The sequence below is a fragment of the Microbacterium sp. 2RAF4 genome, from assembly GCF_052115285.1.
GTDB lineage: Bacteria > Actinomycetota > Actinomycetes > Actinomycetales > Microbacteriaceae > Microbacterium > Microbacterium oxydans.
Genome location: NZ_JBFRGI010000002.1, coordinates 1,345,144 through 1,456,296, shown reverse-complemented (window position 1 = coordinate 1,456,296; position 111,153 = coordinate 1,345,144). Strand labels below are relative to the sequence as shown.

At 68.7% G+C, this 111,153-nt stretch carries 115 protein-coding genes and 1 tRNA gene (2 of these 116 cut by a window edge); 73 read left to right on the top strand and 43 right to left on the bottom strand.

All coding sequences use genetic code 11. The annotated features are described in order from the left end of the window. From AB4070_RS11495 to AB4070_RS11485, 3 genes are all read left to right on the top strand, one after another. On the top strand, positions 1-666 hold the end of the coding sequence (locus tag AB4070_RS11495) for a hypothetical protein (RefSeq protein WP_441980205.1). The gene continues 762 nt to the left of window position 1, outside the view; the window shows 666 of its 1,428 coding nt (coding positions 763-1,428); the start codon falls outside the window, past its left edge; its stop codon occupies positions 664-666. A 133-nt stretch (positions 667-799) separates the two neighbouring features. Beyond that, entirely contained in the window at positions 800-1,414 is a 615-nt protein-coding gene (locus tag AB4070_RS11490; protein ID WP_441980204.1) for a ClpP family protease, read from the top strand. Beyond that, positions 1,411-2,001, top strand: coding sequence for a ClpP family protease (locus tag AB4070_RS11485; RefSeq protein ID WP_441980203.1), 591 nt, complete (start codon positions 1,411-1,413; stop codon positions 1,999-2,001). The genes AB4070_RS11490 and AB4070_RS11485 overlap by 4 nt, the downstream gene beginning before the upstream one ends. A gap of 149 nt (positions 2,002-2,150) precedes the next feature. On the opposite strand, the gene AB4070_RS11480 is transcribed toward AB4070_RS11485, so the two are convergent. From AB4070_RS11480 to AB4070_RS11465, 4 genes are all read right to left on the bottom strand, one after another. Further along, the gene (locus AB4070_RS11480) at positions 2,151-2,480 is read right to left on the bottom strand and encodes a helix-turn-helix domain-containing protein (RefSeq protein ID WP_441980202.1); all 330 of its coding nucleotides are present in this window, start codon (positions 2,478-2,480) and stop codon (positions 2,151-2,153) included. 66 nt (positions 2,481-2,546) lie between these two features. Beyond that, complete coding sequence (locus AB4070_RS11475) at positions 2,547-3,464, bottom strand: helix-turn-helix domain-containing protein (RefSeq protein ID WP_441980201.1); 918 nt, start codon at positions 3,462-3,464, stop codon at positions 2,547-2,549. Between the two features lie 71 nt (positions 3,465-3,535). Continuing rightward, positions 3,536-4,024: a MarR family winged helix-turn-helix transcriptional regulator gene (locus AB4070_RS11470; protein ID WP_441980200.1), complete on the bottom strand. Its 489-nt coding sequence runs from the start codon at positions 4,022-4,024 to the stop codon at positions 3,536-3,538. 41 nt (positions 4,025-4,065) lie between these two features. Further along, a complete protein-coding gene (locus AB4070_RS11465; protein ID WP_441980199.1) occupies positions 4,066-4,725 on the bottom strand; it encodes a GTP cyclohydrolase II in 660 nt (219 codons plus the stop codon). Between the two features lie 128 nt (positions 4,726-4,853). On the opposite strand from AB4070_RS11465, the gene AB4070_RS11460 reads away from it, so the two are divergent. Beyond that, positions 4,854-5,873, top strand: a complete 1,020-nt coding sequence (locus AB4070_RS11460) for a zinc-dependent alcohol dehydrogenase family protein (RefSeq protein ID WP_441980198.1) — start codon at positions 4,854-4,856, stop codon at positions 5,871-5,873. Here the strand turns inward: AB4070_RS11460 and AB4070_RS11455 are convergent. Beyond that, positions 5,863-6,780: a DMT family transporter gene (locus tag AB4070_RS11455; protein WP_441980197.1), complete on the bottom strand. Its 918-nt coding sequence runs from the start codon at positions 6,778-6,780 to the stop codon at positions 5,863-5,865. The genes AB4070_RS11460 and AB4070_RS11455 overlap by 11 nt on opposite strands. A 115-nt stretch (positions 6,781-6,895) precedes the next feature. Here AB4070_RS11455 and AB4070_RS11450 point away from each other — a divergent pair, with 115 nt between their 5' ends. Continuing rightward, entirely contained in the window at positions 6,896-7,735 is an 840-nt protein-coding gene (locus tag AB4070_RS11450) for a sulfurtransferase (protein ID WP_441980196.1), read from the top strand. Here AB4070_RS11450 and AB4070_RS11445 read toward each other — a convergent pair. Beyond that, positions 7,723-8,646 carry a hypothetical protein gene (locus tag AB4070_RS11445; RefSeq protein WP_441980195.1) on the bottom strand — a complete coding sequence of 308 codons (924 nt, stop codon included), beginning with the start codon at positions 8,644-8,646 and terminating at the stop codon, positions 7,723-7,725. The genes AB4070_RS11450 and AB4070_RS11445 overlap by 13 nt on opposite strands. 305 nt (positions 8,647-8,951) lie before the next feature. On the opposite strand from AB4070_RS11445, the gene AB4070_RS11440 reads away from it, so the two are divergent. The 4 genes from AB4070_RS11440 (at position 8,952) to AB4070_RS11425 (ending at position 14,923) form a co-directional block, all read left to right on the top strand. After that, positions 8,952-9,602, top strand: coding sequence for an acyl-CoA synthetase (locus AB4070_RS11440; RefSeq protein ID WP_441980194.1), 651 nt, complete (start codon positions 8,952-8,954; stop codon positions 9,600-9,602). Further along, positions 9,599-9,955, top strand: coding sequence for a hypothetical protein (locus tag AB4070_RS11435; protein WP_282846767.1), 357 nt, complete (start codon positions 9,599-9,601; stop codon positions 9,953-9,955). Before AB4070_RS11440 ends, AB4070_RS11435 begins: the two co-directional genes overlap by 4 nt. Before the next feature lie 228 nt (positions 9,956-10,183). Then, positions 10,184-13,387: a glycosyl hydrolase family 95 catalytic domain-containing protein gene (locus AB4070_RS11430; RefSeq protein ID WP_441980193.1), complete on the top strand. Its 3,204-nt coding sequence runs from the start codon at positions 10,184-10,186 to the stop codon at positions 13,385-13,387. Positions 13,388-13,489: 102 nt separating this feature from the next. After that, complete coding sequence (locus tag AB4070_RS11425; protein WP_441980192.1) at positions 13,490-14,923, top strand: MFS transporter; 1,434 nt, start codon at positions 13,490-13,492, stop codon at positions 14,921-14,923. A gap of 12 nt (positions 14,924-14,935) precedes the next feature. On the opposite strand, the gene purB is transcribed toward AB4070_RS11425, so the two are convergent. Beyond that, positions 14,936-16,318, bottom strand: coding sequence for an adenylosuccinate lyase (purB, locus tag AB4070_RS11420; RefSeq protein WP_441980567.1), 1,383 nt, complete (start codon positions 16,316-16,318; stop codon positions 14,936-14,938). A 23-nt stretch (positions 16,319-16,341) separates the two neighbouring features. After that, a complete protein-coding gene (locus AB4070_RS11415; protein ID WP_230977858.1) occupies positions 16,342-16,791 on the bottom strand; it encodes a low molecular weight protein-tyrosine-phosphatase in 450 nt (149 codons plus the stop codon). 207 nt (positions 16,792-16,998) lie between these two features. Between AB4070_RS11415 and AB4070_RS11410 the strand changes: the two genes are divergently transcribed. Next, positions 16,999-17,256 carry a hypothetical protein gene (locus AB4070_RS11410; protein WP_441980191.1) on the top strand — a complete coding sequence of 86 codons (258 nt, stop codon included), beginning with the start codon at positions 16,999-17,001 and terminating at the stop codon, positions 17,254-17,256. After that, positions 17,256-18,599, top strand: coding sequence for a hypothetical protein (locus tag AB4070_RS11405; RefSeq protein WP_441980190.1), 1,344 nt, complete (start codon positions 17,256-17,258; stop codon positions 18,597-18,599). The genes AB4070_RS11410 and AB4070_RS11405 overlap by 1 nt, the downstream gene beginning before the upstream one ends. Before the next feature lie 44 nt (positions 18,600-18,643). Here AB4070_RS11405 and AB4070_RS11400 read toward each other — a convergent pair whose 3' ends face one another. The 3 genes from AB4070_RS11400 to AB4070_RS11390 are packed head-to-tail and all read right to left on the bottom strand — an operon-like array spanning position 18,644 to position 19,668. Then, a complete protein-coding gene (locus tag AB4070_RS11400) occupies positions 18,644-19,045 on the bottom strand; it encodes a phage holin family protein (RefSeq protein ID WP_046748621.1) in 402 nt (133 codons plus the stop codon). Between the two features lie 57 nt (positions 19,046-19,102). Beyond that, positions 19,103-19,465, bottom strand: a complete 363-nt coding sequence (locus tag AB4070_RS11395; RefSeq protein ID WP_441980189.1) for a type II toxin-antitoxin system death-on-curing family toxin — start codon at positions 19,463-19,465, stop codon at positions 19,103-19,105. After that, on the bottom strand, positions 19,462-19,668 hold the full coding sequence (locus AB4070_RS11390) for a ribbon-helix-helix protein, CopG family (protein WP_045263836.1): 207 nt from the start codon (positions 19,666-19,668) through the stop codon (positions 19,462-19,464). Before AB4070_RS11390 ends, AB4070_RS11395 begins: the two co-directional genes overlap by 4 nt. A 99-nt stretch (positions 19,669-19,767) precedes the next feature. On the opposite strand from AB4070_RS11390, the gene AB4070_RS11385 reads away from it, so the two are divergent. The 4 genes from AB4070_RS11385 to AB4070_RS11370 all read left to right on the top strand — a co-directional run bounded on the left by AB4070_RS11385 (position 19,768) and on the right by AB4070_RS11370 (position 24,514). After that, a complete protein-coding gene (locus AB4070_RS11385; RefSeq protein ID WP_441980188.1) occupies positions 19,768-20,835 on the top strand; it encodes a histidinol-phosphate transaminase in 1,068 nt (355 codons plus the stop codon). A 106-nt stretch (positions 20,836-20,941) separates the two neighbouring features. Next, entirely contained in the window at positions 20,942-22,069 is a 1,128-nt protein-coding gene (locus tag AB4070_RS11380) for a thiamine pyrophosphate-dependent dehydrogenase E1 component subunit alpha (RefSeq protein WP_441980187.1), read from the top strand. Positions 22,070-22,080: 11 nt separating this feature from the next. Next, complete coding sequence (locus tag AB4070_RS11375) at positions 22,081-23,046, top strand: alpha-ketoacid dehydrogenase subunit beta (RefSeq protein ID WP_282846850.1); 966 nt, start codon at positions 22,081-22,083, stop codon at positions 23,044-23,046. 121 nt (positions 23,047-23,167) lie between these two features. Continuing rightward, positions 23,168-24,514, top strand: coding sequence for a dihydrolipoamide acetyltransferase family protein (locus AB4070_RS11370; protein ID WP_441980186.1), 1,347 nt, complete (start codon positions 23,168-23,170; stop codon positions 24,512-24,514). A gap of 265 nt (positions 24,515-24,779) precedes the next feature. Here the strand turns inward: AB4070_RS11370 and AB4070_RS11365 are convergent, their stop codons facing one another. Further along, entirely contained in the window at positions 24,780-25,988 is a 1,209-nt protein-coding gene (locus AB4070_RS11365; protein ID WP_441980185.1) for a sensor histidine kinase, read from the bottom strand. A gap of 240 nt (positions 25,989-26,228) precedes the next feature. Here AB4070_RS11365 and AB4070_RS11360 point away from each other — a divergent pair, with 240 nt between their 5' ends. The 5 genes from AB4070_RS11360 (at position 26,229) to AB4070_RS11340 (ending at position 29,454) form a co-directional block, all read left to right on the top strand. Continuing rightward, a complete protein-coding gene (locus AB4070_RS11360) occupies positions 26,229-26,879 on the top strand; it encodes a response regulator (protein WP_441980184.1) in 651 nt (216 codons plus the stop codon). 119 nt (positions 26,880-26,998) lie between these two features. Beyond that, positions 26,999-27,688, top strand: a complete 690-nt coding sequence (locus AB4070_RS11355; RefSeq protein WP_441980183.1) for a hypothetical protein — start codon at positions 26,999-27,001, stop codon at positions 27,686-27,688. 119 nt (positions 27,689-27,807) lie between these two features. Next, positions 27,808-28,206 (top strand): hypothetical protein, encoded by a 399-nt coding sequence (locus AB4070_RS11350; protein WP_441980182.1) that lies wholly within the window; start codon positions 27,808-27,810, stop codon positions 28,204-28,206. Positions 28,207-28,288: 82 nt separating this feature from the next. Beyond that, entirely contained in the window at positions 28,289-29,113 is an 825-nt protein-coding gene (locus tag AB4070_RS11345; protein WP_441980181.1) for a hypothetical protein, read from the top strand. Then, positions 29,110-29,454, top strand: coding sequence for an SdpI family protein (locus tag AB4070_RS11340; RefSeq protein WP_441980180.1), 345 nt, complete (start codon positions 29,110-29,112; stop codon positions 29,452-29,454). The genes AB4070_RS11345 and AB4070_RS11340 overlap by 4 nt, the downstream gene beginning before the upstream one ends. 5 nt (positions 29,455-29,459) lie before the next feature. Here AB4070_RS11340 and AB4070_RS11335 read toward each other — a convergent pair whose 3' ends face one another. Further along, entirely contained in the window at positions 29,460-30,680 is a 1,221-nt protein-coding gene (locus AB4070_RS11335; RefSeq protein ID WP_441980179.1) for an ROK family protein, read from the bottom strand. 100 nt (positions 30,681-30,780) lie between these two features. On the opposite strand from AB4070_RS11335, the gene AB4070_RS11330 reads away from it, so the two are divergent. From AB4070_RS11330 to AB4070_RS11250, 17 genes are all read left to right on the top strand, one after another. Beyond that, complete coding sequence (locus AB4070_RS11330; protein WP_441980178.1) at positions 30,781-32,100, top strand: ABC transporter substrate-binding protein; 1,320 nt, start codon at positions 30,781-30,783, stop codon at positions 32,098-32,100. After that, positions 32,097-33,035 carry a carbohydrate ABC transporter permease gene (locus AB4070_RS11325; protein WP_441980177.1) on the top strand — a complete coding sequence of 313 codons (939 nt, stop codon included), beginning with the start codon at positions 32,097-32,099 and terminating at the stop codon, positions 33,033-33,035. Before AB4070_RS11330 ends, AB4070_RS11325 begins: the two co-directional genes overlap by 4 nt. After that, a complete protein-coding gene (locus AB4070_RS11320; RefSeq protein WP_441980176.1) occupies positions 33,035-33,913 on the top strand; it encodes a carbohydrate ABC transporter permease in 879 nt (292 codons plus the stop codon). The genes AB4070_RS11325 and AB4070_RS11320 overlap by 1 nt, the downstream gene beginning before the upstream one ends. A 56-nt stretch (positions 33,914-33,969) precedes the next feature. Beyond that, a complete protein-coding gene (locus AB4070_RS11315) occupies positions 33,970-35,658 on the top strand; it encodes a glycoside hydrolase family 13 protein (RefSeq protein ID WP_441980175.1) in 1,689 nt (562 codons plus the stop codon). 166 nt (positions 35,659-35,824) lie between these two features. Beyond that, complete coding sequence (locus AB4070_RS11310; protein ID WP_441980174.1) at positions 35,825-36,883, top strand: metal ABC transporter solute-binding protein, Zn/Mn family; 1,059 nt, start codon at positions 35,825-35,827, stop codon at positions 36,881-36,883. Further along, the gene (locus AB4070_RS11305; RefSeq protein ID WP_441980173.1) at positions 36,880-37,734 is read left to right on the top strand and encodes a metal ABC transporter ATP-binding protein; all 855 of its coding nucleotides are present in this window, start codon (positions 36,880-36,882) and stop codon (positions 37,732-37,734) included. The genes AB4070_RS11310 and AB4070_RS11305 overlap by 4 nt, the downstream gene beginning before the upstream one ends. Then, complete coding sequence (locus AB4070_RS11300) at positions 37,731-38,609, top strand: metal ABC transporter permease (RefSeq protein WP_441980172.1); 879 nt, start codon at positions 37,731-37,733, stop codon at positions 38,607-38,609. The genes AB4070_RS11305 and AB4070_RS11300 overlap by 4 nt, the downstream gene beginning before the upstream one ends. Before the next feature lie 46 nt (positions 38,610-38,655). Further along, positions 38,656-39,072 (top strand): Fur family transcriptional regulator, encoded by a 417-nt coding sequence (locus AB4070_RS11295; RefSeq protein ID WP_045263847.1) that lies wholly within the window; start codon positions 38,656-38,658, stop codon positions 39,070-39,072. Next, entirely contained in the window at positions 39,069-40,109 is a 1,041-nt protein-coding gene (locus tag AB4070_RS11290) for a permease (protein WP_441980171.1), read from the top strand. The genes AB4070_RS11295 and AB4070_RS11290 overlap by 4 nt, the downstream gene beginning before the upstream one ends. After that, a complete protein-coding gene (locus AB4070_RS11285) occupies positions 40,102-41,034 on the top strand; it encodes a TIGR03943 family putative permease subunit (protein ID WP_441980170.1) in 933 nt (310 codons plus the stop codon). The genes AB4070_RS11290 and AB4070_RS11285 overlap by 8 nt, the downstream gene beginning before the upstream one ends. After that, complete coding sequence (locus AB4070_RS11280; RefSeq protein ID WP_441980169.1) at positions 41,024-42,889, top strand: hypothetical protein; 1,866 nt, start codon at positions 41,024-41,026, stop codon at positions 42,887-42,889. Before AB4070_RS11285 ends, AB4070_RS11280 begins: the two co-directional genes overlap by 11 nt. 1 nt (position 42,890) lies before the next feature. Further along, the gene (locus tag AB4070_RS11275; RefSeq protein ID WP_441980168.1) at positions 42,891-43,649 is read left to right on the top strand and encodes a DNA-3-methyladenine glycosylase; all 759 of its coding nucleotides are present in this window, start codon (positions 42,891-42,893) and stop codon (positions 43,647-43,649) included. A gap of 190 nt (positions 43,650-43,839) precedes the next feature. After that, the gene (rpmB, locus tag AB4070_RS11270; RefSeq protein ID WP_017203559.1) at positions 43,840-44,076 is read left to right on the top strand and encodes a 50S ribosomal protein L28; all 237 of its coding nucleotides are present in this window, start codon (positions 43,840-43,842) and stop codon (positions 44,074-44,076) included. Next, positions 44,076-44,246 carry a 50S ribosomal protein L33 gene (gene rpmG / locus AB4070_RS11265; protein WP_017203558.1) on the top strand — a complete coding sequence of 57 codons (171 nt, stop codon included), beginning with the start codon at positions 44,076-44,078 and terminating at the stop codon, positions 44,244-44,246. The genes rpmB and rpmG overlap by 1 nt, the downstream gene beginning before the upstream one ends. 3 nt (positions 44,247-44,249) lie before the next feature. After that, a complete protein-coding gene (gene rpsN / locus AB4070_RS11260; RefSeq protein WP_017203557.1) occupies positions 44,250-44,555 on the top strand; it encodes a 30S ribosomal protein S14 in 306 nt (101 codons plus the stop codon). Positions 44,556-44,866: 311 nt separating this feature from the next. Continuing rightward, entirely contained in the window at positions 44,867-45,154 is a 288-nt protein-coding gene (locus AB4070_RS11255) for an HU family DNA-binding protein (protein ID WP_017203554.1), read from the top strand. An 88-nt stretch (positions 45,155-45,242) separates the two neighbouring features. Beyond that, positions 45,243-47,243 (top strand): cytochrome c oxidase assembly protein, encoded by a 2,001-nt coding sequence (locus AB4070_RS11250; protein ID WP_441980167.1) that lies wholly within the window; start codon positions 45,243-45,245, stop codon positions 47,241-47,243. An 18-nt stretch (positions 47,244-47,261) separates the two neighbouring features. Here AB4070_RS11250 and AB4070_RS11245 read toward each other — a convergent pair whose 3' ends face one another. Continuing rightward, entirely contained in the window at positions 47,262-48,332 is a 1,071-nt protein-coding gene (locus AB4070_RS11245; RefSeq protein WP_441980166.1) for a hypothetical protein, read from the bottom strand. 113 nt (positions 48,333-48,445) lie between these two features. Between AB4070_RS11245 and AB4070_RS11240 the strand changes: the two genes are divergently transcribed. Continuing rightward, a complete protein-coding gene (locus AB4070_RS11240; RefSeq protein ID WP_179516076.1) occupies positions 48,446-49,840 on the top strand; it encodes an ATP-dependent DNA helicase in 1,395 nt (464 codons plus the stop codon). A 7-nt stretch (positions 49,841-49,847) separates the two neighbouring features. Here AB4070_RS11240 and AB4070_RS11235 read toward each other — a convergent pair whose 3' ends face one another. Then, positions 49,848-50,495, bottom strand: a complete 648-nt coding sequence (locus tag AB4070_RS11235; protein WP_441980165.1) for a heme oxygenase (biliverdin-producing) — start codon at positions 50,493-50,495, stop codon at positions 49,848-49,850. A gap of 62 nt (positions 50,496-50,557) precedes the next feature. After that, complete coding sequence (locus tag AB4070_RS11230; RefSeq protein ID WP_441980164.1) at positions 50,558-50,872, bottom strand: DUF2470 domain-containing protein; 315 nt, start codon at positions 50,870-50,872, stop codon at positions 50,558-50,560. A gap of 96 nt (positions 50,873-50,968) precedes the next feature. On the opposite strand from AB4070_RS11230, the gene AB4070_RS11225 reads away from it, so the two are divergent. The 3 genes from AB4070_RS11225 (at position 50,969) to AB4070_RS11215 (ending at position 53,991) form a co-directional block, all read left to right on the top strand. Next, entirely contained in the window at positions 50,969-52,261 is a 1,293-nt protein-coding gene (locus tag AB4070_RS11225; RefSeq protein ID WP_441980163.1) for a serine hydrolase domain-containing protein, read from the top strand. Positions 52,262-52,287: 26 nt separating this feature from the next. Further along, entirely contained in the window at positions 52,288-53,304 is a 1,017-nt protein-coding gene (gene corA, locus AB4070_RS11220; RefSeq protein ID WP_046748637.1) for a magnesium/cobalt transporter CorA, read from the top strand. A gap of 93 nt (positions 53,305-53,397) precedes the next feature. Then, positions 53,398-53,991 carry an isochorismatase family protein gene (locus AB4070_RS11215; RefSeq protein ID WP_441980162.1) on the top strand — a complete coding sequence of 198 codons (594 nt, stop codon included), beginning with the start codon at positions 53,398-53,400 and terminating at the stop codon, positions 53,989-53,991. A 16-nt stretch (positions 53,992-54,007) separates the two neighbouring features. Here the strand turns inward: AB4070_RS11215 and AB4070_RS11210 are convergent, their stop codons facing one another. Further along, positions 54,008-54,223, bottom strand: coding sequence for a multidrug transporter (locus AB4070_RS11210; RefSeq protein WP_441980161.1), 216 nt, complete (start codon positions 54,221-54,223; stop codon positions 54,008-54,010). Next, positions 54,210-55,595, bottom strand: coding sequence for an APC family permease (locus tag AB4070_RS11205; protein WP_441980160.1), 1,386 nt, complete (start codon positions 55,593-55,595; stop codon positions 54,210-54,212). Before AB4070_RS11205 ends, AB4070_RS11210 begins: the two co-directional genes overlap by 14 nt. 239 nt (positions 55,596-55,834) lie before the next feature. Between AB4070_RS11205 and AB4070_RS11200 the strand changes: the two genes are divergently transcribed. Beyond that, the gene (locus AB4070_RS11200; RefSeq protein WP_441980159.1) at positions 55,835-56,485 is read left to right on the top strand and encodes an MIP/aquaporin family protein; all 651 of its coding nucleotides are present in this window, start codon (positions 55,835-55,837) and stop codon (positions 56,483-56,485) included. An 80-nt stretch (positions 56,486-56,565) separates the two neighbouring features. Here AB4070_RS11200 and AB4070_RS11195 read toward each other — a convergent pair whose 3' ends face one another. Next, a complete protein-coding gene (locus AB4070_RS11195) occupies positions 56,566-57,762 on the bottom strand; it encodes an MFS transporter (RefSeq protein WP_441980158.1) in 1,197 nt (398 codons plus the stop codon). A gap of 115 nt (positions 57,763-57,877) precedes the next feature. On the opposite strand from AB4070_RS11195, the gene AB4070_RS11190 reads away from it, so the two are divergent. The 11 genes from AB4070_RS11190 (at position 57,878) to AB4070_RS11140 (ending at position 64,421) form a co-directional block, all read left to right on the top strand. Further along, positions 57,878-58,339: a MarR family winged helix-turn-helix transcriptional regulator gene (locus AB4070_RS11190; protein WP_441980157.1), complete on the top strand. Its 462-nt coding sequence runs from the start codon at positions 57,878-57,880 to the stop codon at positions 58,337-58,339. A 10-nt stretch (positions 58,340-58,349) separates the two neighbouring features. After that, positions 58,350-59,165, top strand: coding sequence for a sugar nucleotide-binding protein (locus AB4070_RS11185; protein ID WP_441980156.1), 816 nt, complete (start codon positions 58,350-58,352; stop codon positions 59,163-59,165). 147 nt (positions 59,166-59,312) lie between these two features. Next, positions 59,313-60,092 carry an SDR family NAD(P)-dependent oxidoreductase gene (locus AB4070_RS11180; protein WP_441980155.1) on the top strand — a complete coding sequence of 260 codons (780 nt, stop codon included), beginning with the start codon at positions 59,313-59,315 and terminating at the stop codon, positions 60,090-60,092. Between the two features lie 52 nt (positions 60,093-60,144). Continuing rightward, a complete protein-coding gene (locus AB4070_RS11175; RefSeq protein WP_441980154.1) occupies positions 60,145-61,065 on the top strand; it encodes a LysR family transcriptional regulator in 921 nt (306 codons plus the stop codon). Between the two features lie 39 nt (positions 61,066-61,104). Further along, on the top strand, positions 61,105-61,740 hold the full coding sequence (locus tag AB4070_RS11170) for a DUF1684 domain-containing protein (protein ID WP_441980153.1): 636 nt from the start codon (positions 61,105-61,107) through the stop codon (positions 61,738-61,740). Between the two features lie 152 nt (positions 61,741-61,892). Further along, positions 61,893-62,411, top strand: a complete 519-nt coding sequence (locus AB4070_RS11165; RefSeq protein ID WP_441980152.1) for an Asp23/Gls24 family envelope stress response protein — start codon at positions 61,893-61,895, stop codon at positions 62,409-62,411. Beyond that, a complete protein-coding gene (locus AB4070_RS11160) occupies positions 62,408-62,596 on the top strand; it encodes a DUF2273 domain-containing protein (protein WP_441980151.1) in 189 nt (62 codons plus the stop codon). The genes AB4070_RS11165 and AB4070_RS11160 overlap by 4 nt, the downstream gene beginning before the upstream one ends. Next, positions 62,596-62,988: a hypothetical protein gene (locus AB4070_RS11155; protein WP_441980150.1), complete on the top strand. Its 393-nt coding sequence runs from the start codon at positions 62,596-62,598 to the stop codon at positions 62,986-62,988. The genes AB4070_RS11160 and AB4070_RS11155 overlap by 1 nt, the downstream gene beginning before the upstream one ends. Then, positions 62,985-63,569, top strand: a complete 585-nt coding sequence (locus tag AB4070_RS11150) for a DUF6286 domain-containing protein (protein ID WP_441980149.1) — start codon at positions 62,985-62,987, stop codon at positions 63,567-63,569. The genes AB4070_RS11155 and AB4070_RS11150 overlap by 4 nt, the downstream gene beginning before the upstream one ends. Continuing rightward, the gene (locus AB4070_RS11145; RefSeq protein ID WP_441980148.1) at positions 63,566-64,180 is read left to right on the top strand and encodes a hypothetical protein; all 615 of its coding nucleotides are present in this window, start codon (positions 63,566-63,568) and stop codon (positions 64,178-64,180) included. The genes AB4070_RS11150 and AB4070_RS11145 overlap by 4 nt, the downstream gene beginning before the upstream one ends. 37 nt (positions 64,181-64,217) lie before the next feature. Further along, positions 64,218-64,421, top strand: coding sequence for a hypothetical protein (locus tag AB4070_RS11140; protein WP_441980147.1), 204 nt, complete (start codon positions 64,218-64,220; stop codon positions 64,419-64,421). 27 nt (positions 64,422-64,448) lie between these two features. Here AB4070_RS11140 and AB4070_RS11135 read toward each other — a convergent pair whose 3' ends face one another. Continuing rightward, entirely contained in the window at positions 64,449-65,453 is a 1,005-nt protein-coding gene (locus tag AB4070_RS11135) for a LacI family DNA-binding transcriptional regulator (RefSeq protein WP_441980146.1), read from the bottom strand. Between the two features lie 162 nt (positions 65,454-65,615). On the opposite strand from AB4070_RS11135, the gene AB4070_RS11130 reads away from it, so the two are divergent. The 6 genes from AB4070_RS11130 to rhaI are packed head-to-tail and all read left to right on the top strand — an operon-like array spanning position 65,616 to position 71,869. Further along, positions 65,616-67,142 (top strand): sugar ABC transporter ATP-binding protein, encoded by a 1,527-nt coding sequence (locus AB4070_RS11130; RefSeq protein WP_441980145.1) that lies wholly within the window; start codon positions 65,616-65,618, stop codon positions 67,140-67,142. A gap of 23 nt (positions 67,143-67,165) precedes the next feature. Then, positions 67,166-68,158 carry an ABC transporter permease gene (locus tag AB4070_RS11125; RefSeq protein ID WP_441980566.1) on the top strand — a complete coding sequence of 331 codons (993 nt, stop codon included), beginning with the start codon at positions 67,166-67,168 and terminating at the stop codon, positions 68,156-68,158. Beyond that, entirely contained in the window at positions 68,155-69,207 is a 1,053-nt protein-coding gene (locus AB4070_RS11120) for an ABC transporter permease (RefSeq protein ID WP_441980144.1), read from the top strand. Before AB4070_RS11125 ends, AB4070_RS11120 begins: the two co-directional genes overlap by 4 nt. Positions 69,208-69,253: 46 nt before the next feature. Continuing rightward, positions 69,254-70,285: a rhamnose ABC transporter substrate-binding protein gene (gene rhaS, locus AB4070_RS11115; RefSeq protein ID WP_441980143.1), complete on the top strand. Its 1,032-nt coding sequence runs from the start codon at positions 69,254-69,256 to the stop codon at positions 70,283-70,285. 58 nt (positions 70,286-70,343) lie between these two features. Further along, complete coding sequence (locus AB4070_RS11110; protein WP_058633004.1) at positions 70,344-70,706, top strand: L-rhamnose mutarotase; 363 nt, start codon at positions 70,344-70,346, stop codon at positions 70,704-70,706. Beyond that, on the top strand, positions 70,703-71,869 hold the full coding sequence (gene rhaI / locus AB4070_RS11105) for an L-rhamnose isomerase (protein WP_441980142.1): 1,167 nt from the start codon (positions 70,703-70,705) through the stop codon (positions 71,867-71,869). The genes AB4070_RS11110 and rhaI overlap by 4 nt, the downstream gene beginning before the upstream one ends. A gap of 2 nt (positions 71,870-71,871) precedes the next feature. Here rhaI and xylB read toward each other — a convergent pair whose 3' ends face one another. The 5 genes from xylB to AB4070_RS11080 form a co-directional block, all read right to left on the bottom strand. Next, on the bottom strand, positions 71,872-73,269 hold the full coding sequence (xylB, locus tag AB4070_RS11100) for a xylulokinase (RefSeq protein ID WP_441980141.1): 1,398 nt from the start codon (positions 73,267-73,269) through the stop codon (positions 71,872-71,874). A gap of 151 nt (positions 73,270-73,420) precedes the next feature. Next, complete coding sequence (locus AB4070_RS11095; RefSeq protein ID WP_419775731.1) at positions 73,421-74,437, bottom strand: substrate-binding domain-containing protein; 1,017 nt, start codon at positions 74,435-74,437, stop codon at positions 73,421-73,423. A gap of 123 nt (positions 74,438-74,560) precedes the next feature. Then, the gene (locus tag AB4070_RS11090) at positions 74,561-75,568 is read right to left on the bottom strand and encodes an ABC transporter permease (protein ID WP_045263874.1); all 1,008 of its coding nucleotides are present in this window, start codon (positions 75,566-75,568) and stop codon (positions 74,561-74,563) included. Continuing rightward, positions 75,565-77,157: a sugar ABC transporter ATP-binding protein gene (locus AB4070_RS11085; protein ID WP_441980140.1), complete on the bottom strand. Its 1,593-nt coding sequence runs from the start codon at positions 77,155-77,157 to the stop codon at positions 75,565-75,567. Before AB4070_RS11085 ends, AB4070_RS11090 begins: the two co-directional genes overlap by 4 nt. Next, positions 77,154-78,200: an NAD(P)-dependent alcohol dehydrogenase gene (locus tag AB4070_RS11080; RefSeq protein WP_441980139.1), complete on the bottom strand. Its 1,047-nt coding sequence runs from the start codon at positions 78,198-78,200 to the stop codon at positions 77,154-77,156. Before AB4070_RS11080 ends, AB4070_RS11085 begins: the two co-directional genes overlap by 4 nt. 156 nt (positions 78,201-78,356) lie before the next feature. On the opposite strand from AB4070_RS11080, the gene AB4070_RS11075 reads away from it, so the two are divergent. After that, on the top strand, positions 78,357-79,289 hold the full coding sequence (locus tag AB4070_RS11075; RefSeq protein WP_441980138.1) for a sugar-binding transcriptional regulator: 933 nt from the start codon (positions 78,357-78,359) through the stop codon (positions 79,287-79,289). 19 nt (positions 79,290-79,308) lie between these two features. Here AB4070_RS11075 and AB4070_RS11070 read toward each other — a convergent pair whose 3' ends face one another. Together AB4070_RS11070 and AB4070_RS11065 are read right to left on the bottom strand one after the other, a co-directional pair. Further along, positions 79,309-80,757 carry a rhamnulokinase gene (locus AB4070_RS11070; RefSeq protein WP_441980137.1) on the bottom strand — a complete coding sequence of 483 codons (1,449 nt, stop codon included), beginning with the start codon at positions 80,755-80,757 and terminating at the stop codon, positions 79,309-79,311. 53 nt (positions 80,758-80,810) lie between these two features. Then, positions 80,811-81,596: an SDR family NAD(P)-dependent oxidoreductase gene (locus tag AB4070_RS11065; protein ID WP_441980136.1), complete on the bottom strand. Its 786-nt coding sequence runs from the start codon at positions 81,594-81,596 to the stop codon at positions 80,811-80,813. Positions 81,597-81,713: 117 nt separating this feature from the next. Here AB4070_RS11065 and AB4070_RS11060 point away from each other — a divergent pair, with 117 nt between their 5' ends. The 3 genes from AB4070_RS11060 (at position 81,714) to AB4070_RS11050 (ending at position 86,017) form a co-directional block, all read left to right on the top strand. Beyond that, the gene (locus tag AB4070_RS11060; protein ID WP_441980135.1) at positions 81,714-82,475 is read left to right on the top strand and encodes a DeoR/GlpR family DNA-binding transcription regulator; all 762 of its coding nucleotides are present in this window, start codon (positions 81,714-81,716) and stop codon (positions 82,473-82,475) included. 102 nt (positions 82,476-82,577) lie between these two features. Next, positions 82,578-84,614 (top strand): bifunctional aldolase/short-chain dehydrogenase, encoded by a 2,037-nt coding sequence (locus tag AB4070_RS11055; RefSeq protein ID WP_441980134.1) that lies wholly within the window; start codon positions 82,578-82,580, stop codon positions 84,612-84,614. Further along, positions 84,611-86,017, top strand: a complete 1,407-nt coding sequence (locus AB4070_RS11050; protein ID WP_441980133.1) for a rhamnulokinase — start codon at positions 84,611-84,613, stop codon at positions 86,015-86,017. Before AB4070_RS11055 ends, AB4070_RS11050 begins: the two co-directional genes overlap by 4 nt. A 38-nt stretch (positions 86,018-86,055) precedes the next feature. On the opposite strand, the gene AB4070_RS11045 is transcribed toward AB4070_RS11050, so the two are convergent. From AB4070_RS11045 to AB4070_RS11035, 3 genes are all read right to left on the bottom strand, one after another. Continuing rightward, the gene (locus tag AB4070_RS11045; RefSeq protein WP_441980132.1) at positions 86,056-87,597 is read right to left on the bottom strand and encodes a serine hydrolase domain-containing protein; all 1,542 of its coding nucleotides are present in this window, start codon (positions 87,595-87,597) and stop codon (positions 86,056-86,058) included. Between the two features lie 161 nt (positions 87,598-87,758). Further along, positions 87,759-88,682: a DUF1295 domain-containing protein gene (locus AB4070_RS11040; RefSeq protein ID WP_441980131.1), complete on the bottom strand. Its 924-nt coding sequence runs from the start codon at positions 88,680-88,682 to the stop codon at positions 87,759-87,761. A 16-nt stretch (positions 88,683-88,698) separates the two neighbouring features. Continuing rightward, positions 88,699-90,528, bottom strand: a complete 1,830-nt coding sequence (locus tag AB4070_RS11035; protein ID WP_441980130.1) for an AMP-dependent synthetase/ligase — start codon at positions 90,526-90,528, stop codon at positions 88,699-88,701. Here AB4070_RS11035 and AB4070_RS11030 point away from each other — a divergent pair. Beyond that, complete coding sequence (locus AB4070_RS11030) at positions 90,433-90,912, top strand: DUF2283 domain-containing protein (protein ID WP_441980129.1); 480 nt, start codon at positions 90,433-90,435, stop codon at positions 90,910-90,912. The two genes, AB4070_RS11035 and AB4070_RS11030, sit on opposite strands and share 96 nt — an antisense overlap. Positions 90,913-91,011: 99 nt before the next feature. Here AB4070_RS11030 and AB4070_RS11025 read toward each other — a convergent pair whose 3' ends face one another. Continuing rightward, complete coding sequence (locus AB4070_RS11025; RefSeq protein WP_441980128.1) at positions 91,012-93,348, bottom strand: arylsulfatase; 2,337 nt, start codon at positions 93,346-93,348, stop codon at positions 91,012-91,014. 188 nt (positions 93,349-93,536) lie between these two features. After that, a tRNA-Gly gene (locus AB4070_RS11020) sits at positions 93,537-93,610 on the bottom strand. A 102-nt stretch (positions 93,611-93,712) separates the two neighbouring features. On the opposite strand from AB4070_RS11020, the gene dcd reads away from it, so the two are divergent. Then, positions 93,713-94,318 (top strand): dCTP deaminase, encoded by a 606-nt coding sequence (dcd, locus tag AB4070_RS11015; protein WP_029259372.1) that lies wholly within the window; start codon positions 93,713-93,715, stop codon positions 94,316-94,318. Position 94,319: 1 nt separating this feature from the next. Further along, positions 94,320-94,844, top strand: a complete 525-nt coding sequence (locus AB4070_RS11010; RefSeq protein ID WP_441980127.1) for a hypothetical protein — start codon at positions 94,320-94,322, stop codon at positions 94,842-94,844. A gap of 20 nt (positions 94,845-94,864) precedes the next feature. Here the strand turns inward: AB4070_RS11010 and AB4070_RS11005 are convergent, their stop codons facing one another. The 3 genes from AB4070_RS11005 to AB4070_RS10995 form a co-directional block, all read right to left on the bottom strand. After that, positions 94,865-95,896: an FUSC family protein gene (locus AB4070_RS11005; RefSeq protein WP_441980126.1), complete on the bottom strand. Its 1,032-nt coding sequence runs from the start codon at positions 95,894-95,896 to the stop codon at positions 94,865-94,867. A 92-nt stretch (positions 95,897-95,988) separates the two neighbouring features. Next, the gene (locus tag AB4070_RS11000; RefSeq protein ID WP_441980125.1) at positions 95,989-96,315 is read right to left on the bottom strand and encodes an NIPSNAP family protein; all 327 of its coding nucleotides are present in this window, start codon (positions 96,313-96,315) and stop codon (positions 95,989-95,991) included. Next, positions 96,312-97,184 carry an alpha/beta fold hydrolase gene (locus AB4070_RS10995; protein WP_441980124.1) on the bottom strand — a complete coding sequence of 291 codons (873 nt, stop codon included), beginning with the start codon at positions 97,182-97,184 and terminating at the stop codon, positions 96,312-96,314. The genes AB4070_RS11000 and AB4070_RS10995 overlap by 4 nt, the downstream gene beginning before the upstream one ends. 72 nt (positions 97,185-97,256) lie before the next feature. On the opposite strand from AB4070_RS10995, the gene AB4070_RS10990 reads away from it, so the two are divergent. Next, positions 97,257-97,901, top strand: coding sequence for a TetR family transcriptional regulator C-terminal domain-containing protein (locus AB4070_RS10990; protein WP_441980123.1), 645 nt, complete (start codon positions 97,257-97,259; stop codon positions 97,899-97,901). A 238-nt stretch (positions 97,902-98,139) separates the two neighbouring features. Here AB4070_RS10990 and AB4070_RS10985 read toward each other — a convergent pair whose 3' ends face one another. Beyond that, a complete protein-coding gene (locus AB4070_RS10985; RefSeq protein ID WP_441980122.1) occupies positions 98,140-98,709 on the bottom strand; it encodes a helix-turn-helix domain-containing protein in 570 nt (189 codons plus the stop codon). Positions 98,710-98,827: 118 nt separating this feature from the next. Between AB4070_RS10985 and AB4070_RS10980 the strand changes: the two genes are divergently transcribed. After that, a complete protein-coding gene (locus tag AB4070_RS10980; RefSeq protein ID WP_441980121.1) occupies positions 98,828-99,418 on the top strand; it encodes a MarR family winged helix-turn-helix transcriptional regulator in 591 nt (196 codons plus the stop codon). A 19-nt stretch (positions 99,419-99,437) separates the two neighbouring features. Here AB4070_RS10980 and AB4070_RS10975 read toward each other — a convergent pair whose 3' ends face one another. The 6 genes from AB4070_RS10975 to AB4070_RS10950 form a co-directional block, all read right to left on the bottom strand. After that, positions 99,438-100,028, bottom strand: coding sequence for a hypothetical protein (locus AB4070_RS10975; protein WP_441980120.1), 591 nt, complete (start codon positions 100,026-100,028; stop codon positions 99,438-99,440). A gap of 60 nt (positions 100,029-100,088) precedes the next feature. Continuing rightward, the gene (locus AB4070_RS10970; RefSeq protein WP_441980119.1) at positions 100,089-101,006 is read right to left on the bottom strand and encodes a cation diffusion facilitator family transporter; all 918 of its coding nucleotides are present in this window, start codon (positions 101,004-101,006) and stop codon (positions 100,089-100,091) included. 47 nt (positions 101,007-101,053) lie between these two features. After that, entirely contained in the window at positions 101,054-102,460 is a 1,407-nt protein-coding gene (locus tag AB4070_RS10965) for an MFS transporter (protein WP_141386948.1), read from the bottom strand. An 85-nt stretch (positions 102,461-102,545) separates the two neighbouring features. Beyond that, complete coding sequence (locus tag AB4070_RS10960; RefSeq protein ID WP_441980118.1) at positions 102,546-103,055, bottom strand: DUF3253 domain-containing protein; 510 nt, start codon at positions 103,053-103,055, stop codon at positions 102,546-102,548. Between the two features lie 96 nt (positions 103,056-103,151). Then, entirely contained in the window at positions 103,152-104,327 is a 1,176-nt protein-coding gene (locus AB4070_RS10955; protein ID WP_441980117.1) for an exo-beta-N-acetylmuramidase NamZ family protein, read from the bottom strand. A gap of 2 nt (positions 104,328-104,329) precedes the next feature. Further along, positions 104,330-105,196: a MurR/RpiR family transcriptional regulator gene (locus AB4070_RS10950; RefSeq protein WP_282845780.1), complete on the bottom strand. Its 867-nt coding sequence runs from the start codon at positions 105,194-105,196 to the stop codon at positions 104,330-104,332. A 235-nt stretch (positions 105,197-105,431) separates the two neighbouring features. Here AB4070_RS10950 and AB4070_RS10945 point away from each other — a divergent pair, with 235 nt between their 5' ends. From AB4070_RS10945 to AB4070_RS10930, 4 genes are read left to right on the top strand one after another with little or no spacing between them, the layout of a single operon-like run. Then, entirely contained in the window at positions 105,432-106,715 is a 1,284-nt protein-coding gene (locus AB4070_RS10945; protein ID WP_441980116.1) for an ABC transporter substrate-binding protein, read from the top strand. A 55-nt stretch (positions 106,716-106,770) separates the two neighbouring features. Continuing rightward, positions 106,771-107,730, top strand: coding sequence for a carbohydrate ABC transporter permease (locus AB4070_RS10940; protein ID WP_282845778.1), 960 nt, complete (start codon positions 106,771-106,773; stop codon positions 107,728-107,730). Next, entirely contained in the window at positions 107,730-108,647 is a 918-nt protein-coding gene (locus tag AB4070_RS10935; RefSeq protein ID WP_441980115.1) for a carbohydrate ABC transporter permease, read from the top strand. Before AB4070_RS10940 ends, AB4070_RS10935 begins: the two co-directional genes overlap by 1 nt. A gap of 13 nt (positions 108,648-108,660) precedes the next feature. Further along, positions 108,661-109,641 carry a serine hydrolase domain-containing protein gene (locus AB4070_RS10930; RefSeq protein ID WP_441980114.1) on the top strand — a complete coding sequence of 327 codons (981 nt, stop codon included), beginning with the start codon at positions 108,661-108,663 and terminating at the stop codon, positions 109,639-109,641. Positions 109,642-109,657: 16 nt separating this feature from the next. Here AB4070_RS10930 and AB4070_RS10925 read toward each other — a convergent pair whose 3' ends face one another. Then, the gene (locus tag AB4070_RS10925; RefSeq protein WP_046748769.1) at positions 109,658-110,554 is read right to left on the bottom strand and encodes an Lrp/AsnC family transcriptional regulator; all 897 of its coding nucleotides are present in this window, start codon (positions 110,552-110,554) and stop codon (positions 109,658-109,660) included. 222 nt (positions 110,555-110,776) lie between these two features. Between AB4070_RS10925 and AB4070_RS10920 the strand changes: the two genes are divergently transcribed. Beyond that, positions 110,777-111,153 carry the beginning of an MFS transporter gene (locus tag AB4070_RS10920; protein WP_113681436.1) on the top strand. 961 nt of this gene lie beyond the right edge of the window, so 377 of the gene's 1,338 nt are visible here — the first part of the coding sequence; its start codon is at positions 110,777-110,779; the stop codon falls past the right edge of the window.

Below are 111,153 nucleotides of genomic sequence, written 5' to 3'. Positions count from 1 at the left end.
GATGCGATGGCTCCCGTCGCGGCCAAGGGCTCCGACCTCGCGCAGGGACTCGTCGCGGCTGCCGCCGGTTCGGCTCAGGTGACGGGTGGCGTGAATGCGCTCATCAGCGGTGATGCCGCCCGCCAGTGGCCCGGCACCGCAGCACTCGTCGCTCCTCAGGGCGTGCCCGCTCTGGTCGCCGGCGCGCAGGCTCTGCACTCCGGCACGACGCAGCTCTCGGCAGGCGCATCGAGGCTCGCCGCGGGTCTGCAGACCCTGTCCACCGGGGCATCCTCGCTCTACTCGGGAACGGCGAACCTCAGCGCAGGCGCGACCCGCCTGAACGACGGCGCGACGACGCTCGCGACCGGGATCGGCACGCTGCAGACCGGCGCGGGCGACCTGAATGTCGGGATCGAGAAGCTCTCCGCTGGCGCCACCACCGTCGCGGACGGCTCGGGCGAGCTGGCTGCCGGCGGGGACAGGCTCGAAGCGGGTGCCGCCGACCTCGCCGCGGGCAACGGCCTGATCGCGGACGGGTCCGGCACGCTCGCCACCGCGACGGCGGGAGCTGCCCCGTCCATGACGCCGTGGGGCCTCGGCATCGCCCTCGCCGGGTTGATCGCGATCGGCTTCTGGGTCGGTCACCGCGTCTCCCATCGACGCGCACTGGCTCTGAGCGCCTGACCCCCGCCCGACCCCACTCCGCCCGGCCCCACCCCCCGCCCTGAGCGGATGTCTCCCACGGCATCCGCTCAGGGCAGAGCCGCTGAGGGCGGATTCGTGCCCACCGCGATGCGCCGCGGCCGATGCTGGGGGCATGAGCGAAGACAACCCCATCCCGCAGTTCGGTCCCGAAGCCCGGCGCGCGCTGTTCCACGAGCGGGTGCTCGTGCTCGACGGTGCCCTCGACGACGACAACGGCACGCTGCTGATGACGCAGCTGCTCGCGCTGTCGGCCGAGGATCCGACGGCGGACATCGGCCTGTGGATCCACTCGCCCGGTGGGTCCGTGCCCTCGATGCTCGCGATCCGCGACATCATGCGACTGGTCCCCAACGACGTCGCGACCCTGGCCCTCGGTCTCGCGTGCAGCGCCGGGCAGTTCCTGCTCTCCGCCGGCACCCCGGGCAAGCGTCGGGCGCTTCCGCACGCGCGGATCCTCATGCATCAGGGGTCCGCGGGCATCGGCGGCTCCGCGGGCGAGATCGAGACGCAGGCCGACGACCTGCGGCACATGCGCGACACCGTGCTCGGACTGATCGCCGACGACACCGGTCAGCCCGTCGCGCGCATCTTCGAGGACTCGCTGCACGACCGCTGGTACACCGCGACGCAGGCGCAGGACTACGGCTTCATCGACGGGATCGTGGCCTCGATCGGCGATGTGATGCCGCGACGACGCGCGCGCGTCGGACTGGGGGTGGACGCATGAGCACCTACTCGATCCCCAACGTCATCGCGCAGCATCCCCGAGGCGAGCGCATCATGGACGTGTACTCGCATCTGCTCGCGGAGCGCGTCATCTACCTCGGCACCGGCATCGATGCGGGCGTCGCGAACGCGCTCATCGCGCAGCTGCTGCACCTCGACGCGGACAGCCCGGAATCCGGCATCCAGTTCTACATCAACAGCGAGGGCGGCGATCCGGGGGCCGCGCTGGCGATCTACGACACCATGCAGCACATCCGTCCGCGCATCGCGACGACCTGTGTCGGCCAGGCCATCGGCCCCGCGGCGCTCCTGGTCGCTGCAGGAGACGCGGGGGAGCGGGCGGCCCTCGCCCACGCGCGCATCGTGCTGCATCAGCCTGCCGGGCAGTCCCGCGGTGCGATCCCCGACCTCATCCTCGCCGCCGACGAAGTGGTGCGGGTGCGCTCCGACATGGAGGAGATCCTCGCCAGGCACAGCGGTCGCACGGTCGCCGAACTCCGCACCGACACGGACCGTGACCGGGTCTTCACCGCACCCGCCGCGCTCGACTACGGACTGATCGACACCGTGCTGGGCGCGCGCAGCTGAGGTGCGGTCCGGGCTGGCGGGCGGATGCATGAGCGTTGGACGGATGCATGACCGAAGTGGGACCTGTGGTCATGCATCCGTCCGTGGATCATGCAGATGACGGGTCCGGGATCAGATGACGGGTCCGGGACCAGAGGACGGGTCCGGGATCAGGCGGCGAGGGCGAAGGCACCGCGCGAAGGGGCCGTCATCCGCAGACTGTCGGCCACGTCGCTGGTGAGCTCGATCAGACTCGTGTCGAGCGCCCCGGCGATCGCGGCGATCATCTCGCTCGAGGGCTCCTTCAGCCCGCGCTCCACCTCGGAGAGGTACTGCGGCGAGACGCCGGCCTTCTCGGCGGTCTCGGTGAGCGTCTCCTCGCGCTCGTGTCGTCGGCGTCGCAGCTGGTCACCCAGAAGGTGACGCCACAGCGGCTCGGGGTCGTTCGACTTCGGGCGGTCGGAGCGAGGAGGGTGCGGGAACGAGATCAGGTCGGCCATGCCTCACGATAGGCCGGGGCGTCCGGGCGGTTCGAGCTGTTCTGCTCAGAGCAGAACAGCGGATGCTCAGGCGTCCGCGTGATCAGGGGCGGAGTCCGTGGAAGCCGAGGGGCCGGCGGCTTCGGCCGAGGTGGATGCCGCCGCATCCGTCGCCGCCCAGCTCGCGAGCATCCTCAGCTTGTCGGCCGATGCCGTCCCGGGTTCCGCGGTGTACGTCGACAGGTGCAGCCCGGCGTCGGCCGGCAGCTCGAAAGCCTCGTAGGAGAGCTCGATCTCCCCGACCACGGGATGCGCGATGCGCTTGACCCCGGTGCGATGGAAGCGCACGTTGTGGGCGGCCCACAGCGTGCGGAACCGCTCGCTCCGCGTCGAGAGCTCGCCGACCAGGTCGGTGAGCTTCCGGTCGAACGGGTTGCGTCCGGCCTCCCCGCGCATCGCGGCCACGAGCTCCTGCGTGTTCCGATCCCACTCGGGGTAGAACTCCTGCGCGGCCGGATCGAGGAAGGCGAACCGCGCGCTGTTCGGCTGCGGCTGCGCGAACACGGGCGCGTAGAGGGCACGGCCCAGGGCATTCGCGGCCAGGTAGTCGAAGTAGTTGTTGCGCACGACCGCCGGAGCTTCGGTCATGGCATCGAGGAGGCGCAGGATGCTCGGACGCAGCTCGGTCGCCCTCTTCCGCGGCGTGCGCGCGACCGGCGAGGCGTTCGCGGCGCGCGCGAGATCGAACAGATGCGCGGTCTCGGCCTCATCCAGCTGGAGCGCACGGGACAGCGCATCGAGCACGCTGTCCGATGCCCCGGACAGGTCTCCGCGTTCGAGACGCGTGTAGTAGTCGACGCTGACGCCCGCGAGCAGCGAGACCTCCTCGCGGCGCAGTCCGGGAACGCGGCGGTTGCCGCCGAACGCCGGGAGTCCGGCCTGATCGGGGGTGATGCGTGCGCGCCTCGTGGAGAGGAACTCGCGCACCTCGCTGCGGGTGTCCATGCATCCGACGCTACGCGCTCGATGACCGGACAGGGAGGTACTGGCGGTACCGGTGACCCGCGGGCCGCGCGTCAGAGGGCCGCGGTCACGCCGGGGAGCAGCTTTCCGAGGATCGCCCCCAACTGCTCGCGCTCCTCGCTCGTGAGGGGGGCGAGCACGAGCTCCCGCACCTGCTCGACGTGCACGGGGGCCGCCGTGCGGAGCATCTCCCGTCCGGCCGGCGTCAGCGTGGCGGAGAGAGTGCGCTTGTCGGAGCCGCAGGAGGTGCGCTCGACCCAGCCGCGCTCCTCGAGCGAGTCCAGTGCGTGGCTCAGGCGCGAGCGGCTGAGGCCGGCGATGCGGGCGAGCTCGGTCATGGTCACGGCGCTCTCGCCTCGGCCGGCCAGGGTGATGAGGATGGCGTAGCGGGCGTGGTTGAGACCGACCTCTTCCTTCAGCGTGCGGTCGAGCACCTGAGGGAGCAGCTGCACGAAGCGGATGACCGGCAGCCAGGTGTCCATCTCGGTGTCGTCGAGCCGACGCGGATTCTGCTCCGCTGGTCCGTCCGCCTCAGACGACATGATGCCCTCCCGTGCTGTCGCGCCTGCCGTCATGCCCGCCGTCATGCCGCGGACAGGTCGAGTGTGTGCGCCGTGTGGTCGCGCTTGGCCTGCAGGTAGCGGGAGTTCGACTCCGACAGGTGCACCTGGGTGGGTACGCGCTCGGTCACGCGGACGCCGAGGGCTTCGAGCTGCACCGCCTTGTCGGGGTTGTTGCTCAGCAGGCGGATGCCGTCGACGCCGAGTGCGTGCAGCATCTGCGCGGCCACCGTGTAGTCGCGCTCGTCCTCACCCCGACCCAGGGCGACGTTCGCCTCGTACGTGTCGAGGCCTGCATCCTGCAGGGCGTAGGCGTCGAGCTTGGCGTACAGGCCGATGCCGCGCCCCTCCTGGCGCAGGTAGAGCAGGAAGCCGCCCTCCTCCGCGATGCGCTCCACGGCCTCGCGCAGCTGAGGGCCGCAGTCGCACCGTTCCGACCCGAACACGTCTCCCGTCAGGCACTCGCTGTGCGGGCGCACGAGCGGGGCTGCGCCGCCGTCCTCCGCGCGATCGATCGCCGCCCGCCAGTCGCCCAGCCCGAGCAGCAGGTGCTCGCGGCCGTCCGCCAGCCCGTCGAAGGTGACCACGTCGGCAGTCGTGGAGAAGCCGTCGCCGAATCGCAGCGGGACGCGGACGCGAGTGCGTTCCGTCGCGACCGGAGCGACGGTTGAACTTTCAATCATGCCGGGTGCAACGCGGACTGCTGCGGAGTATTCCCCGTGGAGCCGATTCCGAGGGGTTCCCTCAGTACCTCCCATCCGCCGTGGAATCGGAGTTGACTGGAGGCCACGCGACAGAAGGAGCACCACGAATGCGCGGAGTAGTCATGCACGCCCCAGGCGACGTCAGGGTCGAGGACAGGGAGAAGCCCACCATCACGCGGCCGACCGATGCCGTGATCCGTATCGCCGCGACCTGCATCTGCGGCTCCGACCTCTGGCCGTATCGCGGTGCGAACCCCGTGGACCACGATCCGATGGGACACGAGTACGTCGGCGTGGTCGAGGCCATCGGCGACGAGGTGCAGACGCTGAAGGTCGGCGACTTCGTGGTCGGCTCCTTCATGGCATCCGACATCACGTGCGAGATCTGCCGGGCGGGATACCAGTCCCGGTGCGTGCACGTCGTGCCGATGGGCAGGTACGGTACGCAGGCCGAGTACGCGCTCATCCCGCACGCCGACGGCACCCTGGTCGTCACCCCTGGACAGCCGGAGCCCGACCTCATCCCCTCGCTGCTCGCCGCATCCGACGTCCTGGGAACCGGATGGTTCGCCGCGGTCGCCGCCGAGGTGGGGCCGGGCAAGACCGTCGCGGTCGTCGGAGACGGCGCGGTGGGTCTGCTGGGCGTCCTGGCCGCACGCGAGCTCGGTGCGGAGCGCATCATCGCGATGAGTCGCCATGCCGATCGGCAGGCTCTGGCGCGCGAGTTCGGCGCCACCGACATCGTCGAGGCGCGCGGGGACGAAGGGGTCGCGCGCGTCAAGGAGCTCACGGACGGACTCGGCGCGCACTCCGTGATCGAGGCGGTCGGCACCCAGGAGTCGATGATGCAGGCGATCCGCTCCACCCGTCCCGGCGGTCACGTCGGCTACGTCGGTGTCTCGCACGATGTCGCGCTCCCCGGCGAAGAGCTCTTCTTCTCCGGAGTGCACCTGCACGGCGGCCCTGCTCCCGTGCGGCGCTTCCTCCCGGAGCTCATCCAGCTCATCTGGGACCGGAAGATCGACCCAGGCAAGGTGTTCGACCTCACGCTGCCACTCGAGGACGCGGCGGAGGGTTACCGCGCCATGGACGAGCGACGCGCCACGAAGGTGCTGCTCACGGTGTGATGTGCGGAGGCGCCGCTTCCTGCGGGCGCCGTCGCTGGCGCACGAGCTTCACCTCGCTCGCGAGGATCCCGAGCACGACGAGTGCGCCGCCGACGAGCGCGGTCGCGGGCAGGCGCTCGCCGGCGAGGCGTCCGATGACCCCCGCCCACACCGGCTCTCCCGCGTAGATGATGGTCGCGCGTGTGGGGGAGACCGACTTCTGCGCCCAGTTCATCGTCAGCTGGATCAGACAGCTCGCCGCCCCCAGTCCCACTGCGCAGCCGACCCAGATCCAGGAGAACTCGGGAACCCCCTCACCGACCACCGGCATGGTGAGCAGTCCCAGCAGGCCGGCCGTGAGCAGCTGCACGACCGTGATGCGTCCGAGGTCGATCTTCCCGGCGAAGAGGCTGATCAGGATGATCTCGGCCGCGATCGGCAGGGTGCTGATCATGGTCGCGATCTCACCGGCGCCGAGCGTCAGGGCGAAGGCATCAGGGCCTGCGATGAACAGCAGCCCCACGAACGCCAGTCCCGCACCCGCGAACGCCATGGCCGGGGGACGCTTGCGGAACACGGCCCACTGGGCCAGCGGCACCATCGGCACGTACATCGCGGTGATGAACGCGGAGGTGCTGCTGTCGATGGTCTGCAACCCCAGCGTCTGCAGGCCGTAGCCGAGGTAGATCATGACGCCGATCGCGGTGCCGGCGCCGATGTCGGGCCAGCGGATGCCGCGCAGGACGCGTCGGAAGATCACGACGCTGATGAGTCCGGCGATGAGGAAGCGGATGCCGACGAAGAACCACGGTCCGGAGTGCTCCATGGCCCAGTGCACGAGCAGGAAGGTGCCACCCCAGACCGCGGTGATCGCGATGAGCGCGGCTTCCTGGGGACACAGACGCATCCACCGGAGACGAGAGGGCATCGTTGCCCCTTTCTCGACGTTGCCGGATAGAGCCTAACGGGCCGCAGTCGATGCGAAAGTGACGGGAGAAGACGGCCGGGTGCCGATGCCGTGGCGGACTCGGTAGCCTCGCAGCATGAGCGACTTCGTGAGTGCCGTCGAACTGAACGATCTGTTGACCGGGGGTGCGCCGGTGCGTGTGATCGATGTGCGCTGGCGGCTCGACCGTCCTGACGCCGGACATGACGACTACCTCTCAGGGCACATCCCCGGCGCGGTGTTCGCCGCTCTCGACACCGAGCTCTCCACGCACGGCGAGGCCTCGGAGGGGCGGCACCCGCTTCCGTCCACGGCCACGCTCCAGGACGCGGCCCGTCGCTGGGGCGTGCGATCCGGCGACACGGTCATCGCCTACGACGACTTCAGGGGCATCGCCGCCGCCCGCGCCTGGTGGCTCCTGCGGCAGGCCGGTGTCGACGTTCGCGTGCTCGACGGCGGCATCAGGGCATGGCGGGCCGAGGGGTTCGACATCGCGACCGACGACGTGAGTCCGGAGCCCGGCGACGTGGTGCTCGACCCGATCGGCGACGATGCACTCTCGATCGACGAGGCCGCGGCCTTCCCGGCATCCGGCGTGCTGATCGACGCGCGCGCCGCGGATCGGTATCGAGGTGACTCCGAACCGTTCGATCCCGTGGGTGGACACATCCCCGGTGCGCGCAATCTTCCCGAACCCGTGCACTTCGACGCGGACGGGAAGATCCTCGATCGGGAGACGATCCTGGCGACCTTCGCCGAGGTCGGCGTGACGCCGGGAACGCCTGTGGCCGCGTATTGCGGTTCGGGCGTGACGGCTGCCCACACCGCACTGGTCCTGCACGAGGTGGGCATCGAGGCCAAGGTCTTCCCCGGTTCGTGGAGTCAGTGGTCGAACACCCCGGGGCGTCCGGTCGCGGTGGGCGATCAGCCCGGCTGATCCTCGCGGGGGCCGTACCCCCACTGCAGGCACAGCGCACCAGGTCCGAAAGCCCGACGCACCAGGTGGACCGAGTTCCCGCGAGGCGGCGGGAGGGGGGTGATCGTGACCCCGTCCGGTGTCTCGATGTGCTCCTCGCACCAGTCCGGGATCGCGTCGGGGTGGAAGCGCGTCCACACCAGCAGCTCCCTGGCCTTCTGCGCCAGCGCATGGCCGGTGTCGTGGGTCTCCGGGTAGTCGGGCGGATACTCGACCGACCACTCGACCATCGCGGTCTCCGGCGCCGTCAGGGGTACGTCGAGTTCGAACAGCACGCCGTGCACCTCGCCGTCCGGGTGGGAGTAGCGCGCCGCGATCCTGCCCCCGGACACGGCCTTGAGCAACGGCGCCGGCGTGCGGACACCCGGGGTGATCTCCAGGAACGGTATCGCCGTGATCGTGCCCACCGTCGACTGCACGATGCTGCGGGTAATGCTGTACGCGACGTTGCCGTCGGCCCCGACATCCGTCACCGAATGGGTGGTGAGCTCACGAGAGGTGTCGGGGTAGGACGCACCCAGCGCCCGGAAGGCCTCGATCACGGCCACCTCGAGCTCCTCCTCGTCGATCGGGAACTGATTCGGCCCGAGGGGGCCGGTGCGATTCGTCGAGCGGAGCATCCTGCTCAGGGCGCCGACGCGGAGTCCGAGGAGCTCCTCGATGTCGGCGAGGGCTGCCAGCGACTGCGCGCCCTCCGGTCGCCTTGCCCCCGACCGCCAGTAGCTCAGGGTCGCCATCGACACGCGGTTGCCCCGCGCTTTGAGCTGCCGCTGCAGCCAGGACAGGGTCACCGGTCTGGCGTTTATCGCGTCGCGCAGGGCGCTCGCGAAATCATCGTGCTCGGCTCTGCGCGCGTCATCTTCGAGATTCATCACAGATCCCCTCCGGTATGTGAAGATCAGCGCTTTAGAGTGAGCATACGACCGCACGCGCGTACCTCAGGGGACCGGGTGGGCATGTGGGGTCACTTGGCCGTCTTCGCGGGCAGGGTGCCCGTGCCTGCGAACGACCGGCCTGACGCAGTGATGCCCCCCTTGCTGCGTATGTCGTGAAGCCCGGCAATCGATCTGGGGAGATCCGCCGGGCTTCACGAACTCTCCCCCGCACGGCTCCCGGCGTCGCGGCCACGCAGCCTTGCGTAGACTGGGAGCAATACCCCGGAGGACTCTGGACCGTCATGTCTGCCCCTGCTCGCGCATTCACCATGCGCCACGTGCAATTGCTGCGCGCGCTGTTCGCCGCAGTCGCCGCGCTCATGATCACGTTCTCGTCTGATCACTCCGCGCCCGTCGGTCTGTCCGTCTTCAGCGGTTTCGTGTTCCTCATGGCGCTCGTGCACATGCTCGCCGCCTGGCTGGTGCTGCCGGCCGGATCGCGCTGGCCGTCCGTGCTGCTCGCCGCCGTCGGGGTGGTCGCCGGCCTCGTGAGCGGCATCCCGGTCTGGCGGTCGGACGATCTGTTCTTCGTGGTCGTCTCCTCCTGGGCGATCATCAGCGGGGGCATCGAGCTGTTCGCCGGCATCCGCTCCCGTCGCGCCGGCGGCATGCTGTCCCGCGACGCGATCTCCGTGGGAGCGCTGGGCGTGCTGCTCGGCATCGCTCTGCTGCTGATCCCGGCAGGGTTCCTCCAGGAGTACACGATCGACAAGGCCGGCACGTTCGTGCTCTCCGGCATCATCCTGGGCGTAGGCATGTTCGGCGGCTACGCGGCGATCGTCGCGGTCTTCCTCGGCATCGCCGGCCTCACACCGAAGCAGGCCGACGCGGTCACGGCGGCATCCGATTCGAACGACAGCACCGCTCCGGCGGGGCACGGAGGAGAGCGATGAGCGACGAGAAGCCCACCCGCCGGGACATTCTGCGACCCCTGCACCTGCTCCTCATCGCGCTCGGCTGCGGTGTGTTCGCCATGGTCGTGACGCTGGTCTCCACCGGCGCGTTCACTGCACGGGTGAATGCCTCCATCGCCAACGGCACCTACGAGGGGCTGACCCCCATCGCCCTCGGTCTCGTCGTGGGCGGCGGCGCCTTCATCGTGACGCTGCTGATCCTGGCGATGCTGATCCTCGCCGTCGATCCCGCTGACGTGACGAAGACGATCGATCGTCCGGTGCTCTACGACCCGGAGCCCGAGGACGAGAACCCCGATTCCGCGGCGCCCGGACGCTCCGCGTCCTCCTGATCCGGTAGTTCCTCGAGCAGGTTCACCGGCTCGACTACCGACGGAACATCGGGTTAAAGCGCTCAGCGCAACCTGATGAAGCTGACACTTTCGCCGTGCCTTCTGGACAATCGTCACTATACATCCGATGTTTCGTGGCGCACACTGGGCTCCGACGCCTCGCATCCACGATCGGCTGTGAGGCCGCACGGCCCCAGTAGATCAACGATGCTCCGGAGGATTGCTGTGATGAAGGACCCCATTTCCCGCCGACAGGCATTGCAGGTGGGCGGTCTCGCCCTTCTCGCCCCGCTCGTCCCCCAGTTCCTCGCCGCCCGCCCCGCTGCGGCGAACACATTCTCGGCGCAGGCTCCTCTCCGCGCCGTGCCGGCGGGGGCGATCCCGCGCCCACAGCTGTCGCCGTATGCGCTCTGGTACGCGACGCCGGCGACGGACTGGGAGACCCAGGCTCTCCCGATCGGCAACGCCCGTCTCGGTGCGAAGCTGTTCGGCAACCCGGACGCCGAGGTGATCCACTTCAGCGAGCAGAGCCTGTGGGGCGGGGTCAACGACTACGACAACGCTCTCGCCGGCCAGCCCGACGGCGCGTACGACACCAGCGTGACCGGCTTCGGATCCTTCCGCGACTTCGGCGAGGTGACGGTGGCGTTCGGTGCGCGCACGACCGTCAGCTCTCCCGGCGGCCCGTACCAGGTGTCCGGCAGCGAGAGCGTCGAGAAGACGTTCGACGGCAACCCTGCGACGAAGTGGTGTCTGATCGCGCCGCCCGCAGAGGTGATCTGGCAGGCCGATCTCGCCGCCCCCGCCGTCGTCTCGTCGTATGTGCTCACGAGCGCCAACGACGTCCCGGCACGGGACCCGCAGGACTGGCGCCTGGAAGGCTCGTCCGACGGAGCGGCCTGGGTCGTGCTCGACGTCCGCTCCGAGGCGCCGTTCCCCCAGCGGCTCCAGTCCAAGAGCTTCTCGGTCGCCAACACCACCGCGTACGCCCACTATCGCTTCGTCTTCGCTCCGAAGGCGGGAGTCAGCCACTTCCAGGTGGGGGAGATCGCACTCGGCGGCGTCGAGCTGGCGCAGGGAAGCGCCGTCTACGTGTCATCGCCCAGCGGACACGCGGACTCCCTCGTGGGCACCATCGACGCCGATCCCGCGACCGTCTGGGCTGTTCCCGCGACGGGCGCTGGCGCGGTATGGCAGGTCGACCTCTCCTCGAAGAACACCCTGAACGGCTACGTGCTCACCAGCGCACCGGACGCGTCGGAGCAGGATCCGCGCGACTGGGTCGTCGCCGGCTCGGACGACGGACTGACCTGGAAGACCCTCGACACCCGAGTCGGGGAGACGTTCCCCGAGCGCGGCGTGGGGCGGACGTTCACGTACGCGAACACCACCGCGTTCGCGATGTACCGCATATCGTTCTCCGCGCCGGGAGCCATCCGTCTCGGTGGCATCGCCTTCACGGGCGGCGGCTTCAGCACGGCGGGCGCCAAGGCGGTCGTGGACTACCGTCGTGCACTCGACATCGCCGACGGCACGCACAGCACCCACTTCGCGACCGCGCAGGGGACGGTGCTGCGCGAGGCCTTCGCGAGCCGGGAGGCCGACATCATCGCGGTGCGGTTCACCGCCGATCGGCCCGGCGCGCTGACGGCGCTGCTCACTCTGACCTCCAAGCAGGAGAGCGTCGCGACCGTGGTCGACGCGGGCGGGCGCCGGCTGAGCTTCGCCGGGACGATGGCCAACGACCTCACGCACGCGGCCGTCGTCCGCATCGCCGAGACCGACGGCCGGGTCGTCGCCGCCGAGGGCGGGCTGCGCGTCTCGGAGGCGTCGAGCATCACGCTGCTGCTCGACGCGCGCACCGACTATCGTCTGAGCGCGGCGCACGGCTGGCGCGGCGCCGCACCGCAGCCTGCGATCGAGAAGGCACTGAACGCTGCCGCCTCCCGGTCGTGGCAGAGTCTCCGCTCCGCGCACACCGCACAGGTCGCCGAGCTGATGCAGCGCGCGAAGGTCGAGTGGGGAGCGACCGACGGCACCGTGATGGCCATGCCGACGGACCGCCGGCTGCTCCGCTACGGGAAGGGGGAGACGGACCCCACGCTGGAGCAGACGCTCTACGCCTACGGCCGGTATCTGCTCCTCAGCTCGTCGAAGCCCGGGGGGCTGCCCGCCAACCTGCAGGGGCTGTGGAACAACAGCAATCAGCCGGCGTGGGCCAGCGATTACCACACCAACATCAACGTGCAGATGAACTACTGGGGCGCGGAGACCGCCGACCTCCCGGAGTCCCATGAGGCTCTCGCGACGTTCATCCGCGAGGTGGCGGTCCCCAGCAGGGTGGCGACGCGCAATGCGTTCGGGGCTGACGTGCGCGGGTGGACGGCCCGCACCTCGCAGAGCATCTTCGGCGGCAACTCGTGGGAGTGGAACACGATCGCGAGCGCCTGGTACGCCCAGCACCTCTACGAGCACTGGGCGTTCACGCAGGACAAGAAGTACCTGCGCGACCTCGCCTACCCGCTGATCAAGGAGATCTGCCAGTTCTGGGAGGACCAGCTCAAAGAGCTCCCCGACGGCACGCTGGTCGCGCCGATGGGCTGGTCTCCGGAGCACGGTCCGCGCGAGGACGGCGTCATGCACGACCAGCAGATCATCTGGGATCTGTTCCAGAACTACCTCGAGTGCGCCGAGGCCCTCGGCGCCGACAAGACCTACCGGAAGACCGTCGCCGACATGCAGTCCCGTCTGGCTCCCAACAAGATCGGCCGCTGGGGGCAGCTGCAGGAGTGGCAGACCGACCGTGACGACCCGAACGACATCCACCGGCACACGTCGCACCTGTTCGCCGTGTACCCGGGGCGGCAGATCACCCCCGACACCCCGGAGCTCTCCGCGGCGGCGCTGGTCTCGCTGAAGGCGCGCTGCGGGGAGAAGGAGGGCGTGCCGTTCACGGCCGCCACGGTCTCGGGAGACAGTCGCCGTTCGTGGACCTGGCCGTGGCGGGCCGGCCTGTTCGCGCGCCTGGGCGATGCCGAGCGGGCGGGGATCATGGTGCGAGGACTGCTCACCTACAACATCCTGCAGAATCTGTGGGCCAACCATCCGCCGTTCCAGCTCGACGGCAACTACGGCATCGTCGGAGCGATCGCGGAGATGCTGGTGCAGAGCCATGGCGGGGTGATCCGTCTGCTCCCCGCCGTGCCGGCGGACTGGGCGGTGAGCGGATCGTTCGCCGGTGTCCGCGCGCGGGGCGGGTATCGCGTGGACTGCACCTGGCGGGACGGGAAGGTCGTGTCCTACGACGTGGTCGCCGACCGCGCACCGAACATGAGCAACGTGGTCGTGGTCGTCAACGGGGAACGCCGCAAGGTGAAGCCGGGCAACCCGAAGAACGGCAAGCCCATGCGCGACCTCGGCCCGGCGCACTGAGCGGACCCGGTGCACTGAGCGGACCCGGTGCACTGAGCAGGGGCGGCGAACGAGGCGGGGACGATCCGGAATACCGGTGGGGCGGATCGGCTTGTCCCTGAGGTGACTGCCTCCGTCGACCGCGCCTCCATCGGACTCCGGTCGGAGCGCGGACCCGTTCTCGGCGCGCTCATGCTCGCCACCGGGCTCATCGCGATCGATGCCACGATCCTCGCGACCGCGGTTCCGAGCATCGTGCGCGACCTCGGCAGCTACCAGCAGTTCCCTTGGCTGTTCTCGGTGTACCTCCTGGCGCAGGCAGTGAGCGTGCCCATCTACTCCCGCTTCGCCGACACGGTGGGCCGCAAGCCGATCATCCTGCTCGGCATCGCCCTGTTCCTGCTCGGGTCCATCCTCTGCGGGTTCGCCTGGAGCATGCCGGCGCTGATCGTGTTCCGCATCGTCCAGGGCATCGGGGCCGGTGCCGTCGCGCCGATGTCGATGACCATCGTCGGTGACATCTACACGGTCGCCGAACGCGCCAAGGTGCAGGGATACGTCGCGAGCGTCTGGGCCATCTCCTCGGTGGTGGGCCCCGCACTCGGCGGCATCTTCGCCCAGCTCGACGCCTGGCGATGGATCTTCTGGATCAACGTGCCCCTGTGTCTGATCGCCGGATGGATGCTGCTGCGCAACTACAAGGAGCAGAAGCAGACCCAGCGGCACAGCATCGATTACGGGGGAGCGGTGCTGCTCACCATCGGGCTCACGGCGCTCATCCTCGGCATGCTGGAAGGTGGGAATGCCTGGGCGTGGTTGTCGGTGCAGAGTGTCCTCTGCTTCGGGATCGGCGTGGTCGCGCTGCTGGCCTTCGGGGTGGTGGAGCGCCGCGTCGCCGAGCCGATCGTCGACCTGCGGCTCGTGACCCGTCGGCTCATCCTCACGACCACGATCGTCTCACTCGGCATCGGTGCGCTGATGCTCGGTGTGACGAGCTTCGCTCCGGCCTACCTCGAGGGGTCGATGGGCATCGCTCCGCTGTTGTCGGGTCTCGCGGTGGCAGCCCTGACCCTCGGCTGGCCGCTCGCCGCCGCGAACGCCGGCCGGCTGTACCTGCGCATCGGCTTCCGCCGCACCACGCTGATCGGCATGAGCATCACGACCGTCGCCGCCATCGCGCTCGCCGCCGTCGCCTCCTGGCCGAACCCGTTCGTCGTCGCGGGCATCGCGTTCCTCCTCGGCTTCGGGCTCGGGTGGAGTGCCGCCCCGACCCTGATCGCCGCGCAGGCCTCGGTCGGCTGGGGCGAGCGGGGCGCGGTGACCGGGATGAACGCCTTCGCGCGGTCAGCGGGAAGCGCCGTGGGTGTGGCGGTGTTCGGGGCGATCTCGAACGCGGTCATCGCGCAGGGCGCGGGACCCGACGACCCCGACACGATCGTCCACGCCTCGGTGTGGGTGTTCGTCGCGGTCGCGGTGACCGCCGTGCTCACCCTCCTGGCGGCGTCGTTCATGCCGAAGGACCGGGTGGAGGACCACTCCGGGGAGTCGGGCTCCTAGCTCCTGCCGGATTCAGCGAGCGAGGCGCTCCGCGATGCCGGTGTAGGTCGCGGGGGTCAGCGCGAGGAGGCGCTGCTTGGCCGCGTCCCCGATCTCCAGGCCCTGCACGAACTCGGCGAGGTCGGCGGCGCCGACGCGGTGTCCGCGGGTGAGCTCCTTGAGGAGCGCGTACGGGTCCTGGATGCTCGACCGGCCGGCGACGACCTCGGCGCGGATCACCGTCTGGATCGCCTCGGCCAGCACCTCCCAGTTCACGTCGAGATCGGCGAGCAGCACGTCGCGCGACAGCGAGATCGCGTTCAGACCGCGGCGAAGGTTGTCCAGTGCGAGCAGCGAGTGCCCGAACGCGACGCCGATGTTGCGCTGCGTGGTGGAGTCCGTGAGGTCGCGCTGAAGGCGGCTGGTGACGAGCGTCTGGCCGAGCGACGCGAGCAGGGCGCCCGAGATCTCGAGGTTGGCCTCGGCGTTCTCGAAGCGGATCGGGTTGATCTTGTGCGGCATCGTCGACGAGCCGGTGGCCCCGGCGACCGGGATCTGCGCGAAGTAGCCGAGCGAGATGTAGGTCCAGATGTCGGTGGCGAGGTTGTGCAGGATGCCGCCGGCGTGACGCACGCGGTCGTACAGCTCGACCTGCCAGTCGTGCGACTCGATCTGCGTCGTGAGGATGTTGAAGCCCAGGCCCAGTCCCTCGATGTACTCGCGGGCGATGGTCGGCCAGTCCGCATCGGGGTCGGCCGCGAGGTGGGCGGACCAGGTGCCGGTCGCCCCGGAGAACTTCGCGAGGTACTCGGAGCCGGCGATCTGGCCGCGCACGCGCTCGAGGCGCCACGCGAACACCGCGAGCTCCTTACCCATCGTCGAGGGTGTCGCGGGCTGGCCGTGCGTGCGCGAGAGCATCGCGGCGTCGGCGTGTTCGACCGCGAGCTCGCGCAGCTTCGCGATCACGGTGTCGAGGGCCGGGAGCCAGACCTCCTCGACCGCGCGCTTGACGGTGAGGGCGTAGGACGCGGAGTTGATGTCCTCGCTCGTGGCGGCGAAGTGCGTGAGCTCGGCGATGTGGTCGAGTCCGAGCGTCGAGAGCCGGTCGCGCACGAGGTACTCGATCGCCTTCACGTCGTGCTGGGTGACGGCTTCCTTCTCGGCGAGCCAGCCGATCTCGGCCTGACCGAAGTCGCGGTAGAGCGAACGCAGGCGCTCCTTGTCGCCCTCCGACAGCGGGCTCGTCTCGAACAGCGAGCGGTCGGTGAGTGCGATCAGCCATTCGACCTCGACCTCGACGCGTGCCCTGTTCAGGCCCGCCTCGGACAGGAAGTCGGCGAGACCGGTGACGGCGCCGCGGTAGCGGCCGTCGAGGGGGCTCAGGGGCTGGGGCGGGAGCGAAGGCTGGAAAGTCAGGGGAGTCCTCCTGATCGGGCCCCTCAGAGGCGGGGCGTGCGGGGGAGACGCAGAGCGGGTTCGAGCTGGCGGAACAGGCCCCGAGTCGCCGCCTCAATCATACCGAGCACGGAATCGAACATCTCCGCGCCCGCGTAGTACGGGTCGGGCACGTCGTGGGTCGTCGCCGTCGGGTCGAAGGCCAGCAGCAGGGTGACCTTCCCCTCCTCGTCCTCGTCGTGGGCCCATTCCCGCAGGATGCGCTCGTGCGTGCGGTCGAGCGCGACGACGAGATCGTTGTCGGCGAAGGCGGCCGCGGTGAACTGGCGGGCGCGGTGCTGGGAGCCGTCGTAGCCGCGTCGTGCCAGCGAGTCGATCGTGCGGTGATCGGCGCGCTCGCCCAGATGCCAGTCGCCTGTTCCGGCGCTGCGCGAGACGATGCGTGGGCCGAGTCCCTGCCGCTCGGCGAGGTCGCGGAAGACGACTTCGGCCATGGGAGAGCGGCAGATGTTCCCCGTGCAGACGAAGATCACGCGGAAGGGATCCGGGGATGTCACAGATACATTCTGCCCGCCCGTGGCCGTCCTGCACAGCGCGAACCTGCTCGCGGGGCCCCTGCACACCATGAGCGGGCGACCACCTGTCCACGGGTTGCGGGTTACTGGCGACCCGCGTGGGGCGTGATCCCGAATGCTGGAGTCATGTACTCGTTCGCACCCGATCAGTCCGGTGGATCCGCGCAGTCGTGGGGGCAGATCCTCGCGCACCGGGGGATCGGCGACGCCATCGCGACGCTGGAGGAAGCGGGAGCGGTGCTGGTTTCGCTCGTCGATGCGACGGAGTGGAGTTCGGAGGGGTTCCGGGCGCTCCACGAACTCCTCGCGCGGGTACGCGACGACACCGGCACGCAGCTCGGCGGTCTCCGGATCCGGCAGTGGGAGCTGGAGGGATCGGAGTGATGGGGGTCGCAGGCGGGCACGCCGCCACGGCCGCCGGGGGCCTGGAGATCGACCACGGCGGCGCGATCGCGATCGACACCGAGCAGTTGCGCGAGGTCGGCGCGCGCCTGCGGACGGTCGCGGTGCGATACGAACAGGCTCGGGATTCGGTGGTCCGCGCCGCGGAGGTGATCTCGTCATCCGACGGTTCCGCGCTGCGCGTCGACATCGGCGCCCTGCGACTCAGCGGCGAGCGGATCGGCGCACTGGTTGCCGAGATCGAGAACGCCTGCACGGGAACGCTGCTGATGGCCGACGCGTTCGAGCTGGTGGAACTGCGGGCCCAGGCCGAGGCGCTCGCCCTCACCGACGCCGCGGCGGCGGACGACGTGCGCGCACGGGCCGACGTGATGATCGCCGACGACGAGCGCGTGGGACGGATGGCGGACTGGCTGGTCGCCGGCTGGAAGCGGCGGAGGTTCGAAGGGCTCGGGGATCAGTACGACCTGGGTGGGATGCTGCCGCCGATGTTCCTGGTCGGGGCGCTGGTCGGGCTCACCTCGGGGTATGGGAAGGTGCGGTCGGGGGTGACGGGATCCGAGGTGCCGGTCGTGAAGGCTCCGACCTCCGTGCCGGTCGATCCGGTGCAGGTGATACCCGTGAAGACGTCGACTCCGCGCGCGCCGGACGACCTCGCCGGAGCGTTCAGGAGGATCCCGGGCGGGGGAGCCCAGGTCGCCGTGGAGAAGTACACGATGGTCGGTGGCACGACCCGATATGTGGCCTACGTGGCCGGTACCCAGAGTTCGCTGCTGTCCCTGAAGAAAGGCGCGGAGCCGTGGGACATGACCTCGAACATCGAGCTCTATCAGGGTGCGACGTCGGCGTCGTACCAGGCGACACTCGATGCTCTGGCGGCCGCCGGTGTCGAACCGGGCGATCGCGTCGACGTGGTCGCGCACTCGCAGGGCGGGATGATCGCCACGCGACTCGCCGTGGAGAGCGAGTACGACGTGTCGATGCAGATCACGGCGGGGAGTCCCACCGAACCGACCCTTCGGGAGGAGCAGACGCTGATCCAGCTCCGCCACACCGACGACGTCGTGTCGGCGCTCGCCGCGGGCGGGTCGGCCGAGGGGACGGGGTCGCCCGACAGCTTCACCGCCTCGCGGGTCGGCGATCCGGGGGACGGCGTCGAGGACCTGCGGTTGAAGACCCACGGTCTCGAGACCTACATCGAGACGGCCGAGATGGTGGATGCGTCGACCGACCCTCGCGCGGTGGCTCTCGACGAGTACTGGGACGAGCTCGGCCGGGCCGTCGAGGTCGAGCGCACCGAGTACCGCGCGGAGCGGAGCGGGTGACCGTGGTGGCTGTTGCCGGTGGCTGTCACCGCGGTGTCAGCGGGTCAGTCGCGACGGCTCTTGCTCTGCGGGCGCAGGATGAATCCGAAGATGCCGTTGATCACCGAGATGATCAGTGCCGCGAGCACGCCCCACCAGAAGTCGCCGACCGTGAGACCCCAGCCGAATCCGCTCGTGATCCAGGCGGTCAGCCACAGCAGGAAGCCGTTGATCAGGAAGCCGATCAGCCCGAACGTGATGATGTAGAGCGGGAACGCGACGATCTTCACGACGGTGCCGATGATCGTGTTCACGAGCGCGAAGATCGCGGCCACCGCGAGCAGGGTCAGCACCAGCTGCAGCGTCTCTCCGGGCGGGAAGGCCCTGATGGTCACCTGCAGGGCAGGGATCAGAGTGACGACCCAGAGGGCGAAGGCGTTGACGACGACGCGGATGATGAAGCGCATAGTCCGACCAGTGTCCCACGGACTCCCCTGCGTGTCAGCGGGCGGTCCGTCGGGGGCTTAGCGGAAGTGAGCGCGCAGAAGCGCAGCGACCTCTTCCAGGGAGGACTTACTCTGCGCCGTCCGAAGGATGAGGTCGAAGGCGAGCTCCGTCTCCATGTCGATGATGACGTTGTTCATCTCGAGAAACGTCAGCGTGAGGACCCAGGAGAAGCGCTTGTTACCATCGAACAGAGGGTGATTCGGGCTCAGAGACGACAGCAGAGCTGCTGCCTTGACTTCGAGATCCGGGTAGGCCTCGACTCCGAACATCGAACTCGACGGGCGGGCGAGCGCGGAGGAGAGAAGCCCGATGTCTCGGATGTGGAGCCCGAGCTCCTCTGTGATGCCTACCGCGTGCGGAAGCTCGACGTATCGAGTCACGCGTCTTCGAGCTTCTTGAGGAGATCTGCGTATCGGTCAGCCACCCCGCGGGCTATCGACACGGCCTGCTCGGTCGTGACCTCCTCGCGGAGAAAGCGGTCCGCAGCCTCGATGAGGAGTGCGTGCTTGGACGTGTGTCGCCGCGATGCCAGCTCGCCGAGCTGCGCATCGAGTTCTTCCGGGAGTCGCACCGTCATCGCCATACCAAAATGGTACCACCGGGCATCGAGCCGCGACAGGGGACAATCGACCGCGTTCCGTCACCTGAGGCTGTGCTCGCCCGCCCTCGTAGACTCGACCTCGTGACCGAGCCGATCCTGCCCCGCATCCGTCCCGCCATCGCCGCTCTCGCGCCGTATCGCCAGGGAAAGCAGGCCGGCCCCGACGCCTTCAAGCTGTCGAGCAACGAGAACCCGTTCGATCCGCTGCCGTCGGTGCTCGACGCGCTGCAGAGCACCACTCCCATCAACCGCTACCCGGATGCCACCGCCGGCCGTCTGCGAGCGCGCCTCGGCGCCCGCTACGGAGTCGAGCCCGACCAGGTGCACGTGGCCTCCGGCAGCGTGTCGATCCTGCATCAGCTGATCCTGGCCACCGCTTCGGTGGGCGACGAGGTCATCTACGCGTGGCGCTCCTTCGAGGCGTACCCGAGTCTCCCGCTCGTCGCCGGAGCCACCGGGGTGCAGGTGCCTCTCACCGCCGACTCCCGCCACGACCTGGAAGCGATGGCGGATGCGGTGACCGAGCGCACGCGCGCGATCATCCTGTGCACGCCCAACAACCCGACCGGTCCGATCATCACCTCGGCCGAGTTCGCCGCCTTCGTTGCGCGCGTGCCCAGCGACATCCTGGTCATCCTCGACGAGGCCTACGCCGAGTTCGTCACGGCGCCGGACGCGGTCGACGGCCTCGCCGAGCGCGTGTTCGAGAAGCACCCGAACGTGGTGGTGCTGCGCACCTTCTCGAAGGCCTACGGACTCGCGGGGCTGCGCGTCGGGTACGCCATCGGGCACGAGAAGGTGCTCGACGCCGCACGCACGACCGGCATCCCGCTCTCGGTCACCTCCGCGGCCGAGAACGCCGCGATCGCCAGCCTCGACGCCGAACCGGAGCTCCTGGAGCGCGTCGCCGTGATCGTCGAACGCCGCGGCCGTCTCGTGGAGGGGCTTCGTGCGCAGGGGTGGGAGGTGCCCGACTCCCAGTCGAACTTCGTCTGGCTGCCCGCGGGCGAACGCACCGACGAGGTGGCTGCCGTATTCGTCGAGAACGACCTCATCGTGCGCCCGTTCTCCGGCGACGGCATCCGGATCTCGGTGGGCGAGGAGGACTCCATCGCCCGCGTGCTCGAGGTCGCCGGCTCCCTCCGCTGAGTCGCCGCAGTCCGCGCGTTCTCGCGGATTTCTCCGGTTTCCAGGCATTTACGAGGGCGTCCTAGGTATGCGTGACCTGGCATGCGGGCGCGGGTAGCGTGAGAGCGTGACCACCTCCGAGACACCCCTTGTGAGCGTTCTGGACGAGACCGGACGGTACGCTCCGTCCGCCGCCGCAGAACGGTACCTTCCTCTGATCGACGCGATCGGCGATGCGGAACTCGAGCAGTTCTACCGGGACATGGTCGTCATCCGCGCGATCGACACCCAGGCGACGAACCTGCAGCGTCAGGGCCAGCTCGCGCTGTGGCCGCCGAGCCGTGGACAGGAGGCGGCGCAGGTCGGGTCGGGGCGTGCGCTCCGCTCCCAGGACACCGTCTTCCCGTCGTACCGCGAGCACGCGGTCACGCGCATCCGCGGCGTCGACCCGGTCGACATCATCAAGCTGATGCGCGGCGTCTCGCACGGCGGGTGGGACCCGACAGACCCCAAGAACGGCAACACCCGGCTGTACACGCTCGTGCTCGGATCCCAGGTGCTGCACGCCGCGGGCTACGGCATGGGTCTCGCCTTCGATGGACGCACCGGCTCCGGTGATCTCGACCGCGATGAGGCGGTCATCGTCTACTACGGCGACGGCGCGTCCAGCCAGGGCGACGTGCACGAGGCGATGGTCTTCGCTGCGAGCTACCAGGCTCCGACGGTGTTCTTCCTGCAGAACAACCACTGGGCCATCTCGGTGCCCGTCTCCACCCAGTCACGCGTGCCCCTCGTGCAGCGCAGCGCCGGTTACGGCATCCCGAGCGTCCGTGTCGACGGCAATGACGTGCTCGCCAGCTACGCCGTCTCCCGTGTCGCGTTGGACGAGGCTCGCGAAGGCAAGGGTCCGCAGGCCATCGAGGCCGTCACGTATCGACTCGGCGCCCACACCACGAGCGACGACCCGACCAAGTACCGGGGCAGCGACGAGGAGCAGTACTGGGCCGGTCGCGATCCGATCGTGAGGATGCGCGCATTCCTCGAAGCGCGCGGAGCGTCGGGGCAGTTGTTCGCCGATGTCGATGCCGAAGCGGCCGATGCCGCCGAGGATCTGCGCGCCCGCACGGTCGAGCTCGGGCCGCCCAGTGCCGACAAGATGTTCGACCACGTGTACAGCGAGCCGCATCCGCTGATCGACCAGCAGAAGGCCTGGCACGCGCAGTACGAGGCGTCCTTCGAAGGAGGAGCCCAGTGACCCTGGAGACGATGCCGCTCAGCAAGGCGCTGAACGCGGGTATGCGCAAGGCCATGGAGAACGACCCGAAGGTCCTGCTCATGGGTGAGGACATCGGCAAGCTCGGCGGCGTCTTCCGGGTGACGGAGCATCTGCAGCGTGACTTCGGCGACCGCCGGGTGCTCGACACCCCGCTGGCCGAGTCGGGGATCGTCGGCACCGCGATCGGCATGGCGATGGTCGGCTATCGCCCGGTGATCGAGATCCAGTTCGACGGATTCGTGTTCCCCGCGTTCGACCAGATCACCACGCAGCTCGCGAAGCTGACCAACCGGCATGAGGGCGCGATCAGCATGCCGATCGTGATCCGCATCCCGTACGGCGGACACATCGGCGCCGTCGAGCACCACCAGGAGAGCCCGGAGGCGTACTTCGCGCACACCCCCGGCCTGCGTGTGGTGTCGCCGTCGACGCCGAACGATGCGTACTGGATGATCCAGGAGGCGATCGCGTCGAACGACCCGGTGATCTTCATGGAGCCGAAGAGTCGCTACTGGCAGAAGGGAGAGGTGGAGCTCGACGCCTCGGCCGTTCCGCTGCACTCCTCGCGCGTCGTGCGCACGGGCAGCGACGTGACGCTCGTCGGACACGGTGCGATGGTCACCACGCTCCTGCAGGCCGCCGCGCTCGCCGAGGCCGAGGGCACGAGCTGCGAGGTCGTCGACGTGCGCTCGATCTCGCCGGTCGACTACGAGCCCATCCTCGACTCGGTGCGCAAGACAGGCCGCATGGTCTACGCGCAGGAGGCGCAGGGCTTCGGCAGCATCGGCGGCGAGATCGCGGCGACCGTCATGGAGCGCGCGTTCTACGCGCTCGAGGCTCCGGTGCTGCGCGTCTCCGGCTACGACACCCCTTTCCCGCCCGCGAAGCTCGAAGGCGCGTACCTCCCGGATGCCGACCGCATCCTCGAGGCCGTCGACCGCTCGCTGGCATACTGACAGACCCTTCCATGTGCACAACTCCTCAGGAATCACGCAGGCGGGGCGCCAATCCCGTCGTTTCGGCGCGGTCCGCGCCGAAACTGAGGAGTTATTCACGCGGTCCACGAGAGGATCAGACATGAGCACGCAGAACTTCACCCTCCCGGACGTCGGCGAAGGCCTGACCGAAGCCGAGATCGTGGCCTGGAAGGTCGCTCCTGGCGACACGGTCGCGATCAACGACGTGGTGTGCGAGATCGAGACGGCCAAGTCACTCGTCGAGCTGCCGTCGCCGTATGCGGGCGTGGTTGGCGAGCTCCTCGCCGCCGAGGGCACGACCGTCGAGGTCGGCGCCCCCATCATCACGTTCCTGACCGAGCCCGCTGCGGGCGCTCCGACCGCTCCGGCTCCTGCAGCTCCGGCGGCGGAAGAGGGGGGCGGTTCCGTGCTGGTGGGCTACGGCACGGGAGGCGGTGCCACCTCGCGGCGCAAGCGTCCGGCCGAGCGTCCCGTCCGCTCCTCGGTGGGCGTGATCGCGAAGCCGCCCATCCGCAAGCTCGCCCGCGACCTGGGCGTCGATCTCACCGCGGTCGCCGCGACCGGTGCCGACGGCGAGGTCACGCGCGACGACGTGATGAAGCACGCCTCGCAGGCGAGCGTCTTCCGCAACATCGAGACCCCCGAGTGGGGGACCGTGCGCGAGGAGACGGTGCCCGCCCCGCAGGCTGCCCCGGCAGGTCTCGCTCGCGGCCTCACCGCAACGCGTCCGTCTGCCGCGGGCGACGACCGTACCGAGTCGATCCCGGTCAAGGGGGTGCGCAAGGCCACGTCGTCGGCGATGGTGCAGAGCGCGTACTCGGCCCCGCACGTGACGGTGTGGAAGGAGATCGACGCCACCCGCACGATGGATCTCGTCAAGCGCCTCAAGGCCTCGCCCGACTATGCCGACATCAAGGTCTCGCCGCTGCTCATCATGGCCCGCGCCGTGATCTGGGCCGCCCGCCGCACCCCGATGGTCAATGCCGCCTGGATCGAGACCGAGTCCGGAGCCGAGATCGCCGTGCGCCACTACGTGAACCTCGGTATCGCCGCCGCCACCCCGCGAGGCCTGCTCGTGCCCAACATCAAGGACGCGCAGGACCTGAGCATGAAGGAGCTGGCGCGGGCGCTGAACCGTCTCACGCTCACGGCCCGCGACGGCAAGACCCCGCCGGCCGATCAGCAGGGCGGCACGATCACGATCACCAACATCGGTGTGTTCGGGATGGATGCCGGCACCCCGATCATCAACCCCGGTGAGGCCGGCATCGTGGCGATGGGCACCATCAGTCAGAAGCCGTGGGTCGTCGACGGCGAAGTGCGCCCGCGTTGGGTGACCACGGTGGCCGGATCCTTCGACCACCGCGTGATCGACGGCGACGGCATGAGCCGCTTCATCGCCGACGTCGCCTCGATCCTCGAGGAGCCCGCGCTGCTCGTGGACTGAGAGCTGCCGTTTGACCGGGCCGCAACTCCGCGCCGTTGCCGACGACATCTGCACAACGCCAAACGCGGAAGCGGTGTCGCGCGCAGACTGGTTCTCAGGGCGCGTTATCCCGGGGGTGGCCGCGGACGCCGCGAGGATCTGACGGTCGGCGCCGAAGGCGGAGTGAGCTCTATCTAGAGCCGCAGCGGAGGGGTGGACCGAGACGAGAGAGAAGCTCTTCCCAAGTGGCGTGGAGGGAGGCTGTCGAGATGCAACGCGGCTGTTACTAGCGGGGCGCGGTCGCGCGTACTGTCCATCCGCTGTCCGACCCTCCCGCCTCGAGGAGGCCGCCGTGCTGTTCGAGTCGTTGCCGTGAGCGGATCAGCCCTCGACCCCCATGTTCGGCCGCTGCGGTGGGCTGCGCTCTCGTTCCGACGTTGGAGATAACGACCTCTGCGCTGTCTGAAGTTACCCGCAGGCTGATCCTCGCGGATTGTGACTTGGGAGCATGCTTGAGAATGTTGGTGACAGACTCGATGGCTGCGACGGTCAACAGTCCTTGACTCTCGTGCGACGCGTCGAGTGGGACCTCCGGCACTATGACCCGGGTAGGAATCCCTGCGTCGTTGAGTAGCACTCCGAGACCTGAAACCGTTTCAATGAGGCTCTCGTTGGATCTGCCATCCTCAGGGCGAAGAGCCTCTAGCTCAGGACCGCGCATCAGGGACAGCAAAGACTGGATGCTCAGAAGAGCTCGTTCCGCGGACTCTTCTATTGTCGTGACGGAAACGTCTCGGCTCGCGGCATCGGGTTGCTTGGGGAGTGCACGGGCGTGAAAGAGCACAAGCGTGAGGTCATGAGCGATTCCATCGTGGAGTTCATCGGCGATGCGCTCCAAGTCGTCGTGCACGATGCCTTCTAGATGCCGCACCAACTGTTTTCGGTCCGCAACGAGGAGTGCTTCGCGTGCCGTTATGAGGCGGAAGCTGATCCCGGCGAGGACCGAGATCGACGCTATGCCAGCGATGCCGAAGATCCCCCCATCGGTGAGGGTCGCGGTGCTGATGTCGAGGTACACGGTGAGCGATGCCAACACCGCAACATAGCTGAGAATCAGGCTGCGAGAACATGTCGCTGCGACGAGAAAGCCAGCGAGAGCGAGCTCGATGAGGTCCCCACCGCTTCCCGTGAAAACGACCCCGACGCCGCCGACGAGCATAACGATGAAGGCCGCTGTGACGGGGTGCCATGCGAAAGCAGCGAGGCCAGCGTAGAGCGCGACCGCCACAAGGTCGTATCGGGAGAATCTCCCGCTCGCGACGATGAATGCGATGGCCACCAGCAGTAGCACGCCGACGACGACGAGGAGAAGCGCGCGAGCTATGGAGTGGAGTGCTCGTGTCTCCCAAAATCTCCTGGACCGCAGCAGCCGTCCAACGGATAGGCGTGGAACGTCGCTCGCGACCCGCGAGATCGGTGAACGGGATTCAGGCACAGATGCCGAGTATCTGACACAGCCAGTCGCCGAGGTCGGCAACAGTGGAGTCAAGAAGAACTTCGATGCTCGGCTCGTTGAACAGGACCATGTCATCTCCTTGTGGCTCGGTGGCGCCGACCCGCGCGTGCTGAAGGAGCCGCACGGGTCGCTTCGCTTCAACCCTACGGCGCCTCCTTTCTCGAAACAGTGGCCCCAGGGTCAGAGTTCGGTTCCACCGCTTCGGGATACCGTGGTCGGATGGGTGAAGCGGTGCGAGTTCTCGTCGTCGACGACGAGGCTTTGGTTCGCCACGCGCTACGAGCCTTCCTCGAGTCGGATCCGCGTGTTGCGCTCGTTGGTGAGGCGACAGACGGCTCTGAGGCTGTTGACGCTTACGAAGCCACCCGCCCCGACGTCGTATTGATGGACATCAAGATGCCCGCTGTGGGCGGGCTCGAAGCCACCCGGTCGCTCCTGGCTTTGGCCCCCGAATGTCGGATCATCGCCTTGACGACATTCACGACCGAGTGGCGCGCTCTGGAGGTCCTGCGGGCCGGGGCATGCGGATATCTCGTGAAGAATTCCACCCCCGAACAGATCATCGACGCGATCATCGCCGCGCATGCAGGTGATCGGGTCGTGTCGCCAGAAATCCAGACACGATTCGTGCGGTCAGCTATCGGCGACCGTGAACTTCTTCGACATGACGACAGCGCACCCAGCGCGCGCGAACTGCGGGTTATTGAACTCATCGCTCAAGGCCTGTCGAACGCCGAGATCGCGGACGCGCTCCACTACGCCGAAGGCACCGTGAAGGCAGACATACGGCACATCAACAGCCTGTGGAGCGTCGAAAATCGGCTGCAGATCGTGCTGCGCGCCGTTGAGTTGGGCCTGATAGTCCTCTAACCGGCCGCCGCCCGGAAACTTCATAGACCCAGGGCTACGAAAGAGCTTTCTGCCTTGCCGTCGCGCTTTTTCCACGGAAAGGATGCCGTTGGGCGCCGCTCTCGCGCCGCCTCGCGGCTGTGCCGCGGCTCACTCCAGAGAAGGACGAACAGTTGAGAAACCCATTCGCTCGCTCCCACCAGGACGGGAACACTCCTGATTCCCCGAAGTCTCCCGCCTTCACGAGGGGCAAGGTCGCCACGGCAACAGTCGCCGCCGCTGCGCTCGCCGCCACCCTCTTCGCGGCGCCGGCCACGGCTGCTCCCACCGCAACCTCGGCTGCCAGCTCGACGCACCAGGCGGCGAGCACCTCGAAGTACTCGGACGATGACTTCCTCCTGGCGGTGCTTTTCGGGACCGGCCCGCTCGCGGAAGCACTGGGCACTTATCTGGCGGATGAGGTGCCTCTCCCTGAGAACTACGATCAGCTCGCCAGCAAGCTTCTTGAAGACTTCCGTGGAGAGTTCCCCGAAGTCGTCGAGAGCGCAACGGAGGCATTCCGCTCGGGCAACCCGCTCGAGGTTCAGGAAGCGATCACGTCCGTGCAGGCCTCCTTCCAGAGCCGTTACCTCGACAAGGCGCCCGAGGTGCGTAACGGCACACTGTGCGCAACCGTCAACCTCGTCCTCGCAGGAAACCTCGCGGTGTTCCTCAACGTCGGCATCGCAGTTTTCGTCGGCGTCATCGCCTACGTCGCTATCGACCAGGCGAACAGCGCAAGCAGCATCGAACTCACCTCAGCTCGACTGGCGGATCTCGGAGCAGAGTGAAGTTCAAACGATCCGCCATCGCGGTCTACGCACTTGTCGTGGCCGCTGTCGTAGTCTCAGCGATACCGGCGTCTCGGTACCTGCCGGCCGAGCTAACGCGCGCTTCCAAAGCGTTGTCGGTGGCACTGCCGCAGGGGTGGGCCTTCTTCACGAAGGATCCGACCGAGGCCGAAGTGCACGCGTACGTTGAGCGCGACGGTATCTGGGTTCCCATCGAGTCCGCGCAGAGCGTCGCGGACTCGATGGGCCTCAGCCGCCACAACCGGTCCGTCAGCGCACAGATCGCTACCGTTGTGGCTTCTGTCGAGGTCGAAGGGGCAGAGTGCAAGTCGGAGGCGGACATCCAGGACTGCGCGTCAGAAGCTCCGCGAGCCGAGCAGACGTTCGACGGTGCGAAGCCGCCGGTTTGTGAGCCCCTCCTGCTTCGGACGATGGAGCCGGTGCCGTTTGCGTATGGCACTCGTGTATCGACGATGCCGTCGTCGGTGATGGTGGTGGACATTGACTGTGCTGAGTGAGTTGCGACGGATCGCAGGCCTGATCAATCCCGTCGGGGCGGGGAGAGCGGTTCTGGCGTTGGGTAGCCTCTCTACGCTTGTGTTGACCGAGGCCGGTGACCTTTTCATCTCGTTCGCGCCCCATGCTGCGGATTCGCGGTGCGTGGGAATCGGCAGCGCAGGGGTCTTTTGCCTTTCCGACACTCTGACTGACAGTCCCATCGCCGGCGTTGCGGTTTCCATTGTGGTCCTGCTCCTTGTCCTTTCTGGCTTCGGTGCACGCACCCTGGCGATCCCGCATTTCTACATCGCATGGAGCATCTCGCAGAACGTCGTCGTCGTCGAAGGTGGCGACCAAGTCAACGCGGTCATTGTGTTGCTTCTCATCCCTTGGATCTTCGCAACGCCTCGAGGGAACACCTGGCTTCGGCAGATGCCCTTCCTCGAGACTCTCCGGACCAACGCCTTTGCGTATGGTGCAGCGGAGCTCATACGAGTCCAGCTTTCGGTTGTCTATGTCGTCGCCGCCGTCGCAAAGCTCGCCGTCCCGCAGTGGTCCGAAGGGTCCGCTCTCTGGTATTGGCTTCAGGTACCCGGCTTTGGGGTTCCGGCAGATATGTTCGCGGCTCTGGCACCGGTCTTGGAGATGCCCATCATCTTGGTCACGTCGACCTACGCCGTGATGGTGTTCGAGGTGCTGCTCGCAGTGTCGATCTGGATGCGTGGCGCGTTTGCGCGAACAATCTTGTACCTTGGGATCGTCTTCCACGCGGGTATTGCCGTGGTGCTCGGTCTCTGGTCGTTCGGCGTGACGATGACCGGCGTTCTGCTTCTGTGCCTCGCACTCCAGAAGGCGAACGTGTTCTTCATCCAGTTCCAGCGCGCAAAGCCAGCTTCGCCCGCGAAGGCAGAGGAGGTCACCGCATGATCTATATCGAGATCGCTGTCGCAGCACTCGCCATCCTTGTCACCGTACTTCCCGCGGTCGGGACGATCCCACGCAACCGCTTCGTAGGGGTGCGCACGCGAGCCACCCTCGCGAGCGACACCGCTTGGCGTGCGGGTCATCGGGCAGCGGTCCTTCCGATGGCCTTGACCGGTGGCGTCGCAATCGTCGGTGGCACGGTCCTGGCCGTTCTCGGGTTTATGAATGAACCTTCCGTTGTCATCGTTCTCGCGCTCATCCTTCTTTCGGGCGCGGTCTGGAGCAGTGCGGCAGCCCGGCGCGCAACCCGGGGTGAGGCCTCCAGCCCCGCGCCCCGTCGCTGACCGCATCACGCGGTCGCGCGCAGACGCTCCTCCGCCAGCCGCGGTACCGCGTGCTCCCTGGCTGCACGTCGTGCCGTCGCCACGGCCCCGCGTGACACGACCTCCGCACCGAGTGTCGACGCGAGGATCTCGGGCGCGGGCAGGTGCAGCTCCTGGGGGAGGATGCGGCGGGCAGCGGTCAGCACGGGCTCGATGCTCTCGGCGACCGCTCCGCACACGATGACGCGCGCCGGGTCGTACATGCTGCCGAGCACGCCGACGACGCGGGCGACGGTGGCCCCGACGCGAGAGGTGATCAGCACCGCGTCCCGGTCGCCCGACGCGGCGAGGGTCAGCACGAGTCGAGGATCGATGCGACGAGTGCCGACGAGGCGTCCCACGGCGCTGTCGTGCGAGATCTCGCCGGAGTCGACCGCCGCGCGCACCTGGTCCTGCACGGCATAGCGCAGGCCGAACGCCGAGCCGACACCCACGATGTGGTCGAACACGACGCCCTCGCCGACACCGCCGTGCGCGCCGTGCAGCACGTGCCCGTCGACCACCACGCCACCGCCGAAGCGCTCGCTCGCGAGCAGGGCGACGTAGTCGCGGCATCCGATCGCGGCTCCCTCGGCCCCTTCGGCGATCGCGGCGAGCTGGGCGTCGTTCTTGATCTGCACGACGGGTGCCCAGTCCTGCAGCGCCTGGGCGAGCCCCGGGTTGGTGCGCTCCCAGAAGCCTTCCGGGTGCGGGGGCGAGATGCCGTCGCGGTTCACCGGTGCCGCGACCCCGACGCACACCGCGAGCACCTGCTCGCGCGCGATCGCGGCTTCGGTGAGGGCATCGCCGAGGCGGCCGAGGATCGTCGCGCGTCGCTCGGAGACCGTCTGCGTCGGATCGAACTCCACCCGGTGGTGCACGAGCGTCTCATCGAGCAGGTCGGCCACGGTCACGGCGAGGTGGGTGTCGCCCGCATCGACGCCGATCACGACGCCCAGGTCGGCGGGCAGCACGAAGCGGCGAGAGGGCCGCCCTGCGCGGTAGGTGCCGGCGGCGCGGGCGTTGGGGAGTTCACGGAGGATCTCCGCGCCGACCAGGGTGTCGATCGCGTCGATGGCGGTCGAGCGGGTCAGCGAGGTGCCGGCCATGGCCTCGGACGCGGTGAACTCGCCAGCCGTCCAGGCGAAGTCGAGCACGGCGCTCACGCTCGCTCGACCGGTGCCCAGGCCTGCGGAGACATCTGCCACGGCGCTTGACCTTCCTCTCGTCCAATGAGAGAGTACCGTTCGACAGAGTAAATTCGCTCACTAGATTTAGTGCACGGATCTACGGGATGGAAGGACGACGGTGTCTGGCACACGAACACGCGCGGCGCGAGCGGTGGCCGCGGCCCTGGGGGTCACCCTGGTGGGCACGGCGCTCGCGGGATGCGCCCCCGGCTCGGGAGCGGAGACCATCCGCTTCACCTTCAGCAAGCGCGAGGCGATCGAGTTCATGACCGCCCTCGTCGCCGACTACAACTCCTCGCAGAGCGACGTGAAGGTCGAGATCGACACCTCGGGCGTCGACGTCGTCTCGGCGAGCTTCGTGCGGGGCAATCCGCCCGACATCATGCTCGCCAACTACAACTACGAGATCGCCCGTTTCGTGCAGCGGTGCGCGCTCACCGATCTCTCCGAGACCGACGCCGCTGCGGGCATCCGCGATGACCTGCAGCCGCTCATGGACCAGTACGGCTCCTGCGAGGGACGCACCAGCGCCCTCCCGTACTCGGTGATGGCCGCTTCCGTCATCTACAACAAGGAGATCTTCGACGCCCAGGGCCTCGAGGTCCCGCAGACCTGGGACGAGCTGCTCGCCGTGTGCGAGCAGCTGAAGGCGGCCGGTATCGACCCGTTCTACGGCACGTTCAAGGACGACTGGACCGTGGGCCAGGGCTGGTACGACTACACCGCCGGCGGCTCGGTCGACGTGATCGACTTCTTCGACGCGCTCGCGGACGAGGGTGCGGATGTCGGTCCCGACTCGGAGGTCTCGTTCTCGAAGGACTTCGCCGAGCCGATGGACCAGATGCTGCAGCTCGCGAACGACTACACGAACGCCGATGCCCCGAGTCGTGGCTACGGCGACGGCAACCTCGCCTTCGGCAAGGGCGAGGCCGCGATGTACCTGCAGGGTCCGTGGGCCTTCAGCGAGATCGCGAAGACCGCACCCGACCTGCAGCTGGGCACCTTCCCGCTGCCGATGACGAACGACCCGGCCGACCTCGGGGTGCGCGTGAACATGGACCTCGCCGCGATGATCCCCGAGGGCTCGCGCCATCAGGAGGCCGCCCGCGACTTCCTCGAGTTCCTCTACGAGCCGCAGAACATCGAGGAGTACAACGCCTCGCAGCTCGGCTTCACGCCCACGAAGGGCGCTTCCGCCCCCGACGACCCGCGGGTCGAGGGGATGGTCGAGTACTACGACAACGGGCAGATCTATCAGGGCCCGTCCGTGCTCGTGCCCAAGACGCTGCCGATGATGAACTACGCGCAGGCGATGGTGCTCGGGGCTTCTCCGACCTCGATCCTGCGCACCATGGACGCCGACTGGGCACGCATCGCCTTCCGGGCGCCGATCCCCTCGACGCAGGACAACGCCGCCGGCGAGGAGGGCGCATCATGAGCACCACGACAACTCCCTCTGCTTCCGACAGCACGACCGTCATCGTCACGGGAAGCGACCGGAAGCTGCGACGCCACACCCGCCGCGTCGAGCCGATCTACTACCTGTTCCTGCTGCCGACGCTCGTGATCTTCACGCTCGCGATCACGGTGCCGGGCGTCATCGGCATCTTCTTCAGCTTCACCGACTCGATCGGCATCGGGGAGTGGAGCTTCAACGGGCTGACGAACTACATCGCCCTGTTCAGCGATCCGTCGATCCTGCAGAGCTACCTGTTCACGTTCGGCTTCTCGATCGCCACGGTCATCGTCGTGAACGTGATCGCGTTCCTGCTGGCGGTCGGACTCACCTCGCGCATCCGGTTCAAGACGGCCCTGCGCACGGTCTTCGTGATCCCGATGGTGATCTCGGGCATCATCATCGCCTACGTCTTCAACTTCCTGTTCTCGAACTCCATTCCGGCGGCGGGTGCGGCGGCGGGCATCCCGTGGCTGGAGACGAGCCTGCTCGCCAACCCCGACCTCGCCTGGGTCGCGATCGTCATCGTCACCGCCTGGCAGGCCGTGCCCGGCACACTGCTCATCTACATCGCCGGCCTTCTGTCCGTTCCCGGCGAGGTCTACGAGGCGGCGAGCATCGACGGCGCCAGCAAGACGCAGCAGCTCACCCGCATCACGCTGCCGCTCGTCGCCGGATACGTGGTGATCAACGTGATCCTCGGGTTCAAGGGCTTCCTGAACGCCTACGACATCATCGTCGGTCTCACCAACGGCGGGCCGGGCACCTCGACCCGCAGCGTCGCGATGACGATCATCGCGGGCTTCAACGGCGGCGACTACGCGTACCAGATGGCCAACGCGACCATCTTCTTCATCGTCGCCGTGCTCATCTCCCTCCTCCAGCTGTCGCTGACGCGCGGAAGGAACGCACTCTGATGTCGACGCAGACACTCACCACCATCCCCACCTCGGGCAAGAAGCCGCGCATCCGCATGGAACGCGTGAACTGGTCGGGCACGATCATCCTGATCCTGTGCGCAGTCACGGTCCTCCTGCCCCTGTACGTGACCATCTCGATGGCGCTCAAGACCACGGGGCAGGCGGTCGACGGCAACGCGTTCTCGCTCCCGGCGCCGTTCAGCATCGACGGCTTCGTACAGGCGTGGACGCTGACGAAGTTCCCCGTCGGCGCAGGGATCTCGCTGCTCGTCACCGCAGGCACCGTGATCGCGACGATCGTGCTGGCGGCCTTCGCCTCCTACGCCATCGTGCGCAACTGGGACCGACGGCTGTTCCGGTACTCGTTCTTCTACCTGCTCGCGGCGATGTTCATCCCGTTCCCCGTCGTGGCGCTGCCGCAGATCCAGCTGACCGGACGCGTCGGGCTCGACAATCCGCTCGGGGTCATCATCCTCGCGACCATGTTCCAGCTGAGCTTCAGTGTGCTGCTGTTCACGGCGTTCCTGCGGTCGATCCCTATCGAGCTGGAGGAGAGCGCACGCATCGACGGCGCGACGACCTGGCAGACCTTCTGGAAGCTGATCTTCCCGCTGCTCGCCCCGATGAGCGCGACCGTCGGCATCTTCGCGTTCTTGTACGCCTGGAACGACTTCATGATGCCGTCGCTCATCATCGCCGACCCCGCGCTGCAGACGCTGCCCGTGCGGCAGAACCTCTTCCAGACCCAGTTCAGCAACAACTACAACGTCGCCTTCGCCTCGTACCTGATGGCGATGGCCCCCGCGATCGTGGCCTACCTGTTCACTCAGCGGTGGGTCATGGAGGGCGTCACGCAGGGCGCCGTCAAGGGCTGACACCGCACGACCACACGAACGCACGACACCCGCAAGAAAGAAGGAGTTCTCCCCTCATGACCGACGCGCTTCTCGTCGAGACCCGCACCGCCGAAGACGCCGCCTGGTGGCGTCAGGCCGCCGTCTACCAGATCTACCCGCGCAGCTTCGCCGATGCGAACGGCGACGGCATCGGCGACATCCCCGGCATCGTCTCCCGGGCCGACTACCTCCAGGGCCTCGGCATCGATGCGGTGTGGCTCAGCCCGTTCTACCCGTCCGCACTCGCCGACGGCGGCTACGACGTCGCCGACTACCGCGACGTCGATCCGCGGCTCGGCACCCTCGCCGACTTCGACGACATGGTGGGGGCCCTGCACTCCCGCGGTATCCGCGTGATCGTCGACATCGTCCCCAACCACTCCTCCGACCAGCACGAGTGGTTCCAGGAGGCGCTCGCCGCAGGACGCGGGTCGGCCGCACGGGACCGCTACATCTTCCGTGAGGGCACCGGTGCCGACGGCTCGGAGCCGCCGACCGACTGGGAGTCCGTGTTCGGCGGCAGCGCCTGGGAGCGCGTGGCGGACGGGCAGTGGTACCTGCACAACTTCGCCGTGGAGCAGCCCGACCTGAACTGGGACCACCCCGAGGTGCGCGCCGACTTCCTGAAGACGCTGCGCTTCTGGTCGGACCGCGGCGTCGACGGGTTCCGCATCGACGTCGCCCACATGCTCACGAAGGACCTCAGCGAGCCGCTTCCCTCGCGTGCCGAGCTCGATGCGATGGACCGCACCTCGGGCACGCACCCGATGGTCGACCGCGACGACGTGCACGAGATCTACGCCGAGTGGCGCGCGGTCTTCAACGAGTACGACCCGCCGCGCACGGCCGTGGCCGAGGCGTGGGTGGACACCCCGGAGCGCCGGGCGAAGTACGCCTCGGCGGAAGGGCTCGGGCAGGCGTTCAACTTCGACCTGCTCGTGGCCGACTTCGACGCCCGGCAGTTCCGGAGCATCATCGCCGACAACCTGCAGCAGGCGCAGGAGACCGGATCGTCGACCACCTGGGTGCTGTCGAACCACGATGTCACCCGGCACGCCACCCGCTACGGACTCCCGGCGCTGAACGGGCGCCCGGTCAAGCAGGGCACCGAATGGGTCAAGGACGGCGGTCCAGCGGACGGCCTCGACCGCGAGGGCGGACTCCGCAGGGCCCACGCCGCGACCCTGCTGCTGCTCGGCCTTCCCGGCAGCACCTACCTCTACCAGGGTGAGGAACTGGGACTGCACGAGGTGGCGCAGATCACGCCGGAACAGCGTCAGGACCCCGGGTTCTTCCGCGGTGCCGAGTTCGACGGGCTCGGCCGAGACGGGTGCCGTGTGCCCCTGCCGTGGACGGCGTCCGGTTCATCGTACGGCTTCGGCGCGGAGGGCGCGCACCTGCCGCAGCCCGAGTGGTTCGCCGAGTACGCGGTCGACGTGGAGGCCGCCGATCCCTCGTCGACGCTGTCGCTGTATCGGGAGGCCCTGCGCCTCCGGCACCTGCTGCAGACCGAGGAGACCCTGGAGTGGATCGACACCGGACGCGCCGACGTGCTGCGCTTCACCCGGCCGAACGGATGGCAGGTGGTGTCGAACTTCGGCACGGAACCGTTCGACCTCGGGGATGCGGCCGCGGATGTCGTGCTCGCGAGCGCTCCGCTCGACGCTTCTGCGCTCCCCGGTGAGGCCACAGCCTGGATCGCACCGTCCGGCCTGCTCGGCTGAGCTTCCGCCCGCCAGCCGCAACCCCAGCCGAAACGGAGACGATCCGCGCTCCGCGCGGGCTGTCGAGCACTGACACGCCGCGCGGATGTCGGGTCGTCTCCGTTTTGGCCAGGGGGCGGTCAGGGGCGATTTGATAATGGTTCTCATTAGCGTTTAGAGTGAGAGCATGAAGAAGCCCGTCGTCGCCCTCGCCCTCGCATCTGTCGCCGCACTCTCGCTGGCCGGATGCTCGACCCCCTCGGCGGGAGAGGGCGACGACGGCACCATCACGGTCGTGGCGAGCACGAACGTCTACGGCGACATCGCATCGACCATCGGTGGAGACCGCGTCGACGTGCAGTCGATCATCACGTCGGCGTCGCAGGATCCGCACTCCTACGAGGCGAGCGCCCGTGACCGGCTGACCGTGCAGAAGGCCGACCTCGTGATCGAGAACGGCGGCGGCTACGACGCCTTCATCGACACACTGCTGCAGGATGCGAAGGATCCGCACGTGGTGACGGCCGTCGAGTACTCGCACGACTTCCCCGGCAACGAGGGACACGACGGCGAGGCCGACCACGATCACGCGGACGAGACCGCCACCGACGCTCCCGAGGAGAGCGCTGCCCCCGAGGAGGACGCTGCCCCCGAGGAGGGCGCTCACGATCACGACCACGCCGAAGGGGAAGACGGTCATGAGGGGCACGACCACATCGAGGGCTTCAACGAGCACGTGTGGTTCGACCCGCACACGATGATCCACGTCGTCGAGGCCATCGCCGACGAACTGACCGAGCTCGACCCCGACGGGGCGAAGGAGTTCGCCGCCAACGCCGCCTCGCTCACCGCCGACCTCGAAGGCTTCGAGACCGACCTCGCGACCCTCAAGACGGATGCGCCGAACGTCAACGTCTTCATCACCGAACCGCTGCCCGGCTACCTCGCCACCGCCGCCGGATTCACCGATGTCACCCCCGAAGGCTTCGCCGAGTCGGTCGAAGAGGGCACCGATGTCGCACCCGCCGTGCTGCTCGAGGCGCTGAACGTGATCGACAGCGGCCAGGTCACCGCGCTGCTGACGAATGCGCAGACGGGTGGGTCCGAGACCCAGCGCGTCGAGACCGCGGCCAAGGACGCCGGGGTCCCGGTCGTCGCCTTCACGGAGCTGCTCGAGGACGGATCGTCGTACTCTGAGTGGATGAGTGACGCGATCAAGAGCCTCGCCGCCGCCGTCCAGCCGTGAGCGGCGCCCTTCGGCACGCTCAGGGGCCCACGACGGCCAAGGACCCGGTGCTCCAGATCTCCGACGCGTCCCTGCACCGCGGCGATCGCGAGCTCTGGTCGGGCCTCGATCTCACAGTCGCCCCGGGGGAGTTCATCGCCGTGCTCGGTCCTTCCGGCTCGGGCAAGACCACGCTCCTGCGCAGCATCCTGGGGCTGCAGCCGCTGTCGTCCGGCACGATCCGCGTCGCGGGTGAACCCGTCCATCGGGGCAACTCCCGCATCGGGTACATCCCCCAGCAGCGGAATCTCGCCCCCGACACGAGCATGCGGGCCCGCGATCTGGTCGCCCTCGGGGTGCAGGGCAGCCGCTTCGGCTTCCCCATCCCGCACCGCGGCGACCGGGCCAAGGTCGACCGACTGCTCGACGCGGTCGGTGCCTCCCACTTTGCGGATCGCCGCGTCGGGCTGCTCTCGGGCGGCGAACAGCAGCGGCTCCGGGTCGGCCAGGCCCTCGCCGACGAGCCCGCACTCCTGCTGTGCGACGAGCCGCTGTCGAACCTCGACCTCGCCAATCAGGTGGCCGTGACCGACATCATCGACCGTCAGCGCCGCGAACGCGAGGCGGCGGTGCTGTTCGTCACCCACGACATCAACCCGATCCTGGGCAGGGTCGACCGCATCCTCTACATCGCCGGCGGGCGGTTCCTGCTGGGAACCCCCGACGAGGTGCTGCAGACCCGCGTGCTCACCGACCTCTACGGCACCCCGGTGTTCGTCCTCCGCGCCGGCGACCGTCTGGTCGTCGTGGGCGTGCCTGATGCCGAGCCTCACCACGATCACGGCGATCACGCGCACGGGGGAGCGGCATGAACGCGGCGGCAGCCATCGCGCCCATGGTCGGCTGGGACGACATCTTCTCCTTCCAGGACTACGGCGAGCTCGTCGCCCTGCTCGCGAACTCGATCATCGCGGGAGCCGTGCTGGGGATCGTGGGCGGCCTGATCGGCGTCTTCGTGATGCAGCGCGACCTGGCCTTCGCGGTGCACGGCGTGAGCGAACTCTCCTTCGCCGGGGCGGCGGCAGCCCTGCTCTTCGGCGGCAGCGTGGTGGCCGGTTCCCTCGGCGGGGCGCTCGTCGCCGCGATCCTGATCGGCGTGCTCGGGGCCAAGGCCAGGGACCGCAACTCCATCGTCGGTGTGCTCATGCCGTTCGGTCTCGGTCTCGGCATCCTGTTCCTGTCGCTCTACGACGGCCGCAGCGCCAACCGCTTCAGCCTGTTGACGGGGCAGATCGTCTCGGTCTCGAGCCCCGACCTCGGATGGCTGATCGGCATCAGCATGGTCGTGCTCATCGGACTGCTGGTGATGTGGAATCCGTTGCGCTTCGACTCGCTCGACCCGGAATCGGCGGCCGCCCGCGGAGTGCCGACCCGAGCCGTCAGCCTGCTGTTCATGGTGCTGCTCGGCCTGATCGTCGCCGTGAGCGTGCACATCATCGGAGCGCTGCTCGTGATGGCACTGCTGGTCACCCCCGCCGCCGCCGCGATGCGCGTCACCGCCGGTCCCATCGCGGTGCCGCTGCTGGCCGCCCTGTTCGGGTTCGTCTCCGCGGTCGGCGGCATTCTGCTCGCCCTCGCCGGAACGCTGCCGGTGAGTCCGTACATCACCACGTTCTCGTTCACGATCTACGTCATCTGCTGGATCGTGCAGCGCTCGCGTGCCCGCATCCGCCGAGTCCAGGCCTGAGCGCCGCTCCCAGCCCCCGCTGATCGCCGCGGCCTAGACTCTTCGTATGGCTCAGCGGAACACCTGGCAGCGCGAACGCGTGCGCGAAGCACTCGCCGACGCGCGCGGATTCGTGAGCGCCCAGAGCCTGCACGCCTCGCTGCGCGACGACAACACCGGCATCGGCCTGGCCACGGTCTATCGCGCCCTCGCCGGGCTCGCAGCCTCCGGAGACGCCGACTCGCTGCAGAGCCCCGAGGGCGAGGCGCTCTACCGGGCCTGCACAACGCAGGGCCACCACCACCACCTCATCTGCCGGTCCTGCGGCCTGACGGTCGAGATCGAGGCCAAGGACGTCGAGCAGTGGGCGCACCGCACGGCAGCGCTTCACGGCTTCACCGAGGCCGCGCACGTGGTCGACATCTTCGGACTGTGCACCCCGTGCGCGAACAAGCGCGACGCCGAGAGGGCCGCGTCCGCGTGAGCTCCTCCGCAGCAACGGCGACCCGTCACGGCCACTCCCATCGCCCGTCACCCTCGCCGCGATCGGCTTGGATCGGCCTCGGCCTCGGCGCGGCCATCATCGCCGCCCTGTTCCTGATCGACGCCTTCCTGCCGAAGCTGTTCCCCGCCTCGCTGCCCACCCGCGCGCAGGACGGCCTCACGCTCGCGCTGAGCGTGCTCATCGAAGCCCTGCCGTTCGTGATCCTCGGAGTGCTGCTGTCGATCGTGGTGCAGGTCTGGCTTCCGGCCGACGTCATCCACCGCTGGCTGCCGAAGCGCGCGTGGGCCCGTCGCGCTGTGCTGTCCCTGCTCGGCATGCTGATCCCGGTGTGCGAGTGCGGCAACGTCCCCTTCGCCCGCGGACTCATGATGCGCGGCCTCGCGCCGGCGGAGGCGATGACGTTCCTCATCGCCGCACCGATCGTGAACCCGATCGTGATCCTCACCACGCACGCGGCGTTCGGCTGGGACGGCGGCATCCTCGTCGCCCGCCTCGTCGGCGGCTACCTGATCGCGAACCTGATCGGCTGGATCTACAGCCGCCACCCCGACCCCGACGGCATGCTCACGCAGCGCTTCGTCGACACCTGCGACCGGGTGACCCACGAACCGGGCACCCCTGTACGTCGCAGTCTCACCCAGTTCCTCATCGAGCTGCGCGCCGTGATGCCCGCACTCGTGATCGGCTCGGCGCTGGCCGGGGCCGTGCAGGTGCTCATCCCGCGGGAGTGGCTGCTGGCGATCGGCTCCAACCCGGTGCTGTCGATCGTCGCGATGATGGCCCTCGCGATGACGGTGGCCATCTGCTCGAATGTCGACGCCTTCTTCGCGCTGTCGTTCGCGTCGACGTTCTCGTCCGGCGCGATCGTGGCCTTCCTGCTCGTCGGCCCGCTCGTCGACATCAAGATGCTCGCGCTCATGCGCACGACCTTCACGGGCCGCACGCTCGTCGGGATCGTCGGCATCGTGCTCGCCGCGGCCTTCGCCATCGGGATCGGGGTGAACGTCCTTGTCTGAGCATGTGGCGCTGTCCGAGCATGTGGTGCTGTCTGCGCCCACCGCAGCGCGCGTTCGCGCCCTCGGCACCCGCTGGCTGGGTGTGGGGCTCGCCGCCGTGATCTCGGTCGTCACCCTCGGTCTCGGTCTCACCGGACGTCTCACCCTCTACATCAGCCCCGAGTCGGTGTGGTTCGCGTGCACAGCCGCTGTCGTCACCCTGGCCGGTGCGATCTGGTCGTGCACCCTCCCACTCGGCGAGGAGAGCGACCATGGTCACGATCATGGGCATGCCCCCGCTCCCACGCGCCGCACGGCGCGCGCGGAGAACGCCGACCCGGAGAACGCCGACCCGGAGAACGCCGACCCGGAGAACGCCGACCCGGCTCACTCCGACCCGGATGACGGCGACGGGCGCCCGGCCACTCCGTCCTCTTCGCGTCGCACGCTCGCCGGGGTCGCCGCCGTCACCGGTGGAGTCATCGCCTCGGGGGTGGTGGTGGCCGGCCTCGTGCTGCCGCCCGCCTCGCTGTCCGTCGAGCTCGCGATGTCGCGCGCGGGAGAGCAGAGCGCGTTGTTCGCGGGTGCCGACACGGTGGCCCTCGGCGTCGCCGACACCTCGACGTTCGGCGTCGGCGACTGGGCGAGCGTGTTCGCCGCATCGACGAACACCGCGGCATATGACGGTGCGCCGGTGAAGCTCACGGGCTTCGTGACCCCGGACGATGCCGACGACGGCGTCAATCTCACCCGCCTGGTCATCACGCACTGCGTGATCGACGCGCAGACCGCCATCCTCCCGGTCGACGTGAAGCCCGACGACTACGCCACCGGCCAATGGGTCGAGATCACCGGAACCGTGCGTGCGGATGCCGACGGGAAGCTCCGCATCGAGCCGACCGACGTCGTCGCGATCGACGAGCCGGGGGACCCCTATGAGTACTGACGACGAGCGCCCGGAGGTGCCCGCCGTCCCGCGCACACGCGCGGAGATGCGAGCGGCGCGAGAAGCCGCCGAAGCCGCGGAGGCGGAGCGGATCGACCGCGTGATCGCGTCCGCCGAACACGTCGCCCCGTCGCCGGAACACACTCCGCACACCGCGGATCCCTCGTCTGCCGCTACGGACCCTCGGACTGCCGAGCAGCCGGATGCCGTCGCAGACGAGGCAGCCCTCCGTGAAGCTGCCGTGCGCGAGGCGGGCGACCGTGAGGTCGCCGAGCAGGAGGCCGCGGCCCGGAAGATGGCCGCCTTCGAGGCTGCAGCCCGAGAAGACGCGGAGGCGACCGCCCTTCCGCCCGTCCCGCTCGCGACAGAGCCCGTGTTCGTCGGTGCGGCCCCGGACATCGAGAGGGAGGGGGCAGAGGCCGCAGAGCCGTACACGCCTCCCAGCCCTCGTGTCGGAGCAGAGCCGGAACCAGGCCACACTCCGGGGAGCCGTCGTCGCTTCGTCGTCACGCTCGCCGCCGTGCTGGGCGTCCTCGTCATCGTCGGAACGGGTCTGGGCGTCGCGAGTCTCCTCCAGGGACCGCGCATCAGCGATGTGCAGGTGAACGCCGCGCAGGCGATCGAGTCCTCAGGCAGCCGCGTCATCCTCACCGCGAACCAGGCGCTCGCAGACATCGACCCCGCGCAGGTCACGGTCGAGCCGGCGGTGCCGTTCACGGTCGATGCCTCCGGTCGTGGCGTGGGGGTGCGGTTCACCGTCCCACTCGACGATTCGACCGAGTACACGATCCGCGTGGCCGATGTCGTCGGCGCCGGAGGCGGCCCGACGACGACGCTGTCCACGAGCTTCACGACGCCGCCGTCGAACATCTTCCTGCTGCGCCGCGACGTCGAGGGCAAGGACAAGATCTTCCTCACGGACCTCAGCGGAGAGAAGGCCGTTCCGGTCTTCGAGCACGACAAGATCAACGACTTCCGTGCAACATCGACGCAGCTCGTGGTCTCGGTCGAGGAGGACGAAGGGTCCCGCCTGCTCGTGATGGACCGCGACGGCAAGAACCAACGTGAGCTGAAGCTCCCCGGTGACGGCTACGTGGGGGCCATCCAGGTCTCCGAGCGCGGCGGCCTGGTCGGCTACAGCTACTCCGACAAGGAGCTCAGCGATACCGAAGGGCGGGCGAGCGTTCTCGTCACGCAGTCGCTGAGCGGCGACGACGACCCGCAGATCATCGAGGTCGCCGGTGCCGAGGCGAGCGTCTTCGTGTGGCAGTTCGTTCCCGACAGCGCGGCCGTGCTGTTCATCGACTTCGACGGAGCGCTCTCGCTCGTCGACCGTTCGACCGATGCCGGCGTGCAGTCGCTCGGCCTGGCAGCCACCATCCAGGGGATCTCCCGAGGCACGTACACGGCGATCGTGGAGCGGCTCGATGGAGCCGTGGTCGAACTGGATCTGGCCGACGGCACGGAGCAGCCCCTCGCCGCCTCGGACCCCGACTACGGCACGGCGAGCTCCATCACGCCTTTCCCCGGTGGCACACTTCGCCACGTCGTCGCCCGCGACGACGAAGGACTCCCGGTCGGGCAGGTGGTCGTGCGGGTGGACGACGACGGTGCGGCGACCCCGCTGGTCGAGGTCGGGTCCACGGACTCGATCCTCCAGGCCTGTGCATCGCCGAGCGGTCAGTATGCCGCCGTCGTGGTCGCGCCCGACCTGGCGAACAACGCCTACGACGGGATGCTGCTGCCGCTCCCGGAGAACGTCGAGACGCACCTGATCGACATGGACTCGGGCAAGGAGCTCGTGGCCCTCACCGGCTTCGACGCCTCGTGGTGCCAGACGGCCCCGAGATTCTGAGATGACCGGCGGTCCCGACCCCGTGCGCGGTGCCGAGCCGCAGGAGGCTCTGCGCCGTGCCGTCCGCACCGACCTGAGCGGCTCCGCCGTCGACGTCGCTCCGCGCCTGCTGGGTGGAGAGCTGCGCACGTTCGTCTCCACTGCGGCGGATGCGGATCCCGTCGAGGTGCGGCTGCGCATCACCGAGGTCGAGGCGTACCACGGGCAGGGCACGGGTGAGGTCCCCGACCCCGGCTCGCACGCCCGCATGGGACGGACGGCGCGCAATTCGACGATGTGGGGTGAGCCGGGGCATCTCTACGTGTACCTGAGTCACGGCATCCACTCCTGCGTCAACGTCGTGTGCGGACCGGAGGGACAGGGCGACGGCGTGCTGCTCCGCGCCGGTGCGGTCGTGGCAGGGGTGGAGACCGCTGCCCTGCGTCGTGGTGTCGCCCTTCCACTCAGGCGCATCGCGCTGCGGGACCTCGCCCGCGGACCGGGGCGCCTCGGACAGGCTGTGGGTCTGCGGCATCCGTTGCACGACGGGATCGACGCTCTCACGGGAGACCAGCAGCACGGGGCGCGGGCGGAGCTCTGGCTGGGTCCGCAGCGCGACGACGTGGTGAGCGGCCCTCGGGTCGGGGTGGCAGGCATCGCAGGGACCGCGGCATTCCCGTGGCGCTTCTGGATCGACGCGGATCCCACGGTGTCCCCGTTCCGGTGGGGACGCGGTGCGGCTGAGGCTTCGAGTCGCGCGAACGGCTCGATGTCGGGCTGAGATGGTGCCGTGTGCGTGATGCGACCCGGATTGCCGACCGTGCTAAACTGACTCTTTGTCTGCGCACACTCCTGTGCGCAGTTCGCATGCTTCCCCTTCTGCGGCCGAGAGATCGGCGGGTCGTGGTCGTGTGCAGACAAGGGATCTTGGGTGGGGCCGTCCGGCCTCACGGTATAGAAGGAGTCACATCATGGCAGCAGTGTGCCAGGTGACCGGAGCTGTTCCCGGCTTCGGACACAATGTCTCGCACTCGCACCGCCGGACGAAGCGTCGCTTCGACCCGAACGTGCAGAAGAAGACGTATTTCGTTCCCTCGCTCGGTCGTAAGATCACGCTCAACGTGTCCGCCAAGGGCATCAAGGTGATCGACGTCCGCGGCATCGAGAACGTGGTCAAGGACCTCCAGGCGAAGGGTGTGAAGCTCTAATGGCCAAGAAGGCTCAGGACGTCCGTCCGATCATCAAGCTGCGTTCGACGGCAGGTACGGGTTACACGTACGTGACGAAGAAGAACCGCCGCAACACCCCCGACCGCCTCGTGCTCAAGAAGTACGACCCGGTCATCCGTCAGCACGTCGAATTCCGAGAGGAGCGTTGATCAATGGCTAAGAAGAGCAAGATCGCTCGCAACGAGCAGCGCAAGGTCATCGTCGAGCGTTACGCCGAGCGTCGCGCAGAGCTGAAGAAGACCCTGATCGACCCGAACGCCACCGACGAGGCCCGCGAGGCCGCACGCGTCGGCCTGCAGAAGCTGCCGCGCAACGCGTCGCCGGCTCGCGTGCGTTCGCGCGACGTCATCGACGGCCGCCCCCGCGGTGTCCTCACGAAGTTCGGCATCTCGCGTGTCCGCTTCCGTGACATGGCACACCGTGGCGAGCTGCCCGGCGTCACCAAGTCGAGCTGGTAAGTCTCAGCAGACAGCCGAAAGGGGCGAGGATCTTCGGATCCTCGCCCCTTTCGCGTCCCCGCCCCGTGAGCCGGATCAGGCGAACACGCCGGATCAGGCCGTTTCCTGGAACTGCTCTCCCGTCCGCCGAGGCCCCCGAACCTGTGACTGGAGTGACAAAAGTGACGCGACACGCCCAGTAATTGCCCAAAACCCGCGAAATGACGCGGAAATGAGGGTGGTCGTTGATACATTCAAGGCGGTCGACAGACCAGGAGCATCCGCTCCGACACCCCACAACGATGCGACGGTCCTCGTCGCTGGAGGATGACATGGCTGACAAGTCCATCACCAAGACCGAGCTCGTCGCGAGCATCGCTTCCGCCACCGGCCAGAGCCAGGCCACCGTCTCCGGTGTCCTCGACTCGCTGTTCGCCACGGTCTCCGACGCTGTTGCCAAGGGCAGCAAGGTCTCCATCCCGGGCTGGATCTCCTTCGAGCAGGTCGACACCGCTGCTCGCACGGGCCGCAACCCGCAGACCGGTGCCGAGATCAAGATCCCGGCCGGCAAGCGCGTCAAGGTGACCGCTGGTTCCAAGCTCAAGGCTGCCGTCAAGTAATTCGACCGCACCTCTTCGAAGGCCGCTCCCGTTCCGACGGGAGTGGCCTTCGTGCTTTCTCATCGCCGGGCGCGCCTAGGCTGGAGGGGTGAGTTCCCGCAGCGAGTCGACGAGTCGGATTTCGGCGTATCGCATCGTCGGCGTCGCCATCCTCCTCGTCGCCGCCCTCGTGGCCCTGGTGCTGGCGCTCCTCGTGGGTGGCGGGGCCAAGCCTCCACTGCTGCAGGACCCCGGTCCGTTCGTGCTCTGGGGCACGCCCGTGGCCAAGCTCGTCATGAACGTCTCCGGCGCGGTCATGCTCGGCTCGCTCGTGCTCGCGCTCTTCGGTCTGCGCGCGGGGGAGCGGTCGTTCGACGCGGCTCTGAACATCGCCTCGGTCGGCGCCGCCGTGTTCACGGTCTCCGCGGGCCTCGCCGGGTTCCTGGCCTTCATGGCCGCCTTCAACCCGAAGCTCAGCATCGAGCGCGAGTTCGGCTCGCAACTCGGCCGCTTCCTGCTGGAGCTGCCGCTGGGTCAGTCCTGGCTCATCACCACCATCTTCGGTGCGATCATCACCGTGCTGGCGTTCGCCTGGCGCTCATGGACGCCCACGCTCATCACGGCGCTGCTCGCCGCGGCATCCTTCCTCCCCCTCGCGACGCAGGGGCACGCCGGCGACCTCGCCGGGCACAACATGGCGGTGAACTCGATCCTGCTTCACACGATCGGCGCCGCGGTCTGGCTCGGTGGCCTTCTGCTGCTCGTGCTGCTGCGGGGACGGACCGACGTCGATGCCGTCCGCCTCGTGGGCCGCTACTCCTCCCTGGCGATCGCCGCGTTCGCCGTGGTGGCGTTCTCGGGGGTCACCCGGTCGATCGTGGCCGTCGGAAGCTGGGAGGCCCTCTGGGCCACCCCGTACGGCTGGATCGTGCTGGCCAAGGTCGCCTTCCTGGGCGGGATGGGGCTGCTGGGTGCCTGGTATCGCGCCCGCCTCATCCCCAAGCTCGCGGGTGAGCGCGCGGCGGGCTGGTTCTGGCTCCTGGTGCTGTGCGAGGTCGCGCTGATGGGCCTCGCATCCGGTGCGGCAGCCGCTCTCGCACGCACGCCTCCCCCCACCGGCGAGGTCGCTGCCTTCGCCCAGACCCCCGCACAGATCCTCACCGGCTCGACGCTGCCTCCGGAGTTGACGCTGGAGCGCTGGTTCACCGCATGGGACTTCGACGTGCTCTGGCTCGTCGCTGCCGGCTTCGGTCTGTTCCTGTACCTCGCCGGCGTGCGACGCCTGCGGCTGCGCGGCGACCGGTGGCCGATCCATCGCACCGTGTTCTGGGTGCTCGGCATGGTGATGCTGGTCTGGGTGACCAGCGGCCCGCTCAACGCGTACCAGGAGTACCTGTTCAGCATCCACATGATGGGCCACATGATGCTGTCGATGGCCATCCCGCTGCTGATGGTCTCCGGCGCCCCCATCACCCTCGCCCTCCGTGCGATCCACAAGCGCGACGACGGCACGCGCGGCGGTCGCGAATGGATCATGTGGGCCGTGCACTCTCCGTTCGCGCGCGTCGTGACCCACCCGTTCGTCGCGGCCGCGATCTTCATCCTGTCGCTGTGGGCCTTCTACTTCACCGATCTGGTGCGGTGGTCGATGTACGAGCACCTCGGCCACGAGTGGATGGTGATCCACTTCCTGATCTCCGGCTACCTCTTCGTGATGAGCCTGATCGGCGTCGACCCCGTCCCGTACCGTCTGCCGTACCCGGGCCGGCTGATCACCCTGATCGCCGTGATGGCGATGCACGCCTTCTTCGGGATCGCGATCATGATGCAGGAGGGGCTCATGGTCGCCGACTGGTTCGGCTCGATGGGTCGTGACTGGGGTGTCGACCCGATGATGGACCAGTACGTGGGCGGCGGCATCGCATGGTCGATCGGCGAGATCCCCACCCTGATCCTCGCGATCACGGTCGCGATCCAGTGGAGTCGCAGCGACACCAAGCTGCAGAAGCGCCGTGACCGGCATGCCGACCGCACCGGGGATGCGGAGCTCGAGGAGTACAACGCCAAGCTGGCGGCCCTCGCCGAGCGCGACCGCCGCGAAGGGCGCTGAGGCCGACGCGGGGTCCGTTCAGCCGACCGGGGCCTCGCTGGGGGATCCGACCCTGATCGACGCCGTGCCGTCCGGCAGGATCGTGATCGTCCCGTTGAGCTGGAACGGCACGTCTTCGGACAGCGGCTGGACCTTGCCGTCGAACAGTGACCTGATGTCGACGTCCACGTGGGCGACCGCGTCCGTCGACGGAATCTGCCACTGTCCGCCGTCGGGGGTGACCGTGACGCGGGGCTGGGTGGCGATCGACCACTTCGGAGCGGACGCGAGACGATTCGTGACCCGCAGACCGAACGGGCAGGCAGTCGGCTGGAGCACCTCCTGCTTCGTGCACTCGGCGAGGAAGGACTCGACACGCTCCTGGACCACGTCGACGAACGCCTCCGTCGGCTCGGTCTGCACATCGAGCGGTGTGATGGCGAGCGGCGTGTCGGCGAGCACCCCATGGCCCGAGGCGGTCGAGATCGGGGTGTCGACCGTCACCGCATAGAGCCCCGGTGTGAACACGAGCAGCGGCAGCGGGTCGAGCGAGGCCGCATCGACCCCGTCGACCGAGATCTGACGCCTGTCGACCTCGAACCCGTTCACGGCGAACCGGTCTGCGCCGCGCAGCGTCAGATCCACCACGGCCAGCGGGCTGGTGGTGAAGCGCCAGTTCGGGGTGACACCCGCCCACCCGTCCTGCTCGATCAGGAAGGTGCTGGTTCCCGGGTGGCCGCTCGCCTTGTAGCTGACGGTGACGGCCGTACCGCCTTCCGCCGGCTCCTCGGAGGTGACCTCCACATCGGTCAGGGGGGCGAGCGCTGCGTGACGGAGCATGGCCTCGGACGCGGCGGGATCGATGCCGGCGGCGTCGAGGGTCTCGCGGTCGACTGCGACACCGGGCACACGCAGCGCATCGGCGGCGCGACCGGAGGAGAGCAGGTCGAGGTAGCGCACGACGAACGCCGACGGTCCGTAGAACTGCTGGTAGAGCGTGGCTCCGCCTGCCCCGAGAGCGGCGACGAGCACGAGGCCGACGACGGCGAGCATCGCCAGGTCGACCCCCAGGCGCGCGCGCCGGGGCGCGCTCGCACGTGCCCGGTCCATGGCGTCAGTCTAGGAGGGCGTCCTGGGGGGACGCCGAGCGTCGGCGGCCGTGCGCCGATGCCGCGACGTAGCATGGACGAGCGCCCTGTCCATCTGCTGCCCCTGTGAGAACCGTGTCCCTTCCCGCCCTGTCCGAGGAGCAGCAAGAGCTGTTCCGGCTCATCGAGGACACCGGCGAACACGTCTTCATCACCGGGCGAGCAGGGACAGGCAAATCGACCCTCCTTCAGCACTTCGCCTGGAACACGAAGAAGCAGATCGCGATCTGCGCGCCGACGGGCGTCGCGGCGCTCAACGTCGAGGGACAGACGATCCATTCGCTGTTCCGACTTCCGATCGGCCTGATCGGAGATGCGGATATCGATCAGAACGATGCGACCCGCCGCATCCTGAACGCGATCGAGACGCTCGTGATCGACGAGATCTCCATGGTCAACGCGGATCTGATGGACGCCATCGACCGCTCGCTGCGGCAGGCGCGGGGCCGTAGGGGTGAGCCGTTCGGCGGCGTGCAGGTGGTCATGTTCGGCGACCCGTACCAGCTCGCACCCGTGCCGCCGCGCGGTGACGAAGCCCGCTACGTGCAGGACCACTACCGCTCGTTCTGGTTCTTCGATGCGAAGGTATGGGCGGGAGGCGGTGGTGGGGCCGGCGAGTCGGATCAGGACGGCCTGTTCGCTGTCGACACGCGTGCCGAACTGCACGTGCGCGAGCTCGTGCAGATCCATCGCCAGTCCGACGACGGATTCAAAGCCATGCTGAACGCCGTCCGCTACGGGCGCGTCACCGCCGAGATCGCCGGGGTGCTCAACACCCAGGGCGCGCGGACGCCGCCCGATCCCGAGCCGGGCGAAGTGCCGATGATCACGCTCGCCACGCGCAACGACATCGTGAACAGCATCAACAGCCGACACCTCGCCGCGCTGCCGGGCAAGGAGCAGACCGCTCGCGCCGAGGTGAGCGGAGACTTCGGGAGGGGCGAGGCCGCGCTCCCCGCCGAGTCGGAGCTGAAGCTCAAGGTCGGCGCGCAGGTCATGTTCCTGCGCAACGACACCGCGATGTCGGGCGAGCCGCCGCGCTGGGTCAACGGCACGATCGGGACGGTGGTGCGCATCCTCGGAAGCGCCGTCCGTGTCGACATCGACGGCGAGGAGGTCGACGTCGAGCCCGCCGTGTGGGAACGGTTCCGCTACGCGTACGACCAGAACACCAAGAAGCTCACCCGAGACGTGGTGGCCGAGTTCACGCAGTTCCCGCTGCGGCTGGCATGGGCGGTCACGATCCACAAGTCGCAGGGCAAGACCTACGAGCGCGCGATCATCGACCTCGGCTCCGGAGCGTTCGCACCGGGACAGACGTATGTGGCCCTCAGCCGGCTGACCTCGCTGGAGGGCCTCTACCTGTCGCGGCCGCTGCGCCCCCGTGACATCCGCGTGGACGAGGACGTGCGTCGGTTCATGCGCGATGCCTGGCTCGCGGCATCGACGCCGGAGCTGCCGAAGAGCTAAGTCCGGGTCAGGCGGCGGCGCGTGCGCGGTCGAGGTCTTCGAACAGCTCGGTGTTGAAACGGTAGGCGAGCAGCACCTCGTCGATCACGCGCTCGCGCTCGGCATCGTCCCACGGCGCGGCGTCGAGCTGCTCACGGTACACGTCCTTGAACGCGGCGGGGTCGGCGATGTCGTCGAACAGGTAGAAGCCGATGCCGTTGGTCTCGAAGCCGAAGCGGCGAGCCATCACGCGTCCGATGAAGATCCCGCCGGACAGGTCGCCGAGGTAGCGGGTGTAGTGGTGCGCGACGAAGCCGCCGGCCCAGGTGGCGCCGACCTGCCGGATGCGGTCGACGTAGCGCTGCGTCGTCGGCAGGGCGACGATCCGGTCGCGCCAGTCGGCTCCGAGCAGGAACTCGAGGTCGGCTTCGAGCGCCGGGAGCCGGGTGAGCTTGTCAGTGATGAAGACGGACGCGACGGGATCCTGGCGCATGCGGTCGCCTGCGGCTTCGAGCGCCTCGTAGATGAAGTAGTGCTGCGCGACGAGTGAGATGTAGTCCTCACGAGACCCTTCGCCCTTCAAGAGGTCGGACATGAAGCCGGCGGTCTCGCTGCGGGAGTGCGATCCGGACGAACGCTCGCGCAGGGCGGCGGAGAAGGAGAGGATCTCGGGCATGAGGCAAGTGTAAGGCTTGCCTTACCTCAGGGGAAGTCCGAGTCGTCAGGCGTGCGCAGTCGTCAGGCGTGTGGTCGCGGTTCGACACCGAGGCGGGCGCACGCGGCGTCGTAGAGTGCCACGACCTCCCGGCGCACGGACGGGCGGTCGGCGATCGGACCGCCGGGCCACGGCACGCGCAACTCGGTCACGATGCCCTCGCGGGTGATGTCCCATGTCCCGGCCTCGCCGTCGAATCCGGTCATGACGGAGTCCGTGATGTGCGCGTCCGAGGTGTCGGCGAAGGCTCGTGCGATGAGCAGGTTGTCGTCGGTGTGGTCGCCGTTCATGTGGCGGAGGACGGCGGTGATCACGTCTGCGTCGAAGGTGTGGGGCACGCTCCCCACCCTATGTCGACCTCCGACCCCGTCGCGGGGCCGACTTTCAGCATCGGCGCTCTAGACTCGGGAGACACGTCTTCGGGGGTTCTATCCATGCAGCTTCTCTCGTCGCGCCGGTGGCGCGCCGCAACGGCGACGGCGGCCGTGCTCGCTCTCGTCCTCACCGGATGCTCTTCTGAGGAGTCCTTCTCCTACACGCCTCCCGCGCAGGTGGACGGCGCATTCCCTGATGACACGGTCGCCGCGATGCAGGCGGCAGTCGACAACGCGATCGTCTCGTCCGGCGCGTCGGGGGCGATCGTCGGCGTGTGGGCTCCGTGGAGCGGGAGCTGGGTGGCGGGTGTCGGCACGCAGGATCGCGAGGGCGGAGCGAAGCTGACGACGGACATGTCCTTCCGCATCGCGGACGTGACCCGTCTGATGACCTGCGACGTCCTCTACGCCCTCGCCGACCGGAAGGTGGTCGAGCTCGACGCGAACGTCGCCGACTACGTCTCCGGTGTCGCGGACATGCGCGAAGAGGGCATCACCCTCCTCGACCTCTGCAACGGGACCAGCGGCGCCGGGTCGTCCGAGGAGACCGTCAAGTCGGCCTGGCTGAACACCCCCGACCGGGTGTGGTCCCCGCTGGAGCTCGCGGGCTTCGGTCTGGCACGCGACCGGGTCGCGCCGCACACGACGTTCCGCGACTCCGACGCCGGCTACCTGCTGCTCGGCCTGGCCCTCGAACGCGCCTCGGGCATGACAGCCTCCGAACTGATCGCGGAGTACGTCACAGAACCGCTCGGACTGTCCGACACCTCGCTGCCGGGGCCGACTCCCGGGAAGCCGGGAAGCGGGGAGGCCCTGAACGGGCACTTCCTGAACGCCGTCGAGGGTGGATACGACTGCGCGGCACCCGTCGACATCACCACGCTGTCGTCGAGCACCGGCTTCACCGATTCGGGCGTCGTGTCGACCATCACCGATCTCGGCCGCTATGCGCAGGCCGAGGCCCAGCAGGCGCTGCGCACGAAGGACAAGCCGGACCGCTTCGGCGACCCGTTGCCGGCCAGAGACGGCGCACCGTCGTGGTACCAGGCCACCGGTGGAGCCTATCTCGTCGGCTCGATGATCGGCCAGCACGGGTGGACCCCGGGTTACGCCACCGCGGCATACTCCGACCCGGCGACCGGCTTCACCGTGGCCGTCGTGCTCAACGACTCCACGGGGGGAGCGCTGTTCGCCCAGCAGCTCTCGTGGGAGCTCGCCGCCATCGCGTCGAAGGCTCCGGCAGCCGCGGGTCAGACGGCACCGGAGTTCGGGCTGCCGTTCACGGCGGAGCAGTACCACCAGGGCACGGCCGAGGCCGCGCTCCCTTGCGTGGCCCCGCCCGCTGCCGAGTGATCCGGGTCTGAGCAGCAGGCACGACGATGGCGATCATCGACAATGCGATCTACGTGGATGGCGTTCGCACCGAGAACCCGGTGACGCTCAGCGAGACCTTCGAGCGCATGCGCGAGCGCGGCGGCATGGGCTGGATAGGCCTCTACCGGCCGAGCGAGGAGGAGATCCGCGAGGTCGCCGACGAGTTCGGCATCCATGCGCTCGTCGTGGAGGACGCCCTCTCCGGTCATCAGCGCGCCAAGCTCGAGCGCTACGGCGACGTGCTGTTCATGGTGCTGCGACCTGCCCGCTATCTCGACGACGTCGAAGAGGTCGAGTTCGGCGAGGTGCACGTCCTCGTCGGCCCGGATTTCGTCGTGACGATCCGGCACGCGGAGGCCCCCGATCTCGGTCGTGTCCGTCGGCGCCTGGAAGCCGACCCCGCGCTCCTCTCCCACGGTCCGGAGGCCGTGCTCTACGCCATCCTCGACGAGGTCGTCGACGAGTACACGCCCGTGCTCGCCGGACTCGAGAACGACATCGACGAGATCGAGAGTCAGCTGTTCGAGGAGGACACCGATGCCACGCAGCGCATCTACGACCTGGGCAGGGAGGTCATCGACTTCCAGCGCGCAACGCAGCCGCTGTCGGGAATGCTCGAGGCGCTCCTGCGCGGGTCCGACAAGTACGAGGTGGGCGAGGAGCTGCGCCGCTACCTTCGCGACGTGCTGGATCACACCCTGCGCGTGAGCGACCGCGCGACCACATTCCGCACCGTGCTCGATAACGCGCTCACGGTGGAGTCGACCATCGTCGCCCGTCGCCAGAACGAGGAGATGCGGCGGATGACGGAGCTCAGCATCCGTCAGAACGACGAGGTCAAGAAGATCTCGGGGTGGGCGGCCATCCTGTTCGCCCCGACGCTCGTCGGCACGATCTACGGCATGAACTTCGACCACATGCCCGAGCTGCACTGGCTGCTCGGGTACCCCATGGCGATCGCGATGATGGTCGCTCTGGGCTTCGGCCTCTACGCCGCGTTCAAGCGCAAGGGCTGGCTCTAGGCGCCGTCGCGGCGGTCGGAGCTGTCCGGAATCGTATGCTCGGCGACGTTTCCTCTTCTTGCCGACGGGCCCGGCACCGGCGACGATGAGCGGATGAACGCTCATTCCGACACCGCCCTGCTCGTCATCGATGCACAGGAGTCGTTCCGTCAGCGCGCCGAGGACTGGGCGAGCACCGCGAATCCCTCCGTGCTCGAGAACATCGCGCTCCTCGTCGCGCATGCCCGTCTCGCGGGGGACGAGGTCGTCTGGATCACCCACTCCGAGCCCGGTTCGGGCGGCGTGTTCGACCCGGTCAACGGGTTCGTGCGTGTGATCGATGCTCTCGAACCTCTCGCGTCGGAGCCGGCCCTGACGAAGACCACCATCAACGCTTTCGCGTCGACCGACCTGGAGGAGAGGCTGCGCCGCGACGGTATCCGCCGGCTGGTGGTGTGCGGCATCCGCACCGAGCAGTGCTGCGAGACGACGACGCGGGTGGCGGCCGACCTCGGCTTCGAGGTCGAGTTCATCACCGACGCCACCACCACGTCGTCGATCCCGGCGGCGGGCGCTCTGGCGGCGGTGTCGGGGGAGGACATCATGCGACGCACCGAGAGCATCCTCGCCGCCCGCGGGTTCGCGACGATCGGGAGCACGCGGGAGCGGACGAGCGCACCCGTGGGTGAGGCGCCCGCCGCGCGGTGACCCCGACCAGGGGGCCTCAGTCCTCGGGGTCGGCCTCGGGCATGCCGGGTCCTGGACCCGGACGCACCGGCGCCTCGGGGGCGATGTCGATGCGGGTGTTGCCGTCGTGCTCGGTGACCTCGATGCGGGGGGCGGCGTCGGCCTCCGTGGCGTCAGGGGCGGACGTCAGCTGATCGTGTCGCTTCTCCGCGCTCGTCATCTCGTCGTCCGACGTGGGTTTAGGCGTGCTCATGGGTCTCCTTCTGGTCGCCGGCGGGCTCTCCGCCGGAAGAGGTGTTCATCTTGTCCGCATGTCTTCTGCTCCAGCGCGCCAGCGCGTAGAGAACGCCGCCGATCGCGAGCAGGATCGCCCCGAAGAGCCAGACGGCCGGTCGCTGCTGGGTGAGCAGCAGGATGCAGGAGCCGATACCGAGCACGGGGACGAAGGTCCAGACACGGAAGTGGTCGTTCTCGACGCGGTCGCGACGCAGCACCAGCACGGAGACGTTGACGCTCAGGAAGACGACGAGGAGCAGCAGCACCACGGTCTCGGCGAGGGTGGCCAGATCGCCGACGAGTGTCAGACCCATGGCCACGAGGGTGGTGGTGAGGATCGCGACCCACGGGGTCCTGCGCTTCGGGAGCACCCGTCCGAGAGCGGCGGGAAGCAGCCCCTGCTCTGCCATGCCGTAGGTGAGACGGCTGACCATGATCATCGTGAGCAGGGCGCCGTTGGCCACGGCGACGAGCGCGATCAGGCTGAACAGCCACGACGGGATGCCCGCTCCCGTCGCCTCGACCACGGCCAGCAGCGGGCCGCTCGACTCCTGCAGCTCGGCGGGCGGCAGTGCGATCGAGCTCGCGAGTCCCACCAGGATGTAGACGGCGCCAGCGGTGATGAGGGCTCCGAACAGGGCGCGGGGATACGTGCGACGCGGGTTCTTCACCTCTTCGATCATGTTGGCGGAGGTCTCGAACCCCACGAAGGAGTAGTAGGCGATGACCGCTCCGGACAGCACGGCGATGGCGACGCCGGTCCCCTCAGGGCCCTCGACGGTGCGGGAGGCATCGCCGCCACCGCCGAAGAAGAAGACCGCCACCACGGCGATCACGATCACCAGGCCGCTGAGCTCGATCGCGGTCATCACGAGGTTGGCCCCCATGGATTCGCGGATTCCGCGGGCGTTGAGGAGGGCGACGAGTGCGAGGAAGGCGATCGCCACCGGGATGGTGGGCAGGTCGAGGAAGGTGCCCAGGTAGTCTCCGGCGAACGCGATGGCGAGTCCGGCCGCGCTGGTCACGCCCGCCGCGAGCATGCTGAACCCCACCAGGAACGAGACGAGGGGGCTGTGGAACGCGCGCTCCGCGAACACTGCAGCGCCTCCAGCGCGAGGGTACTTGGTCACGAGCTCGGCATACGATCCGGCCGTGAGCATGGCGAGCAGCAATGCCAGGAGCAGCGGGGCCCACAGCATCCCCCCGACCTTCTCGGAGAGCACGCCCATCAGCGCGTAGATGCCCGCACCCAGCACATCGCCGAGGATGAACGCGAACAGGAGGGGGCCGGTGATCGCTCTCCGCAGGCGGGTCGGGGATTCAGCCTGAGGCGCGGTCTCGGTGGTCATGCCAGCAGGCTAAACGGGCGCGCAACGGTCCGACCACGGGGTTGACATGGCAGGACCGGACGACGGAGCAGGCGGCCGTCTTCCGCGTCTCCGCCCAGAGCACTCAGCGGATTCACAGAAAGTCCGCGCGGCTCCCGGATTCGCGCACGGCGCGGCGATATCCTCGGTGCCGCACGAGGGGCGGACCGGCCGGATGCGCGGGCTTCCTCTCTCGAACTCCCAAGACAAGGGGCTCTCTCATGACCGGTACCGCACGCAAGGCGCTCGCAGAAGCGATCGCCACCTTCCTCTTCGTCCTCGCGATCATCGCGGCAGTGAACAGCGACAGCCCGCTGACCCCGCTCGCGATCGGTTTCACCCTGATGGTGCTCGTGTTCTCGACGGGTCACATCTCCGGTGCTCACCTCAACCCGGCCGTCTCGGTCGGTGTCTTCCTGCGCGGCGGCCTCAGCGTCGTCGACTTCATCAGCTACCTCATCGCCCAGTTCGTCGGTGGTGCGGTCGCTGCGCTCGTCAGCATGTCCGTGTGGCCGGCGGGCGAGAAGGCCATGGTCATCGAGGTCGGCCCGGCGTTCCTGGTCGAGGCACTCTTCACGCTGATCCTGGTGTGGGTCGTGCTCAACACGGCCACGTCGAAGGACACCGCCGGCAACTCGTTCTACGGGCTCGCGATCGGAGCGACGGTGTTCGTCGGTGCGGCGACCGTCGGATCGATCTCGGGTGGTGGTTTCAACCCCGCCGTCGCACTCGGCCTCTCGGTGAGCGGCCACTTCGCATGGAGCTCGCTGTGGCTCTACATCGTCGCCCCGGTCATCGGTGCCGTGATCGCGGCGATCCTGTTCCGCGTGCTCAACACGGACGACGCCAAGAAGATCGCCGCCGCGGAGTAACCACCGCTGCATGCACGAAGCGCCGCATCCTCTCCGGGGTGCGGCGCTTCTGCGTGGGGCGGCGAGCATCCGGGCGCGTTTCAGCCGACGGACACGGAGGTGGTCGCGGTGGGGGTCGCCTCGCGGGTCGCGGTGCTCCGCGCACGCGCGGCGGCGACGACCATCACGATCAGGGCGATGGCGGTGAGGATCGCGCCCAGCCAGATCGGGGAGGTGTAGCCGAGTCCTGCGGAGATGCCGAGTCCGCCCGCCCAGGCGCCGAGTGCATTGCCGACGTTGAACGCGCCGATGTTGGCCCCGGAGGCGAGGGTCGGAGCGCCTCCGGCGTACTTCATGACACGGCTCTGCAGCCCGGGGACGGTGCCGAATCCGAAGCCGCCCATCAGGAACAGGGCGATGGTCGTCGCGATGCCGGACTGCGCCGACATCGCGAACACGGCGAGGACGACGACGAGAGCGGCGATGAAGATCAGGAGAGTGCGGTCGATCGCACGGTCGGCGAGGCGTCCGCCCAGCCAGTTGCCGAGCACGAGGCCGGCGCCGAAGAGCACCAGCAGCCAGGGCACGGCGGAGGACGCGAATCCGCTCACCTCGGTCAGCGTGTAGGCGATGTAGGTGAAGGCGCCGAACATCCCGCCGAAGGCGAGGATCGTGACGACGAGCGAGAACCAGACCTGTCCCGAACGGAACGCCGCCAGCTCCCCGCGGAGGCTCACCTGTTCCGTGGGGCGGGGGAGGCGCGGCACGAGCAGAGCGATGCCGAAGAAGGCCAGCACGCCGATGCCCGAGATCGCCCAGAAGGTCGAGCGCCATCCCAGCTCCTGGCCGAGGAAGGTGCCGAACGGTACTCCGAAGACGTTCGCGGCGGTGAGGCCGGTGAACATGATCGCGATCGCGCCGGCCTTCTTCTCAGGGGCGACCAGGCCGGCGGCGACCACCGAGCCGATGCCGAAGAAGGCACCGTGGCAGAGGGCGGCGACGATGCGGCCGACCATCGCTGTGCCGTAGTCGTCGGCGAGCGCGGTGAGCACGTTGCCGATGATGAAGAGCACGATCAGACCGAGCAGCACGGGCTTGCGGGGCAACCGGGTCGCCGCCGCGGTGAGCACGAGTGCGCCGACGACGACAGCGAGTGCGTAGCCGGAGATGAGCCAGCCGGCAGCCGACTCGGTGACCCCGAAGTCTCGGGCGACGTCGGGGAGCAGGCCCATGATCACGAACTCGGTGAGTCCGATGCCGAACGCCCCGATGGCGAGGGCGATCAGTCCTAGAGGCATGACGATTCTCCTGATAGATTGGAGGGAATGTTTGCAGACGCGGCATATTGCGCGTCGAAGGATAATGATTGCATACGCAAGTATCCGGCGCAAGCAACTATCGCGGAGGGTGGCCATGGGAATCGGTGACGACGCCGTCGAGGTGCGCGCTCAGGGGTGGCGGACGCTCGCCGCGCTGCACGGGCTGATCGAGACCGCTCTCGAGCGGCGCCTGGGTGAGACCGTCGAGCTCTCCGTGGTCGAGTACACCGTGCTCGATGCCCTCGATCGCCAGGACGGGTGGCACATGCGCATGCAGCAGCTCGCCCGTGCGGCAGCCCTGAGCCCCAGCGCCACCACGCGACTGGTGAACCGGTTGGAGGATCGAGGCCTCCTCACGCGCATCCTCTGCGCCGACGACCGTCGCGGCATCTACACCGAACTCACTCCCGCCGGCCGCGAGCTGTATGAACGCGCGCACCCTATCCACGATGCGGCGCTCGCGCAGGTGCTGGAGGAAGCGGCGTCGCAACCCGAGCTCGCTCCCGTGGTCGATGCGCTGCACGGGGTCGCACTCCCTGTGCTGACCGCCGGTTGAGCGGATCTCGGTGAGCGCTCTCGATCCGGCCCCCCGCCGAACCCTCCTCGTCGGCTACGGCAAGCTCGCCACCCGCCTCGCGCCGCTGCTTCTCGCCCGTGGTGAGGAGGTGATCGCCCTCCGACGCACCGAGGGAGCACTTCCCGACGGGGTGGAGGGTATCGCCGCCGACCTGGCGCATCCGTTGCCGGCTCCTCTCGAACGGGTCGACGCGGTGCTCGTCACGCTGCCGCCCGGCGATGCCGAGACCTCCTACCGCACGGCTCTGGGGCACCTCGCGCGCGCCCTCCCGGAGCCTCCCACCCGGGCGGTCTTCGTCTCCTCGACGGGTGTGTTCGAGGGGGCGGATCCCGATCATCCTCTGACGGAGGAAGACGAGCCGGCGCCGACGACACCGCGATCGCGCGGACTCGTCGATGGCGAGAGGGCCGCGGTGCAGCTCTTCGACGCCGTCGTCGTGCGCCCGGCCGGCATCTACGGGCCCGGGCGGGACTTCCTGGTGCGGAAGGTGCGCGAGGGCGCGGCCGTCGATCACTCCCGTCGCACGAACCGCATCCACGAGAGCGACCTCGTGCGCACCCTCGATCTGCTGCTGCGGATGGACGACCCGCCTCGCGTGCTGCATGCCGTCGACCAGGGCCCTGCTCGACTCGGAGACGTGGTGCGCTTCCTCGCCGCACGGCTGAATGCGCAGGTGCCGCCGGATTCGGGGCCGACCGGACCGCGCGGCGTCGTGTACGACGGGACTCTGCTGCTCTCCCTCCTCGGTGGCCTCGAACACCCGACGTACGCGTCGGGCTACGCGCGGATGGTCGACACCGCCTGACGGGGTGCCCGCCTTGGCGCGCTTCTTCGGCCATAAATGATGCTTATGTCCCCATGAGCATCGATCCTCTACTGCGACACCGCCTCGATCCGTAGCGTTGCTCCTCCGGAGAACCCGGAGAACCGGACGAACAGAGGATTGACGACAGTGACCGAGAACGACTTCCGCGGAGACAAGCTCATCGTCGTGGGCGGCAGCAGCGGCATGGGGCACGCCATCGCCGACGTCGTCGCACGAGGGGGCGGCGACATCGTGCTGATCGGCCGCGAGGAGGCGAAGCTGAGCGCGGCGCAGGCGGCGATCGCCGCGCACGGGACCGTGGTCTCCGCGATCGCGGCCGACCTCACCAGCCGTGACGACGTGCAGGCGCTCCAGGACGCCTTGGCGGCGGAGCATTCCGACGCGAATCTGCTCGTCAACGCCGCGGGGGTGTTCGCGCCCAAGCCCTTCCTGGAGCACACCGTCGCGGACTATGACGGCTATCACGACCTCAATCGCTCGACCTTCCTCGTCACGCAGACGGTGGTCAGGGGCATGATCGCCGCCGGGCGCGGCGGCTCCATCGTCACCCTGGGCTCGATGTGGGCCCATCAGGCGATCGCCGCGACCCCGTCATCGGCGTACTCGATGGCCAAGGCCGGCCTGCACGCGCTGACGCAGCATCTCGCGATCGAGCTCGCCTCCGCGGGCATCCGCGCGAATGCCGTGGCGCCGGCCGTGGTGCGCACACCGATCTACGAGGGATTCATCCCGAAGGATCAGGTGGACGAGGTGGTCAGCGGCTTCGACGGCTTCCACCCCCTGGGGAGGGTGGGAACGCCGGAGGACATCGCCGAGGTCGCCTCCTTCCTGTTGTCGGATCGCGCGGGCTGGGTGACCGGAGCGGTCTGGAATGCGGATGGCGGGGTCATGGCCGGACGCCACTGACGTCGGGGAGAATGGGAGGACCGTCGCAGGCGGAGAGCGATAGCGAGGATCTATGGCCGAGCGGATGACCATCGAGGGGCTGCGCTACGCGCAGGCCGTGGGGGAGACCGGGTCTTTCAGCGCAGCGGCACGGGCGTTCGGGGTCACCCAGCCCGCGCTGTCGGCCAGCATCGCCAAGCTGGAGGAGTACTTCGGAGAGCAGCTGTTCCTCCGCTCCACTCGAGGAGTGCGCCCGACCGCCTTCGGTCTGGCGGTCCTTCCCCTCGTCCATCGTGCGCTGGGGGCGATGGACGAGGTCTCCGCCGAGGCGAACCGCTGGACGGCACCGTCGACGTCGGGGATCCGGATGGGGATCTCGCCGCTGGTGGACCGTCGAGTGGTGGCAGACGCCTACGGAGCCGTGTGCTGTCTCTCCTCGACGGTGACGCCCCGCCAGTTGATCCTGCGCGAGGCCAACATGGCAGACCTGCGCGAGGGACTCGCCGCGGGCGACCTCGACATCATCGTGATCCCCTCGGTCGGCCCGATGCCGCGCTACACGCACCGCGTGATCGATGCGGAGCCGGTCGTGCTCATCGGTGCGCCGGGCCGGGAGCAGGGGCCCGTCGGAGTGCGCGATCTCGCGGGGGCGGAGCTGATCCTCATGCCAGACACCTGCGGTCTCACGACGTTCACCCGCGACCTGCTGGATGCCGACTCCGTTCCGGTGCGGACCTACGCGGGCGAGGCGGCCAGCTATCGCGTGCTCGAGGACTGGTCGGGCATCGGCCTCGGGGTCGCACTGCTCCCTGGATCGAAGGTCTCGGCTGCGAGCGTGGAGCGGCGAGCGGTCGTGGACGATGAGGGGGAACCGGTGGAGATCTTCTACGAGGCGGTCTGGGACCCGAGGTCGGAGCTCGCCACCGAACTCGCCGAACTCGCCGAACGTCTGCACCGACCGCAGCCGGAGGCGGCGCGCGACGGCGCGAGCTGATCCGACCGGATTCTCGTCGAGGGCGTCTAGCCTGAGGGCATGACCAGCGCACCTGCACGCACCGCCCTCGAGGTCGTCGACTGGCGGCGCCGGGTGTTCGCCCTGTACGACGCCGTGCGCGGCGCCGACTCCGCGGAGGAGGCACACGAACTCTGGCGGATCGAGCGCGACGACCTGATGCTCCACCACCCGGCGACGCCGCTGCTGCCCGAAGACCGAGCGCTGTTCGAGGGGCTGCCGATCGCCTCGTACGACGCGCACTGGCGCTTCGAGCTGCCGGTCCTCCCCGCCGACCCCGGTGGGTTCGACTTCGCGACCGGCACCGACGGCATCGTGCCGTTCGAGCGGGTCGGGCGCGTGGAGGTGCCGGATGCGGGGTCGCTCGACGTGTGGCGGCTGACCACCTACGGCGGCGGGCTCTTCGTGCCCGTGCGCGATGCGCTCGCCGGGGGCAGCGGCGGGACCTACGGTGGCGGACGCTATCTCATCGACACGATCAAGGGCGCCGATCTCGGGTCCGCTGCGGAGCGCGGCACGATCGTGCTCGACTTCAACTTCGCCTACAACCCCTCCTGCGCCTATGACCCGGCCTGGGCGTGCCCGCTCGCGCAACCCGGCAACGTGCTCTCCGTTCCGGTCCCCGTCGGCGAGATGTACGGCGGTTCCGGCGCCTGAGAGCCCCCTCCGCGGGTTGCCCGGGCGGTGCGGAAACGACTTTGTGACGATTCCGCCGGCGCATCCGTCCTATCTCCGAGCGAGCGTTTCGCTCCCGGCGGGAGTTCCACACGGGACCCGCGACCGGTCTTCAGATCGAGATGGGACACCTCATGGCAAACCAGGACCAGACCACCCCCGCTCCGGCCGAGAAGGAGCTCGCACAGGCCGCTCCGAAGGCCGCCGGCGCTCCCGCGTCGCGCGTCGACCGGTCGAGCGGATTCTCCTCTTCGCGCGTCCCCGCCGACGAGAACGCCGCGGGCAAGACCACCATCGCCGACGGTGTCGTGGCCAAGGTCGCCGGCATCGCCGCGCGTGAGGTCGCCGGCGTCTACGCCCTCGGTGGCGGCGGTGCACGCGCCTTCGGCGCCATCCGTGACGTGATCAACGCGACCGACCTCGCGCAGGGCGTGAAGGTCGAGGTCGGCGACACGCAGGCAGCGGCCGACCTGACCATCGTCGTCGAGTACCCGGCGCCGATCCAGGACGTCGCCAACAACGTCCGTGCCGCTGTCGCCGGTGCGATCAGCCGTCTGGTCGGTCTCGAGGTCGTCGAGGTCAACGTCGAGGTCAACGACGTGCACGTGCCCGGCGACGACAGCGACGACAACGAGGAGTCGCGCGTCTCATGAGCGCCACAACGGTCGGCGCCGTGATCGGCGCACTGCTGGCCCTCGCCGCCCTGCTGTTCGGGTTCTGGGGATTCCTCCTCATGGCTCTCTTCGCGGGCATCGGGGCGCTCGTCGGCCGGATCGCCTCCGGCAAGCTCGACGTCCGCGGACTCGCCGACGTCTTCACCGGGCGGCGTACCTCCTGATGGGTGCCGACCAGCACATCGCCGGCGGCGCGCTCTCCGGAGCCGCCGCCGGCGGGGCCGCCCTCCGTGGTCGCGTCGAGGTGAAGGACCGCGTCTACCGCACCGTCACCGAGAAGGCGTCCGCGACGTTGATCGGGGTGCCTCGCAGCGACGTGAAGGTCGATGTCGCGGAGCACCCGCGCGGGGTCACCGTGCGCATCGCCACGCCCCTCCCCGTCCCGAGCCTGGACGACACGGCAGCGATCGCTCGGGCCGTGCCCGTCCTGGAACGGGCACGCGAACTGCAGGAACAGCTGCAGCAGAACCTGAGCACGATCCTCGGACGCAACGTCATCCGCATCAACCTCACCGTCACCGGTGCCGTCATCCCGGAAAGGAGACGAGTGCAATGAGCACCCCGGTCCTGCGCCGCGTCATCCGACGCGAGACGCACTCGCCGCGAACCGTCGCGATGTTCGTCGCAGTCGTCCTGCTCATCCTCGCCCTCGCGTACATCGGACTCGAGATCGTGCTGAGCCTCGCCGCCCAGCCCGCCCTCCTGGTCGGTCCTGCTGCAGCGGCGGGCTGGCTGATCGGCGTGCCCACGGCGCAGCCCGCCGGTCTCGTGATCGCCGGCAGCGTCGTGCTCGCCCTCATCGGACTGGTCTTCATCGTGCTCGCCATCACACCGGGACGCCTGTCGAGGCATGTCCTCGATGCGGGTGGACGCGCGGTCGTCGTCGACAACGGCGTGATCGCCAGCGCCCTGGCCCAGCACCTCGCCGAGGAGACGGGTCTCACCCGCGACAGCATCACCGTCGGTGTCGGACACCGCACCGTCGACGTGACCGTGCGCCCCGGCATCGGAGTGCCGCTGGACAAGGCCGATGTGCAGTCAGCGGCCGAAGCGGAGCTGCAGACCTACCGGCTGACCGACAAGGTGCGCACCCGGGTGCGCATCGAGCGTCCCACCGAGAAGGAAGACGAGCTGTGAACAACACGAATCGCGCATTGAACCGCATCCTGCTGCTGGTCATCGGACTGCTGTTCCTCGCCCTCGGTGCGGTGGGCATCGCCATCATGAGCTGGCCCACCCTGTCGGACATCTGGACCGCGGCGGGCAAGGATGCCCGGTCCTGGCTCGACCAGGCCATCGCCGCGACGGCGATCGCCGGTGGCGGCCTGTCGTGGATCGGCATCGGCGCGGTCGTCGCGATCGTGGTCGTCATCGTGCTGCTGATCCTCGCGCTCACGAGCATCGCGGGGCGTCGGTCGAAGACGGTTCTGCGTTCCAGCGGAGCGCAGAACCCGCTGGGTCGCGTGACCGTGAACGAATCGTTCGTCTCCGACGCCGTGAAGAACTCCCTCACCACCCGCGATGAGGTTCTGTCCGCGCAGGTCACCGCCAACGACATCCGTCGCCGCCCCGTGCTGCACGTGGCCGTCACGCCGCGTCAGAACACCGATCCGCGAGAGCTCGTCGACCACGTCGATCGCCTCCTCGCCAACCTCGCCGTGCTGACGGGGCGCGACACCGACACCTTCGTCTCGGTGCACACGAGCCTGCGGGCCCGACTCGCCCACGACCAGCGTCGGCTCTCCTGACCGGACCCTCTCCGCAGCCCCACAGAAAGCAGGCATCATGCGCAACAAGATCCTCCTCGTCGTCGGCGTCGCCTTCGTCGCGTATGTGTTCGGGAGCAGGACGGCGACGGTGCAGATCGACAAGGGTGAGTCGGTGGGGCATCAGCTGGTGCGGATGTGGAACGACCCGAAGGTCAGGAAACAGCGCCGGAAGACGGCGGAGAGAGCGGCGAAGAAGGCGAAGAAAGCCCTCGGGCGCTGAAATCCCGCCGCGGCGACCGGCTCGCTCTCAGGTCGGTCGCGCGGTCGACTCCCGTACGACGAGCTCGGGCTGGAACACCACGCGTTCCCGCCCGGCGTGACCGCCGGCTTCTCGCAGCATCAGATCGACGGCCGTGTATCCGATGAGTTCGGCGGGCTGGCGGATCGACGAGAGCGGGACCACGGCGGCGGCCGCGAAGTCGATGTCGTCGTAGCCGATGAGCGCGATCTCGTCCGGGACCCGGATGCTGCTGCGCATCATGAGCGCTTGCAGCACCCCCATCGCGAGGAGGTCGTTCGCGGCGAAGACGGCATCGGGTCGATCTTCGGGTGCACGAGCGCTGAGGGTCTCGCCGGCGGCACGGCCCGAGAGCACGCTCAGGGAATCGGTCAGGATCACCTCGAGGGAGACACCGGCCTCGTTCGCGGCTCTGCTGGCACCCTCAAGGCGGTCGACCACCTGTCGGATGCCCATCGGACCCCCGACGAAGGCGATGCGTCGTCGTCCCTGCGCCGCGAGATGTTGCACGGCGAGGTAGCCACCGCCGACGTCGTCGACCGACACCGAGGAGAAGCTCTCGTCGGCGACTTCCCGGTCGACGAGCACCACGGTGGTGCCGCGATCGCGCAGGCGTCGCAATCGCGGGAGGTCGTCGGCGAGCGGAGAGATGAGCAGGCCGGCGATGCGCTGCTCCTCGAACAGGTCGATGTAGGCGCGCTCGCGTTCGACCTTCTCGTCGCTGTTGCCGAGCGTGACCGTCATCCGCGCCTCGGCGGCCCGTTCCTCGGCGCCGCGGGCGATGTCGGTGAAGAACGGGTTGCGCACGTCGAGCACGACCAGGCCTATCGAGCGACTGTGTCCTGCGCGCAGCTGCCGGGCGGCGTCATTGCGCACGAAGCCGAGCTTCTCGATCGCCGTCGTGACGCGTTCGACGGTGGCGGGCGACACCTTGTCCGGGTGGTTCAGGACGTTCGAGACGGTCCCGACCGAGACGGATGCGGCGAGTGCGACATCTCGAACACTGACGACCACGGCGTGATTCCTTTCCGCGCCATCCGCGAAACCTGTCCCTGAAACGTACCATCGACCAAACCGTGACTTGACAGGAAGCCAGCGAGAGTCATAAATTTCAGGTGCTCCGCTCTTTAAAACGATTCAATCCGCAGGGACGATCCTGCAGCTTAGGTCCGATCGATGACGATTCCCTCTGACACCTCCGGTGCTCCGCCGGCGCTCGAACTCCGCGACATCCGCAAGTCGTTCGGCGCGGTGGTCGCCCTCCGTTCCGGGACGCTCTCGGTCGACGGCGGGTCCATCCACGCCCTGGTCGGCGAGAACGGCGCGGGCAAATCCACCCTCGTGAAGATCGTCGCCGGTCTCTACCAGCGCGACGCCGGGGTGTTCCGGTTCCATGGCGAGGACGTGGACTTCTCCTCCACCGCGCAGTCGAAGAGCGCGGGCGTCGCGGTGATCTATCAGGAGCCGACGCTGTTCCCCGATCTGTCCGTCACCGAGAACATCTTCATGGGCCGACAGCCGACCGGGCGCTTCGGTCGTATCGACCGCAAGGGCATGCGCCACGAGGTCGAGCGCCTCTTCACCCGGCTCGGTGTGACCATCGATCCCGACCGTCCGGCGGAGGGGTTGTCGATCGCCGATCAGCAGGTCATCGAGATCGCGAAGGCCGTCTCGCTCGATGCGAGCCTGCTGGTCATGGACGAGCCCACCGCTGCGCTCTCCGGCGTCGAGGTCGAGCGGCTCTTCACGATCGCGCGGAGTCTGCGCGATGAGGGCCGTGCACTCATCTTCATCTCGCATCGCTTCGACGAGGTGTTCGCACTCTGCGACACCGTCACAATCATGCGTGACGGGGCCTACATCGCCACCAGCGCGATCGCCGACACCTCGGTCGAGGAGATCGTGCACCAGATGGTCGGTCGCGAGGTGACCGAGCTGTTCCCCAAGCAGGAGACGACGGTCGGCGCACCGCTGCTCGTGGTCGAGAACCTCACCAGCCCTGGCGTCTTCCACGACATCTCCTTCACGGTGCGCGCGGGCGAGATCGTCGGTCTCGCCGGCCTCGTCGGGGCCGGACGCAGTGAAGTGGTGCGTGCCGTCTTCGGGGTCGACCCGTACCGCGAGGGCTCCGTCACCATGCAGGGCGCACGCATCCCCCGCAGTCGACCCACCGAGGCCATGCGTGCGGGCCTCGCGCTCGTGCCCGAGGACCGTCGCAAGCAGGGGCTCGTGATCGAATCGGGCGTCGGCGGCAACATCACCCTCTCCATCCGCCGCCAGCTCGCGAAGCTGGGCTTCCTCACCACCGGCATCGAGAACCGCGCCGCCAGGGAATGGGCGACCAGGCTCGAGGTCAAGACCCACGCCCTCGACACGGTCGCAGCGACGCTCTCCGGCGGCAACCAGCAGAAGGTCGTCCTCGCCAAGTGGCTCGCCACGCAGCCGAAGGTGCTCATCATCGACGAACCGACCAGAGGGATCGACGTCGGCACCAAGTCGGAGGTGCACCGACTGCTCTCCGAGCTCGCGGGGCAGGGAATGGGGATCCTCATGATCTCGTCCGAGCTGCCGGAGGTGCTCGGCATGGCCGACCGTGTCCTCGTCATGCGCGAAGGGCGCATCACCGCGGAGATCGCCCGCGCCGAGGCGACTTCCGAGAACGTCATGTACGCCGCTACGCACGCATCGGAGCTCTCCTCGTGACCACCGCCATCCCCGTCTCGTCGATGACGAAGAGGCTCTCCGCGCTCGGTCGGGCGCGGGAGTTCGGCATCCTCCTCGCTTTGGCACTCGTGATCGTCGCCGCCACGACGAACAACTCCAACTTCCTGTTCAGCCCCGACGGCTGGCGCGACCTGCTGCTCACGCCCTCGATCCTCGTGCTGGTCGCTGTCGGGCAGGCCATCGTGCTCATCACCCGCAACGTCGACCTCTCGGTCGGCTCGGTCATGGGGCTCACGGCGTACCTCACCGGTCGCCTGTTCATCGACATACCCGGCATCCCCATCGTCATCGTGGTCGTTGCCGCCGTCGTGTTCGGCGCTCTCCTCGGACTCGTCAACGGGGCACTGGTCGCCTTCGCCAAGGTGCCGGCCATGGTGATCACGCTCGGTACGCTCTACGCCTACCGCGGCATCAACGTGCTGTGGACCGGCAGCGACCGGGTGAACGCGTCCGACATGCCGAAGGACTTCCTCGCGCTCGGCACCGGGCAGCTCGTGGGCATCCCGATCCTCACGATCGTGGCCCTCATCGTGCTCGCCGCGGCCGCCTGGTACATGAAGAACACCCGCGGTGGTCGGGAGTACTACGCCATCGGATCCGATCCGGCGGCTGCGGAGCTCTACGGTCTGCGCGTCACCCGTCGCGTGCTGACCGCCTTCGTCGTCTCCGGCGCGCTCGCCGGTCTCGCCGGAGTGTTCTACGCCGCCCGCTACGGCACCATCAACTCGCAGGCCGGAGCCGGATGGGAGCTCGACGCGGTAGGGGCGGCGGTGATCGGCGGCGTCGCGATCACCGGCGGCATCGGCTCCGTGTGGGGCGCGGCGATCGGTGCGGTGCTGCTGCTCACGATCAACCGGGCGCTCCCCATCCTCGGCATCCCCGACTTCTGGCAGCGTGCCGTCGTCGGCCTGCTGATCATCGGCGCGATCGTGCTCGACCGCGTGCTCGCCGTCCGCCAGAAACGACGGCTCATCGAAGCGAGGGACAAGTCATGACCGCCGCGACAGCGACTGCGACCACCCGGGTCATCCGCGACTTCGACAAGCCGCTCTGGCGCCGCGTGCTCCTCACCAGGGAGATGGCGATCGTCGCCCTGCTGATCGTCGTCATCATCGTCTCCGCGAGCACCGTACGCGGGTTCGGACAGCCGATCACGCTGACGTACCTGCTCCTCGATATCGCGCCGATCCTCCTGATCGCCCTGCCCATGACGCTGGTGATGATCACGGGGGAGATCGACCTGTCGGTCGGCAGCATGGTGGGCCTCTCCAGCGTCGTCACCGGGGCGCTCGTGCAGGGCGGGATACCCTTCGAGGTCGCCGCTCTCGCGGCACTGCTCGTCGGTCTGGTCGGCGGCGCCTTCAACGGATTCCTCGTGACCGTCGTCGGTCTGCCGTCGCTCGCCGTGACCATCGGAACGCTCGCGCTGTTTCGTGGCCTCGCGGTCGGCCTGCTCGGAACGACGGCGGTCACCGAGTTCCCGGAGTTCTGGACCGATCTCGCCAAGGCGAAGCTCGCCGGCACCACGATCCCCGTCATCATGATCCCGTTCCTGCTCCTCCTGGTGGCGTTCATCCTGCTGCTGCACTACACCCCGTTCGGTCGCGGCGTGTACGCGATCGGCCTCTCGAAGGACGCCGCACGGTTCTCGGGCGTGCACGTGGAGCGTACGAAGTTCATCCTCTTCGTGCTCTCCGGGGTGGTCGCCGCGTTCGCCGGGATCTTCTACACCCTCCGCTACGGCAGCGCGCGCGGGGACAACGCCACCGGCCTGGAGCTGCAGGTGATCGCTGCGGTCGTGCTCGGCGGCGTCTCGGTGTTCGGCGGTCGGGGCAAGATCTACGGGGTCGTCGCCGCGGGACTGCTCATCGGCTCGCTCGCCAGCGCACTGCGCCTGATGAACGTGACCTCCGACGTGATCAACATCATCACCGGCGCCCTCCTGGTCATCTCGGTGGTGGCCGCGAGCTTCCTCGCCTGGCTGCAGAAGGCTCGTCGCAGACCGGGACGATACACCACCGGCGCCGCACCCACAGCTTCATGACGCCGACGCCGCGGTTGCGGCACACCCTCACGAAAGGAACAGAACAATGATGTCTGCACGTAAACGTGTGACCGCTGTCGCCGCGCTCGCGGTCGCCGCCGCGGTCGCCCTGTCCGGATGCGCGAGCACCGGTGGTGACAGTGGTGGAGGCGACGAAGGTGACGGCAACCTCGCCGTCACCTTCCTGCCCAAGAACCTCGGCAACCCCTACTTCGACACCTCCAGCAAGGGCGGCAAGGCCGCCGTCGAGGAGTTCGGCGGCACGTTCGCCGAGGTCGGGCCGGCCGAGGCGACTCCCGACGCCCAGGTCAGCTACATCAACACCGCGACGCAGCAGGGCGTCGGGGCACTCGTCGTCTCGGCGAACGACCCGAAGGCCATCTGCGACGCGTTGAACGAGGCCCGCGACGCGGGAGTGAAGGTCGTCACGTTCGACTCCGACACCAACCCGGAGTGCCGCGACGTCTTCGTCAACCAAGCCGATTCGGAGGGCATCGCGAAGGCGCAGGTCGACCAGGTCGCCGAGCAGATCGGCGGTGCGGGAGAGATCGCCGTCCTCTCGGCCTCGGCGAACGCGACCAACCAGAACGCCTGGATCGACCTGATGAAGGACTACCTCGCCAGCGACTACCCCGACATCACCCTGGTCGAGACGGTCTACGGCGATGACGACGACCAGACGTCGTTCGACAAGACCGCGGCCCTGCTGCAGACGCACCCGAACCTTAAGGGCATCATCTCGCCCACGACGGTCGGCATCGCCGCAGCCGCCCGCTACCTGTCCACCTCGGACTACAAGGGCAAGGTCGCGCTCACCGGTCTCGGCACCCCGAACCAGATGCGCGAATACGTCGAGGACGGCACGGTCACGTCGTTCGCCCTGTGGAACCCGGAAGACCTCGGCTACCTGGCGGCCTTCGCGGCGCAGGCGCTGATCGAGGGCGACATCACCGGCAAGAAGGGCGACACCTTCACCGCCGGCGACCTCGGTGAGTACACGGTCGGGGAGGACGGCGTCGTGGTTCTCGGCGATCCGTTCGTGTTCAACGCCGACAACATCGGCGAGTTCGACTTCTGATCAACCTCGGGCGTCCGGCCGGCACCAGTGCCGGTCGGACGCTCCCGGAAAGGTCCTCATGATCCGCGTATGCGTGAAGCTCCAGGTGCGTCCCGAGCTTCTGGACGAGTACCGCGAGCGTCACGCGCCGGTGTGGCCGGAGATGCTCGCCGAGATCGCCGCGGCCGGTCGCCGCAATTACTCGCTCTTCCTCGCTCCCGACGGTGAGCTCATCGGCTACTACGAGACCGACGACGATGTCGCGGCGCAGGCGTACCTGGCCGCGTCGCCGGTCGCCGCCCGCTGGGAAGCCGAGATGGCCCGCTTCTTCGTCGGCCTCGACGGACGCCCGGACCAGGCGGCACCCACACTTCCCGAGGTGTTCCACCTCGAAGACCAGCTCTCCACCTCCGGTCTCCCCAACGAAAGCAGTGCATCGTGAGCATCCTCAGTCCCTCGAACCTCGCCGTCCTCGCCCAGCAGGGCATCGAGCTTCCCAGCTGGGCCTTCGGCAACTCCGGCACGCGCTTCAAGGTGTTCGGCACTCCCGGCACCCCGCGGGACCCGTGGGAGAAGATCGCCGACGCCGCACAGGTCAACCGCTACACGGCACTCGCGCCCGCGGTGGCGCTGCACATCCCGTGGGACGTGGTGGATTCGTACTCCGACCTGCGGAAGCACGCCGAGGACCACGGGGTGACTCTCGGCACCGTGAACTCCAACACGTTCCAGGACGACGACTACAAGTTCGGCGCCCTCACGCACGAGGATGCGGCCATCCGGCAGAAGGCGATCGACCACCACCTCGCCTGCATCGACGTGATGGATGCGACCGGCAGCCGTGATCTCAAGATCTGGTTGGCCGAGGGGTCGAACTACCCCGGCCAGGCCGACATGCGGGGGCGTCAGGATCGGCTGCAGGAATCGCTGCAGGAGATCTACGACCGCCTCGGCGACGACCAGCGCCTCGTGCTCGAGTACAAGTTCTTCGAGCCGGCGTTCTACCACACCGACGTCCCCGACTGGGGAACCTCCTACGCGCAGGTCAGCTCCCTCGGAGACAAGGCGATGGTCTGCCTCGACACGGGCCACCACGCGCCCGGCACGAACATCGAGTTCATCGTGATGCAGCTGCTGCGCCTCGGCAAGCTCGGTTCGTTCGACTTCAACTCGCGCTTCTACGCCGATGACGACCTGATCGTCGGCGCTGCCGACCCGTTCCAGCTGTTCCGCATCCTGTTCGAGGTCATCCGCGGTGGCGGCCTGAACAACCCCGAGGTGGCGTTCATGCTCGACCAGTGCCACAACGTCGAGGACAAGATCCCCGGCCAGATCCGCTCGGTGCTGAACGTGCAGGAGATGACCGCCCGTGCGTTGCTCGTCGACCGCGACGCCCTCACCGCCGCGCAGAAGTCGGGGGACGTGCTCGCAGCGAACGCCCTCTTCATGGATGCGTTCTACACCGACGTGCGTCCGGCCCTCGCCGAGTGGCGCGAGTCGCGCGGTCTTCCCGCAGATCCCATGGCCGCCTACCTCGCGTCCGGCTACCAGGACAAGATCGCCGCCGAGCGTGTGGGCGGTGTGCAGGCCGGCTGGGGCGCCTGAGCTCAGCTCCGCGCGGCGTACTGCTCGCGGATGATCGGGCGATGGTCGACCGCGAATGGGCGAGCCTCGCCGTCGTGCCACGACGGACGCTCGCCGGTGAGCGCCCACGCCGCCTGCACCGCAGCACCGCGGGCGACCGCCTCGTCGATTCCCGGCACCACGATCGGCACGTCGAAGACCTGCGCCGCGATCCGTGAGACCGCCGGGTTGCGTGCGGCGCCACCGATGAGCAGGATGCGCGAGGCCGGTACTCCGCACCGACGGATCGCATCGAGGCCGTCGGCGAGACCGCACAGCAGCCCTTCCACCGCGGCACGCGCCAGGGGCTCGCGACGCGTGGAGGCGAGGGACATGCCGAACAGGGTGGCGGTGGCATCCGGACGGTTCGGGGTGCGCTCTCCCTCGAAGTAGGGCTGCAGCACGAGGCCGCCCGCACCCGGCTCGGACGCCAGCGCCAGGCGCGCGAGCTCGCCGTGATCGACGCCGAGCAGACCCGCGACGGCATCGAGCACCCGCGCCGCGTTGAGCGTGGCGACGAGGGGGAGATGGTTCCCGCTCCCGTCCGCGAAGCCGGCGACCGCTCCGGTGGCGTCGGCGATCGGGTGCTCGGACACGGCGAAGACCGTGCCACTCGTGCCGATCGAGATCACGGCGTCGCCCGGTCGGGCATCGAGTCCGAGCGCGCCGCCGGCGTTGTCCCCCAGCCCGGCGCCGACCACTGTGCCCGCGGGCGTGACCCCCATCCTCTCGGCAGCTCCGAGCACCCGGGGGAGGATCGGGACGCGACCGAACGCGTGCGCGAGCAGATCGAGATCGTAGGCACCGGTCGAGGCGCTCCAGTACGCGGTGCCGCTGGCATCGGACCGGTCGGTGGCGAGCGCGTCGAGGTCGGGGCCGAGGGCGCCGGCACCCGTCGGCCCGAAGCCGCGCAGCCGCCAGGAGAGCCAGTCGTGGGGGAGGGCGACGGCAGCGACCCTGGCGGCGTTGGCCGGCTCCTGCTCGCGCAGCCACCGCAGCTTTGCGCCCGTGAACGATGCCACGGGCACGACTCCGACCCGGCGTGCGTACTCCTCCGCCCCGACCTCCGCCACGAGCGCCGCCGCGGCATCGGCACTGCGGATGTCGTTCCAGAGCAGCGCGTCGCGCACCACGTGCCCCTGGGCGTCGAGCGCCACGAGCCCGTGCTGCTGGGCGGCGACCGAGATCGCGGCGACGTCGTGCAGTCCGCCGGCGTCGACGATCGCGCTCTGGAGCGCCGACCACCAGGCCTCGGGGTCGACCTCCGTGCCGGACGGATGCGATGCCCGTCCGGTGCGCACGACCTCGCCCGTCTCCAGGTCGTGCACACTCACCTTGCAGCTCTGCGTGGACGAATCCACCCCTGCGACGTATGTCGGCATCCGCTTCTCCCTCATCCGTGAACGACCCGTCCGTGAAACGCCAGTCCATGAACGACGGATCCCTTGAACCACCGATCCCGTGAACCACCGATCCCTTGAACCACCAGGGCCGCGAAGACACCGAAGCATCTCCGCGGCCCTGGCCCGGCGGTCACTCGGACTGGCCGGTGAGACCCTCGTAGGCGATGTTGCCGCTCTTCAGGTTCTTGTTCGTCATCTCGCTCAGGTTCTTCAGGAACGCGTCGCGCTCCGTGACCACGTGGCCGATCGCCTCGTCGACGTTGTCCTTCGTGATCGCGGGCATCAGGTAGACCGGGTTCTCCTTGACGTCCTCCCCTCGCACGATGGCGGCGGCGTAGGCGACACCGGCCGACAGCTCGACCGTGCCGTTCTGCAACGAGGTTCCGATGAAGTCACCGTTCTTGACGGCCTCGAGGCCGTCGGCGATGCCGTCGATGCCCACGATCGGCACGTCGGTCATGCCGGCTTCCTTGAGCGCCTGCAGCGCACCGAGGCCCATGTCGTCGTTCTGGGCGATCACGCCGTCGATGTCATCGCCGAAGGCCGAGATCCAGTTGCTGACCTTGTTGACGGCCTCGTCGCGCTTCCAGTTCGCGGTGTCCTTGGCGAGCACCTTCACGTCGGGGTTCTCGGCGAGCACGTTGTCGATGCCCTTTCCGCGGTTGATCTCGCCCGAGCCTCCGAGCGGTCCCTGCAGGATGATGACGTTGCCCTTCCCGTCGAGGGCGTCCATCATCATCTGCGCCTCCTGCTCACCCGCGGCCACGTCGTCCGGCTGCACGGAGCCGGTGAGGTCTTCGCTGTTGAGTGAGGCATTGACGTCGAAGAACGGGATGTCGGCGGCCTTCGCGGCGGCGATCTGAGGCTGCAGCGAGTCGGCCTGCACGGGGATGACGACGATCGCGTCGACACCGGCCGTCACGTACTGGTCGACCTGGCTCGCCTGGGTGTTGACGTCGAGGCCCGCGGAGTTCCACAGGATCTCGATGTTGTTCTCCTCGGCGTAGCGCTCGATGCCCTCTTTGCCCTCCGTGACGAAGGACGACATGTCGTAGACGCTCACCCCGATGGTGATGCGCTCCTGACCGCTGTCGTCTGCGCCGCCGGCGTTCGCGTTCGGGTCGCCGGCGCCGCACCCGGCGAGCATCAGCGCTGCGACGGAGGTGACGGCGAAAGCCGCGGCGATGCGGCTCTTCTTGGTGAACATGGGATTCCTCTCGTTGGGTGGTGCGATGAAGCAGGGTCTTCTTCGTCGGGTGGTCGTCGGGAGCTAGCGGCTTCGTCGTCGGGTCGCCCACACGTCGACGGCGACCGCGGCGACGATGAGCACGCCCTTGATGACCTTCTGCCAGTAGGCGGGCACGGTCAGGATGTCGAGACCGTTGTTGAGCGTCTGGATGAGGAGCAGACCGAGGGCCGTTCCCCAGATGGAGCCGCGTCCGCCGAGCAGGCTCGCCCCACCGATCACGACCGCCGCGATCGCGTCGAGTTCATACCCGACGCCGAGGTTCGGTGCACCGAGGGTGACACGGCTGGCGAGCATGACGCCGGAGATCCCCGCGAGCATGCCGGAGATGGCGTACACGCTGAAGATGGTGCGGCCCACGTTGATACCGGCGATGCCCGCGGCGATCGGGTTGCCGCCGATCGCATACACGCGCATGCCCCACGTGGTGCGTCGCATGATGATCGCGAGTCCCAGGATGCCGACGATCATCAGGATGACCGGGAGCGTGAGCCCCCCGAACTGCGCGTTGGCGATGCGGGAGAAGTCGGCGGGCAGCCCGGTGATGGGGGCGCCGTTGCCCGCGACATAGGCGACGCCGGATGCGAGCGTGAGCATCCCGAGCGTCGCGATGAAGGGTGGCACTTTGATCACCGAGACCACGAAGCCGTTGATCGCGCCGGCGATGAAGCCGACGACGACGCCGGCGACGATCGCGAGCCAGATCTGGTCGGGGAAGGCCTTCGCGGTGAGGCTGCCGAAGACGGCGGATGCGGCGATGACGCTGCCGACCGACAGGTCGATGCCGCCGGTGAGGATCACGAGCGTCTGTCCGAGGGCGATCAGGGCGAAAGGTGCCGCGGCGACGAGGATCGTCTGCAGGTTGTCGACCGTGCCGAAGCGCGCGCTGCGGTAGAGGAAGAAGGCGATGATGAGCACCATCACGATCACCATCGCGTAGCGGATGGCGAGGTCGCCGAACCAGGTGGGGCTGAAGCGCTTCACTTCCGACTCGGGCACGAAGGTCTGCGCGGCGGTGCGGGTGTCGGTCATCGGTGGTCCTTTGCGGAGGGGGCGGTGCTGCTGGCGGGGGCCTCGGAGATGTCGAGTCCACTCGCGAGGCGGAAGATGCGGTCCTGCACGTCGGGCTGCTGGAGGGCGGCCCGGTCGAGCTCGGCGACCACGCCCCCGTCCTTGAGCACGAGAGCGCGATGTGACAGCGCGAGGATCTCCGGCATGTCGCTCGAGGCCATGACCACGGCCATGCCGGAGGCGGCGAGGTCGGTGATGATGCGGTAGATCTCGCTGCGGGCGCCGATGTCGACGCCGCGGGTCGGCTCGTCGAGCAGGAGCACCTTGACCTCGCCGGTGAGCCAACGCGCGAGCACGACTTTCTGCTGGTTGCCGCCGGACAGCGTCTCCATGAGCTGCCCGAGGCCGCGGCTGCGTAGCCTCACCGAACTCATGACCTCGGAGACCGCGTCGACGCGGCTGCGGCCCTTGAGCCATCCGGCGACGGAGAACTGATCCATTCGCGGCAGCGTGGCGTTCGCCAGGATGTCCATGCTGAGCACGGCGCCCGCGCCCTTCCGGTCCTCAGGGACCAGCGCCATGCCCGCGGTGATCGCGTCGGCAGGGCGTCCGCGGCGGACGCGACGGCCCCCGACGGCGATCTCGCCCGCGGTCGAGGAGCGCACTCCGAACAGCGCCTCGATGAGCTCGGTGCGTCCGGCGCCGACGAGCCCTGCGAGTCCGACGATCTCGCCGCGGCGCACCTGCAGGTCGACCGGCTGCGGGGCCGGCGTGTAGTCGAGGCCGCGCACCGAGAGGGCGATGTCGTCGGACGCGGGCGGCAGGTCGGGGAAGAGGTCTTCGAGCTCGCGGCCGATCATCGCGGTCACGATGTCGTCGTCGCTGAGTTCCGAGAGCGGCGCATCCGCCACGAGGCCGCCGTCACGGAGGACCACGACCCGATCGGCGATCGCGCGGATCTCCTCCATCTTGTGCGTGGTGAAGAGGATCGCGACGCCGCGGTCGCGCAGCATCCGCATGTTCTCGATCAGACGGGCCACCTCGCGTTCGGCGATCGCGCTGGTCGGCTCGTCCAGCAGCAGCACGCGGGCGCCGGTGCTGGTCGCCTTGACGATCTCGACGATCTGGCGCAGGCCCACCGGCAGGGACCCCATCCGCGTGGAGGGGTCGATGTCGACGCCGAACTCCGCGAGCATCTCCTTGGCCTCTCTGGCCATGCGACGACGATCCACGAGCCCGAGGCGCCCCCGCAGCTCCCGGCCGACGAAGATGTTCTCGTACACCGTGGTGTCGAGGATCGACGCGAGCTCCTGCGGCACGATGGCGATCCCGCGCTGGTGGGCGTCGCGTGCCGATCCCGCGGCCAGCTCCTCGCCGCGGACCAGCACCTGACCGGCGTCCGCCTTCATCTGGCCGGAGGCGATCTTCATGAGCGTCGACTTGCCGGCGCCGTTCTCGCCCGCGAGGGCGGTCACGGTGCCCGGCTCGAGATGCAGCCCGACGCCCTTGAGCACAGGCACCCCGCCGAACGCCTTGCGGATGTCGACGCACGCGAGCATGTCGGGCTGCTCGTCGAGGGTGATGCTCCCCGTGCGCTCGAGGTCGGTCATGATTCCCTCGCGTGCTCGCGGTCCGGACGCACGATGCTCTTCAGCGTCGACGGGTGGGATGCGGAGTCGAGCGCCGCACGCACCTCGTCGAGGCCGAAGGATCCGGTCACCAGGGCATCGAGGTCGACGGCGCCGGAGGCGACCAACTCGATCGCGGTCGGCCAGGTGTTCGCGTAGCGGAAGATGCCGGTGACGACCAGCTCGCGGTTCTGGATGGTCGAGACGGGAAGGGCGATCTCGTCGGCGCCCATGCCGACCAGGACGGCCACACCACCGGGCTTCAGCGCCGAGATGCCCTGCTTCACGGCGACGGGGGAGCCCGAGGCATCGACGAAGGAGTCGTATCCCGAGCCGAGGGGACCTGCGGCGGGGTCGACGGCCTCGGTCGCGCCGAAACGCAGGGCGACCTCCCGGCGTTCCGCCATCGGATCGCTGATCACGATCTCGGTGGCGCCGAAGGCCCGTGCGGTCTGCGCGGTGACGATGCCGATGGGGCCGGCCCCGGTGATCAGCACCCGGCTGCCGGGGCGTACCTCCGCCTTCTGCACGGCGGCGATGGCGACGGACAACGGCTCCATGAGCGCCGCGGCGTCGTCGCTCACGGAGTCGGGGACGGCGTAGGCGAAGTCGCCCTGGATCGCGACGTACTCCGCGAAGGCGCCGTCGATGGGCGGGGTGGCGTAGAACTCGATGCGCGGGCAGAGGTTGTAACGGCCACTCCGGCAGAACTCGCACACGCGGCACGGGTGCTGCGGTTCGATGGAGACGCGCTCGCCGAGGCGGGAGTCATCGATGTCGGTGCCGACCGCGACGATGGTGCCGCCGGCCTCGTGGCCGAGGACGAGGGGCTCCTCCACGACGAAGTCGCCGATGCGTCCCTCGTGGAAGTAGTGGACGTCGGAGCCGCAGATGCCGACCGCGTTCACCCGGACGATCACCTGATCGGGGGCGGGGGTCGGCACGGGGCGGGTCTCGATCGTCAGCTCGCCGGCTCGGACCAGCACGCTCGCACGCATGGTCGTCGGCAGTTCAGTGCGCTTCATCGGGCTCCTCGTGGTGCGTGTGCAGTCGCGCGGTCGTGATTGCTCGACCGACATTAGCCATGCGTGACGGATGAGACAACTGGGCGCTCAGATGAGCGCAAGTGGTCGAATCCGGATATGCTGATCGGACTTGGCGGCGTGAGAGGAAGAGACGACATGGGACCCGATGAGCTGGTGCGGATCTCGCACGTCGCGCGCCGGCATTACCTCGACGGACGGACGAAGATCGAGATCGCGGAAGAGCTCGGCCTCTCGCGCTTCAAGATCGCCCGGATGCTGGAGGATGCGCTCGAGCAGGGACTGGTGAAGATCACGATCGAGGCGCCGGACTCGCTCGATCTCGACCTGTCGATGCAGCTGCGCGCCCGGTTCGGCCTCACGCGCGCTCTCGCGGTGATCACCCCGGGGACGGCGCCAGAGCTGATCCAGGACCGACTGGGTCGCGCCGCCGCCGACCTGCTCAGCGAGATCGTCACCGACGGCGACGTGCTCGGGCTCACGGCCGGTCGCACCCTGACCGCGATGGCCGGGCACCTGCGCACCCTGGCGACGTGCGAGGTCGTCCAGCTCGCCGGTGTCGCCGCACCGACGCCGGAGAACGGCGTCGAGGTGATCCGCCAGGTGAGTCGCATCTCGGGCGGTCGCTCCCGTGCCATCTTCGCGCCCCTGCTCGTGGAGACCGCCGCGACCGCCTCCGCTCTGCGGCGCGAACCCGGCATCATGGAGACCTTCCGCCGGTTCGACTCGGTGACCAAGGCCGTCGTCGCGGTCGGATCGTGGAGTCCGCCAGACTCTCAGCTCTACGACAACGCGGGGAGAGCGGGTGCGCTCGACGAGTTGCTCGCCGCCGGCGTCAAGGCGGAGATCTGCGCGACGCTCATCGATGAGAACGGAGCCGTGGTGGGGTCGGTGGCCGAGCGCTCGCTCGCGGTGTCCACCGAGCAGTTGCGGCACATCCCCGAGGTGATCGCGGTGGCGGGCGGCCCGTCGAAGACAGGTGCCGTCATCGCTGCGCTGCGTTCCGGGATCGTCGACTCCCTGGTGACGGACGCGGCTCTCGCCCGACGGCTTCTCGAGTCGCCGGTCTGAGCACGACCGGCGCACCGCATCAGCGCGGGGCGGGGTCGTAGTTCCGCAGCTCGGTGGAGGCGCGCACCATGCGGCGCAGGTCGGCGAGGCCTCCGTGCGCTGCGCCGTGCGCACGGGCCTGCACCAGGAGGTTGCCCATCGATGTGGCCTCCGACGGTCCGGCCGTCACCCTCCGGCCGGAGCGATCCGCGACCGCCTGGGCGAGGATCGACGACTCGGAGCCGCCCCCGACCAGATGGATCACCCGCACGTCCACGCCGGAGAGCGTCGCCGCTTCCTCGACCTGCCGCGCGACGAAGGCGCCGAGGCTCTCCAGCACCAGCCGCACCACGGCGGCGCGGTCGGTCGGCATGCGTCCGCCGGACTCGGCCACGAGCTCGGCGATGCGCGCGGTCATCTGCCCCGGCCGCAGCAGGCGGGGGTCGCCGGTGTCGACCAGCACTCCGGCGCTCGGGGCGGCGTCCGCACGAGCCAGCAGGTCGCGACGGGCGGCGGTGCTGCGCGCACCCCAGCCGTCGAGCCCCCATTCCCGCATGCATTCGTTGACGATCCAGAGTCCCGCGGCGATGCGCAGGAACCGCACGGTGCCGTCGAGGCCGAGCTCGTTCGTGAAACCCGCTTCCCGGGCACGGTCGCCGGTGATGAGGTGATCGACCTCGACGCCGGTGAGGATCCAGGTGCCGCACGAGACGTACGCGAAATCCTGATCGCGGGCGGGCACGGCGATCACCGCGCTCGCGGTGTCGTGCGAGGCTACGGCGGTGATGTCGGTCGCGTCCCCAGGGGCGAGGATCCCTTCGGAGACGCGGCCGGTCACCGTGCCGGGGGAGACGACGTCGGGGAAGATCCGCGATGGCAGGCCCAGAGCCTCGATCCGCCTGACATCCCAGCCGCCGCCGCGGGGGAGTGCGAGGCCGGTGCTGGAGACGTTCGTGGCCTCGGCGACGTCCGCGGCGCCGAGCCAGCGTCCGAGCAGGTCGGGCATCAACAGCATCTGCTGCACGGTGTCGAGTCGTCCGGCCTCCCGGTCGGCCGCCAGCTGATAGATCGTCATGATGGGGAGCGCGGTGACCCCGGTCGTGCGGAAGGCCTCTGCGGCGGGCAGGACCTCCTCGACGATCGGGAAGCTGCGCTCGGTGCGCGCGTCGCGCTGATGGAACGGGGCATCGAGGAGACCGTCGTAGCCGAGCAGGCCGTAGTCCCCCGACCACGCGTCGACGCCGATGCTGGTGAAGGCCGGCCCTTCCCTGCGCAGTCGGGTGAGGCCGACGAGTGCATCGCGATACAGCCGTTGCGCGTCCCAGCGCAGGCCGAGCTCATCCGTGAACGCACGGTTGCGGAAGCGGTGCACCCCGTCGATCCGCAGCCGGTCGCCGTCGACGGTCGCGCTCACGACACGACCGCTGGACCCGCCGAGATCGACGGCGGCAGCTCGGAAGGTCGCCGAGCCGAGGGGCAGTTCGGGCATGCCACTCAGCCTATGGCCGGGCCTATGGTTCGGGCCTACGGTCCGGTGAGCCCTCAGACGCTGGTGTATCCCCCGTCGATGAGGATGCTCTGCCCCACGACATAGCTCGACCGCTCACTCGCGAGATAGACCAGGAGGTCGCCGAGCTCTTCGGGCTGTCCCATGCGCCCCGCCGGGATGCGCCGTACCCACTCGTCGGCCATCTCCGGGTTCTCCGCCACGAAGTCCCTGGTCATGTCGCTGGCGAAGTATCCGGGGGCGATCGCGTTGACGCGGATGCCGAGGGGCCACCATTCGATCGCCGCGCTCTTCGTGAACATCGACACCGCGGCCTTGGAGGTGTTGTAGGCGGCCTGGGTCTGCGGGATGTTCACGGCGAACGCCGACATCGACGACACGTTCACGATGCTGGCCGGGTTGCCGCGGTCCGACTCGACGTGCCGGCGCGCGAACTCACGGCTCGTGACGAACGTACCGGTGACGTTGACGTCGAGCACACGCCGCCAGTCCTCGGGGGTGGTCTCGAGGAGGGGTGTGCCCGATGTGATGCCCGCGCTGTTGACGAGCACGTCCGCCGTGCCCAGTCGTTCGCCGATGATGTCGAAGGCAGCGGCGACGGATGCTTCCGAGGTGACGTCGACGCTGACGCCCAGGCAGCGTCGTCCCGACGCGGACTCCAGGGCATCGGCGGCTTCGGTGACGGTGTCGAGGCGGTCGAGGAGTGCGACCGCGGCGCCCGCGGAGGCGAGGGCCTCGGCCATGGCGTAGCCGAGGCCCCGCGCTCCGCCGGTGACGACGGCCACGCGGCCGAAGAGAGGTTCCGTGGTGTTTCCGAGCATGAGCAGAGCCTAGCGGTGGCGCTCAAGCTGAGACACTCACCGCTCATATGAGCGCGTGCGACCGATGTCGTCGGTCGCGCGATCGGTCTCGTCGCGCGCACCGGATAGATTCCTCCCATGGCTCTTTCCGGCAATCTCGAGGCGCAACGACGCCGAGACGAACTCGTCGAACTCGCCAACGGCCCCCAGGGTGTGATGATCGAGGCTGCGGCCGAGCTCTTCGCGGTGTCGTCGATGACGATCCGTCGAGACCTGCTCGAACTCGAGGCCGAGGGTCGCGTGCGCCGCGTGCGTGGCGGGGCGACGGCCGCGCCGCGGGCCCGCCCCTTCGACGCGCGTCGGGCCATCAGGGCCAGCGCGAAGCGCGCGATCGCCGAGAAGGCCCTGCGTCTCGTCCCCGCCCAGGGGAGCGTCGCCTTCGACGCCTCCTCGACGGTCAACATGCTCGCGTCGGCGATCGGGCCGCGTGCGGGGCTCACCGTCTACACGAACTCGTTCGAGTCGTTCCAGGTGCTGCAGCCGCTCGGGGGCGTCACCGCGGTGATCTCCGGCGGGACGGCCGAGCCCACGACGGGCAGTCTCGTCGGGCCGATCGCCCGCCGGAGCATGCGCTCGGTCTACTTCGACGCATTCTTCTCCTCGGCGGATGCGCTCGACGGTGCCGACGGCACGTCCGAGGTGTCGGTCGAAGAGGCCGAGTTGAAGCAGGCGATGGCCGCGAACGCCGGGACGACGGTCGTGTGCGTCGACTCCAGCAAGCTCGGCCGTCGCTCGGTGGCGCGCGCGCTCGACCGTGACGAGATCTCCGTGCTGATCACGGAGCTCGATCCCGCGGACGAGCGGCTCGATGCCTTCCGAGGGGTCGCCGACATCCTCTGATCACCGGCGCCCTTCTCCTTGACGTCGATTCATGTTATCTTTCACATGAAGTAACAGCATGAGTGTGCACGGTCGTGTGCACCGCCCCTGTCTTGGAGAGTCATGACCAACGCCACCGCCGCCGCTCTGATCGCCCGGTCGAACCGCCTCGGCGCCGACCCGAAGAACACCAACTACGCCGGCGGGAACACCTCCGCAAAGGGCACCGAGACCGATCCGGTGACGGGTCAGCCGGTGGAGCTGATGTGGGTCAAGGGGTCGGGCGGCGACCTCGGCACCCTCACGGAGAGCGGTCTCGCGGTGCTGCGCCTCGACCGCATGCGCGCTCTCGTCGACGTGTACCCCGGGCTCGACCGCGAAGACGAGATGGTCGCCGCGTTCGACTACTGCCTGCACGGCAAGGGTGGGGCTGCGCCGTCGATCGACACCGCCATGCACGGCCTGGTAGACGCCGCCCACGTCGACCACCTGCACCCCGACTCGGGCATCGCGATCGCCACCGCGGCCGACGGCGAGGCGCTGACCGCGAAGATCTTCGGCGACAAGGTCGTCTGGGTGCCGTGGCGGCGGCCCGGCTTCCAGCTCGGACTCGACATCGCCGAGATCAAGCGCCAGAACCCGCAGGCGATCGGCTGCATCCTCGGCGGACACGGCATCACCGCCTGGGCCGACACCTCGGAGGAGGCGGAGGCGAACTCCCTCTGGATCATCGACACCGCAGCCGCCTACATCGCGGAGCACGGCAAGGCCGATCCGTTCGGCGGGGTCCGCGCGGGCTTCGAGGCGCTGCCGGCAGCCGAGCGTCGCGAGCGGGCGGCGGCCCTCGCCGGCACGATCCGCGGCATCGCCTCGACCGACAAGCCGATGGTCGGGCACTTCACCGACGCCGACGTGGTGCTCGACTTCCTGGCCTCCGAGAAGGCGCCGACGCTCGCCGCCCTCGGTACCAGCTGCCCCGACCATTTCCTGCGCACCAAGGTCAAGCCGCTGATCCTCGACCTGCCCGCCACCGCATCCGTCGAGGAGCAGATCGCTCGCCTGCACGAGCTGCACGCGCAGTACCGCACCGACTACCAGGCGTACTACGACGCCCATGCCACGGCCGAGTCGCCCGCCATCCGCGGCGCCGACCCGCTGATCGTGCTGATCCCCGGTGTGGGCATGTTCTCGTACGGAGCGAACAAGCAGACCGCCCGCGTCGCCGGCGAGTTCTACGTGAACGCGATCAACGTGATGCGCGGCGCCGAGGCGCTCTCGACCTACTCTCCGATCTCGGATGCCGAGAAGTTCGACATCGAGTACTGGGCGCTGGAGGAAGCCAAGCTGCAGCGGATGCCGAAGCCGAAGTCGCACCAGGGGCGCATCGCCTTCGTCACCGGTGCCGCCTCCGGCATCGGCAAGGCCATCGCCACCCGTCTCGCGGCCGAGGGTGCGTGCGTCGTGATCGCCGACCTCGACCTCGAAAAGGCACAGGCGGCGGCTGCCGAGCTGGGGAACACCGATGTCGCGATCGGCATCGCTGCGAACGTGGCCGACGCCGAGGCCGTCCAGGCTGCGTTGGACGAGGCTGTGCTCGCCTTCGGCGGCGTCGACCTCGTGGTCAACAACGCCGGACTCTCGCTCTCGAAGCCGCTGCTGGAGACCACGGAGAAGGACTGGGATCTGCAGCATGACGTGATGGCGAAGGGGTCGTTCCTGGTCTCGAAGGCCGCCGCCCGCGTGCTCATCGACCAGAAGCTCGGCGGCGACATCATCTACATCTCGTCGAAGAACTCGGTCTTCGCCGGGCCCAACAACATCGCGTATTCCGCCACCAAGGCCGATCAGGCGCACCAGGTGCGGCTGCTCGCGGTCGAGCTCGGCGAGTACGGTATCCGTGTGAACGGCATCAACCCCGACGGCGTGGTCCGCGGCTCCGGCATCTTCGCCTCCGGGTGGGGTGCGAACCGTGCCGCCACCTACGGGGTCAAGGAGGAAGACCTCGGTCAGTACTACGCCAACCGCACGATCCTCAAGCGCGAGGTCGTGCCCGAGAACGTGGCCGACGCGGTGTACGTGCTGACCGGTCCCGAGCTCAGCCGCACCACGGGCCTGCACATCCCGGTCGACTCCGGCGTCGCCGCGGCGTTCCTGCGATGAGCATGCGCGCGGTCGCGGCCGTCGATCTCGGGGCGACCAGCGGCCGCGTGATGATCGGGCGGATCGGGGAGGGGCGGCTCGAGCTCGAACTCGTGTCCCGCTTCCCGAACGGTCCCGTGGAGCGGGACGACGGGCTGCACTGGGACTTCGACGCGCTGTACGCGCACGTCGTGGACGGGCTGGCGGAGGCGGTGCGGCGGGAGCCGGCGATCGAGAGCATCGGGATCGACTCCTGGGCCGTCGACTACGGCCTGCTCGCGGACGGGGTTCTCCTCGCCGAACCGTTCCACTACCGCGACTCCCGCACGGCGCAGGGCGTCACCCAGGTGCACGCCATCGTGCCGTTCTCTGAGCTGTACGCCCGCAACGGACTGCAGTTCCTGCCGTTCAACACCCTGTACCAGTACCGGGTCGACGACCGGATGGCAGGGGCGGACACCGTGCTCCTCATCCCCGACCTGGTCGCGTTCCTGCTCACGGGCGTCAGCGTCGCCGAGCGCACGAACGCCTCCACGACGGGACTGCTGGGGGTCTCAGACGGTGAATGGGACACGGACCTCGCGACGCGCATCGGCATCCCGTCGCGTCTGCTGCCTCCGTTGGTCGACCCCGGCGCGGTGATCGGGTCGCTGCGCCCCGAGATCGCCGCGCTCGTCGGCAAGGATCTCCCCGTGATCGCAGTGGGATCGCACGACACCGCCTCCGCCGTCGTCGCCGTCCCCATGACATCGCCCGCCGCCTACATCTCGTGCGGCACGTGGGGCCTGGTCGGCCTGGAACTGACGGAGCCCGTGCTGACGGATGCCGCGCGCGAGGCGAACTTCACTCACGAGCTCGGTGTCGACGGTCGTTACCGCTTCCTGCACAACGTCACCGGCCTGTGGCTGCTGAGCGAGAGCGTGCGGGCGTGGGAGGCGCAGGACGGAGCACGCATCGACCTGCCCGAGCTGCTCGCGGAGGCGGCCGCCGTCTCGGAGGATGTGCCGCTGTTCGATGCGAACGACCCTTCGCTCAGTGCACCCGGCGACATGCCCGCGCGTATCGCGACGCTGATCGAAGCGACGGGAGCCTCCGCTCCGACGGAAAGAGCCGCGTTCACACGCAGCATCGTGGAGAGCATCGCCGCTGCATTCGCCGAGACCGTGCGCGCGGCGTCCGACCTCTCCGGGCGCGAGGTCGACGTGATCCACCTCGTCGGGGGCGGATCCCTGAACGCGCTCCTCTGCCAGGCCACCGCCGATCGCTCGGGACTCCCGGTGCTGGCCGGCCCCGTCGAGGCGACCGCGCTCGGCAACGTGCTCGTGCAGGCGCGTGCGCTGGGCGCAGCGGTCACCGACCTGGAGGGCCTGCGAGAGCTGGTCGCCGAGACCCACCCGGTCCGTCGGTTCGAGCCGCGCGGCTGACCGTGCCACCGACTCGATGGCCACCCGCCGGCCGCGTGTCACATCACGTGCGTGTTCGGCAGCGAGCTCACGGTCGGGCGTGCGAAGGCGCGGCGCCGGGCGGAGATGTCGGTCGGGCGGGCGGCGCGCGGAACGCTCCGATCGACCGCGACGACCTCGAACTCCTGGATCTGCGCGGGCCGCACCGGGGTGAGGTGGATCATGCAGATCAGCTCGCCGCGCTCGCCGGGGATCGACCAGGTGATGTCGGCCGGTGTCGCCGCGGAGACCACCTCCGGCGTGCCGAGGTCGTCGCGCAGCGGACCCACCAGGGCGATGAGCTCCTCGATCGCGGCCCGGCGCTGGAGGAGCGGGCGGTCGAAGTCGATGTTGTCGGCGAAGATCGCGGCAGCGGCGTCGTCATCCCAAGAGCGGATCAGCGCATCCGCCGCGGACATCAGCCGACGTGTCTCCGGCCACGGCTGCACCGTGCGGGCGGGGGCGTCGTGGAAGGCGAGTGCGCGGAACAGCGCCTCCTCGGAGAGGGCGACCGGGTTGCTCCGGTGGCTGTTCGTCAAGACGACGATGCCCATGCCGGACCCCGCGTGCCACACCATGTTCAGGATGAACCCGGGGAGGCCCCCGCTGTGCGTGACGATGCGCCCGCGGTGCAGGTCTTCGCGCACGAAGAGGCCGAGCGCGTAGCCGCCGGCGACGAACTTCCAGGAGCCGTCGGGGCGGGCCTGCAGCGAGGGGATATCGACCTGATGGATGCGCTGCAGCTCGCGCCGTGACGCACGGCTCACCACGGCATCGTCGCTGCCGGGCAGTGTCGATGCCGCGAGGAACCTGACCCAGACACTGAGGTCGTTGATGGTCGACTGCATCCCACCGGCCGCGGCCATGGCGTCGGACACCTCCGGCGGGAAGCCCACCCAGTCGCCCGCGGTGTCCAGCGAGTAGCCGACCGCCCTTGCGAAGCCGCCCTCCGGGGCGCGGTTGTCGAACCACGTGCTGTTCATCCCCAGCGGGCGCAGGATCTCATCGGTCACCCAGTCCTCGACACGTCGGCCCACGGCTGTGCCCACGGCGAGACCCGCCATCGTGAACCCGATGTTGGAGTACTCGAAGGTGCTTCCGGGGTGGGTGCTGTAGTTGAAGCCGGGCCTGATCCGTTCGACCAGCTCCGCTTCGGAGAGGCCGAGGAACGGGTCGACCCAGGAGTTGTCCTCGGTGAGACCTCCGCCCCTGCTGAGCAGCTGCCGCAGGGTCGGGGCGATCGCCGGTTCGTCGCCCACGGTCCCGTGCCATTCGGGGTAGAAGTCGGTGATGGGCGCCTCCAGATCCAGGAGTCCGCGGTCCCGCGCGAGCAGGGCGCCGAGCGCGACGAAGCTCTTGGTCATCGAGGCGATCGGGAAGACGGTGTCGGCGTTCGGGGAGGTGCCTTCGTCGTCGGCGGTGCCGAACCCACGCGTGTGCTCCAGGCCGTCGGGTCCGACGAGGCCGTAGACCAGGCCCGGCGACTGGCCCGCGGCCGTGTACTGCCCGAAGAACGCGTCGAGCTGATCGACGAGCGGCACGACGAGGGTTTCGCTGGACATGGAGACTCCCTTGCTCGGGCGACCGGCTTTCGGCCGTTGCGCTGGTTCGTCTCCACACTCTCGTGTGCCGCGCTCGAAGTCATGTCCGCGAACACCGAGTGTCGGCTCCTGCTTGTGCGGGGTGACGAAGAAGCGGCTCGGCGGGCTGGCCAGGGCGCCGTCTACCTGGCCGTCTCCCGCACCGCGGGCCGGGTGAGCTTCGGGATCAGCACCGGTGTCTGCTCGCGGTAGGCGACGTAGTCGGCCCGGTCGCCCCACTTCTTCTCCGCGCGGGCTTCGAGCAGCGGGATGCCGCTGACGCGGGTGAGCAGCAGGATCACGAAAAGGGGAGAGAGCAGCGCGACCCACTGCCATCCGACGAGCACGGGGGCGGCGGTGACGAAGACGCCCACCCAGATGACGATCTCGCCGAAGTAGTTCGGGTGACGGGACCGCGACCACAGGCCGGTGCGGATGAACTCGTCCCGGTTGCGCGGGTCGGCGTGGAACGCGGATTTCTGGGCGTCGGCGACGATCTCGATCACCATGCCGAGGACCCAGACGACGATGCCGACGACGGTCAGCCATCCGATCGGCGCGCGGGAGGGGGCATCCGCACTGATCGCGATCCAGGCGGCGGCCGCGGTCAGCGACACCCATGCACCCTGGATCACCCACACCTGCAGGAACCGCAGCGGCGACCCCTTGATCTGGTCGAAGCGGCCGTCGGATCCCGCCTTGTGCACGCGCAGGGCCAGGAACGAGCCGAGGCGCGCGGCCCACAGCATGACCATCGCCGCGAGGATCCAGCTCCGCGCGTCGGGCATGGGGGCCAGCAGCACGAGCGCTGCGGAGATCACGAAGAACGTGAGGCTGCCCGTCAGGTCGAAGAATCGTTCGGTCTGCAGCAGCATCGCGGGGATGAACGCGATGACCTGGATCGCGAAGGCCGCGGCGACGGCGAGGGCGAACAGGGGGACGCCGCCGATGGTCGCACCGCCCTGGCTGCCGGCGATCGCGACGAGCGCGCCGATCGCGAGGGCGACGACGATCGCGATGAGAGAGGAGCGCGAGGAAGTCGGACGGGTGGGAGTGGGGGAGGACATGGTGTGGTTCCGATTCTCAGAGGTACAGGTCTTCGACAGCGACGGCGGCGCGATCCAGCACGACGCTCCGCTTCAGCTTCATGGTGGGGGTGACGAGTCCGCGGTCGTCGAGGTCGGCGAAGACCACGCTGAACCGGCGGACCTGCTCGCTGCGCGCGACGAGCGCGTTGGCCTCGTCGACGGACAGTTGCAGGTGAGCGTGCAGGGCTGGGTTGTCCACCGTGCGGATGTCGGTCGGGGTGGTCTCGGGGATGCGGCTGCCCTGCGCTTCGGCCCAGGCGCCGGCCTGTTCTGGATCGAGCACCAGCAGTGCGGAGAGATACGGCTTCCCCTCGCCGACCATGACCGCGTGCGAGACGAGCGGATTCGCCTCGACCGCGCTCTCCCAGCGGGTCGGCACGATGGTCTTGCCGTTCGAGGTGACGATCACGTCTTTGAGCCGTCCGTCGAGGATCAGCCTTCCCTGCTCGTCGAGCCGCCCGAGGTCGCCGGTGCGGAAGAACCCGTCGATGAACGCACCGTCGTCGTGCGATGGGTCTCGGTAGCCGTCGAAGACGCCGATGCCGCGCGCCAGCACTTCGCCCTCGTCGCTGATGCGGACCGTGAGCCCTGGCAGCGGTGCGCCGACGGTTCCCGAGGCGATGCGCCCCGGCAGGTTGCCGGTGAGCGGTGCGGTCGTCTCGGTCAGCCCGTAGCCCTCGATGACGGGAACCCCGATGCCGCGGAAGAACAGCGAGAGGTCGGCGTCGAGAGCGGCGCCGCCCGACAGGATGTATCCGACCCGCCCTCCCATGACCGTACGGAGGCGCCCGTAGAAGAGTGCATCGAAGAGGCGGTGGCGCAGGCAGAGGCCGAGGGTGCGCGCGGCGCCACGACCGGCGTCGACACGCTCGACGCTGCGGCCCCACGCGATGGCCGTCGCCTCGGCTTTCGCCCAGATCTTCGTGAGCCCCTTGTCGGCGGCCTTGCCCGCGGCGGCCGCCTGGATCTTCTGCAGCACCCGTGGCACCACCACCAGGAACGTCGGTCGGAGCGTCTCGAGCGTGGCGACGACGGTCGAGGGGTCGGACAGGTGCGCGATGCGCATGCCGCTGGCAAGGCAGATCAGCTGCAGGCCGCGCGCGAGCACGTGAGCGAGCGGGAGGAAGATGACCGTGTTGCCGGACTCGTTCACGATCTCGCTGTAGGCCGCGGCGATGTTCAGCACCTGACCGAGGAAGTTGCGATGCGTGAGAACGACGCCCTTGGGCTCGCCCGTCGTTCCCGAGGTGTAGACGATCGTCGCAGGGTCATCCTGCGTGGCTGCCGTCCGGCGGGCCTCGAGCTCCTCGTCGGTCACGTCGATGCCGCGGGCGACCAGGTCGAGGAGGGTCCATGGCGAGGTCTCAGCGCTCATCACCCACGCCCCGAGGGTGACTCCGCCGGCGTGCGAGAGCGCCGACTCGAGCAGCGCCGCATGTTCGGTCGTGCCGCCGATCGCCAGGCGCACACCGGCATCCGCGACGATCGCGTCCACCTGCGACGGCGACGAGGTCTCGTAGATCGGCACGACGACAGCTCCCGCGTACCAGGCCGCGAGGTCGGCGACGGCCCATTCGTAGCGGGTGGGCGCCATGATCGCGATGGGGTCGCCGACCCGGATCCCCTGGGAGATGAATCCCTTCGCCAGAGCGCGCACCTCGTCCTCGAACGCGCGGGTGGTGACCGGCCGCCAGGAGCCCGTCGACGCGTCCTCGACCTCGAACGCCACATGATCCGGCGCGGCGGCGGTCCGCGCAGCCAGCAGGTCGGTGACGTTGCGGTGGCCGTCGAGGGCGGCGAGCGGTGGTGTCGACGATTCGATCATCGGGGCTTCTCTCGGTCGTGCGGACGGCGCGGAGGGCGCACGAAATCGCCCTTCCTGTCACTGTTCGGAACCGATGACGATTCGGATGGGATGCTTTTCGAACGAACGAACGAACGAACGAACGAAGACGAAGCGAGGCCGCTGATGAGCATCAGGTACGACCCCGAGGTGGACGCCGCCTACATCACGATCGGCCGCGATCTTCTTCCGGGTGAGGCGGCCGCCCAGGTCGCCGACATCCGTGACCCTCGCGGAGAAGGCGAGATCATCCTCGACTTCGACTCGGAGGGACACCTCCTCGGCATCGAAGTACTTCACGCATCGAGACTTCTCCGGTCCGAGGACCTCGATAAAGCCACCCGCGCTCTCTCGACTGAGGGTTAGCCGGCGAACGCTGGAAACTCCAGGCTCTTCTGGAGGGCATCGACGACGAAGAACCTCCGAGAACCCACGTCTGCACACGCCATCAGCGGGCGCTTCACCTCAGTCCATCCGGCTCGCAAGCTTCAGCCGCTCGTGCCCTGTCATAGGCGTCAAGGCGGGGAAGTCGAATGTGACGGCGTGGATCTTGCCGGTGAAGGGGAAGAGTCCGCGGTCGGCGTAGTCGTCGCAGACGGGGGAGACGCAGTCCATCCCGACGTCCATGGTCTCGGTCCCGCATCGTTGAGGGATCTGCTCGGGCAGGTGGAGCTCTCCCGCGGGCTGGCCGTCCACAGTCATTGTGACGTCCGCCGGTCCTCCTGGTTGCGGCGTCCGGGGTGCGATCTCCACTGTGACCCTGTGCGTGCCCGGCGCGAGCGGCTCTGAGGACATGAGGTCGTAGCGTCGGATTCCGAAGAAGTTGTAGTGGAACCGTGCGGCGCCCTCCCATCCGAAAAGCGACCATCCGGCGGCGTCGCCGCCGACGGCGAAGATCACGCCGTCTGCGCCTGCCTCGGGGATGTCGATTTCAGCAGTGAGTGTGAGGGGGACGCTGACGAGTTTCGGACCGCTGCCTTCGGGAAGCCGCACCATTCCCTCGTGGAATGTGATGTGCGTGCGCCCGGCGAAGAAGCTGGGGCGCAGGGTCACATCGAGACGTTCAGCGAATCGGTCGTCGAGGGGAAGGACGTTGTAGCGGGCGGCTTCGGCCATGAACATGTCCTGCAGCGCGCGGAGCCGCTCGGGTTCTCGGGCCGCGAGATCATCGGCTTGGCTGAAATCGTCTTCGATGTTGTAGAGCTCCCAGACGTCGTCGTCCCAGCTGTAGGTGCCGGAGGTCTCCCAGGGAAGCCGCCCGTGGCGGCACGAGGCGATCCACCCGTCGGCATACATCGCACGATTGCCGAGCATCTCGAAATACTGCTTCGTGTGGCGACTCGGGGCATCGGCGTTTGCGCCCGCGAAGGTATAGGCGAAGCTCGTGCCTTCGATCGGCTTCTGGATGACGCCGTTCACCTCGGTCGGCTGAGTCATGCCGACGATTTCGAGAAGCGTCGGTGCCACGTCGATGACGTGATGGAACTGTGAGCGCGTCTCGCCCGTCGTGGTGATCTTCGCCGGCCAAGACACGATCATGCTGTTCCTGGTGCCGCCGAAATGGGAGGCGACCTGCTTCGTCCATTGGAAGGGCGTGTCGCCGGCATGCGCCCATCCCACGGCGTAGTGCGGGGAGGTTCCGGGGAGGCCCCACTTATCGATGAAGCCGACGGCTTCGTCGATGGAAGGCTGGCGGCCGTTGAGGCTCATGATCTCGTTCGGCGTTCCCACGAGGGAGCCTTCGCCGCTGGAGCCGTTGTCCCCGAGGATGTAGATCACGATCGTGTTGTCCAATTCGCCGAGCTCCTCCAGAGCATCGACGACGCGGCCGACCTCGTGGTCGGTGTGCTCGAGGAAGTCGGCGAAGTTCTCCGCCTGCCGTGCGAACAGCGCTTGATGCTCCGGGGGCTGACTGTCCCAGGAAGGGATCTGTTCGGGCCGCTCCGTCAGCCTGGTTCCTGCCGGGATGATGCCGGCATCGAGCTGGTTCTGGTGCACGACTCGGCGGTACTCGTCCCAGCCGGCGTCGAACCGGCCCTCGTTCCGCCCGCGCCAATCCAGCGGGGGCTGATGCGGCGCGTGCGCCGCTCCGGTCGAGAAGTACGCCAGCACCGGCCGGTCGGGCGCGATGGCCTTCTGGCTGCCGATCCAGGCGATGCACTTGTCGGCGAGGTCGGTGGTGAGGTGATAGCCGTCCTCGGGGCGCGCAGGCGGCTCGACCGCTGTGGTGCCCTCGTACAGCGAGGGGTAGAACTGATCGGTCTCGCCGGAGATGAATCCGTAGAAGTAGTCGAAGCCCTGGTTGGTAGGCCAGTTCTCGAACGGGCCAGCCGGGCTCGTCTGGTTGTCGGGCACGTTGTGGTTCTTCCCGAACCACGCGGACGTGTAGCCGGCGTGTTTAAGGAGTTCGGCGAACGTGGCCGTGCCCTTGGGGATGATGCCGCTGTATCCCGGATAGCCGGTCGCCATCTCCTGGATGACCCCCGTCGCGACGGTGTGATGGTTGCGGCCCGTGAGCATGGCTGCTCGTGTCGGGGAGCACAGCGCGGTGGTGTGGAACTGGTTGTAGAAGAGTCCCCGGCCTGCCAAACGTTCAGCTGTGGGCATGCGCACCAGTCCGCCGTTCACACTCGGCCACCCGAACCCGACATCATCCAACAGCACCAGCAGCACGTTCGGAGCGCCCGGTCGCGCAGACTTCGGCGGGGGGAAGTCCGGCACCGATTCCGTCGCGTGCAGGCCGATCTCGGCTGCGGCGTACGACCACTCCGGCTCCGGGAGATGGTTGCGATCCAGGCTCACCGGAAACCCTTCGCGCTCATTCCGACCCGATGGTTCGATCTGCTCGCCGCCGCTCATGAGCTCGAGTATCCGTCGACTGCTCGCTCGGCCGCGCGGGGACCTCGCCCCAAGCGGGTGACGGCGTGCTCGACCGGTCGGGAACGCTCTGACGTGACCTAGTGGTGTCGGGAAACTGTTCTAGGCCGTTGTGGAGGGGCTGACGGGAATCGAACCCGCGCTGTCTGCTTGGGAAGCAGAAGTTCTACCATTGAACTACAGCCCCGAACCCGCATCCGAGGAGCGGGCGAACGCCAGCCTACCCGTCCGGTGCTCTTTGGCCAAAGCAGGCACGGCGTCGGAAGCCCATGGCAACTAGGCTGGTGCCGTGCTTCTCAGCGACCGCGACATCAAGGCAGAACTCGCATCCGGCCGCATCGGCCTCGACCCGCGTGAAGACGGGATGATCCAGCCGTCGAGCATCGACGTGCGCCTGGACCGGTACTTCCGCCTGTTCGACAACCACAAGTATCCGTTCATCGATCCGTCGGTCGACCAGCCGGAGCTCACGCGCCTGATCGAGGTCGACCCCGACGAGCCGTTCATCCTGCACCCCGGTGAGTTCGCGCTCGGGGCGACGTTCGAGCAGGTCACGCTGCCCGACGACATCGCGGCACGTCTCGAGGGCAAGTCGTCGCTCGGACGCCTCGGACTCATCACGCATTCGACCGCTGGCTTCATCGATCCCGGCTTCACGGGGCACGTCACGCTCGAGCTCGCGAACGTCGCGACCCTGCCGATCAAGCTGTGGCCGGGTATGAAGATCGGTCAGCTGTGCTTCTTCCGGCTCACCTCTCCCGCCGAGAACCCCTACGGCTCCGGCCCCTACGGCAACCGGTACCAGGGACAGCGCGGACCGACGGCCTCCCGGTCGTTCCAGAACTTCCATCGGACGGATGTCGGCACCACCGACATCGGAGCAGTCGGAGGCTGAGATGACCGACGCCAGCGGTACGCAGCCGGAAGAGCCAGCCCTCCCGGAGGAGACGCCATCTCTGGAGGGCCCCGGTCTGACGGAGGGCGCCGATCTGCCGGAGGGGCTCGATCTTCCGGACGAGTCGCTGATCCCGCCCGCCGACGTCGTGATCCCGCCGCCTCCGCCGGAGATCCCGATCCCGGAGGGTCTGCTGACCCCGCCGCCGTCCGACATCCCGTCGGCCGACGCGGTGATACCGCCGCCTCCACCCGCGACGCGTCGCGCCGACCGAGCCCGTCCCACGCCGGCCATCCTCGAGGGGGAGCCGCCCGCCGCGGTGGCCGACGACTGGGCGTTGCCGTCCGTCGCGCCGGAGGTGCCGACATCGGGAGGCTACCGTGTGCTCACCATCGTGATCTTCGCGTTCCTGTTCCTGCTGTTCGTCGCCGCGATCGTCGTCGGCGTCTACCTGCTGAACACCACGACCTTCCCGTTCGCCGGCGCAGACGCGGCGAGGTCGCTCGCGTTCGCGCTACGTTCCTGACTCTTCCCTGACCGAGGAGCTCAGGCGCGCCGCGGGGCCGTCCTGCGCCGGAGAGCTGCCGAGGCGACGGCGACGATCGTGCCGACGGCCACCCCGATCACGGTCTCGATCGCGCGGTCCTGCACCAGCATGTCGACGGGTGTGGGCGCGGCCAGGTGCACCATGAGCAGCGCGAGCGGGGTGATGAAGATCATCGCGATGCCGTAGTTGCGGCCGACGAACAGCTCGGCGGCGGCCTGCAGCACGACCACGAGCGCGATCACGGCGAGTGGGGGCAGGTCGATCGCGAGGATCCCGGCGGCGACGAGCACTCCGAGCAGCGTGCCGATGAGGCGCTGGATGCCGCGGATCACGCGGGCGTTGAGCTGAGGTCCGCTCACGGCGGCCACCGCGCCGACGGCCGCCCAGTACCAGTGCGAGTCCATGATCAGCAGCCCGGCGAAGCCCGCGCCCAGGATCGCGACTCCGACCGACGCGGCCATCTCGCCCGCGATCGGGCCGACGGGCTGCAGGGTCTTCGGCGGCACGTCGTCGGTGCTGCGGGTGAGGACGCCGATGAGGGCGGTGATGGCCAGGCCGAACACCACGCTCGGTCCACCGACCAGCACCACGTCCCCGAAGGAGGCGGCGGTGGCGGGAATCGTCGCGCAGGCTCCGACCGCGAACACCGGGAACAGCGGTCCCGGCGGGTGCCACCGCATCGTGTAGGCGAGCAGGGTGACGGCCGACGCGATGACCGCGACCACGAGGATGCTGACCGCGGCCGGGGCGGCGAGGACCGACAGCGCGGTGCCGACGAGCATCGAGGCGAGGATCACTCCGCCGGCGCTCGCCTGCATGCGGATGCGGTCGCGGAACACGTCGTGCCGCCCGTAGAGGGCGGCGAAGGCTCCGAAGCTGGCGTAGATGCTGAGGTCGAGCCGCCCCAGCGCCCAGAGCACGAGAAGGGGGACGGCCACGCTGACCGCGGCGCGCAACGCCACCCGGTGGTCGCCGCGGTGCGGCTCGACGCGCAGAACGCCGGTCCACACTCTTCCCCGGGAATCCGCCACTGATCAAGCCTACGTCCGACTCCCGATCCGCCTCCGCCGTCGGGTCAGGACCTCGCCGCATCTGACGGCGGATGGGAGTCGTTCGGGTGCCGTCAGCCCTTCGGATCGAGGTCTGTCGGCAGCAGCGGTCGCATGAAGGTGCGTTCGTAGCGCAGCACGCACCCGCTCTCGTCGCGGATGCGATCCGCCTCGATGAACTGTGGGTCGACACCGAAGCCCTTCCGGTACACCTCGTAGTCGGCGAGCGACGGGAACGTGAACAGCGCCAGGGCCTGATCACTCGCTCCCTCGGAGGGGAGGAAGTACCCGTGATGCCTGCCGCCGTGACCATCGACCAATCGCATCCAGGCGCGCGCGAACTCTTCGAAGGCGTCGATCTTCTCGGGATCGATCGTGTACGTCACGACGCAGGTGATCACGGGGTCAGACTACTCGCGGCGGACTCGCCCGTGGCCAGAGCGACGACGGCGTCGAGGGTCGCGTCCGCCGACAGCACCCGCGTGTGTCCGAGGCCCTGGGTCTGCACCAGATGCGACCGCGTGCCGTGCGCATCGTGCAGGCGGAGGGAGTCGTGGTCGGGCATGCGGCGGTCGCCGCGGTCGTGCACCACGAGCAGCGTCGTGTCGTCGGGGAGGGGGTGCTGGACGGCGTCGTACCGAGCGGAGATGGTTGCCTGATCCACGCCCAGCCTCCTGCGGAATCGCTCCGACAGACGGGCCGTGGTCGCGGCGTCGAGGTGCAGGTCTGCGGCGAACTGTGCAAGGAAGGTGTCCGGGGCGGCTGCTCCGGCGATCGCGGCGACCGCGGGAGTGGGCACGGTCGAGCGGGCGATGGTCAGCGCCGCCAGCGCCCCGAACGAATGCCCGACGATCACGGCGAACGACCCGCGCTCGGTGTGCAGCTGCTCGGCGGCGTCGATCCAGTCGCGGATGTCGGTGCTCCGCCCGGACGATGAGCCGTGCGCGGGGGCGTCGAACGCAATCACGCGGAAGCCCTCGCCGCGCAGTTCCCGTACCAGGGGCGCGAACTGCGAGGCTCGCCCTCGCCAGCCGTGCAGGAGCAGCGCCGTGCGGGAACCGGTGCCCCATTCGTAGGTGACGACCTCGCGACCGCGTACCGTGAGCCGGCCGCGTCGGGCGTCGGCGTGCGTGGGGGCATCCGCTTCGCTCACCGACATCCGCGGCGAGGTCGCGAAGAACAGGCGGTACGAGATGTCGCCCGCGAGAGTCGGTGAGACGGCGGCGGCGAGATGGATGCTGCGGGCGAGCATCGCGGGGACGGACGGCATGTGGCTCCTTCGCCGGAACAATACGAACGATCATATGTATAGTAGGCGAACGATCGTTCGTATACTAGGCATATGACCGAGAGCGGTGTGCGTGACGGACGGCGGGCCCGGGGCGATGCATCACGGCGCATCGTGCTCCACAGCGCGACCGACCTCGCCTCGGTCGAAGGCCTCGACGGACTGACCATCGGGCGGCTCGCCGCGGCTTCCGGGTCGAGTAAGAGCAGCATCGCCACGCTGTTCCAGAGCAAGGAGGGGCTGCAGCTCGCGACGGTCGCCGCTGCCCGCGAGGTCTTCACGGCGCGGATCGTCGAGCCGGCACGAGTCCATCCGCGCGGGATGCATCGCCTCGCCGCACTGCTGCGCAACTCGCTGACATACTCGCGGGACCGCGTGTTCACCGGGGGATGCTTCTTCGCCGCGACGGCGGCCGACGTCGACTCGAAGTCCGGCCCGGTGAGCGATGCCGTTCGGGCGGCGCTGGTCGACTGGTACGGCTATGTCGAGGCCCAAGTGCGCCATGCGGTGGATGCCGGAGAGGTCGAGGCTGACCCCGAGGTGCTCGCGTTCGAGCTGGTCGCCCTGAACGAAGAGGCCAATTCGCGCTCGCTGCTGCTGGATGACGCCCGGCCGTACGCGATCGCCGCCGCCGCGATGCGAGCGCGGCTGCGTGCCGCCGGTGCGGGCGAGTCGGCCGTGGTGTTGCTGGAGCTCTGACTCTCGAGCTCTGACTCTCGAGTGCGGAGAACGCGAAACGCCCCACTCGAGGGTCGAGTGGGGCGTCTCGCCGTGTCTTGCGGGGTCAGGCGTCGCGACCGCGGGCGAAGCCCGCATCGAAACCGCGCTCGAACGAGTGCTGAGCGATCCGCTCCGCACGGTGCGGACCGTGTCCGCGTCGGTCATGACCCTGCTGACCGTGACCGTGACCGTGCTCGCGGCTGTGCGCGTGACCATGCTAGCAGCCGTGTTCGCGGTCGAAACCATGCTCACGGTGGTGTTCGAAGCCCTGCCCGGATCCCTCGCCGAAGCCGTGACCGAAGCCGCGACCGAACGGGCGCCCGAAGCCGTGGCTGAAGTCACGACCGTGGCGAGGGCCGCCGAAGCCGTGCCGACGTCTGCGGGGAAGAGGGGTCTCCTCGTCCCAGCCGAACGCGCGGGCGATCTTCTCGAGCGAGGCCAGCGTGGTGGCCATGTCCTCGGGGGAGACGGCCTCTGCCGCCTTCGTGCGGATGTCGTCGACGATGGCGCCGAGGCGCTCCTTCGCCGCGCGACCGTCCTCGGTGAGCGCCCAGCCCTCTCCCTCGCGGCAGATCCAGCCCCGCTCGACGAGTCGATGCAGCTTGTGGCCGCTTAGTGGGCGATCGGTGGGGACGGTGCCGTCGACGATGTTGAGGATGCGCCAGTCGCGACGGTTCGCGTGCTCGCCCTCGAAAGCGGTGGCGAACTCGGCCGCCATGAGGCGGTCTGCTGCCTTCAGCCAGTAACCGAAGGGGCGGGAGGTGTTCTGTGATTCGGAGGTGTTCATGTGAAGTCCTTTGGTTGAGATGACGTAGTTGTCAGTGTGCATGTGCATGTCACTATGCATGTACATGTAGTGTGACATGAAGTTCCAATACATGTCAAGTCGCATGTAAAATCGATCCATGACCACCGACCCGAGCGACGCTGCACCGGATCCTGCCGAAGCCATCGCGCAGGCCCTGTCCCGCCTGCGCGGACGCCGCCCCGGCGAGCGCGGACCCGGTGGGAGAGGATCTGCCGAACGGGGCAGCGGGCACGGTGGTCCGCATGGCTGGCACGGTGGTCCGCATGACGGGGACGACCCTCACGATCACTTCGCCCATCACCGCGGTCACCCGGGGATGCCCCCGTGGATGGCTGACCCCGCGGGTCGCCTCGGTGGGCCCGCTCGCATGCGGATGCTCGAGGCGCTGGCTGCCGCATCCGCTCCGCTCAGCGTGAGCGACCTCGGCGTCGCCATCGGTGTCGACCAGCCCCGCGCGTCACGGCTCGTTCAGCAGGGCGTCGAACGCGGATTCGTGCGCCGCGAGGCCGACCCCGACGACGCGCGGCGCACCCGCATCGCGCTGACCGACGAAGGGCGCCGGCTCGCCCGAGGCATGCGCGGCGAGCGTCGCGAGATGCTGACGACCGCGCTGACGTCGTTCACCGATGAGGAGCGTGTCGAGCTCGCCCGACTGCTGAACAAGCTCGCCGACAACTGGCAGCGCTGAGGGGCGTGAAGGGATTGCGCTAGCGGCGGAGGGCTGCGACGTCGGCGGCGACGTCGATCACGGAGTCGACCGGGATCGCCGTGTCCGCCGATGCAGAGAGCAGCATGCCGGTGGCCACGATCGTCACCGTGCCGCGGGGGGAGAGCAGCTGGACCGAACCCACTTCGCCGAGAGTGTCGCCGTCGCCCAGCAGCAGCACTCGTCCGTCGAGAGCCGCAGCGCGCGGATCGTCGATCGCTCCCGAGAGCGTGCTCAGCTCGTCCATGCTCCAGGTCGTCTCATCGATGCCCACTGCGAGCGAGGCGTAGTCCTCGAGAGCGGTGGACGCGGAGGCCACCGCGTCGTTGATCCACACGCAGGTCGTGCCGGAGGCGTCTTCCGAGGAGTCCTCGGACGAGAAAGCGAAGCCTGCGGTGATCGGAGCGGCGAGCGGCTCGATGTCCGCGCAGGTGATGACGGTGTCGGTCGAGTCCGCAGGTGCCGCCGTCGGTGCGCCGGCGTCGTCGGCCGGTGCGGAGCTCTGGTCGGCGGGAGCGGAGGAGCAGCCCGCGAGCAGCAGAGCAGCGGTCACGGCGAGGAGGCTCAGGAGCGGGGGAGTCGTCGGGCGCACAGCCCCGATCCTGCCATACCTCGCTTCGCCGGTTCTCGCGGTCGCACGGCCGGCGCAGGCTCAGGCCGACGCGAATCCGACGGACGGCTCGTCGTCGACCGAGAGGGACAGCACAGCGGTCTCGACGGCGTCGTGCTGCTCGATCCGTTGCTCCAGGTCACGCAGCTGCCGTGCCACGTTGTGCTCGCGCGCGTCGCCGGCGAGATCGACCTCCGCCACGATGAAGAGACGGTTCGGGCCGACGTACTCGATGTGCAGGTAGGTGACCCGCTCGATCTGCGGCAGGACCAGCAGGGCGTTCCCCACCCGCGCGCGCAGTTCCGGTGCGGCGGTGGCGCCCACGAGGAAGGCGATGTTCCGCCGGATCAGGATGATCGCCACCACCCCGAGCAGAATGCCGACGAGGATCGAGCCGATGGCATCCCAGGCGGCGACGCCCGTAATCTGGTGGAGGAGGATCGCGCCGCCGGCGAGCACGAGTCCGATGAGCGCGGCGGAATCCTCGAAGAACACGGCCCGCAGTGTGGTGTCGCTCGTCTCCAGCACGAAGTCCCAGGTCGACGAGCCGCGCTCCTTCGCGAGGCGGCGGGATTTCACCATCGCCTGCGTGAACGAGGCCCCTTCGAGCACGAACGAGATGCCCAGCACGATGTACGCCACGTTCGGGCTCTCGACAGGACCGGTGTCGGACAGCTCCTGGATGCCGTGCATGATCGACACGATCGACCCGGCGGTGAAGATCCCGAACGCGGCGATCAGTGACCACACGAAAGCGTTGCGACCGTAGCCGAGCGGATGCCGCGCATCTTTGGCCTTCGCCCCGCGGCGGTCGGCGATGAGGAGGAACACCTCGTTTCCCGCATCCGCCCACGAGTGTGCCGCCTCGGCCACCATCGACGCCGACGAGGTGATGATCGCGGCGACGGTCTTCGCGATCGCGACGAGGATGTTGGCGAGGAAGGCGAGGATCACGGTCACGCGGTCAGGCTACTCCCGCCGTGGCTCACGGTTTCCGCAGGATCCTTTCAGCGCGGCGCCTTGACCGGGAGCAGCAGCAGGAAGCCGGCGATCAGCACGACCACGATGCCCAGGATTCCGTAGGCCGTCTGGCTCGTCAGCACGATCAGCACGGTCCAGGCGCCGGATGCCATCCAGCTCGCGGCTCGCCCGGTCGTGGCGTAGAGGCCGAAGATCTCGCCCTCGCGTCCGGCCGGCGTCACTCTGGCGAGGAAGGAACGGGCGGCCGCCTGAGCGGGGCCCACGAAGGCGCACAGGATCAGACCGCCCACCCAGAACACCATCACACCGGCGTCGCGGAGGAAGAACACGGCGAGACCGGCGACGATCATCGACCCGATCGAGGCGAGGATGATCCGCTTCGGTCCGAGCCGGTCGTCCAGTCGGCCGGCGGCGATGGTCGAGACGCCGGCGATCAGGTTCGCGGCGATGCCGAAGATGATGATGTCCTGCGCGCCGAACTTGAACACGGCGGTGCCGATGATGGCGCCGAACGCGAAGACGCCTCCCAGCCCGTCGCGGAAGACCGCGCTCGCGAGCAGGTACCAGAAGGTGGGCCGCGTCTCCTCGTTGCGGTAGAGACCTGCGACGTCCTTCACCAGCAGCGGGTACGAGGCGAAGAAGCCGACCTTGCGCTCCGGACGGCCCAGCGACGGCTCCGGCACGTTCAGGAAGATGGGGATGCTGAAGACGATCGCCCAGACGGCGCATCCGACGGCGATCAGCCGGTAGGCCAGTCCGTTGTCGGTCGACATGCCGAACCAGTCGAAGGTGTCGAGCACGACCACGATCACCAGTGCGATGATGCCGCCGAGGTAGCCGAAGCCCCAGCCGAGGCCGGAGATGCGACCGACGTTCTTCGGGTTCGCGATGCCGATGAGCATCGCGTTGGAGTTCACCGCCGCGATCTCCTGGAACACCGTCGCGGCCGAGATCAGGGCGACGCCCAGCCAGAACAGGCTCGGCATCGGCTCGACGAACCAGAGGCCGAGCATGCACAGGATCAGCGCGCCGGTGCCGATCCCGAGCCAGAGCTTCTGACGGCCCGCCGCGTCCGCGCGTTGGCCGAGGACGGGCGCGAGCAGCAGGATGCCGAAGGCAGCGATCGTCGAGCCCAGACCGAGACCGGAGGCGAGGTCTGCCTCCGCGGCGAGCCGGACCGGATCGTCCACGTCGAGCGACGCGACCTCGGGCGGGAGGAAGCCCTCGCCGACGAGATAGAGCGCCGTGAACACGAACGTGAGGATGACGGTGTTGAACGGCTGCGTCGCCCAGTCCCACAGCGCCCACGAGTAGACCTGCTTCTTCGGGGCGGGCGTCTCGCCGCGCAGGTCCAGGCCGACGACGGCGACGGCACCGCTGTTGGCAGTCGCCACGGGCTCGGGCACGGCGCCGTGCCCCTCGGTTTCGCTCATTCTCGAAGTCTGGCGGTGCCGGGTGAACGCCCGGTGACGGCGCGCCGCGCGGTGCGGCGCGGAAACGTCGTGGTCATGGGGCTCGTCAGAGGGCCGGTCCGCGGCGGATGCGGACCGGACCGCGGGCCTCGTCGATCCGGACGGCCTCCCCCTTCTGCGTCACGACGATCTGTCCGCTCTCCGCCAGGGCCGCGGCCACGCGTCGGACGTCGGGCATCCGTGAACGCCAGGACTCCCCGCCGATGGCGCGGGCCACATCGCTCGGACAGATCGACGACTCCGCGCGCTTACGGGTGAGGGTTCGGATGGTGGCGGCGATACGACCGTCCGCGGCTTCCGGCTGCGGGTCTTCCCACCACGGGGCTCCGCGCTCGCCGAGCGCCGTCTTGGCGTCGTGCACCCGGCGACGGGCATCCTCATCCGAGGTCTTCACCGCTCGGCGCGCGGCCATGAGCTCGTCCACCAGCTCCTGGCGCAGGGCGTCGGGGATCGACGGGTCGGTCGTACGCCAGCGCCGCCCGTTCACGACGATGTGGTGTCCGTCAGCCGTGCGCTCCGGCCCGGCATCCGCCGCCGCCGACTCCTCGCTGCTCATGCGGGCAGTCTGCCCGTGTCCTGCCGCGTCTTCCATCCCCTTGACGCAGGCAGTGAGGGCGTCGCCGACGCGGGACGTCGTCCCGGGCGGCGGTGCTCAGGCGTAGAGCAGATCCGCGTCGACGGCCGCGGGCCAATCCGGTACCGCGAGCGTCGTCGAGTCGTTCCAGCGACCATCGGCGATCTGACGAAACGCGCCGCGCACGCCGAAGAGCTTCTCCAGTGGCGTCCAGTCCGACTCTCCCGGCATCGGGACCAGTGACCTCTCGGAGAGGGAATCGGGGTACAGCTCGGCCAGCAGCGACAGGAGGCGCACTCCGGTGTGGACGGGGCGTAGGGCCGTGGCATCGGTCACGTGCAGGATCACGCCCTCGCACTGCTCGCCCGCATGGTCGCGGACGAGAGGAGTGAAGCCGTAGGGGGAGGCGGAGACCCCGGGGAGCTCGAGCGCGGTGATGGCCTGCGCAAAGCCCTCCGCGTCGATGAACGGTGCCCCGATCACACGGAAGGGCACGGCGGTGCTCCGTCCTTCGGAGACGTTGACGCCCTCCGCGAGACACGTCCCGGGGTACAGCAGGGCCGTCGCCGCGCTCGGCAGGTTCGGTGACGGTGGCATCCAGCGCAGCTCCTCGCGACCGATCGCGGTGTCCTCGCGTCGCCAGCCGTCGACCCCGACGACATCGAGTGCGACGTCGATGCTCCGCGTGCGTACCCAATGACGGGCGAGTTCGCCGATGGTCAGTCCGTGGCGGATCGGCATCGACCAGCGCCCGACGAGCGACTGCGCCGCCTCATCGAGCATCGGGCCCTCGGCCTGTTCGAGGAGTCCGCCCAGGGGATTCGGGCGGTCGAGGACGAGCACGGCGACCCCCGCCTCCGCACAGGCCTCGAGCATGTGGCTCAGGGTCCAGACGTAGGTGTAGAAGCGGGCGCCGACGTCGGGAAGGTCCACCAGGACGATGTCGAGACCGGCGAGGTCCTCCGGGGAGGGGCGCACGGCGTCTCCGTAGAGACTGCGCACAGGGACGCCGGTGACGCGATCGAGTGCATCGCCGATGAGGTCGCCCTCCCGCGCGCGTCCGTCCATCCCGTGCTCGGGGCCGAAGAGCAGATCCAGCGACCATCCCTCGGCCGCGAAGGAGGCCCTCCCGCGCGTGAGGTGGGACGTGAGAGCCAGGTCATTGGTGAGCATCCCGATCCGGGCGCCGCGCAGCGTCTTGAGGAGGCGCGCAGGCAGTTCGTGCCGGAGGAGACGGTCGATGCCGAGGTGCATGGTCAGTCGATTCTGTGAGTGGTGACGGCGTCGAGGGTGCGCTGCAGGTTCGTCGAGATCGTGTCGTAGTCCGCCTGCGCGATGCGGGTGTACAGGAAGTCGAGGATGGCGAGCTGCGCGATGCGGCTCGCCATCGCGCCGGAGCGGAAGGTCGACTCCGACACCGCGGTGACGAGCACCAGATCGCAGGCTCTCGCCAGTGGCGACTTCGGGTTGTTGGTGATGGCGATCGTCGTCGCGCCCGCTCTGCCGGCGACCTGCGCCGCCTGGACGATCTCGAGTGTCCGTCCGGAATGGGAGATGGCGATCGCCACGTCGCGGGAGTCCAGCAGTGCGGCACCCGTGAGGGCGAGATGGTGATCGGTGCGGGCTTGGGCGACGAGCCCTGCGCGGTGCAGCTTCTGCTCCAGGTCCTGCGCGGCGAGTCCGCTGGAGGCGGCGCCGTAGATGTCGATGCGCCGTGCTTCGCGGACTTCGGCCACGCACCGCTCGAGTTCATCCAGGTCGATCTGTCGAGCCGTGCGTTCGATGGCTGCGGCCTCCGCGAAGGCGATCTTGCGGACCGTCGTGGCGACGTCGTCGTAACGGCTGACGTCGCCTGCAGACACCTGGAATCTCTCTTGATCGGACGCGCTGCGGGTGAGTTCCGTCGCGAGGGCCAGCCGCAGGTCAGGGTAGCCGCCGAACCCGACGCTGCGGGTGAAGCGGGCGACGCTGGCGACGGAGACCTCGCATTCCTCCGCCAGCCGGGTGATGGAGCTCTCGACGACCGTCTGGGGCTCGGCGAGGACGTACTCGGCGATACGGCGCTCCGTCGGGGTCAACTCGGAGAGGCGCTGATGGATGGCTGTCACGACACTGTTCGGCACGTGCCCATGATGCCAGGCCGATTCCCGCTTCGAAAGGAATTTTCAGATTTGCTTGCATTTCTGGAAGAGATTGCCCACAGTGGGCTTGGCGGCATCTCCCCACAACGGACATGCCGCATGACATCGACGTCACGCGACGTGTCCTCAGCTTCGAGGATGCATCGAAGGACGTTCCCCCCGAAGTAACGGCAGCCCCCGACGTGCCAGGCCGCTGCCACCGTCCGAGAGGAACATCATGCGAAACCGCCCCGTCCGCCTCGCATCCGTTGCCGGCATTCTCGTCGCCGGGCTCGCCGTCGCGGGTTGCGCCCCGGCCGCATCCAGCGGTGCCGGCGAGAGCGATGTCACGCTGACCATCTGGTCGTGGCAGGCATCCTCGTCGCCCAAGTGGGAGGCCGTGTTCGACCAGTACGAAGAGTCCCACCCCGGGGTCACCATCGAGTTCGAGGGCTTCCAGCCGACCGAGTACAACCAGATCCTGGCGACCGGTCTCGAGGGCAGGGATGGCCCCGACATCGCCATGCTCCGCGCCTACGGCGGCATCCAGTCCGCGATCCAGTCCGAGCAGATCGTGCCGATCGACGACATCGTCGACGGGCTCGACCAGTTCGATCCGACGGTGTTGCGCGCGGCGCAGGGCAAGGACGACGGCAAGACCTACGGCGTCCCGTTCGCGTATCAGACGATGCAGATGTTCTACAACAAGACGATGTTCGACGAGATGGGCCTGGAGGAGCCGACGGACTGGGACGAGTTCATCGACCTGCAGGAGACCCTGCTCAGCGAGGGGGTGACCCCGATGGCTCTCGGTGCCCGCGAAGACTGGGTGCTGCCGATGTTCCACGACATCGTGGGTTCGGCGAACTACGGCGGATCCGACTTCGAAGAGAAGGTTCTCGCCGGAGACGTCGACTTCACGGACCCGACCTACGTGGCATCGCTGCAGATCGTCAAGGACATGCAGAAGTACCTCGACAAGAACGTCAACGCGATCGCCGTCGCCGATGCCGTGCTGCAGTTCACCTCGGGTCAGGCCGCGCAGTGGCCGGGCGGATCGTTCGACCTGCCCACTTTCCAGAACTCCGCACCCGACACGGAGTGGGGCGTCTACGAGGTGCCGCCGGCACCTGGGAGCGCGCTCGACCATGCGGTCACTCCCGGTTACGCCGACGGCAGCTTCGGGATCAACGCATCGAGCGAGAATCAGGATGCCGCCGCCGAGCTGCTCAACTGGATGACCACCAAGGAGTTCGGACAGCTCGTCGCCGATGAGGTGGACCAGTTCTCGGCGCTTCCCGGCGTGAAGTACTCCGACCCGCTCATGCAGGAGATGAACGAGCAGTACACCGCCAACCCCGCGCCGTACCTGCTGCTCGTCGACTTCCGCTACGGCGACCCGACCGGCACAGCCGTTCTCGGACCGGACATCCAGGCCATGTTCCTCGGCGACAAGAGTCCCGAGCAGCTCGGGGCCGACCTGCAGTCCGGGGTCTCCTCCTGGTTCACCCCGGGTTCCTGATCCGAACACGAGGGGGCGTCGATCCGGCGCCCCCTCGCGGAGCGAAAGACACACCATGGCACTGACTCTCCCGCTGCGGCGCGACACAGCGAAGCGCCGCACACGCGCCGGCATCGCCCTCTCCACGCCGACGGCCACGCTCTTCGTGCTGCCCGCCGCCGTGCTGTTCGCCGTGCTGATCCTGTATCCCATGCTCGCCGCGCTCAGCTATTCGTTCTTCGACTGGCAGGGCACGAAGCAGGGCGGTTTCGCCGGCGTCGCGAACTACGTCACCCTCCTCACCAAGGAGCCGTACGCCTCCGAGCTGTGGAACGCGTTCGGCCACAACCTGCTGCTGTTCGCGGGTGCTCTCGTGTTCCAGAACTCCCTGGGGCTGGGCATCGCCACGCTGCTGCACCGCCGCAAGCGCACCAAACGCTTCTTCCAGACGATCTTCGCGCTGCCGTACCTCGTGAGCCCGATGGTGATCGGCTACCTGTGGTCGCTGATGCTGTCACCGCTGTTCGGTCCCGTGAACGCGATCCTCCGCGGGGCGGGACTCGAAAGCCTCGCGCTTCCGTGGCTCGGCGACCCCCAGCTCGCGATCTGGGTGATCGTGCTCGTCAGCGCCTGGCAGTGGATCGGCTTCCCGATCCTGCTCTACGGTGCCGCCCTCGGCGGCATCCCGGAGGAGATCGAGGAGGCCGCGTCCCTCGACGGGGCGACGGCGGCGAAGCGCTTCCGCTACATCACCCTGCCCATGCTCACCCCGACCATCGGCATCATCACGGTCCTCACGTTCATCGGGAGCATGGAGGCGATGGCCATCCCGTTCGCTCTCGCCGGATCGAACGGCGCACCTGCCGGGTCGACCGACGTGATGATGCTGCTCTTCTATCGCACCGCCTTCGAGTCGGGGAACCCGAACTCGATCGGCGTCTCCTCCGCGCTCGCGACCGTCCTGTTCATCTTCATCATGGCGATCTCCGTCCTGATCACCTCGACGATGCGTCGCGCCGAACGAAAGCTGTTCTGATGAGCACCGCCATCGACACCCGCCAGGAGCCCACCACCGAGGCGATCGTCGCCGGGCGTCCGTCCGCACCTCGCCGCCGGTCGAGCCGTACCTCCGACACTCCGTTCGTCGGGCGGCTGTTCGCGAACGTGTTCCTCTGGGGATACGCGTTGGTCGCGATCGGTCCGCTGCTGCTGATGGTCAACAACTCGCTGCGCACGCAGCAGCAGATCGCGACCGAGCCGCTGGGTCTCCCCGTGCCGCCCACCTTCACGAGTTTCCAGAACGCCTGGATCACCGCATCGTTCGACACGTACTTCCTCAACTCCATCACCGTGACCGTCGGTTCCGTGATCGTCACGACGGTGGTGTCGGTGCTGGCCGCGTATGCGTTCGCGCGAGCCAGGGCGAGGTTCTTCCGCGGCATCGAGGCGGTCTTCCTGTCCGGCCTCATGCTGCCGGTGCATCTGGCCATCCTGCCGCTGTTCTATCTGCTCGATTCGCTCCGGATGACCAGCAACGTCTTCAGCCTTATCCTCGTCTACGGCGCTCTCGGGATCCCGTTCACGACGTTCGTGCTGACGGTCTTCTTCCGCGCCTTGCCGATCGAGCTCGAGGAGGCGGCACGCATCGACGGGGCCGGTCCGTTCCGCACCTTCATCCAGATCCTGCTGCCGCTCGTGCGTCCGGCGCTCGCGACCGTGATCGTCTTCCGGTTCGTGCCGGTGTGGAACGACTTCTTCTACCCGCTGATCCTGCTGCGTGACCGTGACTCGTACACGCTCCCGGTCGGATTGACGCGGTTCTTCGGCGAGTACTCGACGGACTGGCCGCAGCTGTTCGCCGGCCTGACCATCGCGACGATCCCGTTGATCGTGCTCTTCCTCCTCGCGACGAAGCAGATCATCAACGGGTTGACCTCCGGGATGAGCAAATGAGGCGAGCGGGATCGTGGTGAACGGGGCGCCGGGGTCGGCGTGGGCATCTCTGCGCAGCACACCCGGCGGCGAGGACGAGCTGCAGCTGATCGGCTCCCCGGCGCACGACGACCCGACCCCGTTGAGCGATCGGCACCTGTTCGACCTGGCATCGCTCACCAAGGTGTTCACCGCTGTCGCGGCTCTGCGGCTCGTCGACCAGGGAGTGATCGACCTCGACGCGCCGGTGGCTCCCGTGCTCGAGGTCGGATCGGGAAGCGGTGCCTCCGGCATCACGCTCCGCCATCTCCTGACGCACAGTTCCGGGCTGCCGGCCGAGGGGCGCGCGTGGCGCGACGGGATCCAGGGGGAGGAGCTGCGCCGACGCGTCCTCCGGCGTCCGCTCGGATTCGAGCCCGGCGCCGGTCACCTCTACTCCGACGTCGGATACATCGCCGCGGGGGAGTACCTGGAACGGGTCGCTGGACGGCCCATCGCCGAGCTGTGGGACGAGGCGGCGACACTGCTCGGTGCCGCCTCGCTGACATGCACGCCGGATGCGGGGGACGCCGTCGCGACCGAGACACAACCGCACCGTGGGCCGGTGCGCGGCGAGGTGCACGACGAACTGGCGCACGCGCTCGAGCGCCCGGCCGGTCATGCCGGGCTGTTCGGCTCGGTGCACGATGTGGCCGCGCTGGCGCGGATGGTGCGCGATCACGGAGAAGGGCCGCGGGGTCGCGTGCTCTCTGCGGACTCCGCGCGGGCGCTCCACACCCCGACCGTCCGCGCCGATGCCGGTTACGGTCAGGCGATCGGGCTGCGGTGGCGCGACGAGTCGTGGATGGGTGCCCTCGACGCCGTGGGGCATACGGGCTTCACCGGTACATGCTTCGCGGTCGACAGCGCTTCCGGCGGATTCGGCGTGCTGCTCGTCAACAGGGTGCACCCTTCGCGTGAGCATGCCGATCTCGCCGCCGTCCGCCGCGCCTTTCTCGCGCCGCTCGCCGCGTGACGCCGCCGCGCGTCGCTCAGTCCGTGCGCAGCGGACGCAGCGTGCGGGCGTAGTCCTCCTTCAGCACGGCGAGGTGCAGCCAGGCCTCGATGCGCGTCACTCCGGGCAGCGCGCGCAGACGTTCCAGGCTGGCGTAGAGCGCGCCAGCCGAGGGTTCGACCAGAGTGGCCACTGCATCGAAGCGGCCGAGCGTGCGCGCGGCGAAGTCCACCCCGCGCCCGCGACGCAGCTCGTCGATCACGGCGTCATCGTCGTCGCCGAGGGTCATGCCCACACCCATCGACAACTGTCGGTGCGCGAGCCCGCGTGCCTCGACCGCACTGATCTTGATCACGCCGGCGTCGATCAGCCGCTGCACTCTGGTCGCGACGGCCGAGGGGGAGAGGCGTACCTCTTCGCCGAGCGCGCGGAAGCTCTTGCGGCCGTCGGCCTGCAGCTGCTCGATCAGCGCCTCGTCGATCGCGTCGAGGGTGACGCCGCCGTGGTACTCCGAGACGAAGAAGCCCTTGATCACGGTCGAGTAGATGATCGTGCTGATGTCGAGCACGCCGTCGATCGCGCGGATCAGGGCCAGCAGGTCGTGCAGTTCCGACATCGACCCCACGCGCACCTCGGTGACCACGTCGTGCGCCCCGCCGACCGCCGACACCAGCACGGTCTCGCTCATGTCGCGCAGGTGCTCCGCCACGAGTTCGACCGACCCGTCGGTGCGGATCGACACGTGGGCGAGCACGTGCTGGCCGAGGAACACCGGATCGACGGCGGCCACGACCCGCACGGTGCGGTCGGCGAGCATCGTGCGCAGCCGCGCGGCGACCGCTGCCCTGGACTGCCCCAGCCGCTCGGCGAGGGAGAGGATGCTGGCCCGGCCGTCCTCCTGCAGCGCGCGGATGAGCTCGGCGTCGAAATCCATGGTTCCGCCTGTTTCGTCAGTTTCCTGCGATCGCACGCGTGGCCGTGCTTAAGTTCAGTCTAGGAGGGGCAACCGCCGTCGGGAAGGCGCGCATTGCACAGATGACCGATCATATATCCAGTGAATCCCTCTTATCGCTGGAGTTCTGCCCTTGCCGATAGGTCCGCACGTCCGTAGCATCCTTCGCTATCCGACATCTTCCGCAAAGGAGCGGGCACCCCCATGACCACTACCCCCACCAGCGGCACCCACAGCCGGGCGCGCCGCGCCGGCATCGCCGCCTTCGTCGGTACCACCATCGAGTGGTACGACTTCTACGTCTACGCGACCGCCGCAGCGCTCGTCTTCGGTCCGCTGTTCTTCCCGAGCGGCGACCGGCTGGCTGAGACCGCAGCGGCCTTCGCGACCTTCGCGGTCGCCTTCCTCGTCCGCCCTCTCGGCGGCATCATCTTCGGTCACATCGGCGACAAGCTCGGCCGACGCACGTCGCTCGTCATCACGCTGCTGATGATGGGCGCGGCCACGGTGCTCGTGGGCTGCCTTCCCACGTACGAGAACATCGGCATCCTCGCCCCGATCCTCCTGATCCTGCTCCGCGC

What these genes read in the sequence shown, in the direction of transcription:
- AB4070_RS11490 (WP_441980204.1), top strand. Translation starts at nt 800, where the DNA reads ATGAGCGAAGACAACCCCATCCCGCAGTTCGGTCCCGAAGCCCGGCGC.
- AB4070_RS11485 (WP_441980203.1), top strand. Translation starts at nt 1,411, where the DNA reads ATGAGCACCTACTCGATCCCCAACGTCATCGCGCAGCATCCCCGAGGC.
- AB4070_RS11480 (WP_441980202.1), bottom strand. Translation starts at nt 2,480, where the DNA reads ATGGCCGACCTGATCTCGTTCCCGCACCCTCCTCGCTCCGACCGCCCG.
- AB4070_RS11475 (WP_441980201.1), bottom strand. Translation starts at nt 3,464, where the DNA reads ATGGACACCCGCAGCGAGGTGCGCGAGTTCCTCTCCACGAGGCGCGCA.
- AB4070_RS11470 (WP_441980200.1), bottom strand. Translation starts at nt 4,024, where the DNA reads ATGTCGTCTGAGGCGGACGGACCAGCGGAGCAGAATCCGCGTCGGCTC.
- AB4070_RS11465 (WP_441980199.1), bottom strand. Translation starts at nt 4,725, where the DNA reads ATGATTGAAAGTTCAACCGTCGCTCCGGTCGCGACGGAACGCACTCGC.
- AB4070_RS11460 (WP_441980198.1), top strand. Translation starts at nt 4,854, where the DNA reads ATGCGCGGAGTAGTCATGCACGCCCCAGGCGACGTCAGGGTCGAGGAC.
- AB4070_RS11455 (WP_441980197.1), bottom strand. Translation starts at nt 6,780, where the DNA reads ATGCCCTCTCGTCTCCGGTGGATGCGTCTGTGTCCCCAGGAAGCCGCG.
- AB4070_RS11450 (WP_441980196.1), top strand. Translation starts at nt 6,896, where the DNA reads ATGAGCGACTTCGTGAGTGCCGTCGAACTGAACGATCTGTTGACCGGG.
- AB4070_RS11445 (WP_441980195.1), bottom strand. Translation starts at nt 8,646, where the DNA reads ATGAATCTCGAAGATGACGCGCGCAGAGCCGAGCACGATGATTTCGCG.
- AB4070_RS11440 (WP_441980194.1), top strand. Translation starts at nt 8,952, where the DNA reads ATGTCTGCCCCTGCTCGCGCATTCACCATGCGCCACGTGCAATTGCTG.
- AB4070_RS11435 (WP_282846767.1), top strand. Translation starts at nt 9,599, where the DNA reads ATGAGCGACGAGAAGCCCACCCGCCGGGACATTCTGCGACCCCTGCAC.
- AB4070_RS11430 (WP_441980193.1), top strand. Translation starts at nt 10,184, where the DNA reads ATGAAGGACCCCATTTCCCGCCGACAGGCATTGCAGGTGGGCGGTCTC.
- AB4070_RS11415 (WP_230977858.1), bottom strand. Translation starts at nt 16,791, where the DNA reads ATGGCCGAAGTCGTCTTCCGCGACCTCGCCGAGCGGCAGGGACTCGGC.
- AB4070_RS11410 (WP_441980191.1), top strand. Translation starts at nt 16,999, where the DNA reads ATGTACTCGTTCGCACCCGATCAGTCCGGTGGATCCGCGCAGTCGTGG.
- AB4070_RS11405 (WP_441980190.1), top strand. Translation starts at nt 17,256, where the DNA reads ATGGGGGTCGCAGGCGGGCACGCCGCCACGGCCGCCGGGGGCCTGGAG.
- AB4070_RS11400 (WP_046748621.1), bottom strand. Translation starts at nt 19,045, where the DNA reads ATGCGCTTCATCATCCGCGTCGTCGTCAACGCCTTCGCCCTCTGGGTC.
- AB4070_RS11390 (WP_045263836.1), bottom strand. Translation starts at nt 19,668, where the DNA reads ATGGCGATGACGGTGCGACTCCCGGAAGAACTCGATGCGCAGCTCGGC.
- AB4070_RS11375 (WP_282846850.1), top strand. Translation starts at nt 22,081, where the DNA reads ATGCCGCTCAGCAAGGCGCTGAACGCGGGTATGCGCAAGGCCATGGAG.
- AB4070_RS11370 (WP_441980186.1), top strand. Translation starts at nt 23,168, where the DNA reads ATGAGCACGCAGAACTTCACCCTCCCGGACGTCGGCGAAGGCCTGACC.
- AB4070_RS11360 (WP_441980184.1), top strand. Translation starts at nt 26,229, where the DNA reads ATGGGTGAAGCGGTGCGAGTTCTCGTCGTCGACGACGAGGCTTTGGTT.
- AB4070_RS11340 (WP_441980180.1), top strand. Translation starts at nt 29,110, where the DNA reads ATGATCTATATCGAGATCGCTGTCGCAGCACTCGCCATCCTTGTCACC.
- AB4070_RS11325 (WP_441980177.1), top strand. Translation starts at nt 32,097, where the DNA reads ATGAGCACCACGACAACTCCCTCTGCTTCCGACAGCACGACCGTCATC.
- AB4070_RS11320 (WP_441980176.1), top strand. Translation starts at nt 33,035, where the DNA reads ATGTCGACGCAGACACTCACCACCATCCCCACCTCGGGCAAGAAGCCG.
- AB4070_RS11315 (WP_441980175.1), top strand. Translation starts at nt 33,970, where the DNA reads ATGACCGACGCGCTTCTCGTCGAGACCCGCACCGCCGAAGACGCCGCC.
- AB4070_RS11310 (WP_441980174.1), top strand. Translation starts at nt 35,825, where the DNA reads ATGAAGAAGCCCGTCGTCGCCCTCGCCCTCGCATCTGTCGCCGCACTC.
- AB4070_RS11300 (WP_441980172.1), top strand. Translation starts at nt 37,731, where the DNA reads ATGAACGCGGCGGCAGCCATCGCGCCCATGGTCGGCTGGGACGACATC.
- AB4070_RS11295 (WP_045263847.1), top strand. Translation starts at nt 38,656, where the DNA reads ATGGCTCAGCGGAACACCTGGCAGCGCGAACGCGTGCGCGAAGCACTC.
- AB4070_RS11280 (WP_441980169.1), top strand. Translation starts at nt 41,024, where the DNA reads ATGAGTACTGACGACGAGCGCCCGGAGGTGCCCGCCGTCCCGCGCACA.
- AB4070_RS11275 (WP_441980168.1), top strand. Translation starts at nt 42,891, where the DNA reads ATGACCGGCGGTCCCGACCCCGTGCGCGGTGCCGAGCCGCAGGAGGCT.
- rpmB (WP_017203559.1), top strand. Translation starts at nt 43,840, where the DNA reads ATGGCAGCAGTGTGCCAGGTGACCGGAGCTGTTCCCGGCTTCGGACAC.
- rpmG (WP_017203558.1), top strand. Translation starts at nt 44,076, where the DNA reads ATGGCCAAGAAGGCTCAGGACGTCCGTCCGATCATCAAGCTGCGTTCG.
- rpsN (WP_017203557.1), top strand. Translation starts at nt 44,250, where the DNA reads ATGGCTAAGAAGAGCAAGATCGCTCGCAACGAGCAGCGCAAGGTCATC.
- AB4070_RS11255 (WP_017203554.1), top strand. Translation starts at nt 44,867, where the DNA reads ATGGCTGACAAGTCCATCACCAAGACCGAGCTCGTCGCGAGCATCGCT.
- AB4070_RS11245 (WP_441980166.1), bottom strand. Translation starts at nt 48,332, where the DNA reads ATGGACCGGGCACGTGCGAGCGCGCCCCGGCGCGCGCGCCTGGGGGTC.
- AB4070_RS11235 (WP_441980165.1), bottom strand. Translation starts at nt 50,495, where the DNA reads ATGCCCGAGATCCTCTCCTTCTCCGCCGCCCTGCGCGAGCGTTCGTCC.
- AB4070_RS11225 (WP_441980163.1), top strand. Translation starts at nt 50,969, where the DNA reads ATGCAGCTTCTCTCGTCGCGCCGGTGGCGCGCCGCAACGGCGACGGCG.
- corA (WP_046748637.1), top strand. Translation starts at nt 52,288, where the DNA reads ATGGCGATCATCGACAATGCGATCTACGTGGATGGCGTTCGCACCGAG.
- AB4070_RS11215 (WP_441980162.1), top strand. Translation starts at nt 53,398, where the DNA reads ATGAACGCTCATTCCGACACCGCCCTGCTCGTCATCGATGCACAGGAG.
- AB4070_RS11210 (WP_441980161.1), bottom strand. Translation starts at nt 54,223, where the DNA reads ATGAGCACGCCTAAACCCACGTCGGACGACGAGATGACGAGCGCGGAG.
- AB4070_RS11205 (WP_441980160.1), bottom strand. Translation starts at nt 55,595, where the DNA reads ATGACCACCGAGACCGCGCCTCAGGCTGAATCCCCGACCCGCCTGCGG.
- AB4070_RS11200 (WP_441980159.1), top strand. Translation starts at nt 55,835, where the DNA reads ATGACCGGTACCGCACGCAAGGCGCTCGCAGAAGCGATCGCCACCTTC.
- AB4070_RS11195 (WP_441980158.1), bottom strand. Translation starts at nt 57,762, where the DNA reads ATGCCTCTAGGACTGATCGCCCTCGCCATCGGGGCGTTCGGCATCGGA.
- AB4070_RS11190 (WP_441980157.1), top strand. Translation starts at nt 57,878, where the DNA reads ATGGGAATCGGTGACGACGCCGTCGAGGTGCGCGCTCAGGGGTGGCGG.
- AB4070_RS11175 (WP_441980154.1), top strand. Translation starts at nt 60,145, where the DNA reads ATGGCCGAGCGGATGACCATCGAGGGGCTGCGCTACGCGCAGGCCGTG.
- AB4070_RS11170 (WP_441980153.1), top strand. Translation starts at nt 61,105, where the DNA reads ATGACCAGCGCACCTGCACGCACCGCCCTCGAGGTCGTCGACTGGCGG.
- AB4070_RS11165 (WP_441980152.1), top strand. Translation starts at nt 61,893, where the DNA reads ATGGCAAACCAGGACCAGACCACCCCCGCTCCGGCCGAGAAGGAGCTC.
- AB4070_RS11160 (WP_441980151.1), top strand. Translation starts at nt 62,408, where the DNA reads ATGAGCGCCACAACGGTCGGCGCCGTGATCGGCGCACTGCTGGCCCTC.
- AB4070_RS11155 (WP_441980150.1), top strand. Translation starts at nt 62,596, where the DNA reads ATGGGTGCCGACCAGCACATCGCCGGCGGCGCGCTCTCCGGAGCCGCC.
- AB4070_RS11150 (WP_441980149.1), top strand. Translation starts at nt 62,985, where the DNA reads ATGAGCACCCCGGTCCTGCGCCGCGTCATCCGACGCGAGACGCACTCG.
- AB4070_RS11140 (WP_441980147.1), top strand. Translation starts at nt 64,218, where the DNA reads ATGCGCAACAAGATCCTCCTCGTCGTCGGCGTCGCCTTCGTCGCGTAT.
- AB4070_RS11130 (WP_441980145.1), top strand. Translation starts at nt 65,616, where the DNA reads ATGACGATTCCCTCTGACACCTCCGGTGCTCCGCCGGCGCTCGAACTC.
- AB4070_RS11125 (WP_441980566.1), top strand. Translation starts at nt 67,166, where the DNA reads ATGACGAAGAGGCTCTCCGCGCTCGGTCGGGCGCGGGAGTTCGGCATC.
- AB4070_RS11120 (WP_441980144.1), top strand. Translation starts at nt 68,155, where the DNA reads ATGACCGCCGCGACAGCGACTGCGACCACCCGGGTCATCCGCGACTTC.
- rhaS (WP_441980143.1), top strand. Translation starts at nt 69,254, where the DNA reads ATGATGTCTGCACGTAAACGTGTGACCGCTGTCGCCGCGCTCGCGGTC.
- AB4070_RS11110 (WP_058633004.1), top strand. Translation starts at nt 70,344, where the DNA reads ATGATCCGCGTATGCGTGAAGCTCCAGGTGCGTCCCGAGCTTCTGGAC.
- xylB (WP_441980141.1), bottom strand. Translation starts at nt 73,269, where the DNA reads ATGCCGACATACGTCGCAGGGGTGGATTCGTCCACGCAGAGCTGCAAG.
- AB4070_RS11095 (WP_419775731.1), bottom strand. Translation starts at nt 74,437, where the DNA reads ATGCTCGCCGGGTGCGGCGCCGGCGACCCGAACGCGAACGCCGGCGGC.
- AB4070_RS11090 (WP_045263874.1), bottom strand. Translation starts at nt 75,568, where the DNA reads ATGACCGACACCCGCACCGCCGCGCAGACCTTCGTGCCCGAGTCGGAA.
- AB4070_RS11085 (WP_441980140.1), bottom strand. Translation starts at nt 77,157, where the DNA reads ATGACCGACCTCGAGCGCACGGGGAGCATCACCCTCGACGAGCAGCCC.
- AB4070_RS11080 (WP_441980139.1), bottom strand. Translation starts at nt 78,200, where the DNA reads ATGAAGCGCACTGAACTGCCGACGACCATGCGTGCGAGCGTGCTGGTC.
- AB4070_RS11075 (WP_441980138.1), top strand. Translation starts at nt 78,357, where the DNA reads ATGGGACCCGATGAGCTGGTGCGGATCTCGCACGTCGCGCGCCGGCAT.
- AB4070_RS11070 (WP_441980137.1), bottom strand. Translation starts at nt 80,757, where the DNA reads ATGCCCGAACTGCCCCTCGGCTCGGCGACCTTCCGAGCTGCCGCCGTC.
- AB4070_RS11065 (WP_441980136.1), bottom strand. Translation starts at nt 81,596, where the DNA reads ATGCTCGGAAACACCACGGAACCTCTCTTCGGCCGCGTGGCCGTCGTC.
- AB4070_RS11060 (WP_441980135.1), top strand. Translation starts at nt 81,714, where the DNA reads ATGGCTCTTTCCGGCAATCTCGAGGCGCAACGACGCCGAGACGAACTC.
- AB4070_RS11055 (WP_441980134.1), top strand. Translation starts at nt 82,578, where the DNA reads ATGACCAACGCCACCGCCGCCGCTCTGATCGCCCGGTCGAACCGCCTC.
- AB4070_RS11050 (WP_441980133.1), top strand. Translation starts at nt 84,611, where the DNA reads ATGAGCATGCGCGCGGTCGCGGCCGTCGATCTCGGGGCGACCAGCGGC.
- AB4070_RS11045 (WP_441980132.1), bottom strand. Translation starts at nt 87,597, where the DNA reads ATGTCCAGCGAAACCCTCGTCGTGCCGCTCGTCGATCAGCTCGACGCG.
- AB4070_RS11040 (WP_441980131.1), bottom strand. Translation starts at nt 88,682, where the DNA reads ATGTCCTCCCCCACTCCCACCCGTCCGACTTCCTCGCGCTCCTCTCTC.
- AB4070_RS11030 (WP_441980129.1), top strand. Translation starts at nt 90,433, where the DNA reads ATGATCCGGCGCGGCGGCGGTCCGCGCAGCCAGCAGGTCGGTGACGTT.
- AB4070_RS11035 (WP_441980130.1), bottom strand. Translation starts at nt 90,528, where the DNA reads ATGATCGAATCGTCGACACCACCGCTCGCCGCCCTCGACGGCCACCGC.
- AB4070_RS11010 (WP_441980127.1), top strand. Translation starts at nt 94,320, where the DNA reads ATGACCGACGCCAGCGGTACGCAGCCGGAAGAGCCAGCCCTCCCGGAG.
- AB4070_RS10995 (WP_441980124.1), bottom strand. Translation starts at nt 97,184, where the DNA reads ATGCCGTCCGTCCCCGCGATGCTCGCCCGCAGCATCCATCTCGCCGCC.
- AB4070_RS10990 (WP_441980123.1), top strand. Translation starts at nt 97,257, where the DNA reads ATGACCGAGAGCGGTGTGCGTGACGGACGGCGGGCCCGGGGCGATGCA.
- AB4070_RS10985 (WP_441980122.1), bottom strand. Translation starts at nt 98,709, where the DNA reads ATGAACACCTCCGAATCACAGAACACCTCCCGCCCCTTCGGTTACTGG.
- AB4070_RS10980 (WP_441980121.1), top strand. Translation starts at nt 98,828, where the DNA reads ATGACCACCGACCCGAGCGACGCTGCACCGGATCCTGCCGAAGCCATC.
- AB4070_RS10965 (WP_141386948.1), bottom strand. Translation starts at nt 102,460, where the DNA reads ATGAGCGAAACCGAGGGGCACGGCGCCGTGCCCGAGCCCGTGGCGACT.
- AB4070_RS10960 (WP_441980118.1), bottom strand. Translation starts at nt 103,055, where the DNA reads ATGAGCAGCGAGGAGTCGGCGGCGGCGGATGCCGGGCCGGAGCGCACG.
- AB4070_RS10955 (WP_441980117.1), bottom strand. Translation starts at nt 104,327, where the DNA reads ATGCACCTCGGCATCGACCGTCTCCTCCGGCACGAACTGCCTGCGCGC.
- AB4070_RS10945 (WP_441980116.1), top strand. Translation starts at nt 105,432, where the DNA reads ATGCGAAACCGCCCCGTCCGCCTCGCATCCGTTGCCGGCATTCTCGTC.
- AB4070_RS10940 (WP_282845778.1), top strand. Translation starts at nt 106,771, where the DNA reads ATGGCACTGACTCTCCCGCTGCGGCGCGACACAGCGAAGCGCCGCACA.
- AB4070_RS10935 (WP_441980115.1), top strand. Translation starts at nt 107,730, where the DNA reads ATGAGCACCGCCATCGACACCCGCCAGGAGCCCACCACCGAGGCGATC.
- AB4070_RS10925 (WP_046748769.1), bottom strand. Translation starts at nt 110,554, where the DNA reads ATGGATTTCGACGCCGAGCTCATCCGCGCGCTGCAGGAGGACGGCCGG.